Genomic DNA, 111,659 nt, shown 5'->3' with positions numbered 1-111,659 from the left:
GCGTCCTGCGCTCCCGCACGATGGCCCTGCGCAACCGCACCTTCGTGCAGGCCTCGCGGGCCATGGGAGCCGGCCGGTGGCATGTGCTCGTCACCCAGGTCCTGCCCAACCTGCTCGCCACCATCATCGTCTTCACCACCATCTCCATCCCGGGGAAGATCGGCGCCGAGGCGACGTTGAGCTTCCTGGGCGTCGGTGTCACACCGCCGACCCCCTCCTGGGGGCGCAGCATCGGCCAGGCCGTCACCTGGGTGAGTTCGGACCCTTGGTACCTGATCTTTCCGGGCACCGCGCTCTTCGTGGTGACCCTGGCCTTCAACCTCTTCGGCGACGGCCTGCGCGACGCCCTCGACCCTCGGACGGGTGATGCACGATGAACCGGATCGGCTTCCTGCTCTCCCGCTTGGTGCAGACGCTGCTCGTGCTGGTGGCGATCACCTTCGTCGCCTTCGCGATCTTCCAGCTCTTCCCCTCCGATCCGGCACAGCTGGCCTGCGGCAAGCCCTGCACCCCGGAGAACCTCGAACGTGCGCGCAGCTTCATGGGCTTCGACCAGCCATGGTTGGTGCAGTTCTGGGAATACCTCAAGGGCATCGTCGTGGGACGAACCTTCGGCAGCGGCGCGGAGAGCATCCGCTGCGACGCCCCCTGCCTGGGCTACAGCTTCCGGCTCTCCGCCCCGGTCACCGAGCTGATCGGGCAGCGTCTGCCGATCACCTTCTCGATCGCCGTCGGCGCAGCGCTCCTGTGGCTCGTCACCGGCGTCCTCGCAGGGGTCATCTCGGCCCTGCGACGTGGGAGCGCCCTGGACCGCACCATCATGACCGGGACCGTGGTGGGAGTCTCGGCCCCCTCCTACCTGGTGGGCCTGCTGGCCATCCTGCTGCTTGGTTTCAAGGCCAACATCGTCCCGGTCTCCGGCTATGTTCCCTTGTCCCAGAGCCCGGTCGACTGGCTGTGGCACCTGGTGCTGCCCTGGTGCGTCCTGGCCCTGATCTCCGCCGCGGTCTATGCCCGCATGGTGCGCGGGGAAATGCTGGAGAACCTCGGTGAGGACTATGTACGCACCGCGCGGGCCATCGGCCTGGACGAGCGCGCCGTTGTCGGACGCCACGTGCTACGCAACATCTCCCTGCCGGTACTCACCTACTTCGCGCTCGACCTCGGTTCCATGCTCGGAGGGGCCGTCGTCACCGAACGAGTCTTCTCCATCCAGGGTCTCGGCGCCCTGCTGATGGACGCAGTCGGCACCACCGACGTGCCGGTCGTGATGGGCGTCACGCTCGTCTCGGCCGCCTTCGTGGTGCTCGCCAACCTGGTCATGGACGCCGTGGCCACCCTGATCGACCCCCGGGTGTGAGCACTCCGACTCACACCGGTCTCCCTCCCGAAAGGCATCACCAATGGACACCTCCACCACGAAGCTCTCCCGCCGCGGCCTCCTTGCAGGCGGTGGCCTGGGCGCCCTGGCCCCCGCCCTCAGTGCCTGCGACGCCAACGGGCGTTCGACCGGTGCCTCCTCTTCGGCCTCGGCCAGCAAGGGTGGCACCATGACCATCCTGACCTCCGCCACCGACGTCAACTTCGACCCGGCCAAGAGCCAGTCGATGGCCGTCACCTCGCTGGGCCTGGTGCACCGCCGCCTGACCAGCTGGAAGATCACTCCCGGGGGTGAGGCCGAGGTGGTTCCTGACCTGGCCACCGACACCGGCACCGTGAGCAAGGACGGCCTCACATGGACCTACACCCTCAAGGACGGCGCCCGGATGGAGGACGGCAAGCCCGTCACCGCGGCCATGGTCAAGAACGGGCTCGAGCGCTCCTTCTCGTCCACCCTGTCCGGCGGCCTGGGTTACCACAAGGCTCTGCTGGCGGACACGAAGGGCTATCAGGGGCCCAGCGGCGGCAAGCACCTCGCCTCCATCGAGACGCCCGATGACAAGACCCTGGTCTTCCATCTCGAGCACCCGTACGGTGACTGGCCCTGGATCGCCTCCACTCCCGCCTTCGCCCCGGTCCCCGAGGGTGCCGATGCCACCAGCTATGCCCGCAAGCCCGTCGCCTCCGGCCCCTACCGGGTGGCCGAGTACAAGCAGGGCAGCTCGGTGCGCCTGGAGCGCAATGCCCAATGGTCTGCGGACAACGACCAGGTGCGCACCGCCATGCCGGACGTGATCACCTTCTCGCTCGGCCAGGACGAATCGGTGGTCTCGCAGCGGCTGATCGCCGACGCGGGCGCCGATCGCAACGCCTTCGGCGCGGACCTGGTGGCCGCAGCACAGCTGGCCCAGATCTCCTCCAATCCGTCTGCGAAGGGCCGCCTGGCCACGTCGAGTGCCGGACCGCTGCAGTACCTGGCGATCAACACCACTCGCATCACCGATCTCGACGTGCGCAAGGCGATCGCGCTGGCAGTGGACAAGGCTGCTGTCATCTCGGCGCTCGGTGGAGAGCTCGGGGCAGTCGTCGCCACCACCTTCATCACCCCGGGGATCCCCGGCCGTGAGGAGTTCGACCTGTTCCCGACCGACGTGGACAAGGCGAAGCAGTTGCTGGCTGGCAAGAAGGTTCCCGCGCTCACGCTCCTGGCCCAGAACGGTGCGGCGCCGTCGGCGATCGCCCAGGCAGTGGCCCAGTCCCTCACTGAGGCCGGCCTCACCGTGAACATCGCCCCGGTTGAGTCCGACACCTGGACCGAACGAGCCACCCAGGGCAACGGCTCCGGCTACGACCTGGCGATCGCATCCTGGAATCCCGACTACCCCTCTGCCAACGCCAACCTGCAGCCGTTGTTCGCCAGTTCGGAGATCGGCCAGGGCGGCTACAACATCTCTCGGTGGAGCGACCAGGCGATCGATGCGGCGATCCGGGATGCTACCGAGAACCCTGATGCGGAGGCCGCCAAGAAGCAGTGGGCGGCGATCGACCGTCGCATCGCCGAGCAGGTGCCGGCCGTGCCCCTGGCCTACCGACGAAACTCCTTCCTGCACGGCTCGGGAGTCTCCAACTTCTTCGTCGAGCCGTTCCCGGCCTACCCCAACTACCTGGTGCTGGGAGTGAGCGCTTCGTGAGCGAGGCCGCGCCACAGCCCCGCATGCTGCTGAGGGACCTGACCGTGCACTTCGACGGCCAGGAGGAGCCAGCCGCCCAGGGGATCACGCTCCACGTGGTCCCCGGCCGCATCCTGGCGCTCGTCGGGGAGTCGGGTTCCGGCAAGTCGGTCACCGCCATGGGATCGATCGGCCTGCTCCCCACCACGGCCCGCGTCAGCGGCTCGGCCCAGCTGGACGGCACCGAACTCGTGGGAGCACCTCGTCGACTGCTGGACCAGGTCCGGGGCGCGCAGGTGGGCACCATCTTCCAGGAGCCCACCACGGCCCTGGACCCGCTGCAGACCATCGGCGACGCACTCGCCGAAGCGATCGCCGCGCACTCACCGCACCGGGCGCGCCGGCGTCGACTGGACGACCGGGTGCACCGGCTGCTGGCACGGGTCGAGCTGCCCGACGTGGAGCGGATGGCGCGGTCCTATCCACACCAGTTGTCCGGCGGACAGCTGCAGCGAGCCTGCATCGCCCTGGCACTGGCCAGTGAGCCGGACGTGCTGATCGCCGACGAGCCCACCACGGCGCTGGACGTCACGGTGCAGGCCGGGATCCTCGACCTGCTCCGCTCGCTGGCCGACGACGGACTCGCCATCCTGCTCATCACCCACGACATGGGTGTGGTGGCGGACGTGGCGGACGAGGTGGCCGTGATGCGAGCGGGCCGCGTCGTCGAGCAGGCCGAGGTGCACGAGCTGTTCGCGCATCCCCAGCAGGCCTACACCCGCCAACTCCTCGGCGCCGTCCCGAAGCTGGAGGCGGCGACCACCACCAGCCGACCGAGGGAGCCCGAGCCCGGCAAGACTCTCGATGACCTGGTGGTGGTGCAGGACCTCGACGTCGTCTACCGCACGAGGCGTCGCAAGGAGGTCCATGCCGTGCAGGGCGTCAGCTTCCGGATCGGCAGAGGCGAGGTGGTGGGGCTGGTCGGTGAGTCGGGCTCGGGAAAGTCCACGATCGCCCAGACGCTGGCTGGCCTGGTGCCCGCCAGCCGTGGCTCCGTGGTGGTGGACGGCACGCAGCTGGTCGGCACCTCCCAGCAGGGGCTGCTCGACGTGAGACGGCGACTCGGCGTGGTCTTCCAGAACCCGGCCTCAGCCCTCAACCCGCGGCGCACCATCGCGCAGTCGATCGCCGAACCGCTGCGACTGCACAGCGACCTGTCACCCGAGCAACGTCGACAGCGGGTGGTCTCGCTGCTGGACCAGGTCCAGCTACCCAGTGCCATGGCGGACCGCTACCCCCACGAGGCCTCCGGAGGACAGCGCCAGCGGGTTGCGATCGCCAGGGCCCTCGCACTGCGACCGGATCTGGTGATTGCCGACGAGCCCACCAGCGCGCTGGACGTGTCGGTGCAGGCCGTCGTGCTGGAGCTCCTCGACGAGCTGCAGCGCGAGTACGGCTTCTCCTGCTTGTTCGTCTCGCACGACCTGGCGGTGGTCGAACAGGTGGCGGCCCGCACCGTGGTGCTGAACCAGGGGCGGGTGGTGGAGCAGGGCCCGACGCGGCTGGTGCTGAGCGAGCCGGACGACGACTACACCCGCCGGTTGGTGGCTGCGGTCCCGGTGCCCGACCCCGTCATCCAGCAGGCACGACGGACGGCACGAGCTGCCTGAGGCGGCTCGTCAGTGCTGGCAGGCGGCGACGGCCTTGTCGCGCAGGTCGTTGACCATCTGGTCCGGGTCGGCGGCGGAGTAGACGGCGGAGCCGGCCACGAAGGTGTCGGCGCCGGCCGCGGCGCAGCGCTCGATGGTCTCGGTGGACACGCCACCGTCCACCTGGATCCAGATCTCCTGGCCGGTGCGGCGCACCAGCTCACGGGTGCGCTCGATCTTTGGCAGCACCAGGTCGAGGAACTTCTGGCCGCCGAAGCCGGGCTCCACGGTCATCAGCAGCACCATGTCCAGCTCAGCGAGCATGTCGGCATAGGGCTCGATGGGGGTGGCGGGCTTGAGGGCCATCGAGGCGCGGGCCCCCTGGGCACGGATCTCGCGGGCCAGCCGGATCGGCGCGTCGGCGGCCTCGACGTGGAAGGTGACGCTCTCGGCGCCGGCCTCCGCGAAGGCCGGGGCCCAGCGGTCGGCCTGCTCGATCATCAGGTGGATGTCCAGGAAGGCGTCGGTCTGCTTGCGGATGCACTCCACCACCGGCAGCCCGAAGGTCATGTTCGGCACGAAGTGGTTGTCCATCACGTCGAGGTGGACACCGTCGGCGCTGGGGATGCGGGCGATCTCACCGGTGAGGTTCGACAGGTCCGCGTTGAGGATGCTGGGCGTGATGCGCATGGCCATGGCTCCAGCCTAGCGAGCACGACGATGGAAGACTGGGGCCATGACGATGCTGGGAGTGACGGGTGCCACCGGACGGGTGGGCGGACTGGTGGCACGACTGCTGGCCGAGGCCGGCCGGGAGCAGCGGCTGCTGGTGCGCAGCCCGGAGCGCGCGCCGCAGCTGCCGGGGGCGCAGGCTGTCACTTGCAGCTATGAGGACAGCGAGGCCACCCGCGCTGCCCTGCAGGGCATCGACGTGCTCTTCATGGTCTCCGCCGCAGAGGCCGCCGACCGGCTGGAGCAGCACCGTGCCTTCATCGACGCCACCGCGGCCGCCGGGGTCCGGCACGTGGTCTACACCTCCTTCATGGGGGCCGCGCCCGACGCTGTCTTCACGCTGGGCCGCGACCATGGCGCCACCGAGGAACACCTGCGTGCCTCCGGCATGGCCACCACGATGCTGCGCGACAACTTCTACATCGACGTCTTCCCCGACTTCGCCACCGACGGCGTGATCGCCGGTCCGGCCGGCCAGGGCAGGGTCTCCGCGGTCGCCATCGCCGACGTCGCCCGCGTCGCCGCCACCGTGCTGCAGGATCCGTCCGCCCACGTGGGCGCCGTGCACGAGCTCACCGGTCCCGAAGCCCTCACGCTGGACGAGATGGCCCAGGCCATCACCCGCGCCACCGGCACATCGGTGCGCTACCACGACGAGAGCCTGGCGGAGGCCTACGCCTCCCGGGAGCCCTATGGCGCCGAACCCTGGCAGGTCGAGGCCTGGGTGAGCACCTACACCGCCATCGCCTCCGGCCAGCTCGCCCGCACCACCGATGCCGTCAAGCAGGTCACCGGCAAGCCGCCGCTGACCGTTGAGGCAGCGCTGGCCCGTCGCTGAGCCGATTGCGTGGAAACTTTGGGCGCTCTATCGACCCGAAGTTTCCACACAATTCGCGGGGGCCCTATTCCCGGGTCACCAGAACCCGCGGGACGTAGGCCTCACCGCGCTCGGCCAGCTCGTCGAGCACCTCTGGCAGGACCGTCGGATAGGCCGGGAGTCCCGAGCCCCAGTCGGCCAGCGGCAGCCATTCCAACCACTCCTCGACGCCGTCCGCGGTGGTGGACGTCGGCTCGCCGGTCCGGATCGCCGGGTCGTCGGAGGCCAGGTAGTAGAAGGCCACCTCGTGGGCCAGCCGGTCGCCGATCGGGAAGAAGTTCTCGTGGGTGAACAGCAGCCGACGCGGCTCCAGCCCCACGCCGGTCTCCTCCAGTGCCTCGCGACGTGCCGCATCCAGGGTCGACTCTCCGTGGTGGACGCCGCCGCCCACCGAGTAGTGGAAGTCGTCGCGGCTGTTGCGGGCCATCAGCACCGCACCGTCGCGCACCACCACGAGGCAGGATCGGAGCCGGAACCACAGCTGGTCGTCGTCGATGAAGCAGTCTCGCGCTTCCTCCGAATTCGGACCGGGCAGGTCGCTCACCGTCGTCTCATCAGGGCCAGGAACATGGCATCGGTGCCGTGGCGGTGGGGCCACAGCTGCACGAAGCGCTCGTCGGTCAGCGCCCGGGCCTCGGGCACCTCGGGCAGGAAGGACGAGGCGTCCAGGATCTCGACGCGCTCGTCGGCCATCCTGTTCACCACGGCGCTGGTCTCTGCGCGGTGCGGGGAGCAGGTGACATAGGCCACCACGCCCCCGGGCGCGGCCGAGGTGATCGCGGAGTCCAGCAGACCGCACTGCAGCTCGAAGAGCTCGGCCACCTCCTCCGGCGTGCGACGCCAGCGCGACTCCGGGCGTCGCCGCAGCGAACCCAGCCCGGAGCAGGGCACGTCGGCCATCACGCGGGTGAAGCTGCCCGGCTCCCAGTCCGGCTTCGTGCCGTCGCCCACCTTCACCTGCCACAGGTTCACCGGGTAGGCGCGCAGCGCCTTGCGCACCAGCTCGGCGCGGTGGGGATGGGCCTCGTTGGCCAGCAGGGTCGAACCGTCGGCCTGGGCCAGACCGGCCAGCAGCGCGGCCTTGCCGCCGGGCCCGGCGCACAGGTCCAGCCAGCGGCCGGGCTCGGCCTCGACGCGGCTGAGTGCCAGGGCCACCAGCTGGGAGCCCTCGTCCTGCACCGCGGCGCGACGCTGCCGCACCGCCGCCACGTCCGAGGGATTGCCCTCGCGCACCGCCCCGAAGGGAGAGAAGCGGGTGGGCTCTCCCCCGTCGACCAGCAGTTCCTCGCGCTCGGCCAGGCCGGGACGCACCACCAGGGTGGGCACCGGCGCCACATTGTCGGCCGCCAGCGCAGCCTCCAGCTCGTCGGCGGGCAGCACGTTTGCCCACGCGTCCACGATCCAGCGGGGATGCCCGGTGCGCAGCACCAGCGCGCCGCGCTCCCCCATCGGCGCGGTCAGTTCCTCCAGCCAGCCGTCCAGGTCCTTGGCGGCCACCTTGCGGATGATGGCGTTCACCACACCGGTGGTGCGCTCGCCCAGGGCCACGCCGGCCAGGTCCACCGAGGTGGAGACCGCCGCATGGGTGGGGGTGCGCATCCCCAGCAGCTGGTGGGCGCCGAGCCGCAGAACGTCGACGATGGCCGGCTGCAGGGTGCTCAGCGCCCGTCCGCCGGCGGCCTCGATGATCCGGTCATAGGTGCCCTCCCAGCGGCAGGTGCCGTTCACCAGCTCGGTGCACAGCGCCGCCTCCTGGGAGTCCAGGCCGTGCTCGCGGGCCTGCTCGGCCAGCGCCAGGTTGGCATAGGCACCGGAGGCGTGGACATCGCGCAGGGTGTCGAAGGCGGCCATCCGGGCCAGGTCGATGAAGCGCTCCGGGGCACGGTCGGGCAGGTGGCCCTCCGTGCGGGCGCGCTGGTCGCGCTGCCGGTCACGCTGGTCGCGACGCTCCTCGCGTCGGCCGCGGCTGTGCTCCTCGCGGGGATTGCCCCGGGGACGGGAGTCGTTGGGGCTCATGCAGTCTCCTCGACGTCGAATCGCTCGGGCAGCTGGTGCATGCCGCGAGCCCAGTCGGCGCCCGCCATCTCCTTCTTGCCGAAGGCCTGCACCCGCACCAGTTCCACCGCGCCCTCACCGGTGCCGGCCAGCAGCTGGCGACGGGTGGCACGCAGCTCACCGGGTGCCAACGGCTCGACCGGCTCGACGGGCACCGCCAGCGCCACCTTGAAGCGCTGGCCCTCCAGCATGGTCCAGGCACCGGGGCTGGGATGGGCGCCGCGCACCAGGGCGGAGACCTCGCCGGCGGGGCGGGTCCAGTCGATCCGGGTCTCCTCCACGGTCAGCTTCGGCGCCAGGCTGATCCCCTGCTCGGGCTGGGCGACGGGCCGCTCGCCCGCCTCCACGGCTGCCAGCGTCTCCACCAGCAGCTGGGCACCGGAGAGCGCCAGCCGACCCAGCAGGTCGGCGGAGGTGTAGGTGGCCGCGATCGGCTCGGTGACGGTCCGGTAGACCGGCCCGGCGTCGAGCTCACGGACCAGCTCGAAGGTGGTGGCACCGGTGGACTGCTCGCCGGCCATGATGCTGCGCTGCACCGGCGCCGCCCCGCGCCAGGCGGGCAGCAGGGAGAAGTGCAGGTTGATCCAGCCGTGCGTCGGGATGGCGAGCACGTGGTCCGGGACCAAGGCGCCGTAGGCCACCACCGGGCAGGCCTCGGGGTCCTTGGCGGTGAGCCAGGCCACGAAGTCCTCGTCACGGGGGTGGACCGGCTTGACCACCTCGAGCCCCAGCTCCTCGGCGCGCACCGCCACCGGCGAGGGCCGCAGCTTCTTGCCGCGCCCGGCGGGGGCGTCGGGGCGGGTGACGACGCCGACCACCTCGTGGCCGGCAGCCACCAGCGCCTCCAGGCTGGGCACGGCGGGTTCGGGGGTTCCGGCGAAGACGATTCTCACCCGCTCAAAGCTACCGTGGCCGCCGCCCGCGCTCCGCCATCCGGCTCAGGCCAGGGCGGCAGGATCGACGCTGACCCGCACCGAGCCGTCGTCCTTGCGGGCCGAGCGGACGGCGCTGGCCGCCTTCACCGCGGCGGTGAGCTCCCGGCCGTGGGCCAAGGGGGTGCGCAGGGTGAGGCGGCTGACCGGATCGCCCTGGGCGGTGGGCGGCAGCGGCACCGGTCCGAGCACGTCGCAGACCTCGGGCAGTTCCAGCGCCTGCTCCATCTGCTGCAGGGCATCGGGCGAGCCGTCGAGGGTGATGAACTTCACCGCGGGTGGCAGCCGGGCCTCGAAGCGCTCGGCCAGTTCCCGTTCGGCGAAGCCCACCGGGTCCACCCGCACCAGGGCCTGGATGGTGCGGTCGTCCGAGGGGCCGACGACCGCGACCGTGCCGCCGTGCTCCCCGCTGCGCACCAGGCCCAGCACGTTCAGCCAGCGTCGCAGTGTCTCCTCCGAGACCCGCAGGTCAGGGCGGGAGAGCTGCACCGTGGCGTCCAGCAGTACGGCCGCGGCATAGCCACCGGCCGCCGGTGGCTCGGCGCCCGGGGTGGCGATCACGAGCGCGGGCCGCTCCCCCACACCCTGCTTCACCTGCTCGCCGCTGGACTCCAGCACGGTGGTGCCCGGGAAGGCGCGCCCCAGTTCCTCGGTGGTGCGCCCTGCTCCCACCACCGGGGCCCGCAGCCGGTGGTCGCCGCAGGTGGGGCACTGCCAGCCGGTCACCAGCCGACCGCACCAGGCGCAGGAGAGCTGCTGCTCCCCGTCGCGACGACGGCCGCGCACCGGGCCCTGGCAGTGCGGGCAGCGCACGGGGGTGCGGCAGGTCTGGCAGCTCAGCGCCACCAGGTAGCCGCTGCGCGGCACCTGCACCAGCACCGGCCCCTGCGCCAGACCGGCCCGGATGGTCTGGAAGACCAGGTTGGGCAGCCGGACGCTGGCGGCCAGCGGGTCACGCTCCAGCGCCTTGTCAGAGTCGGCGGAGACCCGCACCGCGGGTGCCAGCCGACGGGCCTCGCCGGTGGGCAGCACCACGGGCGCCAGCCAGCCGCGGTCCACCCACAGCTGCAGCTCGCAGCTGCGCGCCCGGGAGGCGAAGAGCAGCGAGCACTTCTGCTGGGTGGCGCGGATCGCGGCCACGTCACGGGTGTGGAAGTAGGGGGCGCGCGGCTCGGCCCACAGGTCGTCGCCGTCGTCCCAGAGCGCCACCAGCCCCAGGTCTGCCACCGGTGCGAAGGCCGCGGCGCGGGTGCCCACCACCACCCTGGCGGTACCGCGGGCCAGGGCCAGGAAGTTGCGGTAGCGGGCCGACGGCCCCAGATCCGCGTGCAGCACGGCGATGCAGCCCGCGCCCACCACCTCGGCCAACCGGGAGCGCAGCGCCTCCAGGTCCTTGACGTCGGGCACCAGCAGCATCACGCCCCGCCCGGAGCGCAGCGTGGCGACGGTGGCCTGCACCAGCCCCTGCCAGGGGTCGTGGGCAGTGCTGGGCGCCACGGTCCAGGCCACCCGACGCGAGCCTCCAGCGGCCAGGTCATCGAGGTAGTCGGTGCCGTGCGGGTAGCCCGACAGCGGCCCCTCCACCTGGTCGGGCAGCTCGGGTTGGGGCCACGGCTTCGGTTCGGCCTTCTCGGTGGCGGCATGGCGGGGCGGCACGGCCAGCCGCATCACGTCGGAGAAGCTGCCGCCGCAGTGGTCGGCCACCGCGCGCACCAGCTCCACCTGCTGGGCCTGCAGCACCGGCTCCGGGCTGACCACCTTCTCCAGCCGGGAGAGCTTGGCCGCCTCGCTGGTGGCCAGCCGCTCCACGACGAAACCGTCACGCTGCCGGCCCGCGAAGCGAACCCGGACCCGCGCGCCCGGGACCGCCAGCTCGTCGTCGGCCTCGGCCACCTCGTAGTCAAAGAAGCGGTCCAGGTGGGGCAGGGGCACGTCGAGCGCGCAGCGGGCCACCGGGAAGTCCATGCAGACGATGGTAGGTGCTCATGCCGACAGTTCCGGCTCCCGCTAGGGTGGCCGCCGTGAACGCCACCATCGCGCAGCCGCCCTCCGACAGCCTGGACACGGCCACCCGGCGGGTGCTGGCGACCATCGGCGCGGAGATGGTCAGCGCCGGCATGACGGTCACCGACGTGGAGTTCGAGCTGCAGCGGCTCTCCGCCCGGCTCGGGCACCCATGGCTGCAGGTCTCGGCCACCCCCACCCACATCACCCTGGCGCTGGCGCCGGGCGAGCCGGCCACCATGCAGCGGATGGGCGGCCCGCTGCGGCTGGACCAGTCGCTGGTGGTGCGCCAGGTGCGCCACGACCTGCTGGGCGGGCGGATCGCGGTACCGGAGGCGCTGGAGCAGATCCGACGGGTGCGCCAGCTGCCGCTGCGCTACGGACGGTGGGGCGTCTACCTGGGCAACATGGTGGTGGCCGCCGGCATCTGCCTGATCATGCAGCCGGGCGTGGCCAATGTGCTGCTGGCGGCGCTGTGCTCGCTGGTGGTGAGCTTCCTGATCCGCAGCTCCGGGCGCCACGCCCTGCTCGCCGCGCTGCTGCCGAGCCTGGCCGCGCTGAGCGTCTCGCTGGTGGTGCTGGGCGCCTGGCACGCCGGGATGCTGCAGGGTCCGTTGCGCACCCTGATCTGCCCGATCGCGGTGCTGCTGCCCGGAGCCCTGCTCAGCACCGGCATCGCAGAACTGGCCACCGGCTCGATGATCTCGGGCACCTCACGCTTCCTCTACGGCATCGTGCAGCTGCTGCTCTTCGCGCTGGGCGTGGTCGCCGCCGCGATGCTGCTCAAGGTGCCCACCGCGGCGCTCACCAACACCCGCGTCGACGAGCTCGGCGTCCTGGCCGCGCCGGCCGGGCTGGCGCTGATCGCGGTGGGCATCATGCTCTCCGAAGGAGTGCCGCTGCGCATCTTCGGCTGGACCGCGGCGGTGCTGGTGGCCACCTTCGCTGCCCAGCAGTACGGCCAGGCGCAGACCGACTCGCTGCCGCTGGGTGCCTTCCTGGGCGCCACCACGGCCAGCTTCCTGTCCACGGCGGTGGAGTCCACCCGACGCAATGTCCCCCGGCTGGTGCTCTTCCTGCCCAGCTTCTGGCTGCTGGTACCCGGCACCCTGGGTCTGATGGGGATCACGACGGTGGGCGCCGGCACCGGCACCGCGGAGGCCGTCACCGGAGTGCTGACCCTGATCACCTCGATCGCGCTGGGCCTGCTGGTGGGTTCGGCGCTCGCCCTACCCCTGAACCGGCTCACCCGGCGGCTGCAGCACGTCGTCCACCGCTGAGCCAGCCCCTGGGTCAGCGGATCGCGGCCTTCAGTTGCTCGACGCGGTCGGTGCGCTCCCAGTTCATCCCGGGCAGCTGGCGACCGAAGTGGCCATAGGCGGTGAAGGTGGAGTACTTGACGTCCAGCAGGCCCAGGTCGCGCACGATGGCGGCGGGGCGCAGGTCGAAGACGTCCAGCACGGCGTCGCGGATCTGGTTCTCCGAGACGGTGCCGGTGCCGAAGGTGTCCACGTAGAAGCCCACCGGGGCCGCCTTGCCGATGGCATAGGCCACCTGCACCTCGCAGCGCTCGGCCAGGCCGGCGGCCACCACATTCTTGGCCACCCACCGCATCGCATAGGCGGCGGAGCGGTCCACCTTCGACGGGTCCTTGCCGCTGAAGGCACCACCACCGTGGCGGGCCATGCCGCCATAGGTGTCGACGATGATCTTGCGGCCGGTCACGCCCGCATCGCCCATCGGGCCACCGATCACGAACTTGCCGGTGGGGTTGATGTAGGTCTTCATCTCGTCGGTGCGCAGGTCATAGCTGGCCAGCACCGGGTCAATGACATGGCGCACCAGGTCGGGGTGGATCGTCTTCTCGATGGAGACGCCCTCGGCGTGCTGGGTGCTCACCACGACGGTGTCGACGCCCACCGGGCGGCCGGCCTCGTCGTAGGCGATGGTGACCTGGGTCTTGCCGTCGGGACGCAGGTAGTCCAGCTGGCCGGACTTGCGCACGGCGGTCAGCCGTTCGGAGAGCCGGTGCGCCAGGTCGATCGGCAGCGGCATGAAGCTGGGGGTCTCGTTGCAGGCGAAGCCGAACATCAGGCCCTGGTCGCCGGCGCCCTGCATGTCCAGCTCGTCGCCAGAGGCACCGGTGCGGTTCTCGTAGGCCTTGTCGACGCCCTGCGCGATGTCGGGCGACTGGCTGCCGATGGCCACGGTCACGCCGCAGGAGCGGCCGTCGAAGCCCTTGTCGGAAGAGTCGTAGCCGATGTCGAGCACGGTCTGGCGGGCCAGGCCGGAGATGTCGGCGTAGGCCTCGGTGGTGACCTCGCCGGCCACCACCACCAGCCCGGTGGTCACCAGCGTCTCGACGGCGACGCGGCTGGTGCGGTCCTGCTCCAGCATGGCGTCCAGCACGGCATCGCTGATGGCGTCGGCCACCTTGTCGGGGTGTCCCTCGGTGACGGACTCGGAGGTGAACAGCCTGGTCATGCGGGTTCTCCATTTCTGCCCGACATGCCTGCCAGGCGGGCGGCCAGCGCGTCGACGATCGACGCCGCGGCCTGCGACTTGGTTCCGGTGACCTCGTCGACGATGCCGGCGGGGTCGATGAGGGTGATCTGGGTGGTGGCTCGGCCGAAGACCTTGCCGGCCGAGACGTCGTTGAGCACCAGCAGGTCGCAGCCCTTGCGGGCGAGCTTGGCCTGCCCGAGCTGCACCAGCTGGTCACGGTCGGGGGCGGTCTCGGCGGCGAAGCCGACGATGACCTGCTCGGGGCGTCGGCTGCGGCTGATCGCGGCCAGCACGTCGGTGGTCTGCACCAGGTGCAGGGTCATGCCGCCGTCGCCGTCCTTCTTGATCTTGGTGGTGCTGACCTCGGCGGGGGTGAAGTCCGCCGGGGCTGCGGCCATCACCACGGCATCGGCCTGCGGTGCCAGGCGCTGCATGACGGCGGCCAGGTCCGCGGTGGAGACCACCTGCTCCACCTCGACGCCCGACGGGGGCTCGGCGGTCATGGCGGCCGCCACCAAGGTGACGCGGGCGCCGCGCAGGGCCGCCTCGCGGGCGATGGCGGTGCCCATCAGGCCGCTGGAGGCATTGCCCAGGAAGCGCACCGGGTCGAGCGCCTCGTGGGTGCCGCCGGCGGAGACGACGACATGGCGCCCGGCCAGATCCTGGGCGGCCGCGCGCCCGGCGGCCTCGCGGCCACCGTCGAGCAGGCGCAGCGCCAGCTCGGTGATCTCGGCGGGCTCAGGCAGCCGGCCCGGGCCGGAGTCGGCGCCGGTGAGGCGTCCGGCGGCGGGATCCTTCACGACGCAGCCACGGCTGCGCAGGGTGGCCACGTTGGCGACGGTGGCCGGGTGCTGCCACATCTCGGTGTGCATGGCCGGGAAGAAGGCCACCGGGCAGTGCGCGGTGAGCAGCACATTGGTGAGCAGGTCGTCGGCGCGGCCGGTGGCGGCACGAGCCAGCAGGTCTGCGGTGGCGGGCACGACGAGCACCAGGTCGGCCTGCTGCCCGATCCGCACGTGCGGCACCTCGGTGATCTCGCTCCACACGTCGGTGCTGACGCTCTTGCCGCTCAACGCCTCCCAGGTGGTGCGGCCCACGAAGTTGAGCGCATTGGCGGTGGGCACGACGGTGACATCGCAGCCGGCCTCGCGCAGGCGTCGCAGCACCTCGCAGGCCTTGTACGCAGCGATGCCACCGGCGACGCCGAGAACGACTCGGCGACCGGTGGCATTCACGTCTGCGGTGTCTCCGCTGGACACGGATCCGGCTCGCGGATCAGGCGGGGTCGATGTCCCCGAAAGGATCGGAGACGAAGCTGAAGTCGGGATCGGCAGTGGCCTCGGCGCGCGCGGCGGCCTCGGCCTCGGGATCGATCTCGGCGCACTCGAGCACGTCGGCCTCGATCTCGCGCAGGGCGATGCTCAGCGGCTTCTCCTGCACGCCGGTCTCCACCAGGGGGCCGACGTTCTCCAGCAGGCCCTCGCCCAGCTGCGAGTAGTAGGCGTTGATCTGGCGCGCGCGCTTGGCGGCGAAGAGCACCAGGCGGTACTTGGAGTCGACCTTGTCGAGCAGGCCGTCGATCGGGGGGTTGGTGACGCCCTCGGGGATGTTTGTGGTCAAGATGAACCTTCGATTCGTCGATTTTCGTGGCCAGAGGTCACAAGCCCAGCAAGCCTACCAAATCCTGGACGGTTTGATCGATCTCGCGATTCACGACGACGTGGTCGAACTCCCCCATCCGGGCCAGCTCCTCGCGGGCGGTCACCAGCCGGCGCTCCTGCTGCGCGGGGGTCTCGGTGCCGCGACCCACCAGGCGGCGCACCAGCTCCTCCCAGCTCGGCGGCTCCAGGAAGATCTGCTGGGCCTGTGGGTAGGACTGTCGTACCTGGCGCGCGCCCTGCAGGTCGATCTCCAGCACGACGGCCTCGCCGCGCGCCACGGCCTCGTCGACCGGGCGGCGCAGGGTGCCGTAGCGGTTGCGGCCGTGCACCACCGCCCACTCGAGCAGGCCGTCACCAGCGACCAGCTGGTCGAACTGCTGCTCGGTCAGGAAGTGGTAGTGGACGCCGTCGATCTCACCGGGGCGCGGGGCGCGCGTGGTGGCGGAGACCGAGACGTAGACCTCGGGGTGCAGCTCCTTGAGGCGCGCGACGACGGTGCCCTTCCCGACGGCGGTGGGACCGCTGATGACGCTGACGCGCACGGGCGCACCCGTGCCGGGAACCGGCTGCTGCGGCCTGGTCTGGTGGGACTCGGTCACGCTGCCGGTCTCCCCTTCCTGTTATTCGAACTCTGCCTTCAGCCCGGCCACCTGGTGGCGGCCCAGCCCGCGGACGCGACGGTTGGCGGCGATCTCGAGGCGCTCCATGATCTCGGCGGCCCGCTTGTCACCCACGCGCGGCATGGCCTTGAGCAGGTCCACCACCTTGACGTGAGCCAGGACGTCGTCCTTGGCCGCGGTGTCGAGTGCCTGGCCCAGCGTGAGCGTACCCGTGCGGACCTTCTCCTTCAGCTCGGCGCGGGCGCGACGGGCCTGGGTGGCGGCCTCGCGAGCAGCCTGCAGCTGTTCGGGTGACAGTGTTGGGATAGCCACGACCGGTTCTCCATTTCCCCTGGTTGCCGGACACCACTGATTGCCCGGTCGCTCTCACCGTACAAGCGATCACCGCTTGCCGCAGCCGAATCTACCGCGATTCACCAGGTCGGGTCAGGCAGGTCAGGCTGTGAAATATCACCCAATTCTGCCCCGCCCGGGAGCGCGCCCGCACCGGCTGGTTCAGCGTGTCTCAGCCCAGCAGGGATTCGACGGCCTGCACCAGGCCCTCGCGCGACGGCCCACCCTGCATCACCTGCCGACTGGCCGAGGGCAGCAGCCGGTCGGTGGCCTCGCCGAAGATGGAGCGCAGACCGTCGATGGTGCCACCCTGGGCGCCGATGCCGGGCACCAGGATGGAGCCGTTGAACCGGCTCACGTCGCAGCCGGGGTCGGCATGGGTGCCGCCCACCACCAGGCCGATGGCGTACTGCCCCGAGCGCTGGTTCTCCTCGGCCGCCTGGTCCACCACCATCTGCGCGACGCTGCGGCCACCGGCGTCGGCCAGCTGCACCTCACCGCCCTCGGGGTTGGACGTGCGCGCCAGGACGTAGAGCCCCCGGCCGGTCTCGTGCGCCAGGTCGATGGCGGGTCGCAGCGACTCGAAGCCCAGGTAGGGGGCCAGCGTGATCGCATCCGCGCGCAGGGCCGACTCCTCGCGCAGGTAGGCGCGGGCATAGGCGGCCATGGTGGAGCCGATGTCGCCGCGCTTCACGTCGAGGATGCTCAGCGCGCCGGCCTGACGGATGTCGTCGAGCACGCGCTCCAGCACCGCGATGCCGGCCGAGCCGTGCACCTCGTAGAAGGCCGACTGGGGCTTGAAGACGGCCACCTTGTCACCGATTGCCTCCACCATGCCGCGAGCACAGCGCTCCAGGCCGTCCACGTCGTCGGTCAGCCCCCAGGCCTGGAGGATCTGCGGGTGCGGATCGATCCCGACGCACAGGGCGCCTCGCGCGGCAGTGGTGGTGGCAAGACGTTCTGCGTAGGTCATGGTCTCTCCGTCGTGGGTGGCTGGCCTCGGCCATCCTCGCACGGGCCCGGATGCCGCGCACCCTGGCGCCCCTTCCACCCGCCGGGAGGTGCAGCGGGCCCCGACGTTCGGGGAGCATGGTCGGTCCGCCCCGACGGAAGGCCCCCCATGACTGCCCCACCAACTGCTCGCACCTGGCGCCAGGTGGCGGCCGGGACGCTGCTCGTCGCCGTCACCTACGGCATGGCGCGGTTCGGGGTGGGGCTGTCCGCGCCGCAGGTCATCCAGGACGGCGTGAGCGACCAGGCAGGAATCGGCTACACCTCCTCACTGTCCTACCTGACCTATGTGGTTGCCTGCCTGGCGTGCAGCTGGCTGGTGAGCCGGGGACGCTGGCGGCTCTGCCTGGGGCTCGGGGCCGGCTGCCTGCTGCTGGGCTACACCGTCACGGCTCTTGCGAATGGCTCCGCTGCCTTCCTGGCCGGGGTATCCGTGGCCGGTGCGGCGGCGGGCTTCGCCTCCGGCGCGATCGCCCATCGGCTGGCCCGCGACGTGCCCGCCCGGCTCGAGGCCAGGGCGCAGGGCATCGCCAATGCGGGCACCGGCACGGGCGTGGTGCTGGCCACCACGGCCATGTTCGCCAGCGGGAGCTGGCGGACGCTGTTCTGGCTGAGCGCGGCCCTGGGCGCTGTTGCCACGCTCTGGTTCGTCCTCGGGTCCGGTGCCAGACGAGACGGTGACCAGGACGGCACCCAGGCACCCGAGCAGCCCGGCCGGGCCGATCAGCTCGTGCTACCCGTGCTGCTGACAGCAGGGATGGGCGCCGGAGCCGCCGTCTTCTGGGCCTACGGTCGCGAACTGGTGGGCGAGCAGCTCCGCCTGCAGGACACCTCCTCGCTGCTCTTCTGGGGGCTGGTCGGCTTCGCGGGGGTCGCCGGCTCGCTGTCCGGCGACATCGCCGGGCGACTCGGTCCGGCCCGCGCCTGGGCGCTGCTGTGCACCCTGCTGGGCCTCGCCGTGATCTCCCTGCCCCTGGCGTCCCAGCCGTGGCAGGCGATGGTCCTCGGGGCCCTCTTCGGTGGCTGCTACACCACGCTGTGCGGCATCACGATCGAACTGGCCCGACTCGCCTGGCCGCAGGCCGTGGGAGCGGGCTCCAGCATCCTGTTCGCCACCATCGCGGTGGGCCAGACAGCTGGCTCCCTGGCCTCAGGGCTGGCCGCCTCGCAGACCGGGCTGGCACCGCTGTTCATCACGGGTGGAGTGGTGGCCCTGATGGCCGGAGCACCCGCGCTGCTGCTGCACCGACGATCAGCCTGACTGATCGTCGAAGGCGTGATCGGACCCGGATCGGCCCCTTGTCATAGCGACAGCCCAAGCACAATAATTAGAACATGCATTCGATCCCGCGTGGCCCGTCGCCCCACGGCACTGGACGTGCGCACGACGCGCTGCCGGTCGATGCGGTGGCCACCATCGAGGAATTGCGCGAGGTGCGGCTGGCCCGGCGACGGGCGGAGGCCCGCGAGCTCGAACTGGCCGCCCACTTCGCCGACCTCGCGTCCGAACCGTCCACCGGGCACGGGCTGCCGGGATGCGAGCAGGCAGTGCAGCTGGGTGCCGACGGAACCCCCGCGGTGGCGGAGCCCTGGAGCTGGGCGCGGCGTTGGGCATCAGGGCGGTCGAGGCCAGCGCCCTGATGGCGGCGGCACTCGACGTGCGCCACCGGTTGCCGTGGGTCTGGCGCAGCACCATGGCGGCCGAGCTGCCGGTCTGGCAGGCCCGCAAGCTGGCCGGGCTGGTACGGGAGCTGGACCGGGACGCCGCCCGGCTGGTGGACCTGGAGCTGTCACGAACCCCGCCCGGCATGTCCTGGAGCCGGGCCGAGGCCATGGTGCGGGGGCTGGTGCTGACCACCTCGACGCGAACCGGGCCGAGCAACGCCGCCAGGAGGCGCTGCAGGACCTGGGCGTCTGGATCGCCCAGGAGGACGACGGGGTGGCCGGGCTCAGCGCCCGGATCGACGCCCCGCAGGCCGCTGATCTCGAGGCGAGCATCGACTGGCTGGCCCGCATCCTGGCCGAGGGCGGCGCCACCGGTGGACGTGACAGCCTGCGGGCCAGGGCCTTGGGTCTGCTCGCAACGCCGGCTCGTGCCCTGCAGCTGATGCAGGCCAGCCTGCTGGACCAGCTGCCGGTGGACGCGGAGGCCTTGGGCCAGTTCTGCGCCCATGACGGAGAACCAGGCCACCTGTGCGGCACCATCACCGTGGACCCGGAACGCCTGCTGTCCCGGGCTCAGCTCGTCGTGCATCTCACCGACACCACGCTCGCCGACGGCACGGGTCTGGTCCGCCCGGTGATGGGGACCGGCCATGCGACGCGGCTCCGCCCTGTGCTGGCCGAGTGGCTGCGCGACCTGCTGGGCGAGCGTCGGGTCAGTGTCCGTCCGGTGATCGACCTGGCGAACCAGGCAGCCAGCGACAGCTACGAGGTGCCGCGCCCGATGCGCGAGGGCCTGGAGATCCGCAATCCCTACGAGGTCTTCCCCTTCTCGACGCGCCGCTTCGCCGGCCTCGACCTGGACCACACCCAGCCGTGGAGGGACGACGGCCCACCGGGCCAGACCCGCCCGGACAACCTCGGTCCCCTGGCCCGCAGGGCGCATCGAGCCAAGACACATGGTGGCTGGCAGCTCACCCAACCGATGCCCGGCATCTTCCTGTGGCGCAGCCCGCTGGGCTACCGCTACTTGGTGACCCCGTCGCGCACCATCGAGCTGGGCAGGGCCGTCGACGCCGTACCCGGCCCCGAGCACACGCTCGCCGCCTGATCAGCGGTTTCCGGAGGACGCCACCTCAGCGCAGTGCGTTGATGCCGCTGACCAGTGCGGGGCCGTTGTAGATGAAGCCGGTGTAGAGCTGCACCAGCGAGGCACCGGCGTCGAACATGGCCTGCGCGTCGGCCGGCGTCATGATCCCGCCCACGCCGATCACGGGCAGGTCGGTGTGACGGGTGATGTGGCGCACCATCTCGCGTGAGCGCACGGTCAGCGGGGCGCCCGACAGTCCCCCGGCCTCGGCGGCCAGGTGCTGGTCCGCCGGGGCCAGGCCGTCGCGTTGCAGCGTGGTGTTGGTGGCGATCAGGCCGCTCACCCCGTTCTGCTCGCAGATCCCGATCGCCTCGTCGAGCGCGTCGTCGGTCAGGTCCGGGGCGAACTTCACGAAGATCGGCACCGGACGGCCCGGGTCCAGCCGCTCGGCCTCGGCCACCAGGGCGCTGGTCAGCTCGCGCAGGTGCTCGCCGTCCTGCAGCTGGCGCAGGCCCGGCGTGTTCGGGCTGGAGATGTTGACCGCGACGTAGTCGGCGTGACGGGCCAGCAGGCGCAGGCTGGTCAGGTAGTCCTCCACCGCATGCTCCAGCGGCGTCACCTTCGTCTTGCCGATGCTGATGCCCAGCGGGATCCCCAGCGCCCGGTTGCCGCGCTCGACGCCCCAGCCGGCCAGCCGGTCGGCCAGCGCCGCGGCACCGGAGTTGTTGAAGCCCATCCGGTTGATCACGGCCTGGCTGGTGCGCGCCCGGAAGACGCGCGGCTTCGGGTTGCCCGGCTGCGCCTGCGCGGTGACGGTGCCCAGCTCCGCGAAGCCGAAGCCCAGACCGGCCCAGGCCCTGGCCGCGGTGCCCTGCTTGTCCAGCCCGGCGGCCAGGCCGACCCGGCCCGGGAAGCTGATCCCGGCCACCTCGGTCTCGCCGCGGCCCGCCAGACCGCGCCCGCCCAGCACGGGCGCCAGGTGGCGGCTCGCCACCGGGATTCGGCCCAGCGCGTCGATCATGTCCTCGTGGATCTTCTCCGCATCGCCGCCGTGGGCGGTGAAGAGCATCGGGCGCACCGCTGAGCGGTAGCCGGTCAGCAGGGCACGGTTCAGGGCCTCGCGTGGCCCCATCAGCGCGGCCATCAGGCCTCCTGGCCGATTGCGGCGGCGGTCTCGCGGGCCCAGTCCTGCAGCGAGGTGACCTGCAGGTCCTCCCCCGCCGCCAGCGACTCGATGCCCTGCACGACGGCGGCCAGCCCCTGCACCGTCGTGACACACGGCACCTGGTTGATCACGGCCGCGGTGCGGATCTCGTAGCCGTCGTGGCGCGGCGCCCCGCCGGTGGTGGTGCCCTGCGGGGTGTTGAAGATCAGGTCCACCTCCTGGCGCTGGATCAGCTGCACGATGGTGGGCTCGCCGTTGGGACCCTCCCCCTGCGAGTGCTTGCGCACCACGGTGGAGGCGACGCCCTGGCGGCCCAGCACCGCCGCAGTGCCCGCGGTGGCCAGGATGGTGAAGCCCAGGTCGGCCAGCCGCTTCACCGGGAAGATGGCATGGCGCTTGTCGCGGTTGGCCGCGGCGATGAAGACCGTGCCCTGGGCCGGGAGCGCCCCGAAGGCGCCGGCCTGGCTCTTGGCGAAGGCGACGCCGAAGGTGCCGCTCAGACCCATCACCTCGCCGGTGGAGCGCATCTCCGGGCCCAGGATGGTGTCCACGTTCAGGCCCTCGGGGGTGCGGAAGCGGTTGAAGGGCATCACGGCCTCCTTGACCGCGATCGGCGAGCCGGGCCAGCTGAAGGCCCCGTCCACCTCGGCGCGCAGCACGCCCTGCTGGCGTAGCTCGGCGATGGTCGCGCCCATCATCAGCAGCGTGCAGGCCTTGGCCAGCGAGGTGTCGGTGGCCTTGGAGACGAAGGGCACGGTGCGGCTGGCGCGCGGGTTGGCCTCCAGCACGTAGAGGGTGTCACCAGCCAGCGCGTACTGGATGTTGATCAGGCCGCGCACCCCAACCCCCTCGGCGATCGCCTCGGTGGAGCGTCGGATCTGGTCGATGACCTCCTGGCCCAGGCTGATCGGCGGCAGCGAGCAGGCCGAGTCGCCGGAGTGGATGCCGGCCTCCTCGATGTGCTCCATCACGCCGCCCAGGTAGAGCTCGTGGCCGTCGTAGAGGGCGTCGACGTCGATCTCCACCGCGTCGTCCAGGAAGCGGTCGATCAGCACGGGGTGGCTGGCCGAGACCAGCGTGGAACGCTCGATGTAACCGCGCAGCGAGTCCTCGTCGTAGACGATCTCCATGCCGCGCCCGCCCAGCACATAGCTGGGGCGCACCAGCACCGGGTAGCCGATCTCGCCGGCCACCTCGGCCGCCTCGTCGGGGGTGACGGCGGTACCGAAGCGCGGGGCGGGCAGGCCGGCCTGGTCCAGCACCATGCCGAAGGCACCGCGGTCCTCGGCCAGGTGGATCGCCTCCGGGCTGGTGCCGACGATCGGCACGCCGGCGTCCTTGAGCTGCTGCGCGAGCTTCAGCGGGGTCTGGCCACCCAGCTGCACGATCACGCCGGCCACCGGGCCGGCCTGGCACTCGGCGTGGTAGACCTCCAGCACGTCCTCCAGGGTGAGCGGCTCGAAGTAGAGCCGGTCGGAGGTGTCGTAGTCGGTGGAGACGGTCTCCGGGTTGCAGTTCACCATGATGGACTCGTAGCCGGCCTGCGTGAGCGCCATCGCGGCGTGCACGCACGAGTAGTCGAACTCGATGCCCTGGCCGATCCGGTTCGGCCCGGAGCCCAGGATCAGCACCGCCGGCTTCTCACGCGCTGCCACCTCGGTCTCCTCGTCGTAGGAGGAGTAGTGGTACGGGGTGCGGGCGGCGAACTCGGCCGCGCAGGTGTCGACGGTCTTGTAGACCGGACGGATCCCCAGCGCCCAGCGCAGTCCGCGCACCACGTCGGTGGACATGTGGCGGGCGGCCGCGATCTGCGCGTCGGAGAAGCCGTGCCGCTTGGCCAGGCGCAGCAGCTCCGGGGTGAGCGCGTCGGCGGTGGACACCTCGCGCGCCACCTCGGCGAGCAGGAAGAGCTGGTCGACGAACCAGGGGTCGATCCGGGTGGCCTCGAAGACCTGCTCCGGTGACGCCCCGGCCATGATGGCGGAGAAGACCTCGGTGAGCCGGCCGTCGTGGGGACGGGAGGCACCCTGCAGGATCTCGGCCGGGTCGGCGTCGGGGACGGTGAGCAGGAAGGGAGCCTTCGGGTCCTCCAGGGAGCGCAACGCCTTGCCCAGCGCCTCGGTGAAGTTGCGGCCGATGGCCATCGCCTCGCCGACGCTCTTCATGTGCGTGGTCAGCGTGCCGTCGGCGGTGGGGAACTTCTCGAAGGCGAAGCGCGGCACCTTCACCACCACGTAGTCAAGGGTGGGCTCGAAGCTGGCGGGCGTGACCTGGGTGATGTCATTGCGGATCTCGTCCAGGGTGTAGCCGACGGCCACCTTGGCGGCGATCTTGGCGATCGGGAAGCCGGTGGCCTTGGAGGCCAGCGCCGAGGAGCGCGAGACACGTGGGTTCATCTCGATCACGATCATCCGCCCGTCGTCGGGGTTGATCGCGAACTGGATGTTGCAGCCGCCGGTGTCCACACCCACGGCGCGGATGATGCCGATGCCCACGTCACGCATGTGCTGGTACTCGCGGTCGGTCAGCGTCATGGCCGGGGCGACGGTGATGGAGTCGCCGGTGTGCACGCCCATCGGGTCCAGGTTCTCGATGGAGCAGATGATCACGACGTTGTCGGCCTTGTCGCGCATCACCTCCAGCTCGTACTCCTTCCAGCCCAGGATGGACTCCTCGATCAGCACCTCGGTGACCGGGGAGGCGTCCAGGCCGGTGCCGGCGATGCGACGCAGCTCCTCCTCGTCGTGGGCGAAGCCGGAGCCCAGGCCGCCCATGGTGAAGCTGGGGCGCACCACCAGCGGGTAGCCCATGTCGTCGGCGGCCGCGAGCACCTCGTCCATGGAGTGGCAGATCGCCGAGCGCGCGACGCCGGCATTGCCGCCGGGGATGTCGAGCGCCTCGACGATCTCCTTGAACTTCTCGCGGTCCTCACCGCGCTGGATGGCGTCGAAGTTGGCGCCGATCATCTCGACGCCGTAGCGCTCCAGCACGCCGTTCTCGTGCAGCGCGACGGCGGTGTTCAGCGCGGTCTGGCCGCCCAGGGTGGGCAGGATGGCGTCGGGACGCTCGGTCTCGATCACCCTCTGCACGTACTCCGGGGTGATCGGCTCGACATAGGTGGCGTCGGCGAACTCGGGGTCGGTCATGATCGTGGCCGGGTTGGAGTTCACCAGGATCACCCGGTAGCCCTCCTGGCGCAGCACGCGGCAGGCCTGTGTTCCGGAGTAGTCGAACTCGGCGGCCTGGCCGATCACGATCGGCCCGGAGCCGATCACCAGGATCGAGGAGATGTCGGTGCGCTTCGGCATCAGAGGTTTCCTTCGCGGGGGTTGGTGCCGTCCATGTCCGATCCGGAGGGCAGGACGGAGCCTGCGGAGACCGGTGCGCCCGACGGCGCGGGGGGTTCAAGGGGGGTCGTCCCCCCTTGCATGACCTGCACGAACCTGTCGAAGAGGTAGTCGGCGTCGTGCGGGCCGGCGGCGGCCTCGGGGTGGTACTGGACGCTGAAGCCCACCAGGCGGTCGTCGCGGCGCAGCTCCAGTCCCTCGACCACGTCGTCGTTGAGGCACAGGTGGCTGACGGTGGCGCTGCCGAAGTCTGTCTCGGTGGTGCGGTCGGTGGGCGCGTCGACGGCGAAGCCGTGGTTGTGGGCGGTGATCTCCACCTTGCCGGTGGTGCGGTCGATCACCGGCTGGTTGATGCCGCGGTGGCCGTACTTCAGCTTGTAGGTGCCGAAGCCCAGCGCCCGGCCGAAGATCTGGTTGCCGAAGCAGATCCCGAAGTAGGGGTAGCCGGCCGCCAGCACCTCGCGCAGCAGGGCGGTGGCGTGCTCGGCGGTGGCGGGGTCGCCGGGGCCGTTGGAGAAGAAGACGCCGTCGGCGCCGGTGGCGCGGATGTCGTCGAGGGTGCTGCTGGCGGGCAGCACGTGCACCTCCAGGCCGCGACGGGCCATCTGGGCCGGGGTCATCGACTTGATGCCCAGGTCGACGGCGGCGACCGTGAAGCGTCGCTCCCCCTCGGCGGGCACCACGACGGGCTCGGTGACGGTGACGTCGTCCACCAGGTTGGCTCCAGCCATGGGGGGCTGCTGCTGCACCTGCGCCAGCAGCTGCTCCGGATCGAGAACCTCGGTGGAGATGCCCACCCGCATGGCGCCGCGCTCGCGCAGGTGGCGGGTCAGGGCACGGGTGTCCACGTCGCTGATACCGACGACGCCCTGGTTGGCCAGCTCCTGGTCCAGCGAGCGGGTGCTGCGCCAGTTGGAGGGGATGCGGGCAGGATCGCGCACCACGTAGCCGGCCACCCAGATGCGGCTGGACTCGTCGTCCTCGTCGTTCCAGCCGGTGTTGCCGATGTGCGGCGCGGTGGCCACCACCACCTGGCGGTGGTAGCTGGGATCGGTGAGCGTCTCCTGGTAGCCGCTCATGCCGGTGGAGAAGACGGCCTCGCCGAAGGTGGTGCCCTGCGCGCCGAACGACCTCCCCCGGAAATGCCTGCCATCCTCCAGAACCAGGATCGCTGGAAGATCGGAGCCGAACTGGGACGAGGTCATGGCCATCCTCCCCTGCCCGAGCCGGGCAAGGCCTAGCGGGTGAGCGCGATCCGCGGGAGGCGAGATCACCGAGACGATAGCAGCCCGCCGCGCGCGGGGAGCGACGGTCCGGCGATCGTGGACGGCACGCCCCTCGCACTACCGGCATGCCGGCGCGACTCCCCTACACTCAAACGGTTCTCCCACCCCCGACGCAGGAGGTCCCATGTCGCAGCAGGCGCCCCCACCACCCCGCGCCGCCCGGCTCGACGCCCTCGACGGGATCCGCACCATCGCGGTCTTCCTGGTGGTGCTCTTCCACGTGGCCGCGCCCGGCATGGCAGCGGGTTTCATCGGCGTCGACGTCTTCTTCGTCCTGTCGGGCTACCTGATCACCACCGGCCTGGTCTCGGGTCTGCTGAAGCGTGAGTCGGTCGACCTGGTGCGCTTCTGGACCCGACGACTGCGCCGGCTGATGCCGGCCGCGATGCTCGTGGTGCTCGTGGTACTGCTCTGGTCCTGGACCATGGCCCCGGCCTACCGCCGCCCGGTGCTGGGCAGCGACGCCTTCCACACCGTGGTCTACCTGGCCAACTGGCACTTCATGACGGCCGGCAGCTACTTCAACGACGACGGCAACCAGTCGCCGCTGCTGCACATGTGGTCGCTGGCCGTGGAGGAGCAGTTCTACCTGCTGTGGCCGCTGCTCGTGTTCGGCTGCCTCACCCTGGCGCGACGCCACCGCGGGGACGGCTCCGTGGGCAGGAAGGCCGTGCGACTGCTGACGGCGGTCACGGTCCTGCTGCTGCTCGGCTCCGCCATCCTGCTGGCGGTGCTCACCGACCCCACCGCCCCGGACCGGGCCTACATGGGCACCGACACCAAGGCCTTCGAGCCGCTGCTGGGGGCCCTGGCGGCGCTGCTGGTCTCCCGCCCCGCGATCGCCGGGCTGGTGCGACGCCATGCCCGGCTGCTGGGCTGGCTCGGCGTGGTGACGATGGTGGTGCTCTTCTCCCGGGCCGCAGGACCGTCGGCCGGCTACTTCCGTGGGGAGGCCTTCGTCTTCTGCCTGGGAACCGCCCTGCTCGTGCTGGCCGCCGGCAGCGCACCGGACTGGTGGCTCTCCAGGGCCCTTGCCTGGGGTCCGATGAGCTACCTGGGCCGGATCAGCTACGGCATCTACCTGTGGCACTGGCCGCTGGCCGTCTGGCTGGGTGCCCACGCGCACTTCTCCTGGTGGCGGGCGGCCGCCGTCATCCTGCTCACCGTGGCCCTGGCAGCGGCCAGCTACCACCTCTACGAGCAGCCGATCCTGAACGGCCGCTGGTCGGGCTGGTTCACCACCCGGCGAACGGTGGGCCTGGCCGCCGCGATGATGCTCTTCACCAGCCTGCTGGCCGCGCCGCTGGGTGGCACGCCGCTCACCCCGCTGGCGCGCGCCGTGCTGCCCAGCAAGCCGCTCGACCGCAACGCCTGGCTGGTGGTGGGTGACTCGGTCCCCAAGCGGCTGCTCCCGGTGCTGGCCCCCGCCGGTGAGGCTGCGGGGATCACGGTGGACAGCGCCAGCATGGGCGGCTGCTCCCCGCTCGGGGTGCACCAGCGGATCTCCGCCGACGACGTGGCCGGTGAGCGGTGCCCGCAGGTGCGGCAGAGCCAGTCCGAGGCGCTGGTGGCCACCAACCCCGCCACCGTCGTCTGGTGGTCTCGCTACGAGGTGGCCGACCGCTACCAGGGTGACCAGCTGCTCACACCGGCCACGCCGGCCTTCTGGCAGGCCCAGCGCCGTGACTTCGAGGAGTCCGTGGACCGGCTCACGGTGAACGGTGCGACTCTCGTGGTGGTGCTCACCGAGCCGCCCGGCGTCGGGATGCGTACTCGCTGTTCGGCGCGCACCTGCGTTCCCTTCCTGCAGCGCCTGGTCGTGCACGACGACTACCGCCGCACCTGGAATGCCATGGTGACCGAGATGGCACGCTCCGACCGGCGGCTGCGCACCGTCACGATGGACGACGTGGTCTGCAACCGCCCGCCGACACCGAGCGCGACCTATGGCTCGGCGCTGTGCGACGACACGGTCAGCCCCGGCCGGGTGGGACGCCCCGACGGTTCCCACTTCGACAACGAGCTGGTGGGCTCGAAGGTCTCCGCCGCCCTGTTGCAGCGCGTCGGGGCCGCCACCGGCAGGTGACGGCCCCGCGGCCGCTCAGCCCTGGGCGATGCGCTCCAGCACCATGGCGAGACTGGTGGCACCCGGGTCGGCATGACCCAGCGAGCGCTGGCCGAGCGGACGGGCGCGGCCCAGCTTCGCCACCAGGTCCTTGGTGGACTCGGCACCCTGCTGGGCGGCGGTGACGGCCTCGGCCAGGCTGCCGCTGCTTTGGTAGGCCTCGACGGCCGGCTGCAGGGCGTCGACCAGGGTCTTGTCACCCACCTGCGCGCCACCGAGCCGGACGACGGCCTCCAGGGCGGCCTCGAGGGCCTGCGCGACGGCCTGCTCCCCGGCGGGGTCGGCGTCGCCCAGACTGTTGCCGACGGCAGTCAGCAGGGCGCCCCAGAGAGCACCCGAGGTGCCGCCGGCCGCATCGGACCAGGCGGCGCCGGCGCCGGAGAGCAGGGTCTGGGCACCGGCCTGCTGGCCGGCCAGGTCCCGGGCGGTGGCCAGGGCGGCCGCCGAGCCCTTCGCCATGGCAGCACCGTGGTCCCCGTCACCGGCCACCGCATCCAGGTCGCCCAGCTCGGTCTCCTTCTCGCGCAGCAGCGCGGCCACCTGCTCCAGCACGGTCACCGCGCGGGCGGCGAGCTGCTGGGAGTCGGCCGAGCCCGGCTGCTCGACACCCACCTTCGTGGCCTGCTGGGCCAGCTCGGTGTCGTCGCGCTCCACCTCGCCGACCGCACCGCGGCGGTAGGCGGGCGTGTCGCAGGGAGCGAACCAGTACTTCTCGAGCTCCTCGTCGAGGAAGACCAGGGTCAGGCTGATCCCGGCCATGTCCAGACTGGTGACGAACTCCCCCACCTCGCCCTGGGCGATCTCCAGCCCGGCCTCGCGCAGCAACTGCTGCACGGAGTGCCAGACCACGAACATCTCCTCGTACTTGCTGCCGCCCAGGCCGTTCAGGATGGCCACGACCCGCTGACCCTGCTCGGCCGGGTGGTCGGCCAGCAACCCGTCGACCAGCAGCCTGGCGATGTCGGCGGCGCTGCCCAGCTCGGCCTCGTCGACGCCGGCCTCGCCATGGATGCCCAGGCCGATGCCCATCCGGCCCTCGGGCACGGTGAACAGCGGGTGGTCCGCTCCGGGCAGCGTGCAGCCCGCGAAGGCGACGCCGTAGGAACGGGTGGCCTGGTTGGCCTTGTCGAAGATGCGCTGCGCCTCGTCCAGGCTGACGCCCGCCTCACAGGCGGCACCGGTGATCTTGAAGGTGGGCAGGTCCCCGGCGATGCCTCGCCGCTTGAGGTGCTCCTCGGGCCCGGCGGAGGCGATGTCGTCGGTGACCAGCAGGGTGCGGGCCTCGAGGCCCTCGCTCTTGAGCCGTTCCACGGCCTGGCCGAAGTGAAGCACGTCGCCGGCATAGTTGCCGAAGCCGATCAGGATCCCGGCGCCACGGTCGGCGGCCTTGCACACGCTGTAGGCCTGGGCGCCCGAGGGCGAGGAGAAGATGTTGCCGCAGACGGCACCATCGGCGAAGCCGGGTCCGACCCAGCCGGCGAAGGCCGGGTAGTGGCCCGAACCGCCGCCGACCACCAGGGCGACCTTGCCCTGCGGGGTCTTCGTGGAGCGGACCACGCCACCGAAGACGGGCTTCACGTACTGGGAATAGGCATCCGCGAAGCCCGCGACGGCCTCGGCCGGGAAATTGGAAGGATCGTTGACTAGACGCGTCATTGCGCACTCCTCGGGGAGACAAGTCGGTCACACGGTTGGTGTGAAATTCACACTATGACTGTGCGGCGCGGCTGGCTAGGGTTTGGCTGGAAGGCCCCTTTCCCTCGATCCAGGAGTGAGCGATGCGCGCCGCCGTGCTCAACAGCCCCCATGACTTCGGCCTCACCGAGCGGGCCACACCCACGCCCGGTCCCGGAGAGGTGCTGCTGCGCATCGAGGCCACCACGCTGTGCGGCACCGACCTGCGGCTGATCTCCGGCGCGAAGACGGCCGGGGTGCGTCCCGGCGTCGTGCTGGGCCACGAGATCGCCGGACGGATCGAGGCCGTTGGTGAGGGCGTCGAGGGCTACCCGGCCGGCGCCCAGGCGACGGTCTCCATCGTGGTGAGCTGCAACCACTGCCCCAACTGCCTGGCGGGCCGCGAGCACTTCTGCAGCAACCTGCAGCTGATCGGCTACGCCATCGACGGTGGCCTGGCCGAGTACTGCCTGGTGCCCGCGCGGGCGGTGCGCAACGGCAACGTCATCCTCACCCCCGAGATGCCCGCCCGCACGCTCTGCCTGGCCGAGCCACTGAGCTGCGTGCTCAACGGCGCCTCCCAGTTCAGCACCCGGCCCGGCGACGTGGTGGTGGTGCTGGGTGCCGGGCCCATCGGACTGCTGCACACCCAGCTGGCCCGCCTCCAGGGCGCCAGCCAGGTGGTGGTCACCAACCGTTCCGCCGGCCGACGCGAGCTGGCCCTGGAGCTGGGCGCCACCCGCGCCGTGGACCCCACCTCCGAGGACCTGGCCCGGGTGGTCGACGAGGTGAGTGGCGGCCGCGGCGCCGACGTCGTCGTGGTGGCCATCGGCGCCCTGCCGCTGGCCAACCAGGCCCTCGAACTGGCCGGCGTTGGCGGCCGGGTGAACTACTTCGCCGGCTTCCCCAAGGGCTCCACCGTCGAGATGGACCCCAACCTGGTGCACTACAAGGAGCTGGTGGTCACCGGCGGCTCGAATGCCCGACGCAGCGACGTGCACCGGGCCGTGCAGGTGCTGGCCTGTGGCGCCATCGACGCGGAGCGGATCGTGACCCACGGCTTCGAGCTGGGCGATGTGGACCGCGCGGTGCAGGCGGTCAGCGACCAGCTGGGCGTCAAGATCGCCGTCGAGCCGCACTGAGCAGGACCACCACCACCGGCACCAGCGCCAGGGCCGCGAAGGCGGCCAGGCCGCGGTAGCCCACCAGGCCCATCACCGGTCCGCACAGCGCTGCGGCCAGGGCGGCGGACAGGTTGGAGGCGGTGTCGGCGCTGGCCTGCAGCTGCGGCCGGTCCGCGTCCGGCGCCACCCGGGTGACCAGCGCGGAGCCGGCCACCGAGCACATCGACCAGCCCAGGCCCAGCAGGAAGAGGGCCAGGTTCAGCAGCACCGCGCCGGTGCCCGCGAACCAGGCGGTGAGCAGGGAGGCCGCCAGCACGCCGACGCCCGCCACCACCACGAACCGCTCGCCGGCACGATCCACCGCCATGCCCACCAGCGGGCTCAGCGCATACATGCCGGCGATGTGGATGCTCATGGTCAGCCCCACCGCGGCCAACGAGTGGTGGTGCACGCTCATGTGCACCGGGGTCAGCACCATCACCGAGGCCATCACGAACTGGGCACAGGCGACGGTGACCAGGGCCAGGCGCAGCTCGGGCTGATGCCAGGCGGACCGCACCATGGCCAGGCTGCCCGTGGGGCGGCCCGCCGGGGCCTTCCCGCGGGCCAGCAGCAGCGGGTCCGGGCGCAGCGTCGCCAGCACGAAGCCGGCGCTCAGCACCGTGCCGAGCGCCGCGAGCAGGTAGGCACCGGCGATGTCGGCAATGCCCAGCCAGCGGCCCACCACCGCACCCGGCGCCGCCAGGTTGGGGCCCAGCATGGAGCCCAGCGTCGTGGCCCAGACCACCAGGGAGAGGGTGCGCGCCCGGTGCTCCGGACGGGCCAGGTCGGTGGCCGCGAAACGTGCCTGCAGGCCGGCTGCGGAACCGGCCGAGAAGGCGAACATGCCCAGCATCAGCAGCGCGACCGAATGGCTCGCGATCGCCGCCACCAGCAGCAACGCGCCCAGGCTCGCCACGGCCCAGCCGGTGCCCAGCGCCACCCGACGGCCGTGGGTGGTGGCCAGGCGTGCCAGCGGCACCGCCAGCACGGCCACCGAGAGCCCCGAGATGATCCGGGAGATGCCGGCCAGTGCCTCGTTGCTGGTCACCTCGTAGGCGAGCAGGGAGCCGATCGACATCCCCGCGCCCATGCCCAGCCCGGCCAGCACCTGGGCGCCGAAGAGGACTCGCACCACCCGGCGCTGCACCCGCTCCAGGTCCTCGGCGGCGGGAGCGGTCACTGTGGCGTCGTGGGTGGGCACCCGCCACATCCTGCCAGCAGGGGCTCCGGACGCGGCACGACCCGCCCCGGATCCCCGGGCCGGGTCGCGGCGTGCGGGCGCTCAGGCCTGCTTGGTCCTGCTGGCCTGCGCGAGCAGGCCGTTGACGAAGGCGGCCGAGTCGTCGGTGGAGAACTCGGTGGCCAGGGCCACCGCCTCCGCGATGACGGCCTCGTCGGGTGCGTCGGTGTGGTCGATCTCCCAGACGCCGATCCGGGCCAGGTTGCGGTCCACGCGCGGCATCCGCTCCAGGGTCCAGCCCTCGCTGCAGCTGTCGGCGATGCGCTGGTCCACCTGGGCCATCTGCTCGTTGATGCCACGCACGATCTGTTCGGCGTAGTCACGCACCGACGGGTCACCGGTGGCGATGTGCTCGTCGAGCGTGGTCACAAGGTCGCGGTCGCGCAGCTCGGCCTCGAACAGGATGTCGAGGGCCTGCTTGCGGGCCTTGGTGCGGCTGCTGTGGTGCGGGTTGGGCACCACGAGCGTCGGCTCCTGGGAGAGCTTGAGAAGGTCGGGGCGGCCGGGAACCGGCGTCCCGACGACGTCCTCGGGGACCATCAGTTGCTGACGCGGGAGAGGTAGTCGCCGGTGCGGGTGTCGACCTTGATCTTCTCGCCGGTGGTGATGAACAGCGGCACCTGGACCTGCTTGCCGGTCTCCAGGGTGGCGGGCTTGGTGCCACCGGTGGAGCGGTCGCCCTGCAGGCCGGGCTCGGTGTAGGTGACCTCGAGCTCGACGGAGGCGGGCATGTCGATGTAGAGCGGGTTGCCCTCGTGGATGGCCACCGTGGCGACGGTGTTCTCCAGCAGGTAGTCCTTGGCCTCGCCGACGACGGCCTCGGAGAGGGTCATCTGGTCGTAGCTGGTGGTGTCCATGAAGACGAAGCCGTCGCCGTCGTGGTACAGGTACTGCATGTCACGACGGTCGACCGTCGCGGTGTCCACCTTGGTGTCGGAGTTGAAGGTCTTGTCGACCACCTTGCCGGTCAGGACGTGCTTCAGCTTGCTGCGCACGACGGTGTTGCCCTTGCCCGGCTTGTGGTGCTGGAACCAGATCACCTGCCAGAGCTGACCGTCGAGGTCGAGCACCATGCCATTCTTCAGGTCGTTGGTAGAAGCCACGTACTTCCCTTTCAAGACGTCTGCCGCGAGTCGGCACGACAGTCTAACCCACTGCCGCTGGACACCACGATCCGCGCGACCGGGCACCGGCTACGGTGGCGCCATGCAGGCCCTCCCCCGTCACGCCCACCCGCCCAAGCTGTCCGAGCGCGAGGTGCGTCTGCAGTCGGTGGCAGACCTGGGGCCGTCGTCGGTGGGCAGCGACGACCTGGTCACCGAGCAGGAGGTGACGCTGCTCTCGCTGGAGGCCCACAGCACCGAGTTCGTGGAGCTGGCCAGCCTGCGCGTGGCCCGTGGCAGCCTGGCCGACAGCGACTGGTACCGCACCAACTGGGTGGACGTGGAGCTGAACGGGGTGGATGCCGCCAATGCGGCCTTCACCGAGAGCGGGCTGAAGCGGGTGGCCTGGCGCGGCTGCCGGCTGGTGGGGATCGCGCTGAGCGGCTGCACCCTGGCCGACCTGGAGCACCGGGACTGTCAGATGTCGCTGGCCAACTTCCGTTTCGCCAACCTGCAGCGGGTCAGCTTCACCGGCTGCGACCTGACCGGCGCCGACTTCACCAATGCCCGGCTGCAGGACGTCAGCTTCACCGACTGCACCCTGGAGGGCGCCAGTTTCAGCCAGGCCACCAGCACCCGGGTCTCGCTGTCGGGTGGCTCGCTGGTGGGCCTGAAGGGTCTCGACGGGCTGCGCGGTGCCACCATCCGCGTCGACGACCTGTACGACATCGCCCACGAGATGGCCGGCGAGCTCGGCCTGCACCTGGTGGAGGACTGAGCAGCCACGGGCACGACCACCGCGGCGCTCGCCCCTCTGCTGCCCCGAGGACGGGCTCCGGGTCTCAGCCCAGGCTGGCCGCGAAGTCGGTGCAGGCGGCGGTGAGACGCGTCATGGTCGCCAGGTAGGCCGGATCGCCGCTGGGGCTGATGAAGCCGTGGTCGACCGCACCGAGTTCCAGGACCTGCTTGCCGGTTGCCCGCGCCGCGGCGCCGTCCCAGAGCTGGTCCGCGCTGCCACCGGCCAGCAGCGCGGGAGCCGGCGATGCAGCCAAGGCCCCGCAGACCTCGGGGCGGGTGAGCATGGGCGTGAGCCAGATGGCGGGCATCGCGGCCCGCGCCACCCATCCGGTGGCCAGCGAGGCGACGGACTTGCCCAGCAGCATCATCGTCGTGGCCCCACCTGCGGCCTGGTGTGCCTGCTCCGCCGCCTGCTCTACGGCCTGCCGCAGGGCCTGAGGGTCCTCCCGCACATCGGCCAGGTCCCAGGCCACCGCGAAGACCTCCCAGCCCTGCTCGGCCAGCGCGCGGACCGGGAGCATGATGCCCGCCCCGTCCACCGGGTAGTTCATGCCGGGCAGCACCAGCAGTGCCCGCCCGGAACCCTGCGCCGCAGGCGTGTTGCCCCACCAGCGCTCCACCTCGATCGTCGCCATGGCACCATCCTGCTACGGCGAGATCGATGGTGTACTGGCGGCCCCACAACAGGATGAGCGCACGGGCAACGGACACGAGGAGTGTGGGATGACAACCTGGGTCAAGGCGATCTTCATGCGGGGAGGCACCAGCAAGGGTCTTTTCTTCGATGAGCGCGACCTCCCGAGCGAGGGGGCGGACCGCGATCGTCTCTATGCGCGCGCCATCGGATCTCCGGACCGGTTCGGCCGCCAACTCGATGGAATGGGTGGGGGGATCTCTTCGCTGTCCAAGGTGGTCAGCGTACGCACCTCGCAACGTGCGGGCGTGGACCTTGAGTACACCTTTGGCCAGGTCGCAGTGGACACGGGGACCGTGGACTACTCCGGCAACTGGGGCAATCTTTCGTCAGCGGTCGTGCCGTTCGCCCTACTGGCGGGCATCGTGCAGAGTCCCGAGGGTAACAACTGGTTCCGTGTCCACAACACCAACACGGACAAACTGATCGAGGTCGGCCTGGAGGTGGCTCATGGCGTCGCTGCGACGCGGGGCGATCTGGTGCTGCCCGGCGTTTCCGGAACGGCCGCGCCCATTGAGTTGCGGTACGTGAGTCCGGGGGGTTCGAAGACCAGTGGGGTGCTCCCACGGGGCTTCCCCTGCAGGTGCTGGATGTCGACGGTCGTGCGCTTGCGGTCTCCTTGGTCGATGCCGCGAATCCGATGGTCTTTGTTGCAGCCGCGGACGTGGGGGTTGCCGGTACCGAACTCCCCCAGACGCTGGAGGAGGACAGGCGTCTCATGGCCCTCCTCGAGCGGCTGCGCCGCTCGGCGGCTGTTGCGATGGGGATGTGCGCCAGCCCTCAGACCGCGGCGCAGTCTGTTCCCAAGATCGCCGTGGTGTCCGCCCCTGCCGAAAGCATCCTGCTGGACGGATCCACCGTGTCGGCAGGCGAATGCGACATCGTGGTGCGGACCGTGTCGATGGGGATCGTTCATCGAGCAATCCCCGGGACGGCCGCACTGTGCGTCGCCACGGCCGCCGGGATCCCGGGAACTGTCATCGCACAGGTGTGCGCTCCCTCAGGAGGGGGCTTGCGGATCGGAACCCCGTTGGGGGTCGTCACGGCCGCGGCCGACGTCGAGCAGGGCCGTGAATCGTACGAGGTTTCGAGCGCGTCACTCTTCCGCACCGCCCGGCCCCTCATGCGCGGAGAGGTCGCGGTGGAACCATGAGTCTCGCGACAACTCTGGCGCCGACCGGCCGCCTGCGAGCAGTCATCAACCTGGGCAACCCGGTCCTGGCCCAGCCGGGCCCCGATGGTCCACGTGGGGTGACCGTGGCAATCGCCGAGCATCTGGCTGACTGGCTGGACGTTCCCCTGGCGCTGAGCCAGGTGCCGGCCGCCCGTGACGCGTACGCCGCCATGGTCGCTGGCCACGCGGACCTCTGCTTTCTGGCGATCGAACCTGAGCGTGAGAGCGGTGTTGCGTTCACGCCGCCGTACGCCTTGATCGAGGGCGTCTACATCGCCCGACGAGAAGACCTTCGTGGGACGCCTGACGTCGACGCGCCAGGGATTCGCATCGGTGTCCGCCAAGGTGCCGCGTACGACCTGTTCCTGACCAGGACCATCCAGCACGCGGAGATCGAACGAGGACTGGAGGTGGCAGAGGTGTTCGAAGAGCAGCGGCTGGATGTCTGCGCAGGGATCCGGCAGCCGCTGACCGGTATGCCGAGAGTCGCGGCTATCGGGTTCTGGAACCTCCTTTCATGGAGATCCGCCAAGCTGTGGGATTGCCACGCGGTTCCCCGATGTCGGCTCTGCGGGCGGTCGTCGAGCGACTCGAGACGCTCAAGGCCGATGGCACCATCGCGCGGGAACTCGAGCTCAGCGGCGCCGACGCTGCGGTGGCACCGCCGGTCCCCTGACGCCTGTGGGACCCGTGGGTATCATCCGGGGATGGCTGACGACGAGCTGCGCACGGAGCTGGAGCAGAAGGCCGCGGATCTGCGGGCCCAGATCGTGGAGCTGACCCGGCCCCCGGAAGCTGGGGCCACCATCGGCTTCGGCAAGCGGATCGGCGAGGGCACCAACCAGGCCATCCAGCAGATGGCCGACGCCTCCTCCGCCTCCACCCTGGCCCAGGTGCTGGACCAGGTGGAGCGTGCGCTGGCCAAACTCGACGAGGGCAGTCACGGCCGCTGCGACGTGTGCGGGAACCCGATCGGCGAGGCCCGGCTGGAGTTCCGGCCCTGGTCGGTCACCTGCGTGGAGCACGCCACGGCCAGCTGACCCGGGAACGGCGAGGCCCCGTTCCCATGCCGGGAACGGGGCCGTTCAATCCTGCGTGGCCGGTGCCTCAGGCGCGACGACCGGCGTCGGGCGGGACGATGTCGCTGATCGGGTCCGGCTCCTCCTGCTGGAAGCGGTCCTCGAGGGTCTCCTCGGTAGTCAAGTCGTCGAAGGTCATCTCCTCGTCCACCGGAACCACGCCCGCGGCGCGGTTGTCGGTTCGCGCGTCGTCGTCCAGCGTGGTGGCCAGGTCTCCCCCGTCGTCGATCAGGTCCTGGGTGCCCAGGTCCTCGGCGGTGACCTCGCCGTAGGGGCGGTTCGCGTCGGCCATCTCGGTCAGCTCGTCGGTGTCCTCGACACCGTCCAGGTCGGAGTCCAGCTGGTCGATCTCGCCGGTCTCGTCGGACAGCTCGGTGGCGTCATTGTGCTCGATGCTCATGGCGCCAGCCTGCCACCCCACGACGGCAGGGTGACAGGCTGTTCGCCCTCGGCTTGGTCGCAGGTCCGCGGCTCAGTCCTCGTCGTTGCGGGGCCGGCCCGGGCCTCGCGGCTCAGGCACGTCGCGGGGCAGACGACCTGCGCGACGCAGGGCGTCGCGCAGGATCATCTCGATCTGTCCGTTCACCGACCGCATGTCGTCGGCCGCCCACCGGCTCAGCGCCTCGTGCACCTGCGGGTTGACCCGGAGCAGGATCTGCTTGCGCTGTTCGGGCATCCTCAGACCATCTCAGTACAGCGAGCCGGCATTGATCACCGGCGCGGTGTTCTGCTCCGAGCACAGCACCACCAGCAGGTTGGTGATCATGGCGGCCTTGCGCTCCGGGTCCAGCTCGATGTCGCTCTGGGCGTCCAGCTCGCGCACGGCCTGCTTGGCCATCTCGGTGGCTCCCTGGACGATCACCTGGCGGGCGGAGAGCACCGCGGCGGCCTGCTGGCGTCGCAGCATGGCGGAGGCGATCTCCTGGGCGTAGGCCAGGTGGGAGATGCGCACCTCGATGATCTCGACGCCGGAGACGGCCACCCGCTCGGCCACCTCGCGGGCGAGCTCGCCGTTGACGTGGTCGGGGGACTCGCGCAGCGTGACCACCTGCTGGGCGGGCTGACCCTCCATCGGGACAGAGTGGTCGTCGTAGGGGTGACTCATGGCGACGTGGCGCAGCGCGGACTCGGCCTGCTTGCGCACGAACTCGTCGTAGTCCTCCACCGCGAAGGCGGCCTTGGCGGTGTCGGCCACCTGGTAGACGACGACGGCGGCGATCTCGATCGGGTTGCCGTTGGAGTCGTTGACCTTCAGACCGGTGGTCTCGAAGTTGTCGGCCTTCACCGAGACCTTGCGGCCGGTGGTGAAGGGCGGGGTCATGTTCAGCCCGGTGCGACGCACGGTGCCCAGGTAGTTGCCCAGGAACTGCACCACGACGGCCTCGCCGGGGTTCACCACGCGCAGACCGGTGGCGAGGATGCCGCCCAGCGCCGCGAGCAGCGCGCCACCGATGATGCCGGCCACCGAGGGGCTGCCCGCCAGCAGGCTGGTGACCACCAGCGCCGCACCACCCAGCACCAGCAGGACGACCAGCAACAGCCCGGGCAGGCCGGACATGCTCCAGGCGCGGTGCTCGCTCACGTCGACGCGGACCCCGTCATGGCCCACCGGGCGCGCCTGCAGCGGCTGCTCCTCGGGGGTGACGGCGGTGCTGTTGTCGTCGTTCATCTTTGCCTCCCTCTCCCCTCCCGTTGCCGGGTCGGGTGCTCCGCGCCCCTCCGGGCGACCTGATAGCAATATGATATCTATTTTTTGGTGCACGGGAAGACGCCAGCACCTGGACTTTCAGACAGTTGTGGCACGGACCGCGAAAGTGCGGATCCTGGGTGGCCGGGAAGACGCAGAAGGCCCCGCCTCTCGGCGGGGCCTTCTGTGATTGTGGAGCTAAGGGGATTCGAACCCCTGGCCTCTTCCATGCCATGGAAGCGCGCTACCAACTGCGCCATAGCCCCTTGTGGGATGTCCTTTGAGCAGCCTTTCAGCCCCTCAGGACTCGTAGAACATTACAGCATGGGATCGCATCATGCAAAATCGGGCGCCACACGGTTGTAGGCCTCGAGCCGCCAGGGCAGGTCGGGGCGTCGCGAGAGCACGGACCAGCCACAGTTCGCCATGGGCCCGAGCTGCCAGCTGTGGGCAAAGTCCCAGCCCAGCAGATAGCCGCAGGCCATCCGGATGGCCAGGCCGTGGGAGACCACCATCAGGGTGCCGCCCTCGAAGCGGGCGGTCAGGTCGGTGAGCGCCAGGCGCATCCGCACGCCCACCTCGTCGGCGGTCTCCCCCTCGGGAGAGCGACGGAAGTCCTCGCCATTGGCCAGGGCGCGGGCGAAACCGGGATCGCGTTGCTGCATCTCGGCCCCGGTCAGCCCGCCCCAGCTGCCGACATTGATCTCGCGCAGCCGGGGATCGGTGACCACCTCGGTGCCCAGCAGGCCCGCGACGGCCGCCGCGGTCTCGGTGGCGCGGCCCAGGTCTGAGGAGAGGACGACATCCGGAACCAGGGCCGCGAGGTGCGGCGCCGCCGCGGCGGCCTGGGACCGGCCGGTGTCGTTCAGGCCGATGTCGAGCTGGCCCTGGAAGCGCCCTTGGGCATTCCAGTCCGTCAGGCCATGACGCAACAGCACCAGCCGGGTGGCTGGTGCTGTGCTGGTGACGACGGTGCTGGACATCAGGCGCCGACGGCGTCCTCGTCGCTCTGCTCGGCGGCGGGCGGGGCCTCGCGGCCCTCGTGGACGCCCAGCTCGATGCGAGGGCAGTCCTTCCACAGCCGCTCCAGCGAGTACAGAGCGCGCTCGTCGGTGTGCTGCACGTGCACCACCACGTCGAGGTAGTCCAGCAGAACCCAGCGGTTCTCCCGGTCCCCCTCGCGACGCACCGGCTTCAGCTTGTGCTTGAGCAGCTGCTCCTCGATGCCGTCCACCACGGCGCCCACCTGGCGCTCGTTGCTGGCCGAGACCACCAGGAAGATGTCGGTGATGGCCAGCTGCTCGCTGACGTCGAAGGCGACGATGTCGGTGCCCAGCTTGTCGGCGGCCGCCTGGGCGGCCAGCGTGGCGGTGGTGATGGCGATCTCGGTTGCGCTCAAGACTTCTCTTCCTTGGTCTTCTGGATGCGGGCATTCTCCGCGGCGGCGAGCTCGGCGAGCTCGTCCGGGCTGTGGCTGGTGTCCACGCGGTCCAGCACCGGCTCGGTGGTGGCGCGCAGCTGCCCGTACAGGCCGCGCTTGGCGATGTACTGCACGATGCCGTCCGGCACCAGGTACCAGATCGGCAGGCCCTCGCGAACCCGGTTGCGGCAGTCGGTGGAGGAGATGGCCATGGCAGGCACCTCCAGTAGGGTGACCTTGTCGGCCGGCAGGTGGGCGATGTCGCTCTCCCCCAGCGGGATGCCGGGCCGGCTGACGCCGATGAAGTGCGCCAGGTCGAAGAGCTCCTCGGCGCCGCGCCAAGTGAGGATCTTGGCCAGGGCGTCGGCGCCGGTGATGAAGAAGAGCTCCACCTCGCCGCCGCGGATCCGGCGCAGGTCCTTCAGGGTGTCGACGGTGTAGGTGTCGCCGGGACGTTCGATGTCCACGCGCGAGACGCTGAAGCGCGGGTTCGAGGCGGTGGCGATCACCGTCATCAGGTAGCGGTCCTCGGCGGCGGAGACGCCGCGTCCGGCCTTCTGCCAGGGCACGCCGGTGGGCACGAAGACCACTTCGTCGAGGCCGAAGCGGGCGGCCACCTCGCTGGCGGCCACCAGGTGGCCGTGGTGGATCGGGTCGAAGGTGCCACCCATCACGCCCAGGCGCCAGGGACGCTCGGGGCCGTCGGGATGCACGATGCCCAGCGCCTCCTTGCCGGGGGCGCTCTCGCCAGGCTGGGTCACGCTCAGCTGTGCGGGCGGTTGCCGCCGATGTTCAGGACGAACAGCAGCGCCGCGATCAGGACGGCGAAGGCGACGGCGAAGGCGGGCCAGGTCTCGGCCTGGGCATTCATCAGAACCATGGACATGTGCAGAGACTAGCCGATTCAGCCGCGCGTCTGCCCGTCCCCCACCACGACGTACTTGGTGGAGGTCATCTCCGGCAGGCCCATCGGGCCACGGGCGTGCAGCTTCTGGGTGGAGATGCCGATCTCGGCGCCGAAACCGAACTCACCGCCGTCGACGAAGCGGCTGGAGGCGTTCACCAGCACCGCCGCCGCGTCCACCTCGGCGGTGAAGCGGTTGGCACTGCCCAGGTCTGAGGTGATGATCGTCTCGGAGTGGCCCGAGCTGTGGGCGCGAATGTGCTCCACGGCCTCGTCCAGGCCGGCCACCACCTTGGCTGCCAGGTCCAGCGAGAGGTACTCCGCGTCGTACTCGGTCTCGGTCGCCTCGACGATCCGGTGGTCCAGACCGCGCACCGAGTCGTCACCGTGCACCGTGACGCCAGCGGCCGTCAGTGCCTCCAGGGCCTTGGGCACGAACTGCTCGGCGATCTCGGCATGCACCAGCAGGGTCTCCAGCGAGTTGCAGACGCTGGGGCGCTGGGTCTTGGCATTGAGCATGATCTCCAGCGCCATCTGCTGGTCTGCGCTGGCGTCGACGAAGAGGTGGCAGTTGCCGGTGCCGGTCTCGATCACCGGCACCGTGGAGCCGGTGACCACCGCCTCGATCAGCCCGGCACCGCCGCGCGGGATCAGCAGGTCCACCAGGCCACGGGCGCGCATCATCTCTCCGGTCACCTCGCGGCCACCCTCCACCAGGCAGACCGCGCCGGCCTCGACGCCCGCCTGCTCCAGCCCGCCGCGCAGGGCGGCCACCACGGCACGATTGGAGTCCAGCGCCGAGGAGGAACCGCGCAGCAGGGCGGCATTGCCGCTCTTGAGGCAGATGCCGGCGGCATCGGCGGTGACATTGGGGCGCGCCTCGTAGATGATCCCCACCACACCGAAGGGCACCCGCACCTGGCTGATCCGCACCCCGGCGGGGGTGGAGAAACCGCGCACCACGTCGCCCACCGGGTCAGGCAGGCCGGCCAGGTCACGCAGGCCCTGCACCATGCCCGCGATCCGCTCGGGGGTGAGGGTCAGCCGGTCCACCATGGCCTCCGGGGTGCCCTGCTCGCGGGCCCGCTCCACGTCGCGGGCATTGGCCTGCAGCACCGGCTCCTGTGCGGCGGCCAGGGCGTCGGCCATGGCCTGCAGGGCGGCGTCCTTGCGGGCCCGCGACAGGGTGGCCAGCTGGCGGGAGGCGGTGCGGGCAGCACCTGCCTGGGCGGCGAAGAGGCTCGTCATGGCGGCAAGACTAATCGGGCCTCGCCTCGCGTCGCGGCTAGGGTCGAGTGGTGAGCCGATACCTCAGCACCGCCCAGGTGGACCACCTCTTGCCCGATCCCCTCACCGCCATCGCGCTGGCCGGCGAGGCCCTGGTGGCCCGCTCCGACGGCGCCGCCCAGGTGCCGCCGAAGCCGGGGCTGGCACTCGGGGGCGAGGCCTTCGCCAATGCCATGCCGGCCGCCTGGCTGGACCGTGACCTGGCCGGTTGCAAGTGGGTGACCCTGGTGCCGGACAACCCCTCGCGCGGGCTGCCCACCGCCCAGGGCGTGATGGTGCTGGCCGACGCCACCACCGGCTCCACCCGCGCCGTGATGCAGGCGGCCCCGCTGACCGCGCAGCGCACCGCAGCCGTCACCGGGGCCTGCCTGCAGGCGCTGGCCGACGTCTCCCGCCCGGTGGCCTTCCTGGGCACCGGGGCCCAGGCCAGGTCCCACCTGCCGATCTTCGAGGCGATCGGGGTGCGCGAGGTGCGGCTCTTCGGCCGCCGCGAGGAGCCGCTCGCGGAGCTGCAGGAGTGGGTGGCCCAGGCCCTGCCCGGTCTGCGCCTGGAGACCACCACCGACAAGCGGTCGGCCGTCAGCGGTGCAGGGGCGGTGGTCAGCGGTCTCACGATCGGCCTGCACGGCGCCGAGCTGGAACCCGACCGCCTGGTCGAGGACGTGCTCCTGCTGCCGCTGGACTATGCCAGCAGCGTGGGCGCCGAGCTGGCGCGCACCACAACGATGGCGGCCGACGACATCGAGCAGTTCCGCGCCGTGGCCCCGGTGAAGCTGGCCCCCGACTACCCGCTGGCCGAACGGTGGACCGGCGAGCTGCTGCAGCAGGGCCGCCCCGGCGGACGAGTGCTCTGCCAGAACCTGGGCATCGGCATCACCGACCTGGTCTTCGCCGCGCACGTGGCCGAGCAGGCGGAGCGCTCGGGGCTAGGCGTCGAGCTGCCGGCCTAGCGACGCCGCGGGCGGCGGGCCAGCACCACGAGCACGTCGCGGTGCACCACCTCGCGCTCGTACTCGCGGCCCAGCGCATCGGCCAGGTCCTGCGACTTGCGTCCCAGCATGTCGGGCAGTTCCTCGGCGCTGAAGCCCACCAGGCCGCGGGCCACCACCTTGCCCTCGGGCGAGACCAGGTCCACCGGGTCGCCGGCCACGAAGTCGCCCTCGACGGCGGTGATCCCGGCCGCCAGCAGCGAGGCCTTGCGCTGCACCACGGCCTGCACCGCGCCCTCGTCGAGCAGCAGTCGGCCGCGGGCGCTGGTGGCATGGGCCAGCCAGAGCAGCCGTCGCGGGCGGCGCTTGGCGTCGGAGGGGAAGAAGGTGCCGACGTTCTGCCCGGTCATGGCGGCATAGGCCTGGTCGGCACGCGCCAGCACCACCGGGATCCCTGCACTGGTGGCGATCTGCGCGGCCTGCAGCTTGGTGGTCATGCCGCCCGAGCCGATGGCGGTCCCCCGCTTGTGGGTGTCCACCTCCAGGGCGTCGATGTCGGCCACGGTGCTGATCCGCTCACTGCCCGGGTCTGCCGGGTGGGCCGTGTAGAGCCCGTCCACGTCGCTGAGCAGCACCAGCGCATCGGCGCGCACCATCTGAGCCACCAGGGCCCCGAGTCGGTCGTTGTCACCGAAACGGATCTCGTGGGTGGCGGTGGTGTCGTTCTCGTTGACGATCGGCAGCGCCTGCAGCTTGAGCAGCTTGCCCAGCGTGCGCAGCGCATTGGAATAGGTGGTCTGGCGGGTCAGGTCGTCGACGGTGAGCAGCAGCTGGCCCACCCGCAGGCCGTGGGCACCGAAGCGCTCGGTGTACTCCTGCATCAGCAGGCCCTGACCGACGCTGGCGGCCGCCTGCTGGGTGGCCAGGTCACGCGGGCGACGGGCCAGCCCCAGCGGCGACAGGCCAGCGGCGATGGCGCCCGAGCTGATCAGCACCACCTGGGTGCCGTGGGCGCGCACGTCGGCCACCGCGTCCACCAGGCGCTGGATCCGGGCGGGGTCGATGCCGCCCTCCGCGGTGGTCAGCGAGGAGGACCCCACCTTCACCACGATCCGGTTGCACTGCCGCAACTGCTCGCGCAGCTCCATCGTCAGCGGGTCCCCTGATCCTGGTCGTCATCGTGCACGTGGTCGTCGTCGTGCACCTGGTAGCTGACCTCGACGCCCTCGCCGGGCTCGTCGCTGAAGTCCTCGTCACCGTAGTCGGCCTCGAAGCCGTTGCCGGCCTCGTCCTCGTCGGCCTCGTAGCCGGAGGTGGCGGCATTGATGACGCGCCAGGCGTCGCGGTGCATGCCACCGCGGCGCTCCTGGTACTCGGCATCCTTCTCGCGACGCCGCACTGCCGCCGGGCGCTCCCGCTCCAGGCGGGCGTCCTCGCCACGACGGGCCAGCATCTCGGCACCGATCTCCACCTGCGGGGCGAAGTCGAAGATCACCGCGTCCTCGCCACCGATGGCCACCGCGTCGCCGGCGCGGGCGCCGATCTGGAGCAGCTTGTCCTCGACGCCGAGCTTGTTGAGCCGATCGGCGAGGTAGCCGACCGCCTCGGCATTGTTGAAGTCGGTCTGGCGCACCCAGCGCTCCGGCTTCTCGCCGCGCACCCGCCAGACCTCGCCGCCCATGCCGTCGCCCATCCGGTGGATGGTGAAGGGCTCGGTCTCGGCCACCGCGCGGGGCCGGATCACGATCTTCTTCGGGGCCGGCGGCGGCATCTGCGCCCGGCGCTGTTCCACCAGGTCGGCCATGGCGAAGGTGAGCCCGTTGAGGCCCTCGCCGGACTTGGTGGAGATCACGAAGGTCTTCAGCCCGCGGGCCTCGACGTCGGCCTTGACCATCTCCGCGATCTCGGCGGCATCGGGGATGTCCACCTTGTTCAGCGCCACCAGCCGCGGGCGGTCCTCCAGGCCACCGTGCGCGGCCAGCTCGGCCTCGATCACGTCCAGATCGCTCAGCGGGTCCCGCCCCGGCTCGAAGGTGGCGCAGTCGACGACGTGGACGATGGCCTGGCAGCGCTCGATGTGGCGCAGGAAGTCGAAGCCCAGGCCCTTGCCCTGGCTGGCACCCTCGATCAGGCCGGGAACGTCGGCGACGGTGTAGGTCACGTCACCGGCCACCACGACGCCCAGGTTGGGCACCAGGGTGGTGAAGGGGTAGTCGGCGATCTTGGGCCGGGCGCGGCTGATCGCCGCGATCAGTGAGCTCTTGCCGGCCGAGGGGAAGCCCACCAGGCCGACGTCGGCCACCACCTTGAGCTCCAGCATGATCTTGCGGCTGTCGCCCTCCTCGCCCAGCAGGGCGAAGCCGGGGGCCTTGCGGGAGGCCGAGGCGAGCGCCGCATTGCCCAGGCCACCGCGGCCACCAGCGGCCACGATCGCCTCGACGTCGTCCCCGGTGAGGTCGGCCAGCACGTCGCCGGTCTCGGCATCGGTGACGATGGTGCCCTCGGGCACCGACAGCACGGTGTCCTCACCGCGCGAGCCGTTCTTGTGATCGCCCATGCCGGGCTGGCCGTTGGCCGCCTTGCGCACGCTCTGGCGGTGGTACTCCACCAGGGTGGTCACCTGCGGGTCGACGCGCAGCACGATGGAGCCGCCGTCGCCGCCGTTGCCACCGTCGGGACCACCGAGCGGCTTGAACTTCTCGCGATGCACCGAGGCGCAGCCGTGCCCGCCGTTTCCGGCCGTGACGGTGAGCGTCACGCGGTCGACGAAGGAGGGGATTGCCATGGTGGTTCTCTCTGCAGAAGTCAGGTGGTGGGCGGGCACGCACAGCGGTGGCTCGCCAGCCCTGCAATCCTACCCGGCAACGCCTGAGAGGGGCGGGACCAGAGGTCTTGTCAAGGAGGCTTGACACATCGCCCGACTGTCAAGCATGCTTGTCATGTCAAGGAGGCTTGACCATGACCGAGGAGAGAACGATGGACGTCCAGAAGACCCAGCAGACCGCCACCACGCTCGTGGCCTGCGGCTCCGCCTGCCTGATCGCCGCGCTCGCCATGCTGCAGCGCCAGCCGGTGCTGGGCTATGTCTTCATCGGCCTGTGCGTGCTGCTGAACCTGTCGGGCACCTACCTGTTCGGCAAGGTGCTGCGCGAGCAGCGCGACCAGACCGGCCGTGGAGAATGACGTCCGCGCCCTGCGCGAGCAGGGCGGCATGAGCCAGGCCGCGCTGGGCGAGCGCCTGGGCGTCTCCCGCCAGACGATCAATTCCATCGAGACCGGCAAGTACGACCCGTCCCTCCCGCTGGCCATCCGCATCGCGCGACTGTTCGGCACCACCGTCGAGGAGATCTTCCATGTCGAGGACTGATCGACCCTCCAGCGCCCGCCTCGCTCCGCTGCTCGGCATGGCCGCCGTGCTCAGCGTCTTCGCTGCCTTCTATCCCCGAGACCCCGAGACCGCCTGGGGCGCGCTGGCCGGCGGGCTGGCGGCCGTGGTGGTGATGCTCGTGCTGCAGCGGCGACGAGACGGTGGCCTGCTGGGACGCCAGGTGCGCGGGCAGGGCGACGAGCGCGACCAGACCATCACCCAGCGCAGCCTGGCGACGGTGGGCCTGTGCAGCTTCTTCGGCTGCGCCGCGGCCATGGTCGCCGTGGTCTGGGGCATGGACCCGCTGGTGGCGCTCGGCCTGATGACCTGGCTGCTGCTCGCGGTCGCCGTGGGCGCCCATCTCTGGTTCGCCCGCCGGCTCTGACCGGACCACGCGCTCAGTGCGCCGTGATCCGCCCCACCGCCACGACATAGTTCGCATCCTCGACGTGCGCGGCCAGCCCGAAGGCCTGGAGCGCCGCCAGGTCGGCCTCGTCCAGGTACGGGAACTGCCGGCGCACCTGCTCGCGGTACTCGTCCAGGTTCACGAAGACCGCCAGCTGTGCCTGGTCCGACTTCGCCACCCCGAACTTGAAGGGGTTGTGCTCGCCCAGGTGGTCGTCGGTGGTGGAGACGTGCTCGGCCCAGGCCGCGTCATGCTTCGGCGCCAGGATCGGCACCTTCGGGGTGCCGGAGGCGATCTGCACGTCGCCGGCCTTCTCGTGCTCGGCCAGCAGCTGCTCCAGCGGACCACGATCGGTGTAGGTCGACAGTGACCAGGCGCGACCGCCCTCGCGCCGCGGCCCCACGGCGAGCCGGGCGTCGCGGCCCAGCAGGGTCTTGGCCTGCTCGGGGGTCAGCTCGATGTCCCGCTGGGCCAGCCAGCGCGAGACCACCGGCCAGGTCTCGTCCACCGCGACGTCTCCCTCGGCCAGTCCGACGGCCAGCGAGCTGTCGGCGGGCAGGTCACCCAGCGCGGTGCTGTGCTGGGAGGTCTTGAGCTCGGTGGTGAGCTTCGCGACGGTACGCACCTCGGGGCTGCCCTCGCCCATCCGCAGGGTGCCGCCGGTCGAGACCAGTGGGGCCGTGGCGAGTCGTTCGCGCGTTTCGTCGGACCAGTGCGACAGATCAGCCACCTGCTCCAGGCCCGACCGGGTGGCCCACCAGGTGACGAAGCCGCGGGTGCCCACCTTGGTGAGGTCCTGGGCATGGCGCTCCCCCGTCGTCAGGGGATCCTCGGCCGCCTTCTGCTGGGCGCTGTCGGCGGCGGCCTGGTCTGCGGCCAGCAACAGGTAGCCCTGCTGCCAGGCCACCCCGCGTCCCAGCCCACCGGGCCAGCAGGAGGCGATCTTGCGAGCACCCTCGCGGGCGGCCTGCTCGTCGGTGGCCTCGAAGGCCATCACCGGCAGCTCGGCGCCATCACGCAGGGCGACGCCGATGCGCTGCCCGAGCCAGGGGCGCAGGTCACGGTCGAAGTCCACCACGCCGCGGCACTCCGCCGGCGCCAGCCGCTGCCAGGCCAGCTGGCGCACGTCGGTGCGCTCACCGGACAGCATCCGACGCAGCGAGGGCAGCTTGCCGGCATAGGCCAGGGCCTCCGCCTGTTGTCCCAGCCCGGGCTCGGCATCCAGCTCGAGATAGGCCACGGCGTCGCCGGGAAGCACGGCGTCGGGGCCCTCGGCGAGGTCCTCGCCGAGGTGGAGCGGGTTGGTGGCGACGAAGCTGGCGCCCATCCCGAGCACGCCCAGTCCGATCAGTCCGGCGGCGAGGCGGCGGGCAAGCCTGCCTCGGGAGTCGTCGGCGGGGGTGGCCTGGTGGCTCATGGGCATCCTTTCGTCGGCTACAGCCTAGGGGCACGACGAAGGGGCGGCCCCATGGCGGGGCCGCCCCTCAGGTGGAGCCGGGTGAACGCGTCAGCGGGTGGTGAGGCGCAGCGTGCCGACGCTGTAGTCGCCCTCCTCCTGGTGCGAGCTCAGGCCGACGGACTGCAGCGGCGCCAAGTTCTCCTTCTCGTCGGCCGACAACTCCGCCCCGAGGCTGTCCACCAGCTGGGCGAGGTTCACGTAGCCGGCCGTCTGGGCCTTCTCGGGAGCGTCGACGGCCTTGGTGAAGGCGGCGTCATCGGCCAGCTTCGAGCCGGTCTCGGCCACCTTCTGCGGCCAAGAGGTGTTGATGCCCAGCACCTGGCTCTCACCCTGGCTGGTGAGGCTGATCCCCTGCTGGCTGGCGCCGACGCGGTCCAGCAGCTCGGTGAGCTTCGCCTTGTCCGTGGTGGTGGCCACCGCAACCGGAAGGGTGCTGGGATCCTCCATGCTCTCCGGGGTCACCGGGCCCAGGGAGATCCGCAGGTCGCTGCCCAGCAGCGTCTTGAGGTCGTCGGGCAGCTTGAGCTTGCTGTCCCGCTCCAGGTCCGCCAGCGAGGTTCCCTGGGACTCGATCATCTTGCGGATCTCGGGCCAGTTCTGCTCCACCAAGTCGGCCCCGTTGGCCAAGCCCAGGGCGACGGTGGTCTCGCCGGGCAGGGAGCCCAGGTCGGAGCCCTTCTCGCTGACCGGGACCGGCTCGGTGGACTTGCTGGCGAAGTGCAGCTCAGGGTTGCCATCGGTGAAGCGCAGCGTCCCTGCCGCGGAACGCACCGGCATCTGCTCCAGCTCCGTGCCGTCCACGCCGTTCTGGGCGGCCTGGGAGGACTCCTGGGAGGCGGCCACGAGGCCCTCCTTGGAGGTCCAGAAGCTCATCACCCCGGTGCTGCCCAGCTTGTCGAGGTCCTCGGTGAACTCGGCCCGCTGGGACAACGGTGCGCTCGTGGCGCTGGCCACGGCGGCGTCGACGGTGGGCTGGTCCTTGCCGAGCAGCAGATAGCCGTCCCGATAGGCCACGCCCTCCTTGGTGGTGGAGCCGGAGCTGTCGCAGGCGTCCAGCTTCTCGACGGCGGCCCGCGCCTTCGCCTCGTCGGAGGCCTCGACGGCCATGACGAGCTTGTCGTCGTCCTTCTGCAGGGCCACGCCAGCGTGGTCACCCAGCCAGGGCTTGATGTCGGCCTCGTAGTCGATCTTGTCCTTGCAGCTGGAGTCCTTCATGGCGGCCTCCCAGAACTGCTGTTTCAGGTCGCCGTCCTCGCTCAGCGAGATCTTCTGCTTCAGCGCGGGGAACTTCATCGCGAAGCGCACCATCTCCAGCTTCTGGCCCACCGACGGGTCCAGGTTGACCGCGGCATAGCCGAGTGCATCGGCGGGCAGCACGGCCGCGGGGCCCTGGGCGCCCTTGTCCTCGCGCAGGTCCATCGGGTCGGCCAGGGCGAAGCCGCCACCCAGGGCCAGCAGCGCCAGCCCCACGATGCCGGCCTTGGCACCGGTGCCGAGGCGACGAGGCGTCGGCTCGATGGTGGTGGCTCCCCCGGCCGGCGCGACGGGCTGCTCGGGCGGGAGGTAGGCATCGGGAGGGGTGCTGGACATGGTCTGCCTTTCGGGGAGTGGCCGCGGCGTCGCGACACCATGAGGGTAGGGCTCCCCCGGGTCCATCAACGGTCTGCGGAACTCTCAGCCAGCAAGTCATCAGCCACTGCCGCCTCGTGGGATGTCCGCGGACATGCAGAAGGGGCGGCCCCATGACGGGGCCGCCCCTTCGGACGTTGCAGGTGCGAGGTCAGTTCGCAGCGACCTCGGCCGGCTGGATGTTGACCACGCGGCGACCACGACGGGTGCCGAACTCGACATTGCCGCCGACCAGCGCGAACAGGGTGTCGTCGCCACCGCGACCGACGCCGTTGCCCGGGTGGAAGTGGGTGCCACGCTGGCGGACGATGATCTCGCCGGCGTTGACCAGCTCGCCGCCGAAGCGCTTAACGCCGAGGCGCTGCGCGTTCGAGTCGCGGCCGTTCTTGGACGAAGATGCGCCCTTCTTGTGTGCCATGTCAGCTCCCTCAGCCTTCGATGCCGGTGATCTTGACCTGGGTGTACTTCTGACGGTGCCCCTGGCGCTTCTTGTAACCGGTCTTGTTCTTGTACTTCATGATGCGGATCTTGGGACCCTTGGTCTCGCCCAGCACCTCGGCCTTGACCGAAGCCTTCTCAAGGGTGCCCTTGTCAGAGGTGACGGCCTCGCCGTCGACCAGCAGGATGGGGGTCAGCTCCACGCTGTCGCCCACCTTGGCCGCTCCCTTGTCGATCTCGACAACGTCGCCAACGGCAACCTTGTGCTGGCGGCCGCCACTGCGCACGATCGCGTACACGCCTGACCTACTCTCTTCGATGTCGTGAGGAAAATGTTCCCAACCGGCTCAACGGGCTGGTCGGAAGTCTTTCGGAGGTTTCCCGGCGATGTCGCCACGGAACCCGGACCGACCGCCAACATTACCTGTGCTGATGTACAGGGTCAAACCGGCGGCCGGTCGTCGGATCAGTGCTTGCGGCCCCGTCGACCGCCGCCACCGTGTCGGTCACCGCCGTCGGCGGGTGCCTGGGTGTCCACCGGGTGGTCGTGGCGGGTGTAGCCCCGTCCGCCGCAGTGGCTGCACTCCTCGGTGAAGGCCTCTGCCAGGCCGGTGCCGATCTTCTTGCGGGTCATCTGCACCAGGCCCAGGCTGGTCACCTCGGCCACCTGGTGGCGGGTGCGGTCACGGCCCAGGCACTCCACCAGGCGACGCAGCAGCAGCTCGCGGTTGCTGGGCAGCACCATGTCGATGAAGTCGATCACGATGATGCCGCCGATGTCGCGCAGCCGCAGCTGGCGCACGACCTCCTCGGCCGCCTCCAGGTTGTTGCTGGTGACGGTGGCCTCCAGGTTGCCGCCGGCGCCGGTGAACTTGCCGGTGTTCACGTCGATCACCGTCATGGCCTCGGTGCGGTCGATCACCAGCGAGCCACCGGAGGGCAGGAAGACCTTGCGCTCCAGCGCCTTGGCGATCTGGTCGTCGATGCGGTGCTTGGCGAAGGGATCGCCCTGGCTCTCGCGGTCCCAGCGGGTGAGGCGCTCGGCCAGGTGCGGGGCGACGTGGGTGACATAGCCGTTGATCGCCTCGTAGGCGTCGTCCGCTCCCCCGTTGCCGCTGACCACGAGCTCGCTGAAGTCCTCGGTGAACAGGTCGCGCACGATCCGCACCGTCAGGTCCGGCTCGGCGTAGAGCTGCTGCGGGGCGCTGCCGGTCTTGGCCTTCTTCTCGATGATCTCCCACTGCGCCTTGAGGCGGTTCACGTCGCGCACCAGCTCGTCCTCGCTGGCGCCCTCGGCTGCGGTGCGCACGATCACCGACGACTTGTCGTCGATCAGGTCGCCCAGGATGTCCTTGAGGCGGTGGCGCTCGGCATCGGCCAGCTTGCGGCTGATGCCGGACAGGTGGCCGCCGGGCGAGTACACCACGTAGCGACCGGGCAGCGAGATGTGGCTGGTGAGGCGGGCGCCCTTGGCACCCACCGGGTCCTTGGAGACCTGGACCAGCACGGTCTGGCCGGACTTCAGGACGTTCTCGACCTTCTTCTGCTCACCGTGGGCACCGAAGTGCTCCCAGTCGATCTCACCGGCGTAGAGCACGGCATTGCGGCCGCGGCCGATGTCGATGAAGGCGGCCTCCATGCTGGGCAGCACGTTCTGGACGCGGCCCAGGTAGATGTTGCCGATCAGGCTGGTGGCGCTGGCGCGGTCCACGTAGTGCTCCACCAGGACGTCGTCCTCCAGGACGGCGAGCTGGGTGTACTCCTCGTTCTGGCGGATCACCATGCGTCGGGTCACCGACTCACGGCGCGCCAGGAACTCGGCCTCGGACAGGATCGGGGCGCGACGACGACCGGCGGCGCGGCCCTCGCGGCGACGCTGCTTCTTGGCCTCCATGCGGGTGGAGCCGTCGATGCCGGTCACCTCGTCGGCGGCCTGGGCGGCGGTGCGGATCCGGCGCGGCTCGCGCACCCGGACCACGACGTCACTGGGGTCGTCGTCAGCGGAGCCGGCGTCCTCCCCGCGACGGCGACGACGGCGGCGACGGCGGCGGCCGGAGCCCTCGGAGTCGTCATTGCCCTCGTCGGAGTCCTTGTCGTCCTCGGAGTCCTTGTCCTCGGTCTCGGACTCCTCGGAGTCCTTGTCCTCGGAGCCGTTCTCGGCGTCGTTCTCGTTCTCGTCGTCCTCGGAGGAGCGACGACGACGACGACCTCCGCGGCGGCGACGGCGGCGGCGCGTGGTGGGCGTGCTGTCCTCGTCCTCGCCGTTGTCCTCGTCCTCGCCGTTGTCCTCGTCCTCGCCGTTGTCCTCGTCCTCGGAGTCGTCCTGGTCGTCCTCGTCCTGCGAGTCGTCGGACTCCTCGTCCTGCTCGGAGTCCTCGTCGGTCTCCTCGGCAGCGGTCTCGTCCTCGTCGGTGGGCTGATCGTCGGTGGCCTGCTCGTCGGCGGGCGTCTCGGCGACCGCGTCGGCGGGCTGCTCGGCGGCATCCTCGGTCTGGGCAGGCTGTTCGGCCTCGTCGCCACCGGCGATCGAGGCGGCCAGCGAGTCCAGCACGGCCTTGGCATCCACCTCACCGTTCTCGTCGACGGGCAGCGTGGGGCTGACGAAGGGATTGGCCACGGCGCGCGAGACGCGCCGGCTGCGACGCGGGCGCTCGGCCGCGGCGGCGGTGACGGCGGCCAGCGCGGCATCGACGTCGGCGCCGGGGGCGGTCTCGTCGGCGCGCCCCTGCTCGTCGGTCTGGTCGGCGACCGGCTGGGCCGGCTCGGCCTTCTTGCGGCTACGGGTGCGGCGGGCGCGGGCCGGCTTCTCCTCCGGGGCGGCCTGGGCGGCGGGCTCGGCCACGGCCTCGGAGGCGGGCTCGGTGCTGGTGGGCTCGGTGCTGGTGGCCTGCGCCAGCGGCGCGACCTCGACCGGTGCCTCGACGGGCTTGGGGGTGCCGGCCTTGCGGGTGGCGCGGCGGCGGGCGGGACGGGCCGGGGCCTGCTCCGCCGGGCTCTCCGCAGGGGTCTGCACGCTGGCCGTGCCCGCGGCCTCGGTCACCGGCACCTCGGCAGCGGGGGTCTCGACGGCGGGCGGCGGGCCGGCCGGGCGGGAGGCGGCCCTGCGGCGGCGGGGTCGCTCGGCCGGGGTGGATTCCTGGGTGCCCGACTCGGGCTCCTGAACGTTGTCAACATCGAGCATGTGCGCTCCTCGGCACCACGCGGGTGCGGTTCGTCAGTCGCACCCCGGGGAGGGGCTGCGACCAAAAGCTGGCGGACATCAGGTCAGCCTTGGCCCAGCCCCGCGGTCGAAGACGTCGTCGCGGTTGGCAGTGCTCGGTGACCCGAGTGAGCAGTCCTGATCGACTGCTTACCTACCCGCCAGTATGGCACAGAGGTCCACGGGCGGTCAGATTTCGCGACCGTGGCGCGCCGGTGTCCGTGGTGGTCCTGCCGGCCGGTTCAGGCCCGTGCGGCACCCGCCATCACGTCGCGCAGTTCGCCGTCGACCAGCTCTCCCTGGCCCAGCCGGGTGAGCATCGCGGGGCGCTCGGTGACCAGGCTGGGCTCCAGCTCGCGCAGGGCGCGCACCACGTCGTCGGGACGCACCAGCGGCGTCGTGTGGTGGGCGCGCATCTGCAGCACGGCCGGGCCGACCACCTCGAGGCCGATGATGGCGCCGCGCACGTCGAAGTGGCGCATGCCGGTCTTGGTCATCCGGCTGACCTGGTAGGAGTCGGCGGCCATCAGGGCGGCCACGGCACGCTCCAGGGCGGTCTGGTCGATGTCACCGGCGTCCACCGAGTCCAGCTCGATGCGCCAGTCGCTGGCGGTGAGCACCTCGGACAGGGCACGACGGTCGGACTGGACCACGGCCACCACGTCGAGGCCGGGCGGCAGCGCCTCGTCGAGGGCCTGGCGCACCTTGGCGGGGTCGCAGACCTCGCGCAGGCCGATCTCCAGGAACTCGGCCTCGGTGGCCGCCGAGGTGGGCGAGGCATTGGCATAGCTGATCCGCGGGTGCGGGTTGAAGCCCGAGGAGTAGGCCATCGGGATCTGGCCGCGACGCAGCGCGCGCTCCAGGGCGCGACCGAAGTCGCGGGTGCTGGTGAAGCGAGCGGGCCCCCGCTTGGCGTACTGGACGCGGAGCCACTGCGCCGGGGGTGCCTGCTGTTCTGGTTGCTGTCGTGCCACGCCGGAAGACTACCGGTGCGCCCGCCACAGGCCGGAATCGGCGAGGGCCAGCACGGCTGAGGATCGCTTGGCGAAGGTTGTGCGAGCTCTCACCGCCGGGAGTGGAACCAGTGGCCGTCACGAGGCGTAGAAAGGTCGAGGCACGGCACCCCGGACCTCACCCACCGCCTCGCACGAACCCACCAGGAGCACCCCATGAGCACCACCCGCATCATCACCACCGTCCTGGCCGCCACCGCCGTCGCCGGCAGCGCGCTCGCCCTCGCCGTGCCCGCCCAGGCAGCCCCCGCACCCGCGCTGACCGCAGCCGCCGGCGCGAAGGTCACCGGCGGCTGGAGCGCCGCGGTGGTCGGCCGCCCCGGCGCCACCGGAACGCTCACCCTGGTCTCCCCCGACGGCCGCCAATACCCGGTCACCAAGCTGGGCAGCGCCTGGCAGGTCAGCGATGTCACCAACGACGGCTCTCGCGTGCTGGTCTCCAATGCCACCGGCAACGCCCCGATCTTCCGCGTCGTCGACGTGCGGACCGGCGCCGGGCGCGCGGTGGCTGGGCAGTGGTTCGAGATGCGCTTCACCAATCCCTCCGGCGCTGCCCTGCTCGGCCGCACCACCGCGGGCGAGCTGGTGCGCACCAGCCTCGCCGGCAGCGTCCAGGCCCGCCATGCCGGTACGCGTGGCGGTGACGGGATGCTGCCCAGCCTCGACGGACGGCTGCTGGTCAGCATGAACGGCGCGCACCGGATCCAGGTCAACAGCAATGGCGGCGCCCGGCTGCGCACCATCGCGAACCCGACCGGCACCACCCACTGCCAGCCGCAGCACTGGACCGATGCGAGCCACTTCACCGCCGTTTGCCTGCCCACCGGCAGCCGCGAGGACGTGCAGGTCTACCGCTACTCGACCGCCGGCGGTGCCCCCGTCGCCCTGACCGCCCGCCTGCCGCGGACCGGCGCGCTGCAGTTCGGCTACGTGGACTCCTGGTCCACCCCCACGGGGCAGCTGGTGGCGGCTGCGAGCTCCTGCGGCCCCGCCCGCGCCGGACTGGTGCGGGGCCGCCAGGTGCAGCTGCTGAAGGCCGGCAGCAATGCCTCGCCGCTCACGGTGCAGGGCACCTCGGTCTGGTTCCTCAACGCCCCCGGCTGCGAGGAGGGGCGCAGCTGGCTGACCCGTCACGACGTGGCCACCGGCCGCACCGTGGTGCTGGCCGGATCCACCCGCAACCGCGGACTGTCGGTGACCAGCGTCGCCGTGGTGGACCGGATGCGCTGAGCCGGCCCACGACACAACGAGGGAGGCCCGCCGTGATGGCGGGCCTCCCTCGTCGTCGGTCCGGTGAGCCGGTCTCAGGCCTCGGTGGCGGCCAGGTCCCGGGTCACCACCTGCAGCGGGATCAGCGTGGCGCCGGTGGGGCCGATCTGGATGTTGGTGTCCATCTGCGGGCAGACGCCGCAGTCGTAGCACGGGATCCAGCGGCAGTCCTCCACCTCGGAGCCGTCGATGGCGTCCTGCCAGTCCTCCCACAGCCAGTCACGGTCCAGGCCGGAGTCCAGGTGGTCCCAGGGCAGCACCTCCTCGTAGTCACGCTCGCGGGTGGTGTACCAGGCCAGGTCGACGCCCTGGTCGGCGAGCGCCTGCTCGCTGCAGGCCACCCAGCGGTCGTAGGAGAAGTGCTCGCTCCAGCCGTCGAAGATGCCGCCGTCGCGCCAGACCGCCTCGATCACCTTGCCGACGCGACGGTCGCCGCGGCTCAGCAGGCCCTCGATCTGGCCGGGCTTGCCGTCGTGGTAGCGCATGCCGATGGCCTTGCCGAACTGCTTGTCCGCGCGCACGGTGTCACGCAGCAGCTGGAGCCGGTGGTCGATGGTCTCCGGGGAGGCCTGGCCGGCCCACTGGAAGGGGGTGTGGCTCTTGGGGACGAAGCCGCCGATCGAGATGGTGCAGCGGATGTCCTTGGTGCCGGCCACCTGCCGTCCGGTCTCGATGACCCGCTTGGCCATGTGGTAGATGCCCAGCACGTCCTCGTCGGTCTCGGTGGGCAGGCCGCACATGAAGTACAGCTTCACCTGCCGCCAGCCGTTGCCGAAGGCGGTGGCCACCGTGTTGATCAGGTCGTCCTCGGTGACCATCTTGTTGATCACCTTGCGCATCCGCTCGCTGCCGCCCTCGGGCGCGAAGGTCAGGCCGGAGCGACGACCGTTGCGGGAGAGCTCGTTGGCCAGGTCGATGTTGAAGGCGTCGACGCGGGTGCTGGGCAGCGAGAGCGAGACATTGGTGCCCTCGTAGCGGTCGGCCAGCTGCTTGGTCACCTCCGCGATCTCGGAGTGGTCGGCGCTGGACAGGCTGAGCAGGCCCACCTCCTCCAGGCCGGTGGCCTGCAGTCCGCCGGCCACCATCTTGCCGATGGTCTCGATGTTGCGCTCGCGCACCGGGCGGGTGATCATGCCCGCCTGGCAGAAGCGGCAGCCACGGGTGCAGCCACGGAAGATCTCCACCGAGTAGCGCTCGTGGACGGTCTCGGCCAGCGGCACCAGCGGCTTGGCCGGGTAGGGCCACTGGTCCAGGTCCATCAGGGTGTGCTTGCGCACCTGGAAGGGCACGCCGGGCCGGTTCGGGGCGACGCGCTGGATCCGGCCGTCGGGCAGGTAGCTGACGTCGTAGAAGCGGGGCACGTAGACCTCGCCGGTGTGCGCCAGGCGCAGCAGCAGGCCGTCGCGGCCACCGGGACGGCCCTCCGCCTTCCAGTCGCGGATGATCTCGCTGACCAGCAGGGCGGCCTCCTCGCCGTCGCCGAGCACGGCGGCGTCGATGAAGTCGGCGATCGGCTCCGGGTTGAAGGCGGCGTGACCCCCGGCCAGCACGACGGGGTCGTCCTCGCGACGATCGACGGCGTGGATCGGCAGGCCGGCCAGGTCCAGCGCGTTGAGCATGTTGGTGTAGGTGAGCTCGGTGGAGAAGCTCATGCCCAGCACGTCGAAGGCGCCCACGGGGCGGTGGGAGTCCAAGGTGAACTGCGGGATGGACTCCGAGCGCATCAGCTTCTCGAGGTCCGGCCAGACCGAGTAGGTGCGCTCGGCCAGGATCCAGTCACGCTCGTTGAGGATCTCGTAGAGGATGGCGACGCCCTGGTTGGGCTGGCCCACCTCGTAGGCGTCGGGGTACATCAGGCACCAGCGCACCTGGGCGGAGTCCCACTCCTTGACGACGGAGTTGTGCTCGCCGCCGACGTACTGGATGGGCTTGCTCACCTGGGCGAGCAGCGGCTCGAGCCGGCCGAAGAGCGACTCGGGAGCGGTGGTGGGGAAATCAGTCATGGTGCCGCCCAGCGTAGTTGAGCCTCCCGGCCCAGCACGATTCCGTGCCGTGCCGCGCGACCGCCCGGGCTCAGCGCCGCGCTGCCCTGGTGCGCCTCTGGCGTGTGGCGATGCATTCCACGATCGCGCAGCACAGCACCAGGGCCGCGGAGAGCAGCGTCCCCATCATCGCGGCGACGTTGAGGCCACCGGCTGGAAGACGGGGCTTGCCGTGGGCGGCAGCTGCTGGGTCATGCGATCAGGTCAGGAGAGCTGCGGGTCGAGGCGCGGTGCCGGGAGCTCGTCCAGACCGGGTGCGGCGGCGCGCACCAGGCCCCGCCGACGCGCCTGCCACTCCACCAGGGCGAGCGCGAGCAGCTGGACGGCGGTCATCACCAGGATGCTGGGATCACCGACGCCGGACTCCCGGTTGAACATCCCCGAGATGTCGGTGAAGGGCATGATGAGCTCGCTGAGCACGTTGTTGACCACGTGCATGGCGATCGCGGCCTCCAGGCCCCCGGTGCGCCAGGTCATGATGGCGGCGATGGCCCCGAAGCAGAAGTAGTAGATGTTGAGCCAGGTGTCTCCGGCGCCGTGGGCCAGCATGAACAGCGTCGAGCTGAAGACCAGGCCCACCACCAGTGCCACCGTCGGGTGGCGGAAGTAGCTGCCAGCGGCCCGGTTCAGGACGCCACGGAAGGCGTACTCCTCACCGGCCGCCTGAAAGGGCGTGGTGAGCAGGATGCCGGCCAGCAGGATCCAGGTGTCCTTGGTCACGTGGAGCTGCTCCGGGTCCGGACCCGTGAGCGCCAGCCAGGTGGTGATGCCCACGTGGAGCAGCCACAGCGGCAGCATGATCAGCAGGCAGCGTCCCAGCCAGCCCCAGCGGATCCGTCCCACCACACTGGCCAGCCAGCCGCCGGTCTGGCCCATCGGCCAGCGGGAGAGCAGCAGGCACAGCGGGATCAGCAACGCCAGGGCGAAGTTGTTGGTCAGGAAGATCGCCGGGGTCATCTTCAGGTCGTTGCCCATCGAGGCCATGTCCTCGGGGCGGGAGCGACCGGTGGCGATGTCGATCCCGAAGCCCACCAGGATGGCCACGGTGCTGAGCACCATGAAGGCCACCAGGCCCAGCACCACGGTCACCACCGGACGCCACCAGCGCCAGCGGGGGCTGCGCCAGAAGCGGGGGTAGTCGAGCACGGTCGTGGGCAGGGCGGTCGGCTGGGGCGGTGCCACGGGCGGCGTCCAGACGGGTTGCCCCTGCCAGCCCGGCTGCCCCTGCCAGCCCGGCTGCTGGGGGGCCGGGAAGCCCTGGTCCTGCGGGTACTGCCCCTGCGGGTACTGCCCCTGGGGGTACTGCCCCTGCCCGTACTGGGGGTACTGGGCCTGCCCGTACTGGGGCTGCTGGGGGTAGGGCTGGGGCTGGCCCTGCGGCTGCTGAGGAGGCTGGCTCACGCGCGCTCCCCCAGCTCCGGGAACCAGATGGCGATCTCACGCGCGGCGCTGTCCGCCGCGTCGGAGGCGTGCACCAGGTTGCGGTTCTTGAACAGCGAGAAGTCCCCGCGGATGGTCCCGGGGGCGGCGACGGCGGAGTCGGTGGTGCCGTTCAGGCTGCGCACGGCCTCGATGGCGCGCTCCCCCTCCAGCACCAGGGCCACCAGCGGGCCGGAGGTGATGAACTCCTCGAGCGGCGGGTAGTAGTCGCGGCCGACGTGCTCGGCATAGTGCTGCTGGGCGGTGGCCTGGTCGCAGACCCGCTGCTGCAGGGCGACGAGGCTGAGGCCCTTGGCCTCGTAGCGGGCGATGATGGTGCCCACCAGCCCGCGCTGCACGGCATCGGGCTTGAGCAGGACCAGGGTGCGTTCGGTCGTCATGGCCCAGACCCTACAAGCAGCCGCGCCGCCCCGGGGAGTACAGCGCACCGCCCGGATGCCGTGCCCCCTCCCTTCGACGGGGGCGAGCCTCAGGCGTGTCGGGCGCGATCCGCCTCGATCCGGCGGCCCAGCACGAAGGAGACCACCCAGATCGCCAGGAACATGGCACCCACCAGGAACATCATGGGGGTGAGGAAGCCGAGCAGAACGCCGGCCGCCTGCGCGGCCCAGGCCAGCGGGTAGCCCTCGGGGCGACGCAGTCGGGCGCAGGCCAGCAGGCAGAGCAGCACGGCCAGGCCGGTGCCGAGCGCGGCGGCCAGCACCGAGATCTCGGAGACGATCACCATGCCCGGGAAGGCCAGGCCGAAGACGATGGCCTCGCAGACCAGCGTGCTCAGCATGGCCCGGTTCATCGGGTTGTCAGGAGCGAGGCTCACCACTGGTCGTCTCCGTCCAGGTCGAAGGGGGTGGTCAGTTCTTCGCGAGTGGGTTCGTGCTGCGGCTCCGCGTCCTGCTTCAGCATGCCGCGGGCCTGGCCGGCCAGAATCACCGAGCCGGCCACCAGCACCCCGGCGCCGGGCTGCTGGTCGGCCATCGTGACCGCCAGGTCCAGGGCAGCGTCGACGCTCGCCGCGCTGTGCACCCGCTCCTGGCCCGCGATCCCGCGGGCCACCTCGGCCAGATCCTCGGCGGGCACACCGCGGTCGGTGCCGGCCACCTGGGTGCAGATGATGACGTCCATCTGCTCGGCGAACAGCCGCATCACCGACTCGACGTCCTTGTCCTTCATCATGGCCACCACGCCGATCATCGGGGCGAAGGAGTAGTTCTCGGCCATCGCCGACAGGGTCGCGGTGACGCCGTGCGGGTTGTGGCAGGTGTCCAGCACGACGGGGGGCGAGGTGCGCACCAGCTCCATGCGGGCGGGGGCCTCGACGGCCGCGAAGCCGTCCACCACCACCTCGGGGCTGAGCGCACGACCTCCCAGCAGGGACTCCACGGCAGCCATCGCCAGGGCGGCGTTGTGGGCCATGTGGGCGCCGAAGACGGGCAGGTGGATGTCTCCCACCGGCCCCTCCGCGCCCTGCAACCGCAGCAGCTGCCCGCCGACGGCCTGGGTGCGGTCCAGCAGCTGGAAGTCGTTGCCCTCCAGCACCATCCGGGCCCCCACCTCGGTGCAGCGCTCCACCAGCACGCGCGCCACCTCCTCGCTCTGGGCGGCCATCACGGCGGTGCTGCCGGGCTTGATGATGCCGGCCTTCTCGTGGGCGATGTCCACCACGTCGTCGCCCAGGATGTGGGTGTGGTCCAGGTCGATCGGGCAGATCACGGCCACCTGGGCGTCGGCGACGTTGGTGGCATCCCAGCTGCCGCCCAGGCCCACCTCGATCACCATCACGTCCACGGGGGCGTCCGCGAAGGCGGCATAGGCCATGGCGGTGATGACCTCGAAGAAGGTCATCGAGACCCCGTCGATCTGCTGGGCGTCGACCATCTCCACGTAGGGCTCGATGTCGGCCCAGACCTCGTCGAAGCGCTCGGCGCTGATCGGCTCCCCGTCGATGCAGATCCGCTCGGTGACATCGGTGAGGTGGGGGCTGGAGAAACGCCCGGTGCGCAGGCCGTCGGAGCGCAGCAGGGCGTCGACCATGATGGCGGTGCTGCCCTTGCCGTTGGTGCCGGCGATCTGGATCACCGGGCAGGAGCGTTCCGGATTGCCGAGCAGGTCGCACAGCGCCTGGATCCGGCCCAGGGAGGGCGCGATGCGATGCTCGGGCCAGCGCCCGATCAACCGGTCGACGATCTGCTGATGGGACTGCGCCGCGCTCTGGCCGGGCGTGCCGTGTGCTGCTGGGGTCATGGTGCGCCCAGCCTACCCGGCAGCGCCGCGCTTCCCTCGCCCGAAGCGAGCGGCATGGCAGGCTGGAAGGGACCACCCTGCCGTCGCAAGGAGACCTCCATGGCCAAGCCCAGTCCCTCCAGCCGCCGCGCCGCCCTGCAGGCGCAGCGCGAGGCTGCCGAGCGCGCCAGGCGTCGCGGTCGGCTGATCGGGGCCGTCTGCGGCGCCCTGGCGGCCGTGCTCCTGCTGACCATCGTGGTCTGGCAGTTCAACAAGGACGACGAACCGGTGGTGGCCGCGGGCAGCCAGGTCGCCGTGCCGGGTGCCGCTCCCGACGGCCGCGGGATCACCTTGGCGAAGACACCGGCCGGCAAGCCCATGGTGGTGGTGATCGAGGACTACCAGTGCCCCTGGTGCAAGATCGCCGAGCAGTCGATCGGCAAGCAGGTCAAGGCCCTGGCCGACAAGGGTGAGGTGGGCTACGAGGTGCGCAGCGTCGCCCTGCTGGACACCATGCTGAAGAACGACTCCTCCGAGCGCGCGAACCTGGCCGCCGCCTGCGCTGACCTCTCGGGGCACTACGCCGCCTACCGCGACACCGTCTTCGCCAACCAGCCGCAGAAGGAGGGCGAGGGCTTCACCGACGAGCAGCTGCGCACCGGCTTCGCCGAGCAGGCCGGCATCACCGGTGACGATCTGGAACGCTTCCAGACCTGCTACGACCAGCGCCAGACCAATGACCACGTGCAGTCGGTGCTGAAGCGGGCGCGCGCGGACAAGATCGACGACTCCACGCCGCAGTACTGGGTGGCGGCGGCGGACGGCAGCCTCACCAAGAAGCTGGACCTGGAGGCCCTGATGGGCACCGCCGATCCCACCGAGCAGCAGGTGCTGGATGCGATCAAGGCAGCCGCATGACCAGCGGGTATGATGCCAGAGTGATTGAAAATACAACTTCCGAGCAGCGCAAGGACTGGATCGGGCTGCTGGCCCGACTGGTGCTCGGTGGCGCCCTGCTGGTGGCGGGGGCGCTCAAGCTGCCCAACCTGGACGCCAACGTGCTCACCGTGCGGGCCTACAAGCTGCCGATCCCCTACGAGCTGGTGAAGCTGATCGGCTACGGCCTGCCGGTGCTGGAGGTCCTGCTGGGCCTGGCCATCGTCCTGGGCCTGCTCACCCGCTGGACGGCGCTGCTGGGCACCCTGATGATGCTGGTCTTCATCGCCGGCATCGCCAGCCTGTGGATCCGCGGACTGAAGGTGGACTGCGGCTGCTTCGGTGGCGGCGGTGCCACCGAGGACCCGCACTACCTGCGTGAGATCATCCGTGATGTCGTCTTCGCGCTGGCCGGCGCCTGGCTCATCTGGCGGCCCCGCAGCCGCTTCGCCCTGGACGACTGGCTCTTCCCCCCGATTCCCACCCGGACCGACCTGGACCACGAGACCGACGACGAGGACCTCCTCGTCGGAGAGGACACCCCCCGATGAGCAAGAAGACCGCCAAGCCCACCGGCAGCTCGGGCGCCAGCGCCGCGACCAGCCGACGCGAGCAGCTGCGCCTGCAGCAGGAGGCCGAGGCCCGTCGCGCCCGGACCATGAAGATGATCGGACTGGCCGCCGCCCTGCTGGCCCTGGCCATCATCGCGGGCGTCGGCATCACGCTGTGGAAGGACCAGAAGAACAAGCAGGAGACGGTGAGCGCCCAGGGCCGTCCGGCCAATGCCAATGCCGACTCCACCGGCATCATCGCCAACCCCGGCAAGGCCAAGGACGGCGCTCCGGTGCTGCAGGTCTACCAGGACTACCAGTGCCCCGCCTGCAAGGACATCCACTCCAAGATCGGACCCCTGGTCAACGATCTGGCCGCCAAGGGTGAGATCACCCTGGACTACCGCACCATGACCTTCCTGGACACCAACCTGCGCAACGACTCCTCGATCCGCGCCGGCATCGCCGCGGCCTGCGCCGACAATGCGGGCGCCTACGAGAAGTACCACGACATCGTCTACGCCAACCAGCCCACCCAGGAAGGCGTCGGGTACACCGACGAGCAGCTGAGCACCACGTTCGCCGAGCAGGCCGGCATCACCGGCTCCAAGCTGACCGACTTCCAGACCTGCTACAAGAACGAGGCCACCAAGGGCTTCGTGCAGGGCACCGACGAGGCCGCCGCCAAGGCCAAGGTGACCTCCACCCCCACCTACCGGGTGAACGGCAAGGACCTGGACCTGCAGACCATCGGCACCACCGAGCAGAGCCTGCTGGAGGCCATCAAGAAGGTCGCCGCCAGCTGACACCAGCCACAGACAGCCCATGAGGGCCGGCTCCCCCACGGGAGTCGGCCCTCATGGCATGTTCAGGACCGGTCGTCGACCTCGGCCGAGAGCACCGCCTCAGCCAGGTTCAGAAGGAAGAGGAGCAGCGTCACGACGTGCACCACCGTGCACCAGGAGCAGATCCTCCCCAAGGGAACCAGCTCCACCCACACCAGGTAGAGCACGAAGGCCAGGCCCAGCCCGTACCAGGCACCCAGCAGCCGGGTGCGTGGCGCCTGGTCCAGACGCGTGAAGGACCAGCCGGTCAGGGCGATGGTGGCCAGGAACCAGCCGAGCCCGGCCAGCGCCACAGGGATCCCCAGGATCATGGAGTACGAACTCGTGGTCACGCGGGCGCAGTCGACGACACCCGTTGCGCTGCACGCGAGGGTCCTGTTGCCGGTGTAGTGCTCGAAGGTCATGTAGGCCGCCACGAGCAGACCCACGGTGAGCAGCACGGCCGTTCCCCGCCAGGCCCAGCGTGGGGCCAGGATCCGGGTCGTCACCTGAGCCGCTTCCCGGCCGCCACGACACCCGGCGAGGTGCAGACCGAGCCCGGCTCACCGCCCGTCTCCCGGCAGATCTGGGCCGAGATCAGGTTCGCCCCGCCCAGCACGGCCTGGCTGGTCTGGGAGGCAGGGTCCTTGAGCTCGTCGGCCACCTGGTCGGCGGAGCGTCCCGCCAGGAAGGTGCCGTCGAAGGGCGCCGAGTTCGCGTAGGCGGATCCGTAGTGCACGAAGGGAATGCCACCGCTCGGCGAGAACTGGCGGAAGATGGCCTCGTCGGCCTCGCCGGGGGTGGCCAGAGGCTGCTGGAACCGGTCAGAGGTCTCCACGCCGGTGAAGGAGACGGTCTCGCTGCTGTAGCTCGACGTGCGGAAGGTGACCGTGGCCAGGTTGGAGATCAGCCCCTCGTCGGGGCTCGACAGGACATCCTCCAGTCCGCTGAAGCGGCCGAAGCGGGACAGGGCCGCCACCAGCGACAGGCGGTCCATGGCGCAGTAGGGGCAGAACTCGGCGCCGATGTAGAGCACACGAGGCTTTCCGTCCTGCAGCACGGGCTTGCCACCCGGGATCGGGGTGGGCGCCTCGCTGGCGCTGCCGGCGCCCACGGTGTCGAAGGCGCTGGTGGGGATGTCCTGGAGCGCCGCACTGAGCACTCCGGAGGAGGCGGTCTCCTGGGCGTCCTTGCTGCGCTTGGCTCGTCCGATGAGCCAGAAGCTGAGAACCAGGGCCAGTACGAGGATCATGGCCACGGAGAGGGTGAGCAGCAGCCGCCGCTTACGGGTCCGCTCCGCCTCCCTCGCCTGCTGCTCCTGAGGGCCTGTCGCCCGGTGCTTGATGCCATGTCACGTCTCCTGGGGGGCCGGCGGTGGTGCGCGCGAGCCTGCCAACGGCACAGTCCACCCCTGCCAGCACCCGCTCGGCCTCGTCGCGTCGGGTTCGCGCCCGGTGTGGCGCACTCACTAGGATCGAGCCCATGAGCACCGATTCCCAGGCCGTCCAGTCCCCCACCAGCCAGCCCGCAGCCGGCCAGGCGGTACCGGACAAGCCCGTGCTGGAGGGCCTGGAGGACAAGTGGTCGCAGCGCTGGGCCGACCAGGGCACCTATGCCTTCGTCCGCCCGGAGAGCCGCGAGCAGGTCTACTCGATCGACACCCCGCCGCCCACCGTCTCCGGCTCGCTCCACGTGGGCCACGTCTTCAGCTACACCCACACCGACGTGGTGGCCCGCTACCAGCGGATGACGGGCAAGCATGTCTTCTACCCGATGGGCTGGGACGACAACGGCCTGCCCACCGAGCGCCGGGTGCAGAACTACTACGGCGTGCGCTGCGACCCGTCGATCCCCTATGACCCCGACTTCACGCCGCCGGCCAAGCCGGACCCGAAGAAGCAGGTGCCGATCAGCCGTCGCAACTTCATCGAGCTGTGCCACGAGCTGACCGGCGTCGACGAGAAGGTCTTCGAGGACCTGTGGCGCAAGGTGGGCCTGTCGGTGGACTGGACCGAGCTCTACACCACCATCGGTGACGAGTCGCAGCGCATCGCGCAGCTCGCCTTCCTGCGCAACCTGCAGCGCGGCGAGGCCTACCTGTCCGAGGCCCCCACCATGTGGGACGTCACCTTCCAGACCGCGGTGGCCCAGGCCGAGCTGGAGGCCCGCGAGTACGCCGGCGCCTACCACCGCATCGGCTTCGCCCTGCCGGAGGGCAGCCAGGCCGATCCCGAACTCTTCGCCGACGGCAAGGTGTGGATCGAGACCACCCGTCCCGAGCTGCTGCCCGCCGTCTGCGCCCTGATCGCGCACCCCGACGACGAGCGCTACCAGCACCTGTTCGGCACCACCGTGACCAGCCCGGTCTTCGGCGTCCAGATCCCCGTGCTCGCGCACTCCGCGGCCGAGAAGGACAAGGGCGCCGGCATCGCCATGTGCTGCACCTTCGGTGACCTCACCGACGTCATCTGGTGGCGCGAGCTGCAGCTGCCGATGCGCACCGTCATCAACCGCGACGGCCGCCTCACCCGCGAGACCCCCGAGTGGCTGACCGACGCCTCCTTCTACGACGAGCAGATGGCGGGCAAGACCACCTTCAGCGCCCGTGCGGCGATCGTCGAGAAGCTGGCCGCCACCGGCGACATGGCCGGCGAGCCCAAGCCCACCCAGCGGATGGCGAACTTCTACGAGAAGGGCGACAAGCCGCTGGAGATCGTCTCCACCCGCCAGTGGTACATCGCCAACGGTGGCCGCGACGAGCAGCTGCGCGAGACGATGCTGGCCCGTGGCGAGGAGCTGGCGTGGACCCCCGAGCACATGCGTCACCGCTACTCCAACTGGGTCAACGGCCTGAACGGTGACTGGCTGATCAGCCGCCAGCGCTTCTTCGGCGTGCCCTTCCCGGTCTGGTACAGGCTGGACGCCGAGGGCGAGCCGGACACCGAGAACCCGATCGTCGCCGACGAGGCCTCCCTGCCGGTGGATCCTGCCAGCCAGTGCCCGCCCGGCTTCGAGGAGTCCCAGCGCGGCCAGGCCGGTGGCTTCATCGGCGACCCGGACGTGATGGACACCTGGGCCACCAGCTCGCTGAGCCCGCAGATCGTCTGCGGCTGGCAGCGCGACGAGGAGCTGTGGAAGCTCACCTTCCCGATGGACGTCGCCCCGCAGGCCCACGACATCATCCGCACCTGGCTGTTCAGCCGCGTGGTCCGCGCCCAGCTGGAGAACGGTTGCCTGCCCTGGAGGCGCGCCACCATCTCCGGCTTCGTCACCGATCCTGACCGCAAGAAGATGAGCAAGTCGAAGGGCAATGTGGTGGTCCCCACCGAGATCCTCGACAAGTTCGGCGCCGACGCGGTGCGCTGGCGTGCCGCCATGGCCCGCCCGGGCATGGACTCCCCCTTCGACGAGTCGCAGATGAAGGTGGGCCGCCGCCTGGCCATGAAGGTGCTCAACGCCAGCAAGTTCGTGCTCGGCATGAGCACGGCCGGCGCCGGCGTCGAGGCGATCAGCAACCCGCTGGACCTCGCCCTGCTCCAGGGCCTGGCCCGCGTGGTGGAGCAGGCCACCGAGGCCTTCGAGCGCTTCGACTACACCAGCGCCCTGGAGGCCACCGAGACCTTCTTCTGGGCCTTCTGCGACGACTACCTGGAGACCGTCAAGGAGCGTGCCTACGGCTCGCAGGGCGAGGCCGAGGCCGCCAGCGCACAGGCCGCGCTGCGCACCGCGCTCGACGTCATGCTGCGTCTGTTCGCCCCCTTCCTGCCCTTCGTCACCGAGGAGGTCTGGAGCTGGTTCGCCGAGGGTTCGGTGCACCACGCCGCCTGGCCCACCGTCGCGGAGCTGCCGTCCGGCGGCGATGCCCTGCTGCTGGAGGACCTGGCCGTGGTCCTGGCCGCCCTGCGCGGCGCCAAGTCGGCTGCCAAGGTGAGCATGAAGACCGAGGTGGTGCGCGCCGAGTTCAGCGGCACGGGCGAGGTGCTGGAGCGGCTGAAGGGCTGCGAGGCAGACCTGCGCGCCGTGGGCCGGATCACCGGCGAGGTGCTCTGGGCCGAGTCCGATGCCGAGACCGCCGTGGCCGTCGAGCTGGCCTCCCCGGAGGCCTGAGGCGTGCAGGAGTTCACCACCGTCGCCATCGACCTTGACGGGACCCTGTTCACCCCGCAGCATGACTACGACCGGCCCCGCTTCGCGCGGATGCTGGACGCCTGCGAGGCGCGCGGCATCAAGGTGGTGATCGCCTCGGGGCGTCAGTACCGCAGCATGGCCACCATGTTCGACCGGCCCGAACGGCTCGCCTTCGTGGGTGACAACGGCTCCACGGTGGTGGACCTGGGCGGTGAACGGGTGCACGACGCGGTGCTCGAGCCCGAGGTGGTGCGCCGCACCATCGAGCTGCTCGACGCCCATCCGGAGGTCTCCGCGGTGGCCAGCGGACCCGACGGTGCCTGGATGCAGCACGACGCCCCGGAGCTGATGCACCAGGTCATGCCCACCGCCTACGAAGGCCTGGTGCTGGTGGACAGGCTCGCCCAGGTGGACGGGCCGGTGAGCAAGTTCGCCCTCACCACCGACGACGGCGCCTCGCAGCAGGTGGCCTCGGAGCTCTCGGCGAAGCTGGGCGGAGCCCTGGTGCCGGTGACCACCGGCCACCGGGGCCTGGACCTGATCGTGCCGGGACGCCACAAGGCCTTCGGCCTGGGCCTGTTGCTGGAGCGCTGGGGCCGCGACTTCGCGACCCTGCTGGCCTTCGGCGACTCCGCCAACGACCAGGAGATGCTGGCGGCGGCCGGGATCAGCTATGCCATGGAGGGCGCCCGGCAGGAGGCGCTGGACGCGGCCCTGTACCGCGCACCCAGCGGCACCGACTCGGGCGTGATGGTGGTCGTCGAGGAACTGCTCGGCCTCGACGGCTGAGGCCTCAGCCGCGGCGCAGCGCCCGCTGCGGGTCCGCAGCCGGCGTGACGAAGAAGGCCACCACCAGCATCGCACCCACCGCCAGCAGGGCGTGCAGCACCCCGGTGTGGTCGCCCAGCCAGCCCAGCAGCGGCGGGCCGGCCAGGAAGGCGGTGTAGCCGATGGTGGAGACCACGCTGATCCGCTGCGGTGCGCCCCGCGGGTCGTCGGCCGCGGCGGACATGCCCACCGGGAAGCCCATCGAGGCACCGACGCCCCACAGTGCGGCCCCGACGAAGGCCAGCACCGGGCCACCGAAGACCACCAGGGCACAGCCCACGGCTGCCAGCGCCAGCAGCCCGCGCAGCACGGCCACCCGACCGTGGCGGTCCAGCAGGCCGGTGCCGAGCACCCGGCCCGCCGTCATGGCGGTGAGGAAGACGGCCAGGGCCAGCACGCCGGCCCAGTGGGGCAGCTGGTGGCCCTCGACGAAGGCGACCGCCAGCCAGTCGTTGGCGGTGCCCTCCGTGAAGGCGGCGGCCAGCGCCACCACACCGATCAGCAGGGTGCGCGGCTCGGTCCACGGCGAGCGGGCCAGCGCCGGTGCGTCCTCGTGCTCCTCGGTCTGGGCACCCACCGGCAGGAAGCGACGCGCCGCCCACAGCCCGGCCAACAGACAGAGCACCTGGGCGACCGCCAGGTGGGCCCAGATCGGCACCCCGAGCGCGATCACCCCGACACCGAGCAGGGCAGCCAGCACGGTGCCGCCGCTGAAGGCGGCATGGAACCAGGGCATGATCGCGCGGCGCAGTCCCTGCTCCACGGCGGTGCCCTCCAGGTTCATCGAGACGTCCCAGACACCCATCCCGAGCCCGGTCAGGAAGAGCCCGGCCATCAGCATCCAGCGGGAGGTGAAGGCGTCGATGCCGGCGGCGGCCAGCAGGACGCCCGAGCAGGCCACCACGATGCCGCCGAGCATGGCACGGGCCACGCCGAAGCGCTGCGCGATGCGGCCGCTGAGCGGCAGTCCCAGCAGCGAACCTGCCGAGACCGCCAGCAGGACCGTGCCCAGCTCGCCGGCCGAGAGGTCGAGCGCCTGCTTCACCTCGGGGATCCGAGAGGCCCAGGAGGCGAAGTTCATGCCGTTGACGGCGAAGACCAGCAGCGTGGCATTGCGCGCACCACGCACGGCGCGGAATGCGGTGGTGGGCAATTCCTGACCGGTCGGTTGGCTCACCGTGCGAGCCTACAAGGTCAGCTGACCTGCTCGTGACAGGTGCAGGTGGGGCAGACGCAGGCGGTGCAGCGGCACTCTCCCCCGGTGTGGCAGGCGCAGATGTGGGCCTCGGTGACGCCCACCAGGTGGGCGGTGAGGTCGCGGTGCGGCCCGGGGGCGGCCTGCAGCAGGGAGCGCTGGGCGCGGGCCCGCTCCACCCAGGCTGCGCACTCGGCGCAGGCGTCCAGGTGCTCGTCGAGCCGTTCCCGGGCCACCGGCGGGTCCTCCCCGTCCAGCACAGAGGACAGCGCGGCGCGCCAGCTCTCCGGGTCGGGGCAGTGATTCATGGCAGCACCCTAACCGATGGCTAGGATGTGGCCCATGCCCCATCGCCTCTCGCCGTCGCGCAGCGCGCTCGACGTCGAGGTGACCCGCCTGGCGCTGCTCGCCGGGCAGGGCGACCGTCCGGCGCTGGGCGAGTTCATCCGTCTCACCCAGGCCGATGTCTGGCGCTTCCTGGCCCATCTGGCGGGCGCCGAACAGGCCGACGACCTGACCCAGGACACCTATCTGCGGGCGATGGATGCCCTGGAGCGCTTCGAGGGGCGCTCCCCCGCGCGAGCCTGGCTGCTGTCGATCGCGCGACGGGTCTGGGTGGACGCGGTGCGCCATGACTGGGCCCGGCCGCAGAGCCCGCGCAGCCACGACTGGCTGGCCGGCCACGCCGCCGCCGGCCAGGACCAGACCGCCGGCATCGTCGCCGGGGCGCTGCTGGCGCAGCTCTCCCCCGACCGTCGTGAGGCCTTCCTGCTCACCCAGGTGATGGGCTTCGACTATGCCGCCGCCGCCGAGGTCTGCCAGGTACCGATCGGCACCATCCGCTCCCGCGTGGCACGGGCCCGCAGCCAGCTCGTCGAGCTCTGGGAGCCCGCCGAGGAGGCACCGCCGACGGTGATCAGCGCCCGATCGCGATGAGGTCTCCGGGGCTGAGCGTGGCCATCACGGTGCCCATGTGGGCCCGGGTGACGGCGACGCAGCCCCCGGTGGCACCACGGCCCTTGACGTGCAGGAAGATCCCCGCACCACGGTGGCGCACCGCCGTCGGCGGCATGTTGTAGTTGATCACCACGGCATGGCGGTACTGGGTGGTGTAGGTCACCAGGTTCTCCGACTCGCTGGTGCGGAAGCCGCCCTGGGCGCGGGTGCGGTAGGTGTTGTACCAGCGCGAGGCGTTGTCCTGGACCCAGTAGTCGCCGGCCACCACGCGGCGGTAGGGCAGGGCGGTGGCCGGGCGCGCGGCCAGGCCGAAGCTGGTGGTCATGGTGTAGGTGCCCAGCGGGGTGGTGTTGGTCCCCTGCCGGCGACGAGTCCCCACCACGGTGCCACCGGCGCCGATCCGGGCGTCGGACTCGGTGAAGACCTTGGTGAAGCCGCAGGACCGGTTGGCCTGGCGCTTCCACAGCACGACGCGGGCATGGCTGCGCGAGGTCTGGTTCACCGTCACGACCGAGCGGGTGGTGGAGCGCACCGCGACGGCCACCCCGTCGAGCCTGCCCTTCGGGCAGGCGACCCAGGCCTTGGGGACGGCGGAGGGCCTTGCCGCGCGCGTCGGCGCGGCCTGGGCGCCGCCGGCCGTCAGGGGCACGGCGAGCAGGACGGCGAGCGAGCCGGCGACGAGGCGGGCGCGGTGGACGGCGCTGCGGGAGGGGCAGGGGTTGGACGCCATGGATGGTCTCCTTGCTGGTCGGCTCCCCCGAGCGCGCCCAGCCTAGACCCGTGGACGGCGAGAGCAGGCCTCGCACTGTCGGTGGCGGCTCCTAGACTTCACCCGTGCCAAGCCATCGAGTCCAGTTCGAGATCCTGGGGCTGCGCCCCGGCAACCGCCCCGAAGCCGTCCTGGACGGCGCCGTGGCCGCCATCGCCGAGAACTTCCACGTCTACAACCGCCAGGTCGACGTCGTGGCCGGGACGCCGCGGATCACGGTGCGCTTCACCGTGCCGGACTCCGGCCAGGACGAGGAGCGGGAGCTGGCCCTGATGGCGACGGCCGCCGCCCAGGAGGCCGTGGAGCGGGTGGCGCTGGTGGGCCGGCACTGGACCCTGGTGCGCCAGGGCGGGCGCTGGTTCCCCGTCGAGCCGTAGCGCCTCGCTGCGGCTCGTCAGTCGCAGTTGTCGCAGACGCCGGTGAGGCTCATCTGCATGAAGCAGCGCGGGCAGATGTTGCCCTGCAGCGGCTCAGGCTTGCTGCGCGAGGCCTTGGTCACGGGCACCTTGCCCACCACGGTGGCCTTGCGGGGGCGCGCGGTGCCGGTGGCGGGAGTGGTTCCGTCGGCCGGGGCGGTCTGCGCCACGGGCACGCGGCCCTGCCAGCGGGCGTGGGCCGCGCGGCGCTGCTCGGCAGCATGCTCCTCACGATCACCGATCACGGCCGGGATCCTGGCGAAGCGCAGGATCTCGTCATAGGCCGGGCCCACCGTCCCGTCGCGTCGCACCACGAGGGCGGTCAGCAGCGGGACCTGCTGCTGCTGGCACTGGCGCGCCACGATCCCCAGCAGGGGGCCGACCCACTTGCTGGTGGGCTGCTTGGTGTGGATGCCGGAGCGCTGCTGCAGCGCACGGGCGAAGGCCTGGTACTCGATCGTGCTGCCGGTGCCGGCGGTCTCCACCAGCACTTCCTGGGCCGCCTTGCCCCAGGCCTTGATGGCCTCCACCTGGTCGACGAAGTCCCCACCATCGTTCACCGGCATGCATGCTCCCCATCGCTCGTTGCCCAGCCGACGGGTGCGGGTGCAGCCCGTCCCCGCACTGGGCCGCCGACGATTCTAGCCCGCCGCCGGGGGTGCTTCCGCACGAGCGGTGCCGTGGGGCGCCAGGGCCCGTCGGAGGCTCCCCTGTATTGCCTGTGCAGGAGCGATTGCACACCCAAAGGTATGCAATTCGGATGGGCCGTTACGCTCTGCGCGACCCGGTTTCGCCGTGAGCGTTAGGGGACCGGATGCCCTCGTCATCCGACCTCGGCTGGCCCTAACGTCGTTGTCAGTCCGGTACCCAGGCGGCCCACAAGGAGCCGAAGGGGTCCACGAGGACAGGACTCAAACCCGAGGCCCCCGGGCCGCGAAAGGAATGAATCATGACTGACAACACCTTCGACCGCACCAACGACGTCAACGACTTCGACCGCTACTACGGCAGCGTCGTCGTCGACAGCAACGGCGAGAAGGTCGGCGACGTCGGCCAGGTGTACCTCGACGATGCCACCGGTCGCCCCGAGTGGGTCACCGTGCGCACCGGCCTGTTCGGTCTCAAGGAGACCTTCGTGCCGCTGCAGGGCCAGCAGGTCGCCAACGGCGAGATCCGCGTGGGCTACACCAAGGACCAGATCAAGGGCGCCCCGTCCATCGACCCGGAGGGCCACATCTCCGAGGCCGAGGAGGCCGAGCTCTACCGCTACTACGACCGCTCCTACGGTGACACCACCCAGGCCGGCTACCGCGACGAGGACCGCGAGGCCTACCTGTCCACCCGCACCGATCGTGACGTGGCCGACCGCGCCAACGTGACCACCGATGCCGCCGTGGACCGTGACCGCAACACCAACGTCGGCACCAACGAGGTCGTCGCCCACGAGGAGCGCCTCAACGTCGGCAAGGAGCAGGTCGAGACCGGCCGCGTCCGCATCCGCAAGCACGTCGTGCACGAGAACCAGTCCGTGCAGGTCCCGGTGACCCGCGAGGAGGTGCGCGTCGAGCGCACCCCGATCGCCGACGGTGAGCGCACCAACGGCCGCATCGGCGAGGAGACCACCGAGGAGGTCGTGCTGCACGAGGAGCGCCCCGTGGTCAGCAAGGAGACCGTCGGTGTCGAGAAGGTCTCGCTGGGCAAGGAGCAGGTCCAGGAGAACGTCACCGTGACCGAGGATGTCGCCAAGGAGCGCATCGAGGTCGAGGGCGACAACGTGGTGGACGCCGATCGTCGCTTCGCCGACGGCAACCGCGACGACCGCAGCTTCGGCGACAAGGTCAAGGACAAGCTGGATCGCGACAACGACGGCAAGATCGGCCGCTGACGCAGGCTTGCCACGGCAACCAGCTGAACAGGCTCGACGGCCCCGGACCCATCGGTCCGGGGCCGTCGGCCTTTTCGCCTCCACTCTGGACGACTCCTCCCCGAGCACCTAGCGTGAGACCCGCAAGCACAGCCGAAAGGACGACCATGAGCGAGTTCATCCCCAACGAGACCTACCAGGACGTCGAGCGCGAGACCGTGGAACGTGACGACGAGGACTACCGCGGTACCACCCGCGGCGATGTCGAGGTGGACGAGACCGACTACCGCGGCACCACCCGCGGAACCACCCACACGCAGCAGCCCTTCGTGCGTGAGGACGCCGACCGTGAGGTGGAGCTCGACGACGAGCGCTGATCCGCCAGCTAGGCTGGTCCCGTGAGCGATCCGGCATTGCCCCCTGGCAAGGCCGGATCCTCTGTGTCCGGGGCCGCCCACGGTCGTCTCACCCGGTGGCGTCTGGCCTTCGACCGGATCCGCGACCGGCTCTGGTCCTGGCTCGGCCCGCTGCGTCGCTGGATCCCCGCCACCGCCGTCGGCTACGTGATGATCAACGGATTCACCTTCTCCACCGACGTGGCCCTGCTCACCCTGTTCCATCGCGGTCTGCACCTGCCCTATCCGGTGAGCGTGACGCTGGGCTATGTCATCGCCCTGGCGCTGGCCTACCTGCTCAACCGCACCCTCAACTTCGAGTCCCACGCCCGGGTGGGCGGCGAGCTGGCCCGCTACGTGGTGGTCACGGTGCTGAACTACACCGCCTTCGTCCTGGCACTGAGCTGGGTCCTGGTGCACCTGGGTGTGCAGTTCCAGGTGGCCCGGGTGTCCGCCGCCACCGCCGAGGCCGTCTTCATGTACCTGTCTATGCGCTTCGTGGTCTTCCGGCGTGGTGACGAGCCACGAGCCTGACCGGATCCCGCCCGGATCGTCGGGCCAGGTCGCCGATCTCGAGCGGCGGCTCGTCCATCGCCTCAGCTGACCCAGCGACGGAGCCGACGAGCGGGAGCGGACGTGACAACGCCGGGTAGTCCTGCCATCCCCCGATGGGCAGGCCAACCCGGCGCAGTGGGTGTCCCCCGAGCCGCCCCCGCGGGGACGGCCACCTCAAGGGTGAGACCTGACTCGATCGTGCATCGGGTCGGTCGACCATGACAACCATCCGATTTTGGATGATCGCGCAATCCCTTGTATAGCTAGGAAAGTCACTTGTTAATTTGCATGCCAAGTGGTCAGTTCGCGATCCCGCGACGGGGCACGACCCGCTCCTCGGGCTCGGCCTGCTCGCTGTCCTCAGCGCGGCCGGGCGAGGATGCGATCACCGAACGGCGGGCCTCGACCGCGGCCCGTGCACCGAGCGCAGCAGCACGGCCTACCTGCTGCTGGGAGCTGGGCGCGACCGCCGTCGCCCCCGAAGGCACCGCCACCGCGGTCTCCCGTCCCAGTCGGCGACGCTCCTTGCGCCCCTCCACCAGGTGGTAGAGCACGGGCACCAGCAGCAGGGTGAGCAGCGTCGAGCTCACCAGGCCGCCGATCACGACGATGGCGAGCGGCTTGGAGATGAACACACCGCCACCGGACAGGCCCAGGGCCATCGGCACCAGCGCGAAGACCGTGGCGACGGCCGTCATCATGATGGGACGCAGCCGCTGACGGGCACCGTCCTCAAGCGCCACGTCGACGCTCTCTCCCTGGTCGCGGTAGTGGTTCACCAGGTCGATCAGCACGATCGCATTGGTGACCACGATGCCCACCAGCATCAGCAGGCCGATCATGGCCGGCACGCCCAGTGGGGTGTTGGTGACCAGCAGTGCCGCCAGCGCTCCCACCGCGGCGAAGGGGATGGAGATGGTGAGCAGCAGCGGCTGCACCAGGGACTTGAAGGTGGCCACCATGACCACGTAGACGATGGCGATCGCCGCCAGCAGCGCCAGCCCCAACTGCTTGAAGGCGTCACCCTGCTCCTCGGCGACTCCGCCCAGGCTGGCTGAGGCGCCGTCGGGCAGCACGGTCTCGTCCAGCGCGGTGCGCACCTCGGAGGTGACCGCCGACAGGTTGTCGCCGGTGGGGGTCAACGAGATGGTGACCGAGCGCTGGCCGTCGGTGTGGTCCACTTCGGTGGCGACGGTGGTCTGCTTCACGGTGGCGACGTCGGCGAGCGTGACGTTCTGCCCGGTGGGCAGCCGCAGCACCGGCATCGCCTTGAGCTGTGCGATGCCCTGCGGCACCGAGCCGGCGCTGAGGACCAGGTCGATGGTGCCGCCGTTCATCGTCTCCACCTTGCCGACGGTGGCGGGGCTCAGCACGCCGCGCACCAGCTGCCCGAGGGCCTGGTCGCTCACGCCGTAGCCCGCGGCCTTGGCCTCGTCGACGGTGACCTGCACCTGCGGCTGCTCGGCCGCCAGGCTGGAGGTGACATTGGTGGCCTCGGGCACCTGCTTGAGGCGCTCGACCAGCTGCTGGCTGGCCTTGGTGAGCGAGGCAGTGTCCGGGGCGGTGACCACGACGGTGACATCCGAGCTGCCCATCCCCTGGGCAGCCGAGACGGTGATCTCACCGTCTGACTGGAAGGCTTCGAGGTTGTCGCGCACCCGATCAGCGAGCGCGGTCTGGTCGGCGTCCTTGTCGGTGGTGAGCGAGAAGGAGGCGCTGTCGGCCGAACCGCCGCCGAACATCGCCTCGATGCCGCTCCCACCGATGGTGGCCTGCACCGTCTCGACACCCTCGGTGTCCACCAGCGCCTTCTCCACCCTCTGCGCGCGCTTGCCCTTCTCCGCCAGTGAGATGGCCGGCGGGTACTGCTGGGTGACGGTGAGGGTGTTCATGCCCGCAGAGCCCAGGAAGTCGGTCTTCAGCAGGCCGGACAGGCCAACGGTGGCTGCCAGCAGGGCCAGCGCCACCAGCAGCGAGACCACGGGGTGCGCCAGGGACCAGCGCAGCGCCGGAAGGTAGCTGCGCTGAAGCCAGCCGCTGCGCTCCTGCTCGTGCGCGGCGGCCTCGACGGCGGCCCGGTCGACGGTGGGGTCCTCCTGGGAGGGCAGGAACCAGTAGCTGAGCACCGGCACGATGGTCAGTGCCACCAGCAGCGAGCTCATCATGGCCATCACGACGGTGAAGGCGAAGGGCCGGAAGAGCTCGCCGGTCTGGCCGCTGACCATGCCGATCGGCACGAAGACGGCCACGGTGGTGATGGTGGCCGCGGTGATGGCGGTGGCCACCTCCTTGACCGCGGTGAGGATGGCGGTCAGCTTGTTCTCGCCGTAGGACAGGTGGCGCTTGATGTTCTCCACCACCACGATCGAGTCGTCGACCACGCGGCCGATGGCGATGGTCATGGCGCCCAGGGTGAGGATGTTGAGGCTGAAACCGGCCAGCCGCAGGCCGATCAGGGTGAGCAGCACCGAGACCGGGATCGAGACCGCGGTCACCAGCGTCGAGCGCAGGCTGCGCAGGAAGAGCAGGATCACCACGATGGCCATCAGCAGTCCCAGGCCGCCCTCCACCAGCAGGTCGTGGATGGACTGGGTGATGAACGGCGCCTGGTCGAAGACCGTGGTGAAACTGGGCTGGCCCCCGAGCTGGTCGGCGATGCCGGGCAGCGCAGCGGTGACCGCGTGGGAGACCTCGACGGTGGAACGGTCCGGCGTCTTGGTGATGGCCAGCGAGAGGCTGGGGCGTCCGTTGGTACGGCTGATCGAGGTGGCCGGCGCGGTGGTCTGCTTGACGGTGGCCACCTGGTCCAGCCGCACCGGCATCGGTGCCGCGGTCTGCGCCTGACCTGCCTGCGACGGTCCGGCCTGTGCCTGTCCGGCCTGGGACTGCGAGGCCTGCTGGGCACCGCCCTGGGGCACCAGGGCCAGGCGCGCCACCTGGTCTGCGCTGGTGAATCGCTGGCCGACGGTGACCGCGAGGTCCTTGTTGCCGTCCACCAGCGAGCCGCCGGAGACCAGTCCGCCGGCCGACTGGATGGCCTGGGCGACCTGCGGCAGGGTGAGGCCCGCCGCGGTCAGCTTCTTCTCGTCGACGGTGACCAGCACCTGCTGCTCGCGGGCACCGGAGAGCTGCACCTGGCGCACGCCCTCGATCTTCTCCAGGGCGGGGACGGCGATGGCCTGCAGCCGCTGGGCGAGCTGCTCGGGCGAGCCGCCGTCGCTGACCGAGAGCATCTGCACCGGCATGTCGTCGAAGGAGCCGGTGAAGACCTGGGAGTCGGCCTCCTCGGGCAGCATGGCCTTGATCCGGCTGATGGAGGCCTGCAGCTGCTGCTGCACCTGGGCCATGTCCGAGCCGTACTTGACGTTCACCGTCACCGTGGAGCTGCCGGTGGTGGAGGTGGAGCTGTAGCCCTCCAGGCCCTGCATGCTGAGCACGGCCTGCTCGATGGGCGTGGTGACCCGCTCCTCCACCACCTGGGGGCTGGCGCCCGGATAGCTGGTCATGATGAAGGCACTGGGAAGCTGCAGGCTGGGGATCAGCTCCTGCTTCAGGCCGGTGGCCGTGAGCCCGCCGAAGATCGTCACGAAGACGGTGATCAGGGCGATCAGCGCCCGGTTGCGCATCGAGACGCGCGCCAGTCCATCCATTGCAGTGCTCCCGGTTGCCGTGGCGCGCTGGTGCGCAGCCCCACATCACCTGAGGTTACCCTCTCGCACCAGCGCCCCATGACGGACGACCGAGCGTGGTCACAGCACGCGGTGGTGCGGCTCCTCACCGGCCACCAGGCGGGCCAGCTGGCCCTCCAGCAGCTGCACCACGCGGTCCAGCATGGTGGTGGTTCGCCCGGCCACGTGCGGGGTCAGCAGGACACCGGTCGTGGTCCACAGCGGGTGGTCGGCAGGCAGCGGTTCCGGGTCGACGACATCGAGGGCGGCACGGATCCTGCCCTCGGCGCAGGCCTGCACCAGCGCATCGGTGTCCACCAGCGGTCCGCGTCCGATGTTGACCAGCAGCGCGCCGGGCTTCATCCGGGCGATCCGCGCGGCGTCGAAGGTGTGGCGGGTCTGCTCGGTCAGCGGCAGCGCGGCGATCACCACGTCGCCCTGCGAGACCAGCTCGTCGAGCGCCTCGGGGCCGTGCACCTGGCCCAGCTCATCGCTGCGCCCACGCGAGGCGCTGCGCAGCAGCTCGACGCCGAAGGGCACCAGCCGGTGTGCGATCGCGCCTCCCACTCCCCCGACGCCCACCACCAGCACGGTGCGGCCCAGCAGGCCCGGGCTGAAGGGCTGCTCCCAGGAGCCCTGCGGCTGGCGCTCCACGAAGAGCGGCAGGTCGCGCTGGGCGGCCAGCACCAGGGCAAGGGTGTGCTCGGCGGTGGAGTCCTCGTGGACCCCGACGGCATTGCTGAAGCCGACGCCCTGCGGCAGGTGCTGGTCCACCTTGTCGAAGCCCAGCGCCTGGCTCTGCACGTGGCCCACGTCCTCGCCGTCGAGGACGTCGAGGATGGTGGCCGGCGCCATGTAGGGCAGCACGGCCAGGTCGATGCGCTCGATGCCGGAAGGACCGTCCATCGCCCACAGCCTGGCCTCGACCCCCTCGGGGAGGCGGCCGGCGAGACGTTCGAGCAGTTCGGTGGTGGGGACGGTGATGATCATGCTCCCATCCTGCCACCGGGCCCGGACATGCCACGAGGCAGCCCGCGGGGGCTGCCTCGTGGACGAATACCTTGTCAGACGGGATGAGGCTCAGCTGCTCGTCGTGGCGCGCTGACGACGGCGCTGCAGCAGCGCACGCACCGCCAGGTAGATCGTGGCCAGCAGCGGCACCACCAGGAACCAGGCGCAGCGCAGCAGCCACTCGCCGAAGCCCTGCGGGGCGTCCATGGCGAACAGCTGCACCAGCAGCAGCACCAGGTTCGCGCCGATCGAGACCAGCAGCGCCAGGCCGAAGCCCGGCACGGTGCGCCGCAGCTTGCGCGAGACCATCAGCACCGAACCCAGCATGGCCAGGCTGACCACGATGCCGAGCCAGCGGTAGATCGGGCGCCCGCCGTCGTGCGCGGCCAGGGCCCCCAGGAAGCCGGGCAGCATGGCCAGCCCGCCGAGCAGCAGCATCATCAGCTGGCTGCCCAGCCCGGGACCTCCGGAGGCGGCGCTGTCGACGGCCGCGACCGGCTCGTCGAGGGCCATCTCAGGCGCTCAGCTCGGTGCGCAGCCGGCCCCGCGGGACCAGGGTCGGATGCGCCTCGCCCCGCACGCACTCGCCGGTGACGACGACCTCGGCGATCTCGGAATGGCTGGGCACCTCGAACATCACCTCGAGCAGCGTCTCCTCCAGGATCGCCCGCAGGCCACGGGCACCGGTGCCCCGCTCCAGCGCCTTGAGCGCCACCGCCTGCACGGCGTCGTCGGAGAACTCCAGGGTGACACCGTCCAGCTCGAACATCTTGCGGTACTGCTTGACCAGGGCATTGCGCGGCTCGGTCAGGATCCGCACCAGGGCGTCCTCGTCGAGCGGGGTCACGGTGGCGATCATCGGCAGGCGGCCGATGAACTCCGGGATCAGCCCGAACTTGTGCAGGTCCTCGGGCCGGACCTGGCTGAACGGGTCGCTGCCCAGCTCCTGGCGGGCCTGGGTGGCCGTGTTGAAGCCCAGCGGACGCTTGCCGATCCGCTCGTCGATGATGTGCTCCAGACCGGCGAAGGCGCCACCCACGATGAACAGCACGTTCGTGGTGTCGATCTGGATGAACTCCTGGTGCGGGTGCTTGCGGCCACCCTGCGGCGGCACGGAGGCGACGGTGCCCTCCAGGATCTTCAGCAGGGCCTGCTGCACGCCCTCACCGGAGACGTCACGGGTGATCGAGGGGTTCTCGCTCTTGCGGGCGACCTTGTCGATCTCGTCGATGTAGATGATGCCGGTCTCGGCCTTCTTGACGTCGAAGTCCGCGGCCTGGATCAGCTTGAGCAGGATGTTCTCGACGTCTTCACCGACATAGCCCGCCTCGGTCAGCGCCGTCGCATCGGCCATCGCGAAGGGGACGTTGAGCATCTTGGCCAGCGTCTGGGCGAGGTAGGTCTTGCCGCAGCCGGTGGGGCCGATCAGCAGGATGTTCGACTTGCCCAGCTCCACCGACTCGTCGTCGCCGCCGCGACGGGCGCTGCCGGAGGCAGCTGCGGCCTGGACGCGCTTGTAGTGGTTGTAGACGGCCACCGACAGGGTCTTCTTCGCCTCGTCCTGGCCGATCACGTAGGAGTCCAGGAAGTCCCGGATCTCCATCGGCTTGGGCAGCTCGTCGAGCAGGCCGACACCGCCGGAGGCGTCGCTGAACTCCTCCTCGATGATCTCGTTGCACAGGTCGATGCACTCGTCGCAGATGTACACGCCGGACCCGGCGATCAGCTTCTTGACCTGCTTCTGGCTCTTGCCACAGAAGGAGCAGGTGAACAGATCACCCGATTCCCCGATGCGCGCCATGCTTCGTCCTTTCAGTCTTCGGCCACCTTAGCCGGGAGGCGGCCGACCCGAGTGCGGATTCCGTCATGTCGGGGCTCCGCGTCGGGTCGGCCGTCGGGCTGGTCTCAGCCCAGGTCCAGCATTCGGCTCAGCCGAGGTCCTTCAGCGAGGTGAGGATGTCGTCGACGATGCCGTACTCCACCGCCTCCTGCGCGGTGAGGTACTTGTCGCGCTCGATGTCGCGGCTCACCTTCTCCACGCTCTGGCCGGTGTCGGAGGCCAGCATGTTCTCCATCAGCCCACGGATGCGCAGGATCTCGTTGGCTTGGATCTCCAGGTCCGAGCTCTGCCCGTAGCCACCCTCGGTGGCCGGCTGGTGGATCAGGATGCGCGAGTTCGGCAGCGCCATGCGACGGCCCTTGGTGCCGGCGGCCAGCAGCACGGCCGCGGCGGAGGCCGCCTGGCCGAGGCAGACCGTCTGCACGTCGGGCTTGATGTAGCGCATGGTGTCGTAGATCGCCGTGAGCGCCGTGAAGGAGCCACCGGGCGAGTTGATGTACATGCTGATCGGACGCTCGGAGTCCATCTGCTGCAGACACAGCAGCTGCGCCATCACGGCATTGGCGATCTCGTCGCTGATCGGGGTGCCCAGGAAGATGATCCGCTCCTCGAAGAGCTTGGTGTACGGATCCACCCGGCGCATGCCGTAGGAGGTGCGCTCCTCCCACTGCGGGATGTAGTAGTCCATCGAGGGGCCAGCGGGTGCCATTCCCCCGGGAAGCATGGGATTGGTCATGGTTGTCCTCACTGGTTCGGCGCGTCGCTGGTGATCTGCGATGCGCGCTCGTAGACGTGGTCGATGAAGCCGTACTCGAGGGCCTGCTGGGCCGTGAACCAGCGGTCACGGTCCGAATCGGCCTCGATCTGCTCCAGCGACTGGCCGGTGTGCTGGGCGATCAGGGTGGCCATCTCGCGCTTCACGTGCAGGCTCTGCTCGGCCTGGATCCGGATGTCGGAGGCCGTGCCGCCGATGCCGCCCGAGGGCTGGTGCATCATGATGCGGCTGTGCGGCAGGGCATAGCGCTTGCCCTTGGTGCCGGCGCTGAGCAGGAACTGCCCCATGGAGGCGGCGAGGCCCATGGCGACGGTGGCCACGTCATTGCTGATCCACTGCATGGTGTCGAAGATGGCCATGCCGGCCGTCACCGATCCACCGGGCGAGTTGATGTAGAGGTAGATGTCCTTCTCGGGGTCCTCCGCGTTGAGCAGCAGGAGCTGCGCGCAGATGGCGTTGGCATTCTCGTCCTTCACCTCGTCGCCGAGGAAGACGATGCGGTTGGCGAGGAGGGCCTGGTAGACGTTGTCCGTCATGCCGAAGCCACTGCCCACGCCCCCCGCGGCGCGGATGATGCGGTCAGATGCGTTTTCACTCACCCCGTCAACCTACCCGGGCACGGCCCCCGGACAAGGGAGATCCACACCTGTTCGCTGTTGGCTTCACATGCTTTGGGGTGTACTGGTCTCCGGCTCCTCGACGCCGTCGGAGATCCGGGAGCTGACCAGCGTGTTCACCCAGCGGGCCTGCGGATCGATGTCCACCAGCAGCGCCTTGACCAGCAGGGAGAGCGGCAGGGCGATCAGCGCACCGAGGCCACCGAAGACCCAGCCCCACAGCAGCAGCGAGGCGAAGGAGAGCGTGGGGGTCAGACCGACCGCGTCTCCGGCCACCCGCGGCTGCAGGATCGACTGGATGATGAAGTTGACCACCGAGTAGCCCACCACCACGAAGACGGCGGGCTTCCAGCCGCCCTCCACCAGCGCCAGCAGGGCCGGCGGGATCAGGCCCACCACGAAACCGATGTTGGGGATGTAGTTGGTGAGGAAGCTGAACATGGCCCAGACCAGGGCCAGCGGCACCCCGACGCCCACCAGGATGCCGTAGTCCACCACGGCCACGATCAGGCCGAACAGGGTGGTGACCATCCAGTACTTGCGGATGCCCTGGGCGAAGTTCTGCAGCCCCTCGACGAAGCTGGGGTGCTGGGCGCGGGCAGCCGCCAGGCGCTGCTCGATGTTCATCGAGTCCATCACCATGAAGATCAGCGTGGTGAGCACGACGACGGCCAGGGTGGCCACGCCGGAGGCATTGCTGAGCACGCCGGTGACCACGTTGATGATGCTGTTCGGGTCGATGCCCTTCAGCTGCTGCACCAGGACGCCCTCGTCGAAACCGAGGCGGGTGAGCTGCTGGAGGGTCTGGTTGTACAGGTTGGTGAACTCGTTGGTGTAGGTGGGCAGCTCCCCCACCATCGCGGCCACCGAGTAGGCCAGGCCGAAGAGCATCAGGCCCAGCACCAGCAGGACCGCGAGACCGGCCAGCACGGAGCCGAGCCAGGCAGGAGCACCCTTGCGCACCAGGAAGCGCTGCAGCGGGTAGGCGGTGATCATCAGGTTCAGCGCGAAGAAGAGCGGCGCCACGATGCTGGCCAGCTCGTGCAGCTGGATCAGCAGCACCACCGCGGCGGCCAGGCAGAGAGCCACCATGACGAAGCGGGGCAGGCCGGAGCGGCCTGCGGCCGAAGGGCCGTGCGGCGCCGGGACCGGCGTGGTGGGGGTGGCAGGCTGGGGCGTCTCCTGCACCACGACGCGCGAGCGGGCCGTCGGGTCGGTGACCCGCGCGGCGGCCTCCTGCGGGGTCTCGGGGCCGATCAGGACGCCCCCGTCGGGGGTCTGGTCGACGCTGGGGCGGCGGCGACGCCTGAGCCGATCGAACACGGTGGTGCTCCTCGCATTGGTCTGGGTGCGCGGTTGACGCTACCCCACGGTGATGTCGGGCATGCGACGGGCGCCACGCTGCTGCGTGGCGCCCGTCACTGGTGCTGTGAGCCGTCGGCTCAGGCCTCGTCGGCCTTCTCCTCGGTGGCCGCGGCCTTCTTGGCGGCGGTCTTCTTGGCCGGGGCCTTCTTGGCAGCAGCCTTCTTGGCCGGCTTGGCCTCGTCGGCAGCGGCCCCGTCAGCCTGCTCCTCGCCGGCCTCGGCCTTCTTGGCGGCGGTCTTCTTGGCCGGAGCCTTCTTGGCAGCAGCCTTCTTGGCCGGCTTGGCCTCGTCGGCAGCGGCCTCCTCAGCCTGCTCCTCGCCGGCCTCGGCCTTCTTGGCGGCGGTCTTCTTGGCCGGAGCCTTCTTCGCAGCAGCCTTCTTGGCCGGGGCCTTGGGGGCCTCGTCCTCGTCGTCGTCGCCCTCGATCAGGGTGCCGTCGGCGGCGAGCTTGGACAGGTCGATCTTCTTGCCCTCGGTGTCGGAGATGGCAGCGGCGTTGACCATCTGCTCCAGCGCCTTCGAGCGGCGGATCTCCTGCATCCACTCGGGCAGGTGGTTGTGCTCCTGCATGTGCTGGATCTCGGCCTCGGGCGAGGTGCCGTTCTGCTGCGCCTTGGTGAAGATCATCTGGGTCAGCTCTTCCTGGCTGACGTCGTACTCGTTCTCGTCGGCGAGCTTGTCCAGCACGATCTGCGCCTTGAGGGCGTCCATGGAACGCTTCTCGATCTCGGCCCAGAAGTCCTCCTCGGTCTCCGCGGTCTCGTCCTCGGCGTCCTTGAGGTACTGCTCGACGCTGAGGCCGGCGGAGGCGAGCTGCTGGTTGACCTGCTGCTTGCGCGCGTCGATCTCGGCGGTGACCAGGTTCTGCGGCAGCTCGAAGTCGGTCTTGGCGATGACGGCCTCGAGGACCTTGTCGCGGGCGTCGGCAGCCTGCTCCAGGCGGGCCATCTGCACCAGGCGCTCGCGCAGGTCGGCGCGCATCTCCTCGGCGGTGTCGAACTGGCTGACCATCTGCGCGAACTCGTCGTCGACCTCGGGCAGCTCCTGCTCCTGCACCTTGGTGACGGTCACCTTGATGTCGGCGTCCTCGTCGCGGTGGGCGCCGCCCAGCAGCTTGGAGGTGAAGGTCTTGGACTCGCCCACCTTCAGGCCGGCGATGGCCTCGTCCATGCCCTCGAGCATGCCGCCCGAGCCGAGCTTGTACTGGATGCCCTCGGCGGTGGCGTCCTCCAGGACCTCACCGTTCTGGGAGCCCTCGAGGTCGACGGTGACGACGTCGCCGTCCTGGGCGGCGCGCTCCACGTCGGTGTTGGTGGCGAAGCGCTGACGCAGGGTCTCGACGCGATCGTCGAGCTCCTTCTCGTCGAAGCTGGTGGGCTCGACCTCGACGCTGATCTGGTCGAAGGAGGGCAGCTCGAAGTCAGGACGCACGTCGACCTCGGCGGTGAACTGGACGCTCTTGCCGTCCTCGAGGTTGGTGACGTCGATCTCCGGCTGGCCCAGGGGGGTCAGCTTGTGCTCGAGCACGGCCTGGCCGTAGGCATCGGGCAGGGCGTCGTTGATGGCCTCCTGCAGCACCATGCCGCGCCCGAAGCGCTGGTCGATGATGGCCGCGGGAACCTTGCCCTTGCGGAAGCCGGGGATCGTCACCTGCTGGGCGATCTCGCGGTAGGCCTTGTCCAGGCTCGGCTTCAGTTCCTCGAAGGGCATGTCAATCGTGAGCTTCACCCGGGACGGGCTGAGCTGCTCAACAGTGCTGGGCACAGGTTCTCCTGATCGTTAGATGCGCATATGGCAGACCTGGCAATCCTAGCGGGGTGGGGTCGGGTGGCAAACCACGCCCGAGACGGGTGCGGCGCGCGCCCCTGCACGCCCTGCTGAGCTGAGCGCGCTCCCCCCGCAACCGGGTCCTGCCCAGGCCCCGTGCGACGCCTGCACCGCAGAGCCCTGCACCCCTGCCACTCTTCGCGTCCTCCGACTGCACCTCGCGCCCTCTGACTGCGCCTCGCGCCTCTCGACTGCACATCGCGCCTCCTGGATGTATGTCGCGCCAGGTGCCCACACCCTGCGCCTCTGACGACCACGTCGCGCCCGAAAAGCAACGTTGCGCGCGTAATTCCAGGCGCAAGGTTGCGCCAGGGGCGCTTGGTGGACCCCCAGAGCGCAAGGTGGATCCCCGGGGCGCAAGGTCAACACCCGGGACACCTGGTGAAGGCCGGGACCATGCACGGCCTGCAGGCACAGGAAAGGGGCCGGTGCACTGGCACCGGCCCCTGGTTCCGAGCGGGCGACGGGAATCGAACCCGCGTAGCTAGTTTGGAAGACTAGGGCTCTACCATTGAGCTACGCCCGCATGCCCCGTTGAAGGGCTCTGGGAGTCTAGCCCACCGTGACGCGTCGACGCATCTCCACGCGGGGGCAGCACCTTCCCCGCGTCGTGGCGCGGATCGGATGCGAGAGGCTGGGCAGGGAACTAGGGTGCGCCCCATGCTGACCGGACTGCCAGGCGCCTTCCTGCTCACCCTGCTCGCGGGCCTGTCCACCGGCCTGGGTGGCCTGGTGGTGGCCCGCGGCAGGTCGTCGCCGCGGCTGCTCGCCTCCGGGCTGGGCCTGTCGGCCGGTGTCATGGTCTACGTCTCCTTCATGGAACTGCTGGCGGGCGGGGCCGAGCAGCTGCACCGCCACGGAGGCATGTGGACGGCCCTGGCCTGCTTCTTCGGCGGCATCGCCCTGATCATGCTGATCGACCGGCTGGTGCCGGACAGCATGAACCCCCACGAACCCGTGGGCCTGCACCACGACCAGGGCAGCGACGGCGACCGGGGCCGGCGGCTGATGCGCGCGGGGACGATGACGGCGCTGGCCCTCACCATCCACAACCTGCCGGAGGGCTTCGCCACCCTGGTCACCGGTCTGGACGACTTCCGGGCCGGGCTGCCGATCGCCGTGGCGATCGCCATCCACAACATCCCCGAGGGCATCGCGGTGGCGGTGCCGATCCACGCCGCGACCGGCTCGCGACGCAAGGCGATGCTCTACGCGCTGGGCTCCGGCATGGCGGAGCCGATCGGAGCCGGACTGCTCTTCCTGGCACTGGCCCCGTTCATCTCCCCAGCCCTGGTGGGCGGCTGCCTGTGCGCCGTGGCCGGGGTGATGGTCTTCATCTCCCTCGACGAGCTGCTGCCCACCGCCGAGGCGGTCGGCGAGCACCATGCGGCCGCCTACGGCCTGGTGGCAGGGATGGCGGTGATGGCTGTCTCGCTGCAGCTGCTGGGCTGAGGGAGGCAGGTCAGGCGGAGTCGTCGCCCGGGGGCAGGACCCGCTGCGAGGGATGCACCGGGGTGCGCAGCGGGACGACGCGGGAGCGTCCGGCGACCTCCAGCCGAGGCCGGGCGCCCAGCCCGGCGCGCAGCTGCGCGTCGAGCAGCATGGTGGCCTCGCCGACCCGGTGCGGCAGGACGGCGGCTCCGTGCACCTCGTCGCCATGGGCGCCGCCGGTCCACACGTCGCGCATGCCGTGCGCAGCCAGCAGGTCGGCGACCCGGCCGGCGCTGATCGCGTCGCGACGCATCGAGGCCGCGGTCACCACGGCGCGCGGGCGGCGCAGGCGAACGGCCTCGAGCCAGGTGCTCAGCGGAACGTCGGCCCCGAGGTAGACCACCTGGAGGCCACGGAGCCGGGCGCAGATGGCGAAGCAGAGCAGTCCCAGCTCGTGGCGCGAGCCGGGAGGCAGGCCCATCATCACGACGGGACCGTCGCCCTCCTCCAGCTCGTCGAAGCAACGCGCGAGCACGCGCATCACCGCCGCGGTGACGAAGTGCTCCTGCGCCACGACGATCTGCCCCTCCTCCCAGGACCAGCCCAGCCGCTGGAACTGCGGCAGCAGCCAGTCGTCGAAGACCTGCTCCAGGGCGATCCCCTGGTCGGGGCGCAGCGCGCGGCCCAGCATCTGGTGCAGGGTCCTGGGTTCGAGCTCGGCGGCGGCCTTGACCAGGTCGCCCTCGGCCATCATCCGGTCCATCTCGTGGGTTGCGCGGTTCGTCTCGGCGGCCTGGTCCGCGGAGTATCGCGCGAAGGCCTGCCGCACGAGCTGCGCGGCGCGCCCGGGCGCCAGCCCGCGCTGCACCATGGCCGCCATCTCGCGCAACATGTCGATCTGGTCCTCGTCGTAGAGACGGGTCCCGTGCTCGTCGCGATGCGCCTGCACGATCCCGTACTGCAGCTCCCAGGCCCGCAGCCGCGCCGGGGTCACCCGCACCAGCTCGGCTGCCTTCGTGATCGTGTACATCCCACTCCTTCGCGCGAGCCCTCCTCCCGCACGCCTTGCCTGCGCCGAAGCCCTTGCCACAGCCATTCAATTACTGGTGAGGAGCCAGCAGCGTGACGGTACACGCAGTGACTGAGGGTTGTCCTGCGGCGACAAGGGGAACGGCCGCCATCCGCCCTCGATGGACGGGTGACGGCCGTTGCGGGTGGGGTCAGAAGACGGGCTTGCCGCCGGTCACCCCGAGCACGGTGCCGGAGACGTAGCTGGCCTCGTCGCTGGCCAGGTAGACATAGGCGGTGGCCACCTCGATGGGGTGCCCTGCGCGACCCAGCGGCGTGTCGGCACCGCACTTCTCGACGCTCTCCGGCGTCTTGGTGGCGGGCTGCAGCGGCGTCCAGATCGGCCCCGGCGCCACCGCATTGACCCGGATCCCCTGGGGGCCGAGGTCGGCCGCCATCGAGACGGTCAAGTTGTTCAGTGCGGCCTTCGTGGCGGCATAGTCCATCAGGCTCTCGGACGGATCGTAGGCCTGTACCGAGGTGGTGATCACGACGGAGGCACCCTGCTGCAGGTGCGGCAGGGCCGCCTGGCAGAGCCAGACCGTGGCGTACAGGTTGGTCTCGACGGCCTGGCGCATCTCGTCCTCGCCGATCTCGGCGAGACCCTCGGTGCGGCCCCAGTGGTAGCCGGCATTGGCCACGACGATGTCCAGGCCACCCAGGCCCTGCACGGCCTCGTCGACCAGCTCCTGGTTGGCCTGCTTGGTGCGCAGGTCCTTGGCCACCAGGACGGCGGTGCGACCCTCGGCCTCGATGAGCTGCCTGACCTGCTCGGCGTCGGACTGCTCGTCGGGCAGGTAGCCGATCGCCACGTCCGCACCCTCACGGGCGAAGGCGATGGCGGTGGCACGGCCGATGCCAGAGTCGCCACCGGTGATCAAGGCCTTCTTGCCGACCAGCCGTTCGCGGCCGACATAGCTCTGCTCGCCGTGGTCGGCGGGCGGGTCCAGCAGGGTGGTCAGGCCGGGCCACTCCTGCTGCTGGGCGGGGATGGAGTCCATGCGGGAGGTGTCGATGTCCATGCCCCGACGCTAGGGCCGCGAGCGCTTCGACGGGAGGGCTGTTCTCGCTGGGCGTGATGCCGGAGCAGGGGGATCGGGCATCAGCAGGTCCTGGGCGAACAGAATCGCCGCGGTCTTCGCGAACATCGCTGCCATTCCGCAACCGGCCTGACCTGGCCCGTCCGCCCCCGACATCACCACCCGGAGAGCCGCAGCCCGGCAGCGCCAGCCGGCCCGTCGTCGTACCCGCAGTCACTCCGCACACGGGCGCACCCGACAACACGGCTCCGACACGATCCCGACCGCCGTCACGAAAGATCGGGGCTAGCCCTGGGCCTCGCCGAGGCGCGCTTCGGGCGTGAGCTCGGCGGAGAGACCGCCGCCGGTCGCAGCCCGGGCCAGAGCGCGACCCAGCGCAGGTGCCTGCTTGAACAAATTGTGACCGGCCACAAAAAAGACGGAGCCTGCCTCCCACACGGCCACGCCGTCCTCACTCCACGGGAGGTCGGTCACCCAACAGTGAAGGAAGTCGCGCGGCTCTGGGTGGAGACCGGGCAGCGCCCGTGTCACGTATTCGCGTGCGCGTTCGTCCAGCGATCGAATCGCCGCAGAGTCGATGAAAGTTCCGTCCTCGCGGACGCCGACGGTGTCGCTGAGTCCGACCGAATAGCTGTTGTTGCCCGGTAGCGGCGTCGCGTAGACGCCGACTTCGCCGAAGACGCCGCTGCTGTCCTGCAGGCACGCGACTCGTGCCGGGGCGGCGGCTTTCACGTCGAAGGTCAGCCGGACGTGTGCGGCAAGGCGAACCGGCAGCGACAGGCCGACGCCGCGTGCCAGCCGGGCGGTTTCGCGGCCGGCGCACACGACCACCTTGGAGTAGACAGCCCGGTCGGTGACGCTGCGCACCTCGACCGTCCCGTCGGCGCGGGGATCGATGGAGATGACCTCCCCGGTGGTGACCGCATCTGCGAGGGCACCCGTGAGTGCCGTGATCGCGGCGCGGGTGCGGATCGCGCCGCCTGACTCGTCGAGCACCGCTGGCCCCGAGTACCCAGCGAGCAGCGGCATTCGCTGGGCGACCTCGTCCGCGTCGATCTCGTGCGCTTGCACGCCGCCGACCTGGTCGAGCACCCGCAGCCGCGCCAGGGCGCTGTCTCCGATCGCCAGGACACCGTCGGATGAGACCAGCTCGACGTCGAAGTGCTCGGCCCACTCATCCCATACGCCGCGGCTTTCGCGCGCGAAAGCGACGAGTCGCGGGTCGTCGTGGGCATGCCGGAAGATCCGCGACTCGCCGGCGGACTGACCCGTCCCGGGCAGACCAGCCTCGTACAAGCGCACCGGCACGCCCTGCTCCCGCAGCGCGTACGCCGTCGACAGACCGACGATCCCTCCCCCGATCACTGCTACCTCGGGTGAACGCGTCGTGGCAACGCCGTCGTCAGTTGCTGTCATCGCGGTTCCTCGATCTGTTGGTGATGAGCGATAGGCCGCAAGAGAAGGGCCCGCTGCCACGACGTCAGCGAGCTGTGCAAGCCCGAAGTCACCGCGCGCAGCGACCCCTCCTCTCTGGGCCAGTACTCCCGGTCTGTGGTGTCAGGCGGGGAGCTTGGATCCCAGTACGTCGAGCTTCTCGATCGTCGGTTCGGAGAACAACGTGCCGGTCTGCTCGCCGAGAGCTACCGCAACAGGGCCGGACAGGTGGGCGTCACGTCCGGCGTCATCGGGGAACACGTCGAAGATCCCGAACGAGGTCGGACCGAGGCGGATCGCGAACCACGCGGTGGTCGCCTGCTCGTCCTCAACAAGCGCACGGCCGCTGTCAAGGAACTCCTTCACGTCGTCCTCCTTCCCGGGCAACGCGTCAAACCTGACCAGCAATCCCTTGGTCACACTCATGACTTCTCCTCTTCCTTTGTCGTGGTGCCTGCGAGCTGAGACACTATGGCCTCGGAGAACGCCGGCAGGTCCTCCGGCGAGCGGCTGGTGATGAGATTCTTGTCGACCACCACGTCCTGGTCGACGACGTCGGCGCCGGCGTTGCGCAGGTCGGTGCGAATGCTCGGGAACGATGTCAGGGTGCGACCGGCGGCCACGCCGGCCTCGATCAACGTCCACGGCCCGTGACAGATCGCCGCCACTGGCTTGCCGCTCTCGACGAAGTCACGGACGAAGGAAACGGCGTCCTTGTCGACCCGGAGCTGGTCGGGGTTCACCGTGCCGCCGGGAAGCAGCAAGGCGTCGTAGTCGCCCACCGAGGCGTCGGCGACCAACCCGTCGACGGTGAACGTGCCCGCTTCATCCAGGTCGTTCTTACGGGCCTTGATCTCGCCGTCGTGGATCGAGAGGACCTCGGTCTGAGCGCCCGCGCGGTTCAGCGCTTCGCGAGGTTGCTCGAGCTCAACGCGCTCGACTCCGTCGGCGGCGAGGATCGCGACCCTCTTGCCCTGAAGATCTGCTGCCATATCAGCTTGCCTTCTTTCCGTTTCACATGCCGGGCTTGATGACGACCTTGGTCCAACCCTTGGACCTGGAGTCGAAGTTCCTGTAGGCATCGGCAGCCTGCTCCAGCGAGATCTCGTGGGAGACGATCCAGGACGGCTTCGCCTTGTCAGCCGCGATGAGGTCTCGCAGCCGGCGGTTGTACCTCTTGACGGGGGCCTGACCGTTGCCCATGGTCTGTCCCTTGAACCAGTGGGTGCCGAAGTCGATGGCTGCCTTGCCCTGCTTGGCCAATTCGCCCTTGGCCCCCGGGTCCTGGGGGACGAACACGCCGACGGTGCCGATCCCGCCGGTGAACCGGACCGAGTTGATGAGCATGTTCAAGGTGGCGGCCGGGTCTTCATTGCCCTCAGGGTCGTGGGCCTGGTAGCCGACGCACTCGCAGCCGCGGTCGGCTCCGAGCCCCATGGTCTGGTCCAGCACAGCCTGCACGGGGTCGACCTTGGAGTCGTCGATGGCGATCGCGCCGATCTGCTCGGCCAGCGCGAGCCGGTCGGGGTGGCGATCGACCACCATCACCTTTGCGGCGCCCTTGATCGTCGCCGACAGGGCGGCCATCAGTCCCACGGGGCCAGCCCCGGCGATCACGACGCTGTCGCCCGGGATCACGCCTGCCATCTCGGTGGCGTGGTAGCCGGTGGGGAAGATGTCGGAGAGCATGACGTAGTCGTTCTCCTTCTCCTCCGCATCCTCACCCAGGCGCAGCGCGTTGTGGTCACCGAAAGGCACACGGAGCAGTTCCGCCTGCCCGCCGCCGTACGGGCCCATTTCGGCGAAGCCGTAGGCCGCACCGGCGGCCGACGGGTCCGGTTGCGTCGTCAGGCAGTAGTTCGTAAGGCCGCGCTCGCAGTTCTTGCAGAACCCGCACGAGATGTTGAAGGGCAGCACGACCCGGTCGCCCACCTTGACCTTCTCCACTCCCTTGCCGATCTCCACCACCTCTCCCATGTTTTCGTGACCGAACGTCCGACCTACCTCGAAGGAGGTCCGCCCCTCGTACATGTGGAGGTCCGAGCCGCAGATGTTCGTCGACGTTACCCTGACCAGGACATCGGTGGGTCGCTCGATCTTCGCGTCCGGAACATCCGTGACCGCGACATCGCGCGGTCCCTGATAGACCACAGCCTTCATAGTGGATCTCCAATCGTTGTGTGGTGACTTTCCAGACCCTACGTTCTCCACCGACAACGAGGGGGTCGTAGGCAAATCAGGCCGGACCCGGGGGCTAGCCCGGATCGTCCACGACGCCGCGGAGTGATCGGTGGAAGCACGAAGGCGCCTGCCCAGCCAGGGAAACTTGCGATTGCGATGTCCCAAGTTCTCCGCGTTGGGAGGCACTCCGTCGGTGAAGCGTACTTCATGGTCGACGGGTCTGTCGGTGACGGCCGACGTCGGCGTGGTGGCTCACACCGGCAGCATCATGACCAGGCTCCTGGCCGACCGGACCGGCCTGACCGACGAGCTGTCCAAGGCGATCGCCGACATCGGCGTGCTGCGCCACCAGGCCGGTGTCCTGGGCCCGGTCGCATCGGCCCCGACGGTGTGGCGCACGCCGAAGTCGATGACGCCCGGTCGACGGAATAAGATCGCGGCCGCCCCTGCTCGGGTCCGGCGCCACGGGTGGGCCCAACTGCCCGGCGGCGTCCCGGCGTCCAAGGTCGCCGGGACCGACCTCGCCGACGTCATCGTGCTAGACATCGACGCCACGATCGTGATCGCGCACAGTGAGAAGGAGAACACGACACGTGCGTGCATGAGCACCTCGGGCCCGCCCTCGCCGCGACAAGGGCCATCGAGGTGCGCACGCAAACCGCGCTGCCCCGGGCGCTCACGCCGTACCCGACACCAGAGGTCCAGCACGACACCCCGCCACAACGACCCACTGATGCCGTGGTCATCGTGGGGATGCCCGACCGTGCCGCCCTGCTGCGCTTGGGTCAGGACCCTCGCCTCCAGGCTGTCCTCACCGAGCAGTCATCCCTTGTGTCGGCTGTCCGAAGCCACTCGGTGAACCGGACCATCGACGGTCTCACTCGGCCCTGAAACGGGCACGGGGATGCGCAGCGACTCGCTGTAGAAGTGCGGCCCCGTGTGGCTGGCCTGCGAGCCGCTGGCCTCGGCCTGAGGGTCAGCTGCCCAGCGGGGGCACCTCGACGACGGTGCGGCCGGTGCCCCTGCCCGCCAGCAGTTCCTCGGCGGTGTGCTGCACGTCGGCCAGGGCGACGGTGCGCGTGATGCCATCCAGGCGCTGCGGCGCGAAGGCCTCGGCCAGGAGCTGCCAGGCAGCGGCGCGGCGATCCGCGGGCGTGCGGACCGAGTCGATGCCCAGCAGCGAGACGCCCCGCAGGATGAAGGGCATCACGTTGCCCGCAAACTTCGGGCCGGCTGCCAGGCCGCAGGTGGTGGCCACGCCCTCCTGGTACAGGCAGGCCAGGGCGCTGGCCAGTGGGGCGCCGCCGACGGCGTCGATGGCGCCCGCCCAGCGCTGCTTGGCCAGCGGCTTGCCGCCGGTGTCCAGGTCCTCGCGGGAGATGATCGTGGAGGCGCCGAGCGCCGTGAGCTGGTCGCGCAGCTCGTCGGGGCGGCCGGTGACGGCATGCGCCTCGTAGCCGGAACCGGCCAGCAGGGCCAGTGCGACGGAGCCCACGCCCCCGCCGGCGCCCGTCACCAGAACGGGGCCGCGGTCGGGGGTGAGGCCTGCGCGCTGAAGGGCGAGCAGGCTCAGCGAGGCGGTGAAGCCAGCGGTGCCGATGGCCGCGGCCTGCTTGGCCGAGAAGGCATCGGGTACCGCCACCAGGTCGTCGCCGCTCACCGTGGCCAGCTGCGAGAGACCGCCGTGGTGCTCCTCGCCGAAGCCGGCCCCGGTCATCACCACCCGGTCGCCGGCGCTCCAGCGGGGGTTGCGGCTCTCCACGACCTCGCCGACCAGGTCGATGCCCGGGATCAGCGGGTGCTTGCGGATCACGCCGGGGCGCCCCTGCAGGGCGAGGGCGTCCTTGTAGTTGATGCCGGAGTAGGTGACGCGGACGGTGGTGTCCAGGTCCTCCAGGATGTTCTCGTCAAGGTTCTCCAGAGCGGCCTGGGCCCCGGACTCGGTCTCGCGGACGATCCATGCGGTGAAGGTCATGCCATCAGTTCTTTCACGTGTGCCGCAACAATTCCAGTACCAACCGGGCCCCTCGAGCGTGTGATTGTCCCGCGTCAACTAGTTGGTAGGAATTCTGGCTGGGAAAAGGTGGGGACGGTGGGGTCCGCCAGGCCACGGTGGACCTCGGAGGGCCGGTTCCGAGCCAGGTGTTCGTGTGGTCGGACGGTGTTGAACTCGACCCGATAGGCATCGGCCTCGCGGACCAGCTCGAGCCCGTCGTCGATCTGCTCGCGGTAGAGCCGCTCGTACGTCAAGATCTGGAAGGCCCGTTCACGGACCCCCCTTCTGGCCGGGGGGGCCTGACACGAGTCCGAACACGCCTGAGCACCGGGTGGGCGGTGATGAAGTGCTCGAACCGGAACGAGCGAAACGGCCCACCGTTGTCGGTGACCAGCCTGATCGGGAGGACCACACCGTCTCTGGATCAGTGAGGTGGCCGACCAAGGACATGCCGCCGAGCATGGCTCCAGCCTCGCAGGATCACAGCATTTCTAGTGGTCGCGGTCCGCTCGGCGGCGGAAACGCTCGATCCAGAGCATCCAGGTCTTCGCGGGTCAGCTTCACGTCCAGTGCTGTGGCGTTGTCGCGCACATGCTGCGGGCTGCTCGCCTTGGGGATCGTGCAGAGCGAGTCGCGGCGCAGCACCCAGGAGAGGGCCGCCGCCGCGGGGCTGACGCCGTGGCGGGCCGCGACGTCGTTCAGCGTCGTGTCGTGAAGGATGCGGCCCTGCTCGATCGGCGAGTACGCCATGACCGGCAGCTGGTGGTCGGTGCACCACGGCAGTAGGTCGTACTCCGGTCCTCGCCGCGACAGGTTGTACAGCACCTGATCCGTGGCCAGCCCGCTGCTGCCCGGCAGGTCCCCCAGGTCGGCGAGGGCCAGGTGGTCGAAGTTGCTGACGCCCCAATATCGGATTTTCCCGTCCTCGACGAGCTGTTGGAAGGCCGCCACCGTGTCCTCCAGCGGGTACCTGCCCTGCCAGTGCAGCAGGTAGAGATCGATCCGATCGGTGCCCAGGCGTTTCAAGCTGCGTTCGCAGGCCGCGATCGTGCCGGTACGGGAGGCGTGGGACGGCAGGACCTTGCTGACCACGAACGCCTCGTCGCGGCGACCCGCCAATGCTTCACCGAGCACCTCCTCCGCGCCGCCGTCGGCGTACATCTCGGCGGTGTCGACCAGCGTCATGCCCAGCTCGAGGCCGGCGTGCAGCGCTGTGACCTCGTCGCGGCGGCGGCCGGGGTCCTCACCCCAGCCCCAGGTGCCCTGGCCCAGCACAGGGATGAACTCCCCGCTCGGCAGCGTTATCCGCCGCATCCGCGATCACTTCCCTTCTGGTTGTGCTGAGGTGGGACGCGGTCTGAGATCCTCGAAGGGCCAGCGCGTCCCCGGCCGGTGCTGACTTGCTGTGTGGGTCATCGGTCGAGTTGGAAGACGGCCCGGACGCAGCCGTCCTGCTTGTTCTTGAACATCTCGTAGCCGTGGGGTCCTTGGTCCAGCGGCATGATGTGGGTGGCGAGATGCTCGGTGGAGAGCTCGCCGTCGGCGATGTGCTGCAGGATCTGGGGGATGTAGCGATGGCCGTGCTGCTGGGCCCCGCGCACGGTCATGCTCTTGTTCATCATCGCGCCGAGCGGGAACTTGTCGACGAACCCGCCGAAGACTCCGAGGATGAAGAGGCTGACGCCCTTGCGGCAGGCGTAGATCGCCTCCCGTAGGGCGGTGGGCCGGTCAGACTGCAGCCGCAACTGCTGCTTGACCTGATCGTATATGTAAGCCGGGCCGGTTCCGTGCGCTTCCATCCCTACTGCCTCGATGACGACGTCCGGGCCGCGGCCGCCGGTGCGTTCCTTCAGTTCGGCCACGATGCTGTCCTCGGTGTAGTCCAAGGTGTCCGCACCGATGTGTTGCCGGACCTGGGCAAGGCGTTCGGGAAGCCGGTCGATGACGATGACCTGCTCGGCGCCCATCAACATCGCGCCGCGGGCGGCCATCTGTCCGACCCCGCCGGCGCCCCACACCGCGACCGTGTCACCCGGGGTGATGCCGGCGCCGTCTGCGCCGGTCCACCCGGTCGGGGCAGCGTCCGAGGCGAACAGGGCCGCCAGGTCCGACACCCCGTCCGGTACGGTGAACGCACCCTGGTCGGCATAGGGGACCCGTACGTACTCGGCGTGGCTGCCGGCGAAACCGCCCAGCATGTGGCTGTAGGCGAAGCAGCCGCCGTTGGCGCTGCCCCACATCCCCTCGCTCAGGCCCGGGTTGGGGTTTCCGTTGTCGCACAGTGAGTACAGCTTCTGGGAGCAGTACCAGCACTCCCCGCAGGCGATGAACGAGCAGACGGTGACGCGGTCGCCGACCTTGTGGTTGCGGACGTTCTTGCCGACCTCGGCGACCTCGCCCATGAACTCGTGACCGAGCACATCACCGGCGCGCATCGACGGGATGTACCCGGCGAGCAGGTGCAGGTCTGAGCCGCAGGTGGTGCTAAGTCGCACCTTGACGATGATGTCGTGGTCGTTGAGGATCTTCGGGTCCTCGACGGTCTCCACCGACGTCTTGTTGACGCCGGTCCAGCACAGCGCCTTCACAGCACTCCCTCCCCGCCGGCGCGCCGGGTGACGACGTCGATGAGCTTGCCTGTCGGGGTCGGCGGACGGCGGCCGTGCGGAGTGGGATCCACCCGCAGAACCTCCCCGACCTCGACCAGCTGCTTGGACTGCCGCAACGCCGACCGGACCTGCTGGCGCGGATCGTGGCCGCTGACCCGGGCCCGCGCTGCACGCGGCCCGGTCGGCTCGGGCACCCGCAGCCGGGCGGCGAACTCGGTGCCCTTTCCGCCGGGGGCCGGCCGGACCTGGACCTCGACGAGGTCGCCCAATTCTGCCAACGGACCGGGCATCTGCCCGTTCGGCATGACCTCATCCTGGCTGCGGTTGAGCGTGACGCTGTGCCAGCGCCCCGTGGACTCCTCGCCGGCGGATTCGGGCGTCGATTGAACAGCGCGGCGGGCGACGACCCCGCCGGCGGCTGCGCCGGCCAGGACCGCAATGACCATTGCTCGTCTCATGTGCTACCTACCTCCAGGAGGTTGCGGGTACCGAGGTGCCGGGTGTCGAGCTGGTAGTCAGCCCCGTCTGCGCCATGTGGCGTACCGGGCTGCTCACGAGCGGTTTCCGGCGCCGGTGGGCTGGACAGTACTACCACGGCGGAACAGAGGGAAGAGGTCATCGGGTGAGCGGCTGGTGGCCAGGTTCCCGTCTCGGGCCGCCTCTTGGTCCACCACGTTCGCGCTGTCGAGGCCGCGGTGGCGGTAGCCGTTGCGTTGCGCCACCCGTCCGGGGCTGGGCTGGCCGTATTCTGCGCCGACCACCGCGTCAGCGTCCGCGGAGAGGAGGGCGTTGAGCATGGTCTGCAACAGGCTGCGCATCATGTCCGGCGAGGCCTCGGTGAGCAGCTCGCCAAGAACGTGATCGGGGTCGACAATATGAGGGGCGGTCATCGTGATGATTCCTTCGAGGATGCTGTGAGAGGTGAACTCGAGGACCACGCGGTGACCGCCCTGCCGTCCAGAGCCAGTCACCACGGTTACACCACCGTGAGGGACTCAACTCATGATGACCTCCATTTCGTGGGCTCACGTGGGGTTCAGATGTCCCCACAAGTCCCTCGGAAGCCCCTTGGTGCTCATCGGACCGAGACATGGAACAAGGCGTTCCCCCTAGTCAACTAGGAGAAACGCCTTGTGAGCGAAGTTCTTGAATTGGTCGGGGCGACAGGACTCGAACCAAAGGACTTCACCCGCGTTCCCCCAGTTGACCAGGCGTTTCCCTTAGACCTCTGGGGAATCGCCGCGCCCCGTGGGACATACGTGGGACTTGAGTTCCAGTCTCTCACGTCGCAGGTCGGCGAGCGCTGCCCCATTCCTTGGAGCCGCCCCGGGGAGTGTGCGCGGTAACCTGTAACCAACCGTTCAGCCCGCCCCGACCCCGGTCGCGAGTGGGCTGGATCTCTTTCAGACGTGGTGGGCAGACTCAGCCTCGTGAGTCGATGACGTCCCTCAGCACTTCGAGCTGGGTATGGACGATGTCTTCAACCAAGTCGCGGTCAATGCGGAAGTACTCGTGAATGACGACATTGCGCAGACCCGCAATGGCTGGCCAAGGCACCTGCGACATGGCGTCCTTGGTCTCGTCGCTCAGAGCGCGAACTGCCTCGCCAATCACCGCCAAGTTGCGCAGGACCGCCTCATATGCCATTTCGCCGAGCTGTTCGTCACCGAAGTGCGTCGCGTACTCACGACACCTGTCGATGCTCGCAAGAATGTCGCTGAGCCGCTGCTCGTCCGACCGACTCACAACGGCACCGCATCTGCCAACGCCGTCTCCGCAACGCCATCACGCAGAATCGACGCCGCCACGACATCAACCCGCCAGCCGAGCAATTCGCCCAGCTCCTCACTCAGCCCCGCAATTCGGAGCAGGTCATTGCCTTGGCCAGGAACCAGATCGACCAGCACGTCGATGTCGCTCTTGGCGGTCGCCTCACCACGAGCCACCGACCCGAACAGGCGCGGGTTTACCGCACCATAGCGGCGAAAGATCTCATCGATGCCCTGAGCATGCGCATCGAGACGCACGCGCGCATCCCGGCTCTCCACAGTCATCGTCATGAACTGATCGTAGCCGGTGGACCCGAGGCGCCGGCGACCTGCCGCACCTCGACCTGGAGCGTCCCGCCCAAGCAGCGGCATGGAGCCTTCCCGATGAGGTCACTGCGGCCAGCTCACCTTGCCAGTCCGGCCGCGTCGAACTCTTGCTGCAGCCGCGGACGACGGCGATGGACCTCGCGGATCTCACGAACGACGGCATCGAGATCGTCGCCTTGGCCAGCGGCGATGGCGAACTGCCGGGCGCGAACCAAGAGATTCGCTGCGCCGCGGTAGTACCGCGCACCCGTCTCGCGGAGCTCATCGTCGGCCAGCCGAACCAGGACAGGCACGGCCTCGTCTGGGTGGGACAGGCCCCTCGCCTCAGCCAGCTCACCCCACAAGCCAGCGCCCACCAGGTCCGCGTGCTCGTGGGCCACCTGCCACGCGGAATCCACATCAGCCAGCTGGCGTAATAGGAAGGCCACGGCCTCCCACGGGCGTCCCTTGAGGCGTCCAACCACCTGCTGCTGCAGTCCGGGCCATCTGTCGCCCGCAGCTGCGTGCACCTGCGCCGCGGTGCTCTGGGTAGGCCATCGCTCAAACAGCTCCAGGCTGGACGGCAACACCTCGCCGGGGTGGTGTTCTGCCAGCAAGTCCCGCCACAATTTGCCTGCCCGAAGCGCCTGGTGCTCGGGTGGCATCAGGGCCGCCCGCCGGGCCCAGTCAATAGCCCGCTCCACGTCTGCGATCTCAACGAATGCCTCAGCCGTCTCCAGCGCCCACGCCGAAACCGACCCGTCCCTGGCATGCGTGGCGATGATCGCCTCCACATCACGGTCCAGCACGGCGAGCCGGCGGGCATTGTGCTCCAGCACGAAACGTTCATGCGAGTAGCCGTCGCAAGCAGGCACACACCCAGCTAGGACGGACTGTCGTCGGGCCAGTTCCGCGCGGTAACGCGCGATGCCCGCTTCCCTCAGCACCGGGGCGTAGGCCACCGGATCCAAGGTGAAGAAGTCGCACTCCTCGTCGAACTGGAACTTCATCATCCATGCCACCAGCCGTGCCACCGGCACCTTCGCCGCCGTTGCCGTCACCGGATGCAGCGCAATCAGACGCTGACAGGCGTCCCCGATGATCCCGGCCGAATCATCGGCACGCATGATGATCCGAAGCGACGACATCAACGCCCGCTGACACACGTCATGGACCACCGAGGCATCCTCGACGCCCACCGCCATCTCGAGGATGTCAACGGCCTCGTGCATCTGGGAGCCGTGCTCATTGGCCGCCCGATACCGATGCAGGTCGCCACTCGAGCGGATCAAGGGCAAGACCTCGTCGGCCAGGTCGCTTCGCATGCATCCATCCTGCCACCGGCGACATTCATGGCACGCCCCTGGCAATTCGCCCTGCACCACAGGGTCAGGAAGCCTCGCTCACACCCATCAATATGCATCCAGGCCCCCACAGGGTAGTCTTTTGCATACTGGAGGTGAGATGTGAAGACGACAGGTGTCCCGGCCGCCCTGGCCGCTGCCCCACTGCGCACCGTGCGCCCCGTGATGTTGCGCGACCTGTATGCCAACCCGGAGAAGGAGCTCCTACGCCTGCAACGCGCCGGACGTGTCGTGCGCATCGCCCCTGGCACCTATACCGTCAAACCCGACGACATCGACCCTGTCATGCCCTGGCGACCCAACCCCGAGGAAGCGGCCATGGCCTACGCCACAGCCCAGTATGGCGACCGCATCCCCGTCCTGTACGGCATCGGCGCCGCCCGCTTCCACCACGCCATCCCCCGCGCCATCGCCACCACAGTCATCGCCGTCCCGCAGCAGCACCGGCCCGTCGTCCTCACCGACCAGACACAGGTGACGTTCACCACCACCGACGTCGACGCACTCGACGCCCGGCTCGAGACCGGCCGCCTGGGCGCCTTCCTCGTCACCACCCCCGAACAGACCTTTGTCGACCTGATCGCCCGACCCCAGCTTGGAGGCCTGTCCAACGAAGCCAGCGCAGCCGTCAAGGCCTTGGCCGCGCACGTCGACCCCGAAACTGCGTTGGGTATCGCGAACCCACGAGCGAGAACCCTCGCCCGGGCTGTCGAGGAGGCACTGCCATGACCACCCCAGAACACGACCACACCCCTACTGCTCGGCGCTCCCCCAGAGTGACACGGCAACCAGCCACCGCCGGGTCGCACAAGCTCTCGGACGCGGATGCGCGTCGCCAGATGGAGCACTACGGCGTTCCCCGCGAGTCGATCGAGCACGACTTCGTCATCTCACATGTCCTGGCGGCCATCGCTCCCCTGCGCGACCAGTTCGTCTTCTACGGCGGAACTGCACTGAGTCGCACCATCCTTGATGGCCTGCGTCTCAGCGAAGACATCGACCTACTCTCCAGCGGACCCCGCCCAACGGTAGTCAAGGCGTTGGACGACGCGATCCGGACCCGACTGGCCCGGAGCTTCGGCAAGGTCACGGCTGAACCATCCCTCACTGAGGCGAAGCGAGACACCGACCCCAGCATCTAGTGGATCGGGAACACCGCGCTGCGGATCCAGCTCATCGATGGACGCAACTACATCCCACTCCCCCGCTGCACCACCCTGGTCCATCAGCACTACCACGGCCTGCCCGACATCGAGCTCACCACGCCCACACCGGCCGGATTCGTGGTGGCCAAGACCATGGCGTGGAGTGACACCACCCGCAACGCACCCCGCGACCTCTACGACCTTTGGGCCCTGGCCACCGCCGGACACATCACCGCCGACGCAGCACGCACCTATCGACGCATCGGCCCGACCGGCGGCTACCCCAAGCCCTGGAACCTCCCCACAGGCGCCCCTTCCCCTGACGAATGGTTCGCCTCCTTGAACCACCAGTGCCAGCCGCAGGTCACTCCCCAAGAAGCCCACGACGTCACCCTCGCAGCCTGGCACCGCGCCGTGACCGTTGCAGAGCAGTCGCCGCTCCAGACGGAGCACTGACCGGCCGGCACGGTCAGGACCCCCACGGCTTGGGTGGGCATGACCACTCATCCAGACGAACTGAGCCCCGATCGTCCGCTCATCATCGAACAGCTGCTCCGGGAGGCAGATGAGCTCAGCGCCGCCGGCGCACCCCACGACCAGGTCGACGACCTCATCCACGCCGCCCTGGAACTGCTCACCGACCAGACCCCGGCGGTGCACTGATGGCCCGCCGACCACCCACCGAAGCCCAGAAGGCAGAACGAGCCGAGCAACTCGAGCACCTGCAGGCGCAGATCGCCGACAAGGTCGCCGACCTCACCAGCTCCGAGCAGTGGCAGGCCTGGCTGCGCGTCGCGACCCGCTTCCACCAGTACAGCTTCAACAACACCATCCTGATCTGGACCCAACGCCCCGACGCCACCCTGGTCGCCGGCTACACCACCTGGCAGAAGAGCTTCCACCGCCAGGTCAACCGCGGCGAACAAGGCATCCGCATCCTCGCCCCCGTCACACGCCGCGTCCCCAAACTCAAGCCCGATGACACACCCGTGCTCGACGACAAGGGCAAACCGGTGATGGCCACCCAGATCGTCGGGGTCAAGCCGACCAGCGTCTTCGACATCAGCCAAACCACCGGCGACCCCGTCCCCGAACCACCCCGCCCCGCCCTACTCACCGGCCGGGCCCCGGAGGGTCTCTGGCAATCCCTCGCCAGCTTGGTCCACGCGCAGGGCTTCCGACTGGAGAGGGGCGACTGCCGCGGCGCGAACGGATACACCGACTACACCACCCGAACCGTCAAGGTCCGCGACGACGTCGACGACGCCCAAGCCGTCAAGACCCTCGCCCACGAACTCGGCCACGTCCTACTCCACCAGCCCACCACCGATGCCGCCCCGGTCTGTCGGGACAGGCGCGAGGTCGAAGCCGAATCCGTGGCCTACCTCGTAACCGCCGCCCATGGTCTCGACAGCAGCCAGTACACCTTCACCTACGTCGCCGGCTGGGCCGAACAAGCCCTCCCCCACCACAAGGAAGGCACCACCATCGCAGACGTCATCCACATCACCGGCACCCGCGTCCTCAAGACCGCGCACCAGATTCTCGACGCCACCTCCGCACCAGACAACACCCCCACCATCGGCCAAGCCCTCGCCGAGACAGTCGCCCGAAACGTCGCGGCAGACCGCACGGCGATGCTGCCAGACGGTCCGGCTCCCAGGTGGGACTCAGGGACGCGGCGATCTTCAGACCCTCCCGCCAGGTTGAGGTGCTCGGGTCATCCCTCGGTCGCGAGTCCTGCAGCTCCACGTCTGTGACAGTGGCGGGCATCTGGGCGCCTTGTGAGCGGACGAGCACATTTCCTGCCGCCCAGACGAACCAGACCCGTGCGGATGGCACCGTCGCGCTCGTCGTCCAACGGAGCGCTTCGTTCGCCCGCAAGCCACAGGCGGTCGCGGAGGTTGGTGGACACCCGCGACAGCGAGTACGGCTGCGGACTCGCGGTCGCCTGGTCGCTGGTCGCTGGTCGTGCGCGGCCAGACATGGTCGAGCAGGCACAGGCCCACCGCAGCCAGCAATTGCCCGCTTCAGCGGTCAGTGTTTTTCAGATGTCATGGTCCAAGTCATGCCAGCAGTGTCGTCGGAATGGACAGCTCCGCCAGCGAATATTCGCTCCGGCAGCGGCAAGAGAGGGCGCGACAGCCGAAGGCTACGCACCACGCGGCAAATGAGGATACTTGGTGCCGCCTGTTTTCGAGGCCTAGGTAAGTGGCGGCCAAGACGCCCTGATCTGGTTAACGACGCAGTTCTGCCACATGTCCCCCGAGGGAGCGGACGGCGTAGTTGATGTTCTTCAGAACCCCGTACAGATCAGTGCCGCCAGCGACCGCGCCTTCCCGGGGGGCAGGAATGATCCCAGCGCGGGTTGGAAGGTCGAGCAGTCGAGTTTCGCTGAAGGGTGCCAACAAAGGATCGTCGCCTCGGTAACGCAGGGTTAGCGTTGTCTCATCGGGCATGCCAGCAGGTTGGTCAACGTTGCCCGGTTCATCATCCTCGTGAGCGATGCGCCAAGCGAGGCGAAGAGATGCGCCGGGTGGCAGGTCGAAGGGGCGCGGTAGCTGTTCCCGGAGCCGGTCACCCAGCTTGTCGCCCATCGCTGGCCATGGCTCAGGCTCAAGGATGACTTCGCGGGCGGGGGTACGGCCGGTGTTGTGGATGACGAGGTCCCAAGTTGGGGGCCCGGCGATGCCCGGTACGAGATCGGCCCACAGGTAGGGGCGGGTAGCGCGCTGGGAGTCGGCGATGGCCTGGGCCGCGGCCTCACGCTCCTTCGCGGCAGCCTCCTGACGTGCCTGTTCAGTCAGCGCGTTGGCGGCACGGGCGGCGACTGCCTGACTACGGGCGACGACTAGGGCGAGACAAGCCACGGCAAGGAGACCCACGTTGACCCCGGTAACGATGATCTCGCTTAATCCGTGATGACGCACGGCCAAGGCTACGGTCGCCGACGCCCCGGCCAACACAGCCAGGACCATGACCACGACGGCCAACCCCCATGGCCAAGCGGACTGCCGTTGGTGCATGACCACTCCCCTCTGCCGCACAGGTTCAATCAACTTAGATAGGAGTATCGCGCATCGATAGCGGTTGACCTGCGACAGATGCGCGCGTTCGATACGTCAGTTCTTATGCGGCGTCGGCCTAGCGGCGGAGACGGGTGGACGCCGATGGTGGATTCTCGACAGGATGCCGTTACCAACCACGTCAACCTCGTTCCCCTGGAAGCAAGAAGGGGTCACGGATGCCCCTTTCGGCAAGCATCCGCCGTTCCAGAGTCCTGTCGTTCTCCAGGGCGTGCCGCAGAGCCGCGCGCGCGAAGGTACGGAACCTGGGATCGTTCCATAGCGCCACGATCGCCTGACGTGACTCCCGCTTCAGGTGCGCACCCGACGCGTTATAGACAAACCCGCGATAAGGGTCCAGCTTCGGCCAATCCCGCGCACGCTTACCTCGCTTCTCGTGACCGTGCGGGACGGCGGGGTATGGCTCGGCGTCCCCCTTGTGGAACTACCACGTGCGATACAGACCGTGCTCACCCGAGCGGGAATACAGCTCCAGGATGTTGGGCATCGAAGGCTCGGGCGCAGTGGAGCTCTCCGCCTCCGAATTCAACCCGCCGTCGGCGGGCGCAGCTTCCTCCTCGGCAACTCGGACCCCGAACTCGTCGTCCGCGTGTCACCCGGCATCGACGTACCACTCATCGTCCCCCAACCCCTTGTAGCCCCCCAAGGGTACTCATCACCTTCGTACTCCCACCAGAAGTATGACCACCGTTCGTAGAGGCGCATACCTCACCGTTGCGATCTGCAGGCGCCAACTGGCGAAGGGAACGAAGACGCCCTGCGATCACGTGCGGCGGAACGGATAGCCTGAGGGCACCCAGAATCCCATTCTCTACATACGAGTCGAAGGCCAAAGCGGTCAGCGATTCCATGCGGCCAGCATGCATCAACAGTTGCATTTCCGACGAGGAGCGCACTCCAGCACCGTCGCGCCAGGTCTGGGGCTGCTGCGACAGCCAGGTTGTGCTGTAACGCGAGAGCCAACTGGGCCACGCACGTGTCGCAACGCGTTGCCGCGCCTCGATCGCACATCTGGCTATGTCAACTTCATTTGGCCCCGGGTTGTCGGTCGGGCTGGGCCCCGGTTGGGTGCGAGAAGCCAACCCAGAGTGAACTCCGGGCAGCTTATGGGGGGCAGTTCATGTCAGTGGTGTCGGCGCAGGCGCAGGGAGTTGGTGATGACGCTCACCGAACTGAGGGCCATGGCGGCTGCGGCGATCATCGGGGACAACAGCCAGCCGAAGGCGGGGTAGAGCACTCCCGCGGCGATCGGAATGCCGATGACGTTGTAGATGAATGCGAACAGCAGGTTCTGCTTGATGTTGCGCATAGTGTCGACGGACAGGTCGCGGGCCTTGACCAGGGCTGCGAGGTCGCCACCGAGGAGGGTCACGTCTGCGCTCTCGATGGCGACGTCGGTCCCGGTGCCCATGGCGACGCCAACGTCCGCCCCGGCCAGGGCAGGGGCGTCGTTGACGCCGTCACCGGCCATCGCGACCGTGTGACCTTGCTCCTGGAACCGCTGGACGTGCCCATGCTTCTGATCCGGAAGCACGTCCGCGATCACCTCGTCGATGTGGAGCTCGTCGGCGATGGCGTGGGCGGTGGTGGCGTTGTCCCCGGTCAGCATCACGATCCGCATGCCACGGTGACGTAGGTCGTCGATGGCCTGGGCGGTGGTGGGCTTGAGTGGGTCGGCGATGGCCAGGATGCTTGCAGGCTGACCATCGACAGTCACGATGACGGCAGTGGCTCCTTGGCGACGGAAGGCGTCGATGTCGTCGGTCAGGGGGGTCGTGTCGGCATGCTGGGTCGTGAGGAAGGCAGGGCTGCCGACCATGACCTGGTGACCGTCGACCAATGCTTCGACGCCGCCACCCGGGTGGGCGGTGAATGCAGTGGCGGTCGGTACGGTGACGTCGCGTTCTCGCGCCGCGTCGACGATCGCGCGGGCCAAGGGATGTTCGGACCCGGACTCGACAGCGGCCGCCATGGCCAGCACGATCTCGGCGTGGTGGCCGGCGACGACCTTCTGGTCGACGAGGCTGGGATGGCCCTGGGTCAGGGTCCCGGTCTTGTCGACCACCAGGGTGTCGATCTTCTGCAGTCGTTCGAGTGCTTCGGCGTTCTTGACCAGGACGCCATCGCGGGCTCCGCGACCAACCCCGACCATGATGGACATGGGTGTGGCAAGGCCAAGCGCGCAAGGGCAGGCGATGATGAGCACGGACACTGCAGCAACGATCGCGAACGGTAGCCGGGGCTGTGGCCCGACCGTGGCCCAGACGGCGAAGGTGATCAGTGCGATGCCGATCACGACCGGCACGAACACAGCGGAGATCTTGTCGACGAGCCCTTGGATGGGGGCTTGGGAACGTTGCGCCTGGGACACGAGGTCGACGATGCGGGCCAGGGTCGAGTCGGCGCCCAGGCCGGTGACCTCGATGACCAGGCTGCCGCCGCTGGTGATGGTGCCGCCGATCACACGGTCGCCGGGGTTCTTGTCAACAGGTACCGGCTCGCCGGTGATCATGGATTCGTCGACGTAGGCGTGGCCGTCGACCACGATGCCGTCTGCTGGGATCTTCTCACCGGGGCGGACCCGGCAATGGTCGTCGACCTGCAGGTCCGCGGATGGCACTTCCTCTTCTTCTCCGTCGGGGTTGATGCGGTGCGCGGTGGCTGGCGACAGGTCCAGCAGGGCGCGGATGGCACCCGAGGTCTGGTCGCGTGCCCGCAGTTCGAGTACCTGCCCCAGCAGCACCAGGGTGATGATCACGGCGGCGGCCTCGAAGTAGACGCCGACCCGGCCACCGTCATCACGCATGATGGCCGGGAAGATCCCCGGGGCCAGGACGGCGACCACACTGTAGAACCACGCGGCACCCACACCGAGGCTGACGAGGGTGAACATGTTGAGGTGCCGGCTGGCCACTGATCGGGCGCCACGTGCGAAGAATGGCCACCCGGCCCACCACACCACGGGGGTGGACAGCGCGAGTTCGACCCAGGGCACCCACGCCCCGACGGCCAAGGCCGGGACCATCGCCAGCACCACCAGGGGCAGGCTGAGCACGGCTGCCACGCGGAGACGGCGGCGCATGTCTGCCAGCTCTGGGTTGGGTCCGTCGTGGACGCCCACCGAGACCGGTTCGAGCGCCATGCCACAGATCGGGCACTCGCCCGGCCCATCCTGCCGGATCTCGGGGTGCATGGGGCAGGTCCATCCGCCATCGCGTGGGCCGGTGTCGGCCTGTGATGGCGGGGCGCTTTGCCCGCCGTGCTCTTGGTGGGCAGCAGTCTGCCCGGGGTGGGTGTGCTGGTGTGCTGCTGGCGCGGGGGGCTGTCCGTCCGGTTGGAGGAACATGCCGCACTTGGGGCAGCGGCCAGGGTGGTCACTGGTGACCTCGGGGTGCATGGGGCAGGTGAAGGAGTCCCCTTCAGCCGTGATGGGCTCGTCGGGTGGGGTAGGGCTGGTCATGGTCTTCCTCGTCCGTTGAGTGGTGGTGCTCTGTGGTGCTGGTGGGCGCGTGGTGCGAGGTTCTTGGCTCAGTGGTGATCGGCCCCGTGGTTCATCATCCGCATCATGAGCCACATCATCACTACGCAGCCGAGGGCGGGGATGACGGCGGCCATGACGCCGCCTGCGGCGAGGCTGGCACGACCTGTCCACAGGTATCCGGCCACGATGAGCAGCATCGGGGCACACATCAGCAGGTGCATCCAGTGGTGGCTCTTGCCGTGGCCTGTCATCTTCGGGTCGTGCCGGTGCTGCACGGGCTCGAGTACCGGGTCGGCGGCGGGGCGGGGAGCGTCGCTGTCACTGCGGTTGAGCTGGGTGGGGCTTGTGTACATGGTGGTCTCCTTCGTCGTGTGTGGCTGGCTGCCGTCACCATCCAGACTGTCGAGCGTCCATGAAGCTGGACCGGGGCAAAGAATGAAGGTTTGACCAAGACATCTGTCGACGACTCGTGGACTCTGAACAGGTGTCGACAGGGAAATCAAGCAGCCCAGAGGAGCCTGCCAGCGATAATCATCTTCGAGGGGCTTGGGACGAGATCGAGCAGCCATGCCGCGCCCAGAGACCTGTCAGAGCGTGACGTCTCCCGGCACCCCTGCATCCCCCCCCGACTCTCTCGGCGTGGCCATGATCGACCGCATCGTCCACCACGCGACCGTCCCGCCCGCTCCGGCGAGGCCACCGAACCCCAGCCCGCCGAGAACTCCTCCTAGAAGGACCGCAACAGTTGATGACCCGCCAGGAGGAAGACCGAGCTCGTGTGGCAGGGAAACCTGCCCATGACTGACGGGAATCAGTGGCATGCTCCCAGCTCGTGACTGCTGTGGGTGGGTGGCTCGAGTTGGAAGCTGGAGTGCTCGACGTCGAAATGGCTGGCCAGACAGGCTTGGACCTCGTCTAGTAGTTGTGGTGCGTGTCCATTGCGGAAGCATTCCTCATCCACAACAACATGGGCCGACAGGGTTGGCTGGCTGGAGCCAATGCTCCACACGTGGAGGTCGTGCACAGCATGCACGCCGGGCACCTCGATTAGGTGTCGGGTGATCTCGTCGAGGTCGGTTCCGGCAGGCGCCGCTTCGAGAAGCACGAGTCCTGCGTCACGCAGCAACCCCCATGATGCGTGGAGCATGAGTGCACACACGACCAAGGAGGCAATGGGATCGGCACGAGTCCAGCCGGTAAGCATGATCACGAGCCCTGCGATCACAGTGCCAATGAAGCCGTAGAGGTCGGTGAGGATGTGCTGATAGGCACCTTCCACGTTGAGGCTCGAACGATTGGCTCGGGCCACCAGCCCAGCGACGACGATGTTCACCACCACCCCCACCAGAGCCACGGCGAGCACGGGACCACCCGACACCTCAGGCGGGTGGATGAGACGGCGGACCGCCTCAACGCCGACGATCCCAGCCACCACCAGCATCGTGATGCCGTTGACGGCTGCGGACAGGATTTCTGCGCGCTGCCATCCCCAGGTCCACCCACCATGCGCCGGTCGGCGCGTAAGCTTCATCGTCCAAAGCGCGATTGCGATCGCCCCGACGTCTGAAAGCATGTGTCCTGCGTCAGACAGAAGCGCGAGCGATCCTGTCACCAAGCTCACGGCGACCTCACAAGCCATGAACAGGCCCAACAGAAGCAGGGCCGCTGTGAGGTAACGGCGGTCTGCATCACCCGCGATGGCGTGCTCATGCCCCTCGTAATGCCGTTCATCCTTCCTGCGGGACTCACTCACTGCCAGCACCATCCTCGGCGAGGCACAGGTCGACGTTCTCCCCCGTGCAGGCCAGAACATGCTGGGCTGCACCCAGCAAGGCCCGGGTGGCTTCGGGGTGCGCCAACGTGTAGAAGGTCGCTCGACCATGGGCATGACTGTCCAACAGTCCAGCATCTCGCAACCACCCCACATGAGCGGACACCGTGGACTGGACCAGGCCCAAGTGGGAAACCAGGTCCACGACACGATGCTCGCCAAGAAGCAGGTGTTGCACGATCTGCAAACGACGGGGATCAGCCAAGGCTTTGAACAGGGCCGCCCCGCGTTCGAGTGGAGTGACTGCAGGAGCGTTTATCATCGTCATATACCGATGATATCAGTGATGAACGATCTAGTCTTGTGCTGGGACAGTGGAACCAGCGATGTGCTGTCCAGTAGATGGTCCTCCCCATCACGACGCGCTGCACCAGATCGGACATGCAGTGGCTCGTCGCACCGGGACGCGCATACTGCCTGCCCGGCTGAGCACCCCTTCCCACATGCCGAGCTCGTCACAGCCCGGGAACCCACCCGGCCAGTCGTGCCACGCCAACTTGGAGGCCTTGTGTCAGGTGATCCCGGTCCCAGGATGTGCTTCTTGGACCATGACTCCTCGCAACCCACAGTGCAGAGCTTCTCAGTCCTTGTCCGTCATTCTCGTGATCATGTTGCAGGCGCAGGTGGAAAAGGACGTCAGCCCCGTGCGGGCATGCG

105 protein-coding genes, 2 tRNA genes and 4 pseudogenes (1 of these 111 only partly in view) are annotated in these 111,659 nt (G+C 69.8%); 36 read left to right on the top strand and 75 right to left on the bottom strand.

What is annotated here, in order from left to right:
- The 4 genes in view from ABD073_RS07885 to ABD073_RS07870 are tightly spaced (at most 43 nt apart) and all read left to right on the top strand, a layout consistent with a single transcriptional unit that may run on beyond the window.
- On the top strand, window positions 1-377 hold the 3' portion of the coding sequence (locus ABD073_RS07885; RefSeq protein ID WP_343873555.1) for an ABC transporter permease. It extends 583 nt beyond the left edge of the window; 377 of the gene's 960 nt are visible here — the last part of the coding sequence; its start codon lies off the left edge, out of view; its stop codon occupies window positions 375-377.
- Window positions 374-1,360, top strand: coding sequence for an ABC transporter permease (locus tag ABD073_RS07880; protein WP_343873472.1), 987 nt, complete (start codon window positions 374-376; stop codon window positions 1,358-1,360). The genes ABD073_RS07885 and ABD073_RS07880 overlap by 4 nt, the downstream gene beginning before the upstream one ends.
- A gap of 43 nt (window positions 1,361-1,403) precedes the next feature.
- Window positions 1,404-3,071, top strand: a complete 1,668-nt coding sequence (locus ABD073_RS07875) for an ABC transporter substrate-binding protein (protein ID WP_343873471.1) — start codon at window positions 1,404-1,406, stop codon at window positions 3,069-3,071.
- Entirely contained in the window at window positions 3,068-4,720 is a 1,653-nt protein-coding gene (locus ABD073_RS07870; RefSeq protein ID WP_343873469.1) for a dipeptide ABC transporter ATP-binding protein, read from the top strand. Before ABD073_RS07875 ends, ABD073_RS07870 begins: the two co-directional genes overlap by 4 nt.
- A gap of 9 nt (window positions 4,721-4,729) precedes the next feature.
- Here the strand turns inward: ABD073_RS07870 and rpe are convergent, their stop codons facing one another.
- On the bottom strand, window positions 4,730-5,395 hold the full coding sequence (rpe, locus tag ABD073_RS07865; protein WP_343873468.1) for a ribulose-phosphate 3-epimerase: 666 nt from the start codon (window positions 5,393-5,395) through the stop codon (window positions 4,730-4,732).
- Between the two features lie 40 nt (window positions 5,396-5,435).
- Here rpe and ABD073_RS07860 point away from each other — a divergent pair, with 40 nt between their 5' ends.
- On the top strand, window positions 5,436-6,269 hold the full coding sequence (locus ABD073_RS07860; protein WP_343873466.1) for an SDR family oxidoreductase: 834 nt from the start codon (window positions 5,436-5,438) through the stop codon (window positions 6,267-6,269).
- A 64-nt stretch (window positions 6,270-6,333) separates the two neighbouring features.
- Here ABD073_RS07860 and ABD073_RS07855 read toward each other — a convergent pair whose 3' ends face one another.
- The 4 genes from ABD073_RS07855 to ABD073_RS07840 all read right to left on the bottom strand — a co-directional run bounded on the left by ABD073_RS07855 (window position 6,334) and on the right by ABD073_RS07840 (window position 11,260).
- A complete protein-coding gene (locus ABD073_RS07855) occupies window positions 6,334-6,852 on the bottom strand; it encodes an NUDIX hydrolase (protein WP_343873465.1) in 519 nt (172 codons plus the stop codon).
- Window positions 6,849-8,159 carry an RsmB/NOP family class I SAM-dependent RNA methyltransferase gene (locus ABD073_RS07850; RefSeq protein WP_343873553.1) on the bottom strand — a complete coding sequence of 437 codons (1,311 nt, stop codon included), beginning with the start codon at window positions 8,157-8,159 and terminating at the stop codon, window positions 6,849-6,851. Before ABD073_RS07850 ends, ABD073_RS07855 begins: the two co-directional genes overlap by 4 nt.
- Before the next feature lie 161 nt (window positions 8,160-8,320).
- Entirely contained in the window at window positions 8,321-9,256 is a 936-nt protein-coding gene (gene fmt / locus ABD073_RS07845; RefSeq protein ID WP_343873464.1) for a methionyl-tRNA formyltransferase, read from the bottom strand.
- A 45-nt stretch (window positions 9,257-9,301) separates the two neighbouring features.
- A complete protein-coding gene (locus tag ABD073_RS07840) occupies window positions 9,302-11,260 on the bottom strand; it encodes a primosomal protein N' (protein WP_343873463.1) in 1,959 nt (652 codons plus the stop codon).
- 56 nt (window positions 11,261-11,316) lie between these two features.
- On the opposite strand from ABD073_RS07840, the gene ABD073_RS07835 reads away from it, so the two are divergent.
- Window positions 11,317-12,579, top strand: a complete 1,263-nt coding sequence (locus tag ABD073_RS07835) for a threonine/serine exporter family protein (RefSeq protein ID WP_343873462.1) — start codon at window positions 11,317-11,319, stop codon at window positions 12,577-12,579.
- Between the two features lie 13 nt (window positions 12,580-12,592).
- Here ABD073_RS07835 and metK read toward each other — a convergent pair whose 3' ends face one another.
- From metK to pyrF, 6 genes are all read right to left on the bottom strand, one after another.
- Window positions 12,593-13,783 (bottom strand): methionine adenosyltransferase, encoded by a 1,191-nt coding sequence (gene metK / locus ABD073_RS07830; protein WP_343873460.1) that lies wholly within the window; start codon window positions 13,781-13,783, stop codon window positions 12,593-12,595.
- Entirely contained in the window at window positions 13,780-15,063 is a 1,284-nt protein-coding gene (gene coaBC / locus ABD073_RS07825) for a bifunctional phosphopantothenoylcysteine decarboxylase/phosphopantothenate--cysteine ligase CoaBC (RefSeq protein WP_343873459.1), read from the bottom strand. The genes metK and coaBC overlap by 4 nt, the downstream gene beginning before the upstream one ends.
- Window positions 15,064-15,079: 16 nt before the next feature.
- Complete coding sequence (gene rpoZ / locus ABD073_RS07820) at window positions 15,080-15,424, bottom strand: DNA-directed RNA polymerase subunit omega (RefSeq protein WP_343873458.1); 345 nt, start codon at window positions 15,422-15,424, stop codon at window positions 15,080-15,082.
- Between the two features lie 37 nt (window positions 15,425-15,461).
- A complete protein-coding gene (gene gmk / locus ABD073_RS07815; protein ID WP_343873457.1) occupies window positions 15,462-16,064 on the bottom strand; it encodes a guanylate kinase in 603 nt (200 codons plus the stop codon).
- A 21-nt stretch (window positions 16,065-16,085) separates the two neighbouring features.
- The gene (gene mihF / locus ABD073_RS07810; RefSeq protein WP_343873455.1) at window positions 16,086-16,397 is read right to left on the bottom strand and encodes an integration host factor, actinobacterial type; all 312 of its coding nucleotides are present in this window, start codon (window positions 16,395-16,397) and stop codon (window positions 16,086-16,088) included.
- A 193-nt stretch (window positions 16,398-16,590) separates the two neighbouring features.
- Window positions 16,591-17,391 (bottom strand): orotidine-5'-phosphate decarboxylase, encoded by an 801-nt coding sequence (gene pyrF, locus ABD073_RS07805; RefSeq protein WP_343873453.1) that lies wholly within the window; start codon window positions 17,389-17,391, stop codon window positions 16,591-16,593.
- A 147-nt stretch (window positions 17,392-17,538) separates the two neighbouring features.
- Here pyrF and ABD073_RS07800 point away from each other — a divergent pair, with 147 nt between their 5' ends.
- The 3 genes from ABD073_RS07800 (at window position 17,539) to ABD073_RS07790 (ending at window position 20,202) form a co-directional block, all read left to right on the top strand.
- Window positions 17,539-18,690, top strand: coding sequence for an MFS transporter (locus tag ABD073_RS07800; RefSeq protein WP_343873452.1), 1,152 nt, complete (start codon window positions 17,539-17,541; stop codon window positions 18,688-18,690).
- A 74-nt stretch (window positions 18,691-18,764) separates the two neighbouring features.
- Entirely contained in the window at window positions 18,765-19,070 is a 306-nt protein-coding gene (locus tag ABD073_RS07795) for a hypothetical protein (RefSeq protein WP_343873450.1), read from the top strand.
- 298 nt (window positions 19,071-19,368) lie between these two features.
- On the top strand, window positions 19,369-20,202 hold the full coding sequence (locus ABD073_RS07790) for a hypothetical protein (RefSeq protein WP_343873449.1): 834 nt from the start codon (window positions 19,369-19,371) through the stop codon (window positions 20,200-20,202).
- Window positions 20,203-20,227: 25 nt separating this feature from the next.
- Here the strand turns inward: ABD073_RS07790 and ABD073_RS07785 are convergent, their stop codons facing one another.
- Genes ABD073_RS07785 through carA form a run of 3 tightly spaced genes read right to left on the bottom strand, consistent with a single transcriptional unit; the run spans window position 20,228 to window position 25,898 of the window.
- On the bottom strand, window positions 20,228-21,325 hold the full coding sequence (locus ABD073_RS07785) for a quinone-dependent dihydroorotate dehydrogenase (protein ID WP_343873448.1): 1,098 nt from the start codon (window positions 21,323-21,325) through the stop codon (window positions 20,228-20,230).
- Window positions 21,325-24,654 carry a carbamoyl-phosphate synthase large subunit gene (gene carB / locus ABD073_RS07780; protein ID WP_343873447.1) on the bottom strand — a complete coding sequence of 1,110 codons (3,330 nt, stop codon included), beginning with the start codon at window positions 24,652-24,654 and terminating at the stop codon, window positions 21,325-21,327. Before carB ends, ABD073_RS07785 begins: the two co-directional genes overlap by 1 nt.
- Entirely contained in the window at window positions 24,654-25,898 is a 1,245-nt protein-coding gene (gene carA / locus ABD073_RS07775; protein WP_386751634.1) for a glutamine-hydrolyzing carbamoyl-phosphate synthase small subunit, read from the bottom strand. The genes carB and carA overlap by 1 nt, the downstream gene beginning before the upstream one ends.
- A 205-nt stretch (window positions 25,899-26,103) precedes the next feature.
- Between carA and ABD073_RS07770 the strand changes: the two genes are divergently transcribed.
- Window positions 26,104-28,065, top strand: coding sequence for an acyltransferase family protein (locus tag ABD073_RS07770; protein ID WP_343873445.1), 1,962 nt, complete (start codon window positions 26,104-26,106; stop codon window positions 28,063-28,065).
- A gap of 15 nt (window positions 28,066-28,080) precedes the next feature.
- On the opposite strand, the gene dhaL is transcribed toward ABD073_RS07770, so the two are convergent.
- The gene (gene dhaL / locus ABD073_RS07765; RefSeq protein ID WP_343873444.1) at window positions 28,081-29,760 is read right to left on the bottom strand and encodes a dihydroxyacetone kinase subunit DhaL; all 1,680 of its coding nucleotides are present in this window, start codon (window positions 29,758-29,760) and stop codon (window positions 28,081-28,083) included.
- Between the two features lie 122 nt (window positions 29,761-29,882).
- Here dhaL and ABD073_RS07760 point away from each other — a divergent pair, with 122 nt between their 5' ends.
- A complete protein-coding gene (locus ABD073_RS07760; RefSeq protein ID WP_343873443.1) occupies window positions 29,883-30,920 on the top strand; it encodes an alcohol dehydrogenase catalytic domain-containing protein in 1,038 nt (345 codons plus the stop codon).
- Here the strand turns inward: ABD073_RS07760 and ABD073_RS07755 are convergent.
- From ABD073_RS07755 to efp, 3 genes are all read right to left on the bottom strand, one after another.
- Window positions 30,895-32,145: an MFS transporter gene (locus ABD073_RS07755; protein WP_343873442.1), complete on the bottom strand. Its 1,251-nt coding sequence runs from the start codon at window positions 32,143-32,145 to the stop codon at window positions 30,895-30,897. The genes ABD073_RS07760 and ABD073_RS07755 overlap by 26 nt on opposite strands.
- Window positions 32,146-32,226: 81 nt before the next feature.
- A complete protein-coding gene (gene nusB / locus ABD073_RS07750; RefSeq protein ID WP_343873441.1) occupies window positions 32,227-32,724 on the bottom strand; it encodes a transcription antitermination factor NusB in 498 nt (165 codons plus the stop codon).
- The gene (gene efp, locus ABD073_RS07745; RefSeq protein WP_343873440.1) at window positions 32,724-33,287 is read right to left on the bottom strand and encodes an elongation factor P; all 564 of its coding nucleotides are present in this window, start codon (window positions 33,285-33,287) and stop codon (window positions 32,724-32,726) included. The genes nusB and efp overlap by 1 nt, the downstream gene beginning before the upstream one ends.
- 103 nt (window positions 33,288-33,390) lie before the next feature.
- Between efp and ABD073_RS07740 the strand changes: the two genes are divergently transcribed.
- Window positions 33,391-34,065 (top strand): pentapeptide repeat-containing protein, encoded by a 675-nt coding sequence (locus tag ABD073_RS07740; protein ID WP_343873439.1) that lies wholly within the window; start codon window positions 33,391-33,393, stop codon window positions 34,063-34,065.
- A gap of 64 nt (window positions 34,066-34,129) precedes the next feature.
- Here ABD073_RS07740 and ABD073_RS07735 read toward each other — a convergent pair whose 3' ends face one another.
- A complete protein-coding gene (locus tag ABD073_RS07735; RefSeq protein WP_343873438.1) occupies window positions 34,130-34,720 on the bottom strand; it encodes a hypothetical protein in 591 nt (196 codons plus the stop codon).
- Between ABD073_RS07735 and ABD073_RS15545 the strand changes: the two are divergent.
- The 4 genes and pseudogenes from ABD073_RS15545 to ABD073_RS07715 all read left to right on the top strand — a co-directional run bounded on the left by ABD073_RS15545 (window position 34,635) and on the right by ABD073_RS07715 (window position 36,993).
- Window positions 34,635-35,932: pseudogene (locus ABD073_RS15545) on the top strand (PrpF domain-containing protein). The gene ABD073_RS07735 and the pseudogene ABD073_RS15545 overlap by 86 nt on opposite strands.
- Window positions 35,929-36,504, top strand: a pseudogene (locus tag ABD073_RS15540) (transporter substrate-binding domain-containing protein); the annotation flags it as partial. The pseudogenes ABD073_RS15545 and ABD073_RS15540, both read left to right, overlap by 4 nt.
- Window positions 36,471-36,629 (top strand): hypothetical protein, encoded by a 159-nt coding sequence (locus ABD073_RS15585; protein ID WP_343873557.1) that lies wholly within the window; start codon window positions 36,471-36,473, stop codon window positions 36,627-36,629. The pseudogene ABD073_RS15540 and the gene ABD073_RS15585, both read left to right, overlap by 34 nt.
- 31 nt (window positions 36,630-36,660) lie before the next feature.
- On the top strand, window positions 36,661-36,993 hold the full coding sequence (locus tag ABD073_RS07715; protein ID WP_343873552.1) for a TraR/DksA family transcriptional regulator: 333 nt from the start codon (window positions 36,661-36,663) through the stop codon (window positions 36,991-36,993).
- A gap of 67 nt (window positions 36,994-37,060) precedes the next feature.
- Here the strand turns inward: ABD073_RS07715 and ABD073_RS07710 are convergent, their stop codons facing one another.
- From ABD073_RS07710 to ABD073_RS07670, 9 genes are all read right to left on the bottom strand, one after another.
- Window positions 37,061-37,432: a hypothetical protein gene (locus tag ABD073_RS07710; RefSeq protein WP_343873437.1), complete on the bottom strand. Its 372-nt coding sequence runs from the start codon at window positions 37,430-37,432 to the stop codon at window positions 37,061-37,063.
- Between the two features lie 72 nt (window positions 37,433-37,504).
- Window positions 37,505-37,708 (bottom strand): type II toxin-antitoxin system antitoxin, encoded by a 204-nt coding sequence (locus tag ABD073_RS07705; RefSeq protein WP_343873436.1) that lies wholly within the window; start codon window positions 37,706-37,708, stop codon window positions 37,505-37,507.
- A 12-nt stretch (window positions 37,709-37,720) separates the two neighbouring features.
- Window positions 37,721-38,701, bottom strand: coding sequence for an SPFH domain-containing protein (locus ABD073_RS07700; RefSeq protein WP_343873435.1), 981 nt, complete (start codon window positions 38,699-38,701; stop codon window positions 37,721-37,723).
- 211 nt (window positions 38,702-38,912) lie between these two features.
- Window positions 38,913-38,985 (bottom strand) — tRNA-Ala (locus tag ABD073_RS07695).
- A 69-nt stretch (window positions 38,986-39,054) separates the two neighbouring features.
- Entirely contained in the window at window positions 39,055-39,702 is a 648-nt protein-coding gene (locus ABD073_RS07690; RefSeq protein WP_343873434.1) for a histidine phosphatase family protein, read from the bottom strand.
- Window positions 39,702-40,118 carry a ribosome silencing factor gene (gene rsfS / locus ABD073_RS07685; protein WP_343873432.1) on the bottom strand — a complete coding sequence of 139 codons (417 nt, stop codon included), beginning with the start codon at window positions 40,116-40,118 and terminating at the stop codon, window positions 39,702-39,704. Before rsfS ends, ABD073_RS07690 begins: the two co-directional genes overlap by 1 nt.
- Window positions 40,115-40,861: a nicotinate-nucleotide adenylyltransferase gene (gene nadD, locus ABD073_RS07680; RefSeq protein WP_343873551.1), complete on the bottom strand. Its 747-nt coding sequence runs from the start codon at window positions 40,859-40,861 to the stop codon at window positions 40,115-40,117. Before nadD ends, rsfS begins: the two co-directional genes overlap by 4 nt.
- Window positions 40,862-40,902: 41 nt before the next feature.
- On the bottom strand, window positions 40,903-41,025 hold the full coding sequence (locus ABD073_RS07675) for a hypothetical protein (RefSeq protein WP_343873430.1): 123 nt from the start codon (window positions 41,023-41,025) through the stop codon (window positions 40,903-40,905).
- Between the two features lie 18 nt (window positions 41,026-41,043).
- A complete protein-coding gene (locus tag ABD073_RS07670) occupies window positions 41,044-42,291 on the bottom strand; it encodes a glutamate-5-semialdehyde dehydrogenase (RefSeq protein ID WP_343873429.1) in 1,248 nt (415 codons plus the stop codon).
- 50 nt (window positions 42,292-42,341) lie between these two features.
- Between ABD073_RS07670 and ABD073_RS07665 the strand changes: the two genes are divergently transcribed.
- Window positions 42,342-43,280, top strand: a complete 939-nt coding sequence (locus ABD073_RS07665) for a hypothetical protein (RefSeq protein ID WP_343873428.1) — start codon at window positions 42,342-42,344, stop codon at window positions 43,278-43,280.
- On the opposite strand, the gene proB is transcribed toward ABD073_RS07665, so the two are convergent.
- Window positions 43,277-44,407 carry a glutamate 5-kinase gene (proB, locus tag ABD073_RS07660; RefSeq protein WP_343873427.1) on the bottom strand — a complete coding sequence of 377 codons (1,131 nt, stop codon included), beginning with the start codon at window positions 44,405-44,407 and terminating at the stop codon, window positions 43,277-43,279. The two genes, ABD073_RS07665 and proB, sit on opposite strands and share 4 nt — an antisense overlap.
- A 2-nt stretch (window positions 44,408-44,409) precedes the next feature.
- Window positions 44,410-46,044, bottom strand: coding sequence for a GTPase ObgE (gene obgE / locus ABD073_RS07655; RefSeq protein WP_343873426.1), 1,635 nt, complete (start codon window positions 46,042-46,044; stop codon window positions 44,410-44,412).
- Window positions 46,045-46,217: 173 nt separating this feature from the next.
- On the opposite strand from obgE, the gene ABD073_RS07650 reads away from it, so the two are divergent.
- From ABD073_RS07650 to ABD073_RS07640, 3 genes are read left to right on the top strand one after another with little or no spacing between them, the layout of a single operon-like run.
- Window positions 46,218-46,442: a hypothetical protein gene (locus tag ABD073_RS07650; protein WP_343873424.1), complete on the top strand. Its 225-nt coding sequence runs from the start codon at window positions 46,218-46,220 to the stop codon at window positions 46,440-46,442.
- Entirely contained in the window at window positions 46,432-46,626 is a 195-nt protein-coding gene (locus tag ABD073_RS07645; RefSeq protein WP_343873423.1) for a helix-turn-helix transcriptional regulator, read from the top strand. The genes ABD073_RS07650 and ABD073_RS07645 overlap by 11 nt, the downstream gene beginning before the upstream one ends.
- Window positions 46,613-47,011: a hypothetical protein gene (locus ABD073_RS07640; RefSeq protein WP_343873422.1), complete on the top strand. Its 399-nt coding sequence runs from the start codon at window positions 46,613-46,615 to the stop codon at window positions 47,009-47,011. The genes ABD073_RS07645 and ABD073_RS07640 overlap by 14 nt, the downstream gene beginning before the upstream one ends.
- 13 nt (window positions 47,012-47,024) lie before the next feature.
- Here ABD073_RS07640 and ABD073_RS07635 read toward each other — a convergent pair whose 3' ends face one another.
- The 6 genes from ABD073_RS07635 to ABD073_RS07610 form a co-directional block, all read right to left on the bottom strand.
- A complete protein-coding gene (locus ABD073_RS07635; protein ID WP_343873421.1) occupies window positions 47,025-48,449 on the bottom strand; it encodes a hypothetical protein in 1,425 nt (474 codons plus the stop codon).
- A 90-nt stretch (window positions 48,450-48,539) separates the two neighbouring features.
- A complete protein-coding gene (locus tag ABD073_RS07630; protein WP_343873420.1) occupies window positions 48,540-50,081 on the bottom strand; it encodes a DUF3352 domain-containing protein in 1,542 nt (513 codons plus the stop codon).
- 190 nt (window positions 50,082-50,271) lie between these two features.
- A complete protein-coding gene (rpmA, locus tag ABD073_RS07625) occupies window positions 50,272-50,538 on the bottom strand; it encodes a 50S ribosomal protein L27 (RefSeq protein ID WP_343873418.1) in 267 nt (88 codons plus the stop codon).
- A 10-nt stretch (window positions 50,539-50,548) separates the two neighbouring features.
- Window positions 50,549-50,857: a 50S ribosomal protein L21 gene (gene rplU, locus ABD073_RS07620; RefSeq protein WP_343873416.1), complete on the bottom strand. Its 309-nt coding sequence runs from the start codon at window positions 50,855-50,857 to the stop codon at window positions 50,549-50,551.
- A gap of 167 nt (window positions 50,858-51,024) precedes the next feature.
- Window positions 51,025-53,739, bottom strand: coding sequence for an Rne/Rng family ribonuclease (locus ABD073_RS07615; RefSeq protein ID WP_343873414.1), 2,715 nt, complete (start codon window positions 53,737-53,739; stop codon window positions 51,025-51,027).
- Window positions 53,740-53,999: 260 nt separating this feature from the next.
- Window positions 54,000-54,731, bottom strand: a complete 732-nt coding sequence (locus ABD073_RS07610) for a TIGR03936 family radical SAM-associated protein (RefSeq protein ID WP_343873413.1) — start codon at window positions 54,729-54,731, stop codon at window positions 54,000-54,002.
- A gap of 195 nt (window positions 54,732-54,926) precedes the next feature.
- Here ABD073_RS07610 and ABD073_RS07605 point away from each other — a divergent pair, with 195 nt between their 5' ends.
- Window positions 54,927-56,000, top strand: a complete 1,074-nt coding sequence (locus ABD073_RS07605) for a hypothetical protein (protein ID WP_343873412.1) — start codon at window positions 54,927-54,929, stop codon at window positions 55,998-56,000.
- A 74-nt stretch (window positions 56,001-56,074) separates the two neighbouring features.
- Here ABD073_RS07605 and ABD073_RS07600 read toward each other — a convergent pair whose 3' ends face one another.
- The 5 genes from ABD073_RS07600 to ABD073_RS07580 form a co-directional block, all read right to left on the bottom strand.
- Window positions 56,075-58,042 carry a TIGR03960 family B12-binding radical SAM protein gene (locus tag ABD073_RS07600; RefSeq protein WP_343873411.1) on the bottom strand — a complete coding sequence of 656 codons (1,968 nt, stop codon included), beginning with the start codon at window positions 58,040-58,042 and terminating at the stop codon, window positions 56,075-56,077.
- A 243-nt stretch (window positions 58,043-58,285) separates the two neighbouring features.
- Window positions 58,286-59,482 (bottom strand): CPBP family intramembrane glutamic endopeptidase, encoded by a 1,197-nt coding sequence (locus tag ABD073_RS07595; RefSeq protein WP_343873410.1) that lies wholly within the window; start codon window positions 59,480-59,482, stop codon window positions 58,286-58,288.
- The gene (gene ndk / locus ABD073_RS07590; RefSeq protein ID WP_343873409.1) at window positions 59,479-59,901 is read right to left on the bottom strand and encodes a nucleoside-diphosphate kinase; all 423 of its coding nucleotides are present in this window, start codon (window positions 59,899-59,901) and stop codon (window positions 59,479-59,481) included. The genes ABD073_RS07595 and ndk overlap by 4 nt, the downstream gene beginning before the upstream one ends.
- An 89-nt stretch (window positions 59,902-59,990) precedes the next feature.
- Window positions 59,991-60,338: a DUF4233 domain-containing protein gene (locus tag ABD073_RS07585; protein WP_343873408.1), complete on the bottom strand. Its 348-nt coding sequence runs from the start codon at window positions 60,336-60,338 to the stop codon at window positions 59,991-59,993.
- Complete coding sequence (locus ABD073_RS07580) at window positions 60,335-61,762, bottom strand: bifunctional folylpolyglutamate synthase/dihydrofolate synthase (protein ID WP_343873407.1); 1,428 nt, start codon at window positions 61,760-61,762, stop codon at window positions 60,335-60,337. Before ABD073_RS07580 ends, ABD073_RS07585 begins: the two co-directional genes overlap by 4 nt.
- Before the next feature lie 99 nt (window positions 61,763-61,861).
- Here ABD073_RS07580 and ABD073_RS07575 point away from each other — a divergent pair, with 99 nt between their 5' ends.
- From ABD073_RS07575 to ABD073_RS07565, 3 genes are read left to right on the top strand one after another with little or no spacing between them, the layout of a single operon-like run.
- Window positions 61,862-62,659, top strand: coding sequence for a DsbA family protein (locus ABD073_RS07575; RefSeq protein ID WP_343873406.1), 798 nt, complete (start codon window positions 61,862-61,864; stop codon window positions 62,657-62,659).
- Window positions 62,656-63,228 (top strand): DoxX family protein, encoded by a 573-nt coding sequence (locus tag ABD073_RS07570; protein WP_343873405.1) that lies wholly within the window; start codon window positions 62,656-62,658, stop codon window positions 63,226-63,228. Before ABD073_RS07575 ends, ABD073_RS07570 begins: the two co-directional genes overlap by 4 nt.
- Complete coding sequence (locus ABD073_RS07565) at window positions 63,225-64,034, top strand: DsbA family protein (RefSeq protein ID WP_343873403.1); 810 nt, start codon at window positions 63,225-63,227, stop codon at window positions 64,032-64,034. Before ABD073_RS07570 ends, ABD073_RS07565 begins: the two co-directional genes overlap by 4 nt.
- 62 nt (window positions 64,035-64,096) lie before the next feature.
- On the opposite strand, the gene ABD073_RS07560 is transcribed toward ABD073_RS07565, so the two are convergent.
- Window positions 64,097-64,561 (bottom strand): vitamin K epoxide reductase family protein, encoded by a 465-nt coding sequence (locus ABD073_RS07560; protein ID WP_343873401.1) that lies wholly within the window; start codon window positions 64,559-64,561, stop codon window positions 64,097-64,099.
- A complete protein-coding gene (locus tag ABD073_RS07555; RefSeq protein ID WP_343873399.1) occupies window positions 64,558-65,304 on the bottom strand; it encodes a DUF929 family protein in 747 nt (248 codons plus the stop codon). Before ABD073_RS07555 ends, ABD073_RS07560 begins: the two co-directional genes overlap by 4 nt.
- Before the next feature lie 230 nt (window positions 65,305-65,534).
- Between ABD073_RS07555 and valS the strand changes: the two genes are divergently transcribed.
- Together valS and ABD073_RS07545 are read left to right on the top strand one after the other, a co-directional pair.
- Window positions 65,535-68,159: a valine--tRNA ligase gene (gene valS, locus ABD073_RS07550; protein ID WP_343873397.1), complete on the top strand. Its 2,625-nt coding sequence runs from the start codon at window positions 65,535-65,537 to the stop codon at window positions 68,157-68,159.
- Between the two features lie 3 nt (window positions 68,160-68,162).
- Window positions 68,163-68,969 carry a Cof-type HAD-IIB family hydrolase gene (locus tag ABD073_RS07545; RefSeq protein ID WP_343873396.1) on the top strand — a complete coding sequence of 269 codons (807 nt, stop codon included), beginning with the start codon at window positions 68,163-68,165 and terminating at the stop codon, window positions 68,967-68,969.
- Window positions 68,970-68,973: 4 nt separating this feature from the next.
- On the opposite strand, the gene ABD073_RS07540 is transcribed toward ABD073_RS07545, so the two are convergent.
- Both ABD073_RS07540 and ABD073_RS07535 read right to left on the bottom strand, forming a co-directional pair.
- The gene (locus ABD073_RS07540) at window positions 68,974-70,185 is read right to left on the bottom strand and encodes an MFS transporter (RefSeq protein WP_343873395.1); all 1,212 of its coding nucleotides are present in this window, start codon (window positions 70,183-70,185) and stop codon (window positions 68,974-68,976) included.
- Between the two features lie 17 nt (window positions 70,186-70,202).
- On the bottom strand, window positions 70,203-70,511 hold the full coding sequence (locus ABD073_RS07535; RefSeq protein WP_343873394.1) for a zf-HC2 domain-containing protein: 309 nt from the start codon (window positions 70,509-70,511) through the stop codon (window positions 70,203-70,205).
- 34 nt (window positions 70,512-70,545) lie between these two features.
- Between ABD073_RS07535 and ABD073_RS07530 the strand changes: the two genes are divergently transcribed.
- Complete coding sequence (locus ABD073_RS07530; protein WP_343873393.1) at window positions 70,546-71,139, top strand: sigma-70 family RNA polymerase sigma factor; 594 nt, start codon at window positions 70,546-70,548, stop codon at window positions 71,137-71,139.
- On the opposite strand, the gene ABD073_RS07525 is transcribed toward ABD073_RS07530, so the two are convergent.
- Window positions 71,120-71,890 (bottom strand): L,D-transpeptidase family protein, encoded by a 771-nt coding sequence (locus tag ABD073_RS07525; RefSeq protein ID WP_343873392.1) that lies wholly within the window; start codon window positions 71,888-71,890, stop codon window positions 71,120-71,122. The two genes, ABD073_RS07530 and ABD073_RS07525, sit on opposite strands and share 20 nt — an antisense overlap.
- Before the next feature lie 104 nt (window positions 71,891-71,994).
- On the opposite strand from ABD073_RS07525, the gene ABD073_RS07520 reads away from it, so the two are divergent.
- The gene (locus ABD073_RS07520) at window positions 71,995-72,306 is read left to right on the top strand and encodes a hypothetical protein (RefSeq protein WP_343873391.1); all 312 of its coding nucleotides are present in this window, start codon (window positions 71,995-71,997) and stop codon (window positions 72,304-72,306) included.
- A 17-nt stretch (window positions 72,307-72,323) separates the two neighbouring features.
- Here ABD073_RS07520 and ABD073_RS07515 read toward each other — a convergent pair whose 3' ends face one another.
- Window positions 72,324-72,911: a hypothetical protein gene (locus ABD073_RS07515; RefSeq protein ID WP_343873389.1), complete on the bottom strand. Its 588-nt coding sequence runs from the start codon at window positions 72,909-72,911 to the stop codon at window positions 72,324-72,326.
- A gap of 383 nt (window positions 72,912-73,294) precedes the next feature.
- On the opposite strand from ABD073_RS07515, the gene ABD073_RS07510 reads away from it, so the two are divergent.
- From ABD073_RS07510 to ABD073_RS07500, 3 genes are all read left to right on the top strand, one after another.
- On the top strand, window positions 73,295-74,230 hold the full coding sequence (locus tag ABD073_RS07510; RefSeq protein WP_343873388.1) for a DUF2382 domain-containing protein: 936 nt from the start codon (window positions 73,295-73,297) through the stop codon (window positions 74,228-74,230).
- 146 nt (window positions 74,231-74,376) lie between these two features.
- Window positions 74,377-74,586 carry a hypothetical protein gene (locus tag ABD073_RS07505; protein ID WP_343873386.1) on the top strand — a complete coding sequence of 70 codons (210 nt, stop codon included), beginning with the start codon at window positions 74,377-74,379 and terminating at the stop codon, window positions 74,584-74,586.
- A 21-nt stretch (window positions 74,587-74,607) separates the two neighbouring features.
- On the top strand, window positions 74,608-75,138 hold the full coding sequence (locus tag ABD073_RS07500) for a GtrA family protein (RefSeq protein WP_343873385.1): 531 nt from the start codon (window positions 74,608-74,610) through the stop codon (window positions 75,136-75,138).
- Between the two features lie 320 nt (window positions 75,139-75,458).
- On the opposite strand, the gene ABD073_RS07495 is transcribed toward ABD073_RS07500, so the two are convergent.
- From ABD073_RS07495 to ABD073_RS07455, 9 genes are all read right to left on the bottom strand, one after another.
- Window positions 75,459-78,809: an efflux RND transporter permease subunit gene (locus tag ABD073_RS07495; RefSeq protein ID WP_343873383.1), complete on the bottom strand. Its 3,351-nt coding sequence runs from the start codon at window positions 78,807-78,809 to the stop codon at window positions 75,459-75,461.
- A 99-nt stretch (window positions 78,810-78,908) separates the two neighbouring features.
- Window positions 78,909-79,817 (bottom strand): NAD(P)-dependent oxidoreductase, encoded by a 909-nt coding sequence (locus ABD073_RS07490; RefSeq protein WP_343873381.1) that lies wholly within the window; start codon window positions 79,815-79,817, stop codon window positions 78,909-78,911.
- Between the two features lie 90 nt (window positions 79,818-79,907).
- Window positions 79,908-80,351, bottom strand: a complete 444-nt coding sequence (locus ABD073_RS07485; RefSeq protein WP_343873379.1) for a hypothetical protein — start codon at window positions 80,349-80,351, stop codon at window positions 79,908-79,910.
- 1 nt (window position 80,352) lies between these two features.
- Entirely contained in the window at window positions 80,353-81,639 is a 1,287-nt protein-coding gene (gene clpX / locus ABD073_RS07480; protein WP_343873378.1) for an ATP-dependent Clp protease ATP-binding subunit ClpX, read from the bottom strand.
- Window positions 81,640-81,766: 127 nt separating this feature from the next.
- The gene (locus tag ABD073_RS07475; protein ID WP_343873377.1) at window positions 81,767-82,414 is read right to left on the bottom strand and encodes an ATP-dependent Clp protease proteolytic subunit; all 648 of its coding nucleotides are present in this window, start codon (window positions 82,412-82,414) and stop codon (window positions 81,767-81,769) included.
- Window positions 82,415-82,422: 8 nt separating this feature from the next.
- Window positions 82,423-82,989, bottom strand: coding sequence for an ATP-dependent Clp protease proteolytic subunit (locus ABD073_RS07470; RefSeq protein WP_343873550.1), 567 nt, complete (start codon window positions 82,987-82,989; stop codon window positions 82,423-82,425).
- Window positions 82,990-83,115: 126 nt separating this feature from the next.
- Window positions 83,116-84,393 (bottom strand): AI-2E family transporter, encoded by a 1,278-nt coding sequence (locus tag ABD073_RS07465; protein ID WP_343873376.1) that lies wholly within the window; start codon window positions 84,391-84,393, stop codon window positions 83,116-83,118.
- 119 nt (window positions 84,394-84,512) lie between these two features.
- Window positions 84,513-86,198, bottom strand: coding sequence for a trigger factor (gene tig, locus ABD073_RS07460; protein WP_343873374.1), 1,686 nt, complete (start codon window positions 86,196-86,198; stop codon window positions 84,513-84,515).
- 518 nt (window positions 86,199-86,716) lie between these two features.
- Window positions 86,717-86,787 (bottom strand) — tRNA-Gly (locus tag ABD073_RS07455).
- Between the two features lie 134 nt (window positions 86,788-86,921).
- Here ABD073_RS07455 and zupT point away from each other — a divergent pair.
- Window positions 86,922-87,713 (top strand): zinc transporter ZupT, encoded by a 792-nt coding sequence (gene zupT, locus ABD073_RS07450; protein ID WP_343873372.1) that lies wholly within the window; start codon window positions 86,922-86,924, stop codon window positions 87,711-87,713.
- A gap of 10 nt (window positions 87,714-87,723) precedes the next feature.
- Here the strand turns inward: zupT and ABD073_RS07445 are convergent, their stop codons facing one another.
- The 14 genes and pseudogenes from ABD073_RS07445 to ABD073_RS07380 all read right to left on the bottom strand — a co-directional run bounded on the left by ABD073_RS07445 (window position 87,724) and on the right by ABD073_RS07380 (window position 101,420).
- Complete coding sequence (locus ABD073_RS07445) at window positions 87,724-88,722, bottom strand: MerR family transcriptional regulator (RefSeq protein ID WP_343873371.1); 999 nt, start codon at window positions 88,720-88,722, stop codon at window positions 87,724-87,726.
- Window positions 88,723-88,912: 190 nt separating this feature from the next.
- On the bottom strand, window positions 88,913-89,782 hold the full coding sequence (locus tag ABD073_RS07440) for an SDR family oxidoreductase (RefSeq protein ID WP_343873370.1): 870 nt from the start codon (window positions 89,780-89,782) through the stop codon (window positions 88,913-88,915).
- 303 nt (window positions 89,783-90,085) lie between these two features.
- Complete coding sequence (locus tag ABD073_RS07435) at window positions 90,086-91,216, bottom strand: NAD(P)/FAD-dependent oxidoreductase (RefSeq protein ID WP_343873369.1); 1,131 nt, start codon at window positions 91,214-91,216, stop codon at window positions 90,086-90,088.
- Window positions 91,217-91,357: 141 nt separating this feature from the next.
- Window positions 91,358-91,660 carry a putative quinol monooxygenase gene (locus ABD073_RS07430; protein WP_075818624.1) on the bottom strand — a complete coding sequence of 101 codons (303 nt, stop codon included), beginning with the start codon at window positions 91,658-91,660 and terminating at the stop codon, window positions 91,358-91,360.
- Window positions 91,657-92,226 (bottom strand): type 1 glutamine amidotransferase domain-containing protein, encoded by a 570-nt coding sequence (locus tag ABD073_RS07425; RefSeq protein ID WP_343873367.1) that lies wholly within the window; start codon window positions 92,224-92,226, stop codon window positions 91,657-91,659. The genes ABD073_RS07430 and ABD073_RS07425 overlap by 4 nt, the downstream gene beginning before the upstream one ends.
- Before the next feature lie 22 nt (window positions 92,227-92,248).
- Window positions 92,249-93,394 (bottom strand): glutathione-independent formaldehyde dehydrogenase, encoded by a 1,146-nt coding sequence (locus ABD073_RS07420; protein ID WP_343873365.1) that lies wholly within the window; start codon window positions 93,392-93,394, stop codon window positions 92,249-92,251.
- Window positions 93,395-94,391: 997 nt separating this feature from the next.
- A complete protein-coding gene (locus ABD073_RS07415) occupies window positions 94,392-95,390 on the bottom strand; it encodes an acrylyl-CoA reductase family protein (protein WP_343873364.1) in 999 nt (332 codons plus the stop codon).
- Window positions 95,391-95,891: 501 nt separating this feature from the next.
- Window positions 95,892-96,725, bottom strand: a complete 834-nt coding sequence (locus ABD073_RS07410; protein WP_343873363.1) for an aldo/keto reductase — start codon at window positions 96,723-96,725, stop codon at window positions 95,892-95,894.
- A 98-nt stretch (window positions 96,726-96,823) separates the two neighbouring features.
- Entirely contained in the window at window positions 96,824-97,999 is a 1,176-nt protein-coding gene (locus tag ABD073_RS07405; protein WP_343873362.1) for a zinc-dependent alcohol dehydrogenase, read from the bottom strand.
- Entirely contained in the window at window positions 97,996-98,466 is a 471-nt protein-coding gene (locus tag ABD073_RS07400) for a hypothetical protein (protein ID WP_343873361.1), read from the bottom strand. Before ABD073_RS07400 ends, ABD073_RS07405 begins: the two co-directional genes overlap by 4 nt.
- Window positions 98,467-98,700: 234 nt before the next feature.
- A pseudogene (locus ABD073_RS07395) lies at window positions 98,701-98,910 on the bottom strand (transposase); the annotation flags it as partial.
- 532 nt (window positions 98,911-99,442) lie between these two features.
- Entirely contained in the window at window positions 99,443-99,766 is a 324-nt protein-coding gene (locus ABD073_RS07390; protein ID WP_343873360.1) for a HepT-like ribonuclease domain-containing protein, read from the bottom strand.
- On the bottom strand, window positions 99,763-100,080 hold the full coding sequence (locus tag ABD073_RS07385) for a nucleotidyltransferase family protein (RefSeq protein WP_343873359.1): 318 nt from the start codon (window positions 100,078-100,080) through the stop codon (window positions 99,763-99,765). The genes ABD073_RS07390 and ABD073_RS07385 overlap by 4 nt, the downstream gene beginning before the upstream one ends.
- Before the next feature lie 113 nt (window positions 100,081-100,193).
- On the bottom strand, window positions 100,194-101,420 hold the full coding sequence (locus tag ABD073_RS07380) for a hypothetical protein (RefSeq protein ID WP_343873358.1): 1,227 nt from the start codon (window positions 101,418-101,420) through the stop codon (window positions 100,194-100,196).
- Window positions 101,421-101,621: 201 nt separating this feature from the next.
- On the opposite strand from ABD073_RS07380, the gene ABD073_RS07375 reads away from it, so the two are divergent.
- From ABD073_RS07375 to ABD073_RS07360, 4 genes and pseudogenes are all read left to right on the top strand, one after another.
- Window positions 101,622-102,188 (top strand): type IV toxin-antitoxin system AbiEi family antitoxin domain-containing protein, encoded by a 567-nt coding sequence (locus ABD073_RS07375; protein WP_465262320.1) that lies wholly within the window; start codon window positions 101,622-101,624, stop codon window positions 102,186-102,188.
- Window positions 102,185-103,060, top strand: a pseudogene (locus ABD073_RS07370) (nucleotidyl transferase AbiEii/AbiGii toxin family protein). The gene ABD073_RS07375 and the pseudogene ABD073_RS07370 overlap by 4 nt, the downstream one beginning before the upstream one ends.
- A 39-nt stretch (window positions 103,061-103,099) precedes the next feature.
- Window positions 103,100-103,267, top strand: coding sequence for a hypothetical protein (locus tag ABD073_RS07365; protein WP_343873357.1), 168 nt, complete (start codon window positions 103,100-103,102; stop codon window positions 103,265-103,267).
- On the top strand, window positions 103,267-104,364 hold the full coding sequence (locus ABD073_RS07360; RefSeq protein WP_343873355.1) for an ArdC-like ssDNA-binding domain-containing protein: 1,098 nt from the start codon (window positions 103,267-103,269) through the stop codon (window positions 104,362-104,364). Before ABD073_RS07365 ends, ABD073_RS07360 begins: the two co-directional genes overlap by 1 nt.
- Window positions 104,365-104,841: 477 nt before the next feature.
- Here the strand turns inward: ABD073_RS07360 and ABD073_RS07355 are convergent, their stop codons facing one another.
- From ABD073_RS07355 to ABD073_RS07335, 5 genes are all read right to left on the bottom strand, one after another.
- Complete coding sequence (locus ABD073_RS07355) at window positions 104,842-105,588, bottom strand: hypothetical protein (protein ID WP_343873354.1); 747 nt, start codon at window positions 105,586-105,588, stop codon at window positions 104,842-104,844.
- 1,225 nt (window positions 105,589-106,813) lie between these two features.
- Window positions 106,814-109,150 carry a copper-transporting P-type ATPase gene (locus ABD073_RS07350; RefSeq protein WP_343873353.1) on the bottom strand — a complete coding sequence of 779 codons (2,337 nt, stop codon included), beginning with the start codon at window positions 109,148-109,150 and terminating at the stop codon, window positions 106,814-106,816.
- 68 nt (window positions 109,151-109,218) lie between these two features.
- Window positions 109,219-109,524, bottom strand: coding sequence for a hypothetical protein (locus tag ABD073_RS07345; RefSeq protein WP_040159608.1), 306 nt, complete (start codon window positions 109,522-109,524; stop codon window positions 109,219-109,221).
- A 458-nt stretch (window positions 109,525-109,982) separates the two neighbouring features.
- Window positions 109,983-110,936, bottom strand: coding sequence for a cation diffusion facilitator family transporter (locus tag ABD073_RS07340; RefSeq protein WP_386751633.1), 954 nt, complete (start codon window positions 110,934-110,936; stop codon window positions 109,983-109,985).
- Window positions 110,917-111,270, bottom strand: a complete 354-nt coding sequence (locus tag ABD073_RS07335) for an ArsR/SmtB family transcription factor (RefSeq protein ID WP_343873352.1) — start codon at window positions 111,268-111,270, stop codon at window positions 110,917-110,919. The genes ABD073_RS07340 and ABD073_RS07335 overlap by 20 nt, the downstream gene beginning before the upstream one ends.
- Window positions 111,271-111,659 lie beyond the last annotated feature (389 nt).

The sequence above is a fragment of the Luteococcus peritonei genome, from assembly GCF_039526385.1.
GTDB lineage: Bacteria > Actinomycetota > Actinomycetes > Propionibacteriales > Propionibacteriaceae > Luteococcus > Luteococcus peritonei.
The sequence above is the reverse complement of the archived record's forward strand: the minus strand, read 5'-3'. Positions and strand labels throughout refer to the sequence as shown.

Excerpts from the sequence above, each read along its gene's own strand:
- ABD073_RS07880 (WP_343873472.1), top strand. The coding sequence starts at position 374 with ATGAACCGGATCGGCTTCCTGCTCTCCCGCTTGGTGCAGACGCTGCTC.
- ABD073_RS07875 (WP_343873471.1), top strand. The coding sequence starts at position 1,404 with ATGGACACCTCCACCACGAAGCTCTCCCGCCGCGGCCTCCTTGCAGGC.
- rpe (WP_343873468.1), bottom strand. The coding sequence starts at position 5,395 with ATGGCCATGCGCATCACGCCCAGCATCCTCAACGCGGACCTGTCGAAC.
- ABD073_RS07860 (WP_343873466.1), top strand. The coding sequence starts at position 5,436 with ATGACGATGCTGGGAGTGACGGGTGCCACCGGACGGGTGGGCGGACTG.
- ABD073_RS07850 (WP_343873553.1), bottom strand. The coding sequence starts at position 8,159 with ATGGCCGCCTTCGACACCCTGCGCGATGTCCACGCCTCCGGTGCCTAT.
- ABD073_RS07840 (WP_343873463.1), bottom strand. The coding sequence starts at position 11,260 with ATGGACTTCCCGGTGGCCCGCTGCGCGCTCGACGTGCCCCTGCCCCAC.
- metK (WP_343873460.1), bottom strand. The coding sequence starts at position 13,783 with ATGACCAGGCTGTTCACCTCCGAGTCCGTCACCGAGGGACACCCCGAC.
- pyrF (WP_343873453.1), bottom strand. The coding sequence starts at position 17,391 with ATGACCTACGCAGAACGTCTTGCCACCACCACTGCCGCGCGAGGCGCC.
- ABD073_RS07800 (WP_343873452.1), top strand. The coding sequence starts at position 17,539 with ATGACTGCCCCACCAACTGCTCGCACCTGGCGCCAGGTGGCGGCCGGG.
- ABD073_RS07795 (WP_343873450.1), top strand. The coding sequence starts at position 18,765 with ATGCATTCGATCCCGCGTGGCCCGTCGCCCCACGGCACTGGACGTGCG.
- ABD073_RS07785 (WP_343873448.1), bottom strand. The coding sequence starts at position 21,325 with ATGGCCGCGCTGATGGGGCCACGCGAGGCCCTGAACCGTGCCCTGCTG.
- carB (WP_343873447.1), bottom strand. The coding sequence starts at position 24,654 with ATGCCGAAGCGCACCGACATCTCCTCGATCCTGGTGATCGGCTCCGGG.
- carA (WP_386751634.1), bottom strand. The coding sequence starts at position 25,898 with ATGACCTCGTCCCAGTTCGGCTCCGATCTTCCAGCGATCCTGGTTCTG.
- ABD073_RS07770 (WP_343873445.1), top strand. The coding sequence starts at position 26,104 with ATGTCGCAGCAGGCGCCCCCACCACCCCGCGCCGCCCGGCTCGACGCC.
- dhaL (WP_343873444.1), bottom strand. The coding sequence starts at position 29,760 with ATGACGCGTCTAGTCAACGATCCTTCCAATTTCCCGGCCGAGGCCGTC.
- ABD073_RS07760 (WP_343873443.1), top strand. The coding sequence starts at position 29,883 with ATGCGCGCCGCCGTGCTCAACAGCCCCCATGACTTCGGCCTCACCGAG.
- nusB (WP_343873441.1), bottom strand. The coding sequence starts at position 32,724 with ATGGTCCCCGAGGACGTCGTCGGGACGCCGGTTCCCGGCCGCCCCGAC.
- ABD073_RS07740 (WP_343873439.1), top strand. The coding sequence starts at position 33,391 with ATGCAGGCCCTCCCCCGTCACGCCCACCCGCCCAAGCTGTCCGAGCGC.
- ABD073_RS07735 (WP_343873438.1), bottom strand. The coding sequence starts at position 34,720 with ATGGCGACGATCGAGGTGGAGCGCTGGTGGGGCAACACGCCTGCGGCG.
- ABD073_RS15585 (WP_343873557.1), top strand. The coding sequence starts at position 36,471 with ATGGAGATCCGCCAAGCTGTGGGATTGCCACGCGGTTCCCCGATGTCG.
- ABD073_RS07715 (WP_343873552.1), top strand. The coding sequence starts at position 36,661 with ATGGCTGACGACGAGCTGCGCACGGAGCTGGAGCAGAAGGCCGCGGAT.
- ABD073_RS07710 (WP_343873437.1), bottom strand. The coding sequence starts at position 37,432 with ATGAGCATCGAGCACAATGACGCCACCGAGCTGTCCGACGAGACCGGC.
- ABD073_RS07705 (WP_343873436.1), bottom strand. The coding sequence starts at position 37,708 with ATGCCCGAACAGCGCAAGCAGATCCTGCTCCGGGTCAACCCGCAGGTG.
- ABD073_RS07700 (WP_343873435.1), bottom strand. The coding sequence starts at position 38,701 with ATGAACGACGACAACAGCACCGCCGTCACCCCCGAGGAGCAGCCGCTG.
- ABD073_RS07690 (WP_343873434.1), bottom strand. The coding sequence starts at position 39,702 with ATGTCCAGCACCGTCGTCACCAGCACAGCACCAGCCACCCGGCTGGTG.
- ABD073_RS07675 (WP_343873430.1), bottom strand. The coding sequence starts at position 41,025 with ATGTCCATGGTTCTGATGAATGCCCAGGCCGAGACCTGGCCCGCCTTC.
- ABD073_RS07670 (WP_343873429.1), bottom strand. The coding sequence starts at position 42,291 with ATGACGAGCCTCTTCGCCGCCCAGGCAGGTGCTGCCCGCACCGCCTCC.
- proB (WP_343873427.1), bottom strand. The coding sequence starts at position 44,407 with ATGGAGCTGCGCGAGCAGTTGCGGCAGTGCAACCGGATCGTGGTGAAG.
- obgE (WP_343873426.1), bottom strand. The coding sequence starts at position 46,044 with ATGGCAATCCCCTCCTTCGTCGACCGCGTGACGCTCACCGTCACGGCC.
- ABD073_RS07650 (WP_343873424.1), top strand. The coding sequence starts at position 46,218 with ATGACCGAGGAGAGAACGATGGACGTCCAGAAGACCCAGCAGACCGCC.
- ABD073_RS07640 (WP_343873422.1), top strand. The coding sequence starts at position 46,613 with ATGTCGAGGACTGATCGACCCTCCAGCGCCCGCCTCGCTCCGCTGCTC.
- ABD073_RS07635 (WP_343873421.1), bottom strand. The coding sequence starts at position 48,449 with ATGAGCCACCAGGCCACCCCCGCCGACGACTCCCGAGGCAGGCTTGCC.
- ABD073_RS07630 (WP_343873420.1), bottom strand. The coding sequence starts at position 50,081 with ATGTCCAGCACCCCTCCCGATGCCTACCTCCCGCCCGAGCAGCCCGTC.
- rpmA (WP_343873418.1), bottom strand. The coding sequence starts at position 50,538 with ATGGCACACAAGAAGGGCGCATCTTCGTCCAAGAACGGCCGCGACTCG.
- ABD073_RS07615 (WP_343873414.1), bottom strand. The coding sequence starts at position 53,739 with ATGCTCGATGTTGACAACGTTCAGGAGCCCGAGTCGGGCACCCAGGAA.
- ABD073_RS07605 (WP_343873412.1), top strand. The coding sequence starts at position 54,927 with ATGAGCACCACCCGCATCATCACCACCGTCCTGGCCGCCACCGCCGTC.
- ABD073_RS07600 (WP_343873411.1), bottom strand. The coding sequence starts at position 58,042 with ATGACTGATTTCCCCACCACCGCTCCCGAGTCGCTCTTCGGCCGGCTC.
- ndk (WP_343873409.1), bottom strand. The coding sequence starts at position 59,901 with ATGACGACCGAACGCACCCTGGTCCTGCTCAAGCCCGATGCCGTGCAG.
- ABD073_RS07580 (WP_343873407.1), bottom strand. The coding sequence starts at position 61,762 with ATGACCCCAGCAGCACACGGCACGCCCGGCCAGAGCGCGGCGCAGTCC.
- ABD073_RS07575 (WP_343873406.1), top strand. The coding sequence starts at position 61,862 with ATGGCCAAGCCCAGTCCCTCCAGCCGCCGCGCCGCCCTGCAGGCGCAG.
- ABD073_RS07570 (WP_343873405.1), top strand. The coding sequence starts at position 62,656 with ATGACCAGCGGGTATGATGCCAGAGTGATTGAAAATACAACTTCCGAG.
- ABD073_RS07565 (WP_343873403.1), top strand. The coding sequence starts at position 63,225 with ATGAGCAAGAAGACCGCCAAGCCCACCGGCAGCTCGGGCGCCAGCGCC.
- ABD073_RS07555 (WP_343873399.1), bottom strand. The coding sequence starts at position 65,304 with ATGATCCTCGTACTGGCCCTGGTTCTCAGCTTCTGGCTCATCGGACGA.
- valS (WP_343873397.1), top strand. The coding sequence starts at position 65,535 with ATGAGCACCGATTCCCAGGCCGTCCAGTCCCCCACCAGCCAGCCCGCA.
- ABD073_RS07535 (WP_343873394.1), bottom strand. The coding sequence starts at position 70,511 with ATGAATCACTGCCCCGACCCGGAGAGCTGGCGCGCCGCGCTGTCCTCT.
- ABD073_RS07530 (WP_343873393.1), top strand. The coding sequence starts at position 70,546 with ATGCCCCATCGCCTCTCGCCGTCGCGCAGCGCGCTCGACGTCGAGGTG.
- ABD073_RS07525 (WP_343873392.1), bottom strand. The coding sequence starts at position 71,890 with ATGGCGTCCAACCCCTGCCCCTCCCGCAGCGCCGTCCACCGCGCCCGC.
- ABD073_RS07515 (WP_343873389.1), bottom strand. The coding sequence starts at position 72,911 with ATGCCGGTGAACGATGGTGGGGACTTCGTCGACCAGGTGGAGGCCATC.
- ABD073_RS07510 (WP_343873388.1), top strand. The coding sequence starts at position 73,295 with ATGACTGACAACACCTTCGACCGCACCAACGACGTCAACGACTTCGAC.
- ABD073_RS07505 (WP_343873386.1), top strand. The coding sequence starts at position 74,377 with ATGAGCGAGTTCATCCCCAACGAGACCTACCAGGACGTCGAGCGCGAG.
- ABD073_RS07495 (WP_343873383.1), bottom strand. The coding sequence starts at position 78,809 with ATGGATGGACTGGCGCGCGTCTCGATGCGCAACCGGGCGCTGATCGCC.
- ABD073_RS07490 (WP_343873381.1), bottom strand. The coding sequence starts at position 79,817 with ATGATCATCACCGTCCCCACCACCGAACTGCTCGAACGTCTCGCCGGC.
- ABD073_RS07485 (WP_343873379.1), bottom strand. The coding sequence starts at position 80,351 with ATGGCCCTCGACGAGCCGGTCGCGGCCGTCGACAGCGCCGCCTCCGGA.
- clpX (WP_343873378.1), bottom strand. The coding sequence starts at position 81,639 with ATGGCGCGCATCGGGGAATCGGGTGATCTGTTCACCTGCTCCTTCTGT.
- ABD073_RS07475 (WP_343873377.1), bottom strand. The coding sequence starts at position 82,414 with ATGACCAATCCCATGCTTCCCGGGGGAATGGCACCCGCTGGCCCCTCG.
- ABD073_RS07470 (WP_343873550.1), bottom strand. The coding sequence starts at position 82,989 with ATGACGGACAACGTCTACCAGGCCCTCCTCGCCAACCGCATCGTCTTC.
- zupT (WP_343873372.1), top strand. The coding sequence starts at position 86,922 with ATGCTGACCGGACTGCCAGGCGCCTTCCTGCTCACCCTGCTCGCGGGC.
- ABD073_RS07445 (WP_343873371.1), bottom strand. The coding sequence starts at position 88,722 with ATGTACACGATCACGAAGGCAGCCGAGCTGGTGCGGGTGACCCCGGCG.
- ABD073_RS07440 (WP_343873370.1), bottom strand. The coding sequence starts at position 89,782 with ATGGACATCGACACCTCCCGCATGGACTCCATCCCCGCCCAGCAGCAG.
- ABD073_RS07435 (WP_343873369.1), bottom strand. The coding sequence starts at position 91,216 with ATGACAGCAACTGACGACGGCGTTGCCACGACGCGTTCACCCGAGGTA.
- ABD073_RS07430 (WP_075818624.1), bottom strand. The coding sequence starts at position 91,660 with ATGAGTGTGACCAAGGGATTGCTGGTCAGGTTTGACGCGTTGCCCGGG.
- ABD073_RS07425 (WP_343873367.1), bottom strand. The coding sequence starts at position 92,226 with ATGGCAGCAGATCTTCAGGGCAAGAGGGTCGCGATCCTCGCCGCCGAC.
- ABD073_RS07420 (WP_343873365.1), bottom strand. The coding sequence starts at position 93,394 with ATGAAGGCTGTGGTCTATCAGGGACCGCGCGATGTCGCGGTCACGGAT.
- ABD073_RS07415 (WP_343873364.1), bottom strand. The coding sequence starts at position 95,390 with ATGACCTTCACCGCATGGATCGTCCGCGAGACCGAGTCCGGGGCCCAG.
- ABD073_RS07410 (WP_343873363.1), bottom strand. The coding sequence starts at position 96,725 with ATGCGGCGGATAACGCTGCCGAGCGGGGAGTTCATCCCTGTGCTGGGC.
- ABD073_RS07400 (WP_343873361.1), bottom strand. The coding sequence starts at position 98,466 with ATGGTCATTGCGGTCCTGGCCGGCGCAGCCGCCGGCGGGGTCGTCGCC.
- ABD073_RS07385 (WP_343873359.1), bottom strand. The coding sequence starts at position 100,080 with ATGACGATGACTGTGGAGAGCCGGGATGCGCGCGTGCGTCTCGATGCG.
- ABD073_RS07380 (WP_343873358.1), bottom strand. The coding sequence starts at position 101,420 with ATGCGAAGCGACCTGGCCGACGAGGTCTTGCCCTTGATCCGCTCGAGT.
- ABD073_RS07365 (WP_343873357.1), top strand. The coding sequence starts at position 103,100 with ATGACCACTCATCCAGACGAACTGAGCCCCGATCGTCCGCTCATCATC.
- ABD073_RS07360 (WP_343873355.1), top strand. The coding sequence starts at position 103,267 with ATGGCCCGCCGACCACCCACCGAAGCCCAGAAGGCAGAACGAGCCGAG.
- ABD073_RS07350 (WP_343873353.1), bottom strand. The coding sequence starts at position 109,150 with ATGACCAGCCCTACCCCACCCGACGAGCCCATCACGGCTGAAGGGGAC.
- ABD073_RS07345 (WP_040159608.1), bottom strand. The coding sequence starts at position 109,524 with ATGTACACAAGCCCCACCCAGCTCAACCGCAGTGACAGCGACGCTCCC.
- ABD073_RS07340 (WP_386751633.1), bottom strand. The coding sequence starts at position 110,936 with ATGGTGCTGGCAGTGAGTGAGTCCCGCAGGAAGGATGAACGGCATTAC.
- ABD073_RS07335 (WP_343873352.1), bottom strand. The coding sequence starts at position 111,270 with ATGACGATGATAAACGCTCCTGCAGTCACTCCACTCGAACGCGGGGCG.